The sequence below is a fragment of the Novipirellula artificiosorum genome, assembly GCF_007860135.1.
Taxonomy (GTDB): Bacteria; Planctomycetota; Planctomycetia; order Pirellulales; family Pirellulaceae; genus Novipirellula_A; species Novipirellula_A artificiosorum.
In genome coordinates this window covers 57,672-173,014 of the sequence record NZ_SJPV01000014.1, presented here as the reverse complement: position 1 = coordinate 173,014, position 115,343 = coordinate 57,672, and the positions used below count along the sequence as shown (strand labels likewise).

Annotated in this window: 69 protein-coding genes and 4 pseudogenes (2 of these 73 cut by a window edge); 44 read left to right on the top strand and 29 right to left on the bottom strand. The window is 55.2% G+C overall.

All coding sequences use genetic code 11. The features are described 5' to 3' along the window. On the top strand, positions 1–563 hold the 3' portion of the coding sequence (locus Poly41_RS27990) for an alpha/beta hydrolase (RefSeq protein ID WP_231616003.1). It extends 37 nt beyond the left edge of the window; 563 of the gene's 600 nt are visible here — the last part of the coding sequence; the start codon falls outside the window, past its left edge; the stop codon is at positions 561–563. 202 nt (positions 564–765) lie between these two features. Here the strand turns inward: Poly41_RS27990 and Poly41_RS27985 are convergent, their stop codons facing one another. Then, complete coding sequence (locus Poly41_RS27985) at positions 766–1,122, bottom strand: hypothetical protein (protein WP_146530674.1); 357 nt, start codon at positions 1,120–1,122, stop codon at positions 766–768. A 158-nt stretch (positions 1,123–1,280) separates the two neighbouring features. Here Poly41_RS27985 and Poly41_RS27980 point away from each other — a divergent pair, with 158 nt between their 5' ends. Together Poly41_RS27980 and Poly41_RS27975 are read left to right on the top strand one after the other, a co-directional pair. Further along, positions 1,281–2,471 (top strand): aldo/keto reductase, encoded by a 1,191-nt coding sequence (locus tag Poly41_RS27980; protein WP_146530673.1) that lies wholly within the window; start codon positions 1,281–1,283, stop codon positions 2,469–2,471. Positions 2,472–2,682: 211 nt separating this feature from the next. Further along, complete coding sequence (locus tag Poly41_RS27975; RefSeq protein ID WP_146530672.1) at positions 2,683–5,340, top strand: glycoside hydrolase family 2 protein; 2,658 nt, start codon at positions 2,683–2,685, stop codon at positions 5,338–5,340. A 37-nt stretch (positions 5,341–5,377) separates the two neighbouring features. On the opposite strand, the gene Poly41_RS27970 is transcribed toward Poly41_RS27975, so the two are convergent. Next, a complete protein-coding gene (locus Poly41_RS27970) occupies positions 5,378–6,199 on the bottom strand; it encodes a glycoside hydrolase family 88 protein (RefSeq protein ID WP_146530671.1) in 822 nt (273 codons plus the stop codon). Between the two features lie 348 nt (positions 6,200–6,547). On the opposite strand from Poly41_RS27970, the gene Poly41_RS27965 reads away from it, so the two are divergent. Further along, positions 6,548–9,115 carry a mechanosensitive ion channel domain-containing protein gene (locus Poly41_RS27965; RefSeq protein WP_197231715.1) on the top strand — a complete coding sequence of 856 codons (2,568 nt, stop codon included), beginning with the start codon at positions 6,548–6,550 and terminating at the stop codon, positions 9,113–9,115. Between the two features lie 241 nt (positions 9,116–9,356). Here the strand turns inward: Poly41_RS27965 and Poly41_RS27960 are convergent, their stop codons facing one another. Further along, positions 9,357–10,793: a DcaP family trimeric outer membrane transporter gene (locus Poly41_RS27960; RefSeq protein WP_146530669.1), complete on the bottom strand. Its 1,437-nt coding sequence runs from the start codon at positions 10,791–10,793 to the stop codon at positions 9,357–9,359. Positions 10,794–11,269: 476 nt separating this feature from the next. On the opposite strand from Poly41_RS27960, the gene Poly41_RS27955 reads away from it, so the two are divergent. The 5 genes and pseudogenes from Poly41_RS27955 to Poly41_RS27935 all read left to right on the top strand — a co-directional run bounded on the left by Poly41_RS27955 (position 11,270) and on the right by Poly41_RS27935 (position 16,130). Beyond that, positions 11,270–12,727 (top strand): chemotaxis protein CheA, encoded by a 1,458-nt coding sequence (locus tag Poly41_RS27955; RefSeq protein WP_146530668.1) that lies wholly within the window; start codon positions 11,270–11,272, stop codon positions 12,725–12,727. Then, positions 12,610–12,936 (top strand): response regulator, encoded by a 327-nt coding sequence (locus tag Poly41_RS35175; protein ID WP_231616006.1) that lies wholly within the window; start codon positions 12,610–12,612, stop codon positions 12,934–12,936. The genes Poly41_RS27955 and Poly41_RS35175 overlap by 118 nt, the downstream gene beginning before the upstream one ends. Positions 12,937–13,015: 79 nt before the next feature. Further along, positions 13,016–13,228: pseudogene (locus tag Poly41_RS35815) on the top strand (response regulator); the annotation flags it as partial. A 235-nt stretch (positions 13,229–13,463) separates the two neighbouring features. Beyond that, positions 13,464–14,097: pseudogene (locus Poly41_RS27940) on the top strand (CheB methylesterase domain-containing protein). A 524-nt stretch (positions 14,098–14,621) separates the two neighbouring features. Further along, on the top strand, positions 14,622–16,130 hold the full coding sequence (locus Poly41_RS27935; protein WP_146530665.1) for a sulfatase family protein: 1,509 nt from the start codon (positions 14,622–14,624) through the stop codon (positions 16,128–16,130). Positions 16,131–16,161: 31 nt separating this feature from the next. Here Poly41_RS27935 and Poly41_RS27930 read toward each other — a convergent pair whose 3' ends face one another. Then, positions 16,162–16,914 (bottom strand): AraC family transcriptional regulator, encoded by a 753-nt coding sequence (locus tag Poly41_RS27930; protein ID WP_146530664.1) that lies wholly within the window; start codon positions 16,912–16,914, stop codon positions 16,162–16,164. Between the two features lie 257 nt (positions 16,915–17,171). Here Poly41_RS27930 and Poly41_RS27925 point away from each other — a divergent pair, with 257 nt between their 5' ends. The 4 genes and pseudogenes from Poly41_RS27925 (at position 17,172) to Poly41_RS35165 (ending at position 22,883) form a co-directional block, all read left to right on the top strand. Continuing rightward, on the top strand, positions 17,172–20,351 hold the full coding sequence (locus tag Poly41_RS27925) for a DUF1553 domain-containing protein (protein WP_146530663.1): 3,180 nt from the start codon (positions 17,172–17,174) through the stop codon (positions 20,349–20,351). A 9-nt stretch (positions 20,352–20,360) separates the two neighbouring features. Continuing rightward, positions 20,361–21,782, top strand: coding sequence for a DUF1501 domain-containing protein (locus Poly41_RS27920; protein WP_146530662.1), 1,422 nt, complete (start codon positions 20,361–20,363; stop codon positions 21,780–21,782). 820 nt (positions 21,783–22,602) lie between these two features. Further along, positions 22,603–22,692, top strand: a pseudogene (locus Poly41_RS35810) (transposase); the annotation flags it as partial. A 41-nt stretch (positions 22,693–22,733) separates the two neighbouring features. Next, positions 22,734–22,883 carry a transposase gene (locus Poly41_RS35165; RefSeq protein WP_231616000.1) on the top strand — a complete coding sequence of 50 codons (150 nt, stop codon included), beginning with the start codon at positions 22,734–22,736 and terminating at the stop codon, positions 22,881–22,883. A 2-nt stretch (positions 22,884–22,885) separates the two neighbouring features. On the opposite strand, the gene Poly41_RS27910 is transcribed toward Poly41_RS35165, so the two are convergent. The 5 genes from Poly41_RS27910 to uvrA all read right to left on the bottom strand — a co-directional run bounded on the left by Poly41_RS27910 (position 22,886) and on the right by uvrA (position 29,373). Then, positions 22,886–24,079 carry a hypothetical protein gene (locus tag Poly41_RS27910; RefSeq protein WP_146530660.1) on the bottom strand — a complete coding sequence of 398 codons (1,194 nt, stop codon included), beginning with the start codon at positions 24,077–24,079 and terminating at the stop codon, positions 22,886–22,888. Positions 24,080–24,100: 21 nt separating this feature from the next. Beyond that, positions 24,101–24,388 carry a hypothetical protein gene (locus Poly41_RS27905; RefSeq protein ID WP_146530659.1) on the bottom strand — a complete coding sequence of 96 codons (288 nt, stop codon included), beginning with the start codon at positions 24,386–24,388 and terminating at the stop codon, positions 24,101–24,103. Further along, positions 24,351–24,866 (bottom strand): TlpA family protein disulfide reductase, encoded by a 516-nt coding sequence (locus tag Poly41_RS27900; protein WP_197231712.1) that lies wholly within the window; start codon positions 24,864–24,866, stop codon positions 24,351–24,353. Before Poly41_RS27900 ends, Poly41_RS27905 begins: the two co-directional genes overlap by 38 nt. 226 nt (positions 24,867–25,092) lie before the next feature. Next, positions 25,093–26,373, bottom strand: coding sequence for a hypothetical protein (locus Poly41_RS27895; protein ID WP_146530657.1), 1,281 nt, complete (start codon positions 26,371–26,373; stop codon positions 25,093–25,095). 117 nt (positions 26,374–26,490) lie between these two features. After that, positions 26,491–29,373: an excinuclease ABC subunit UvrA gene (gene uvrA / locus Poly41_RS27890; protein ID WP_146530656.1), complete on the bottom strand. Its 2,883-nt coding sequence runs from the start codon at positions 29,371–29,373 to the stop codon at positions 26,491–26,493. A gap of 399 nt (positions 29,374–29,772) precedes the next feature. Here uvrA and Poly41_RS27885 point away from each other — a divergent pair, with 399 nt between their 5' ends. Next, entirely contained in the window at positions 29,773–30,690 is a 918-nt protein-coding gene (locus Poly41_RS27885; RefSeq protein ID WP_231616005.1) for a family 43 glycosylhydrolase, read from the top strand. A gap of 144 nt (positions 30,691–30,834) precedes the next feature. Here Poly41_RS27885 and Poly41_RS27880 read toward each other — a convergent pair whose 3' ends face one another. Further along, entirely contained in the window at positions 30,835–32,406 is a 1,572-nt protein-coding gene (locus Poly41_RS27880; protein WP_146530654.1) for a sulfatase family protein, read from the bottom strand. A 933-nt stretch (positions 32,407–33,339) separates the two neighbouring features. On the opposite strand from Poly41_RS27880, the gene Poly41_RS27875 reads away from it, so the two are divergent. From Poly41_RS27875 to Poly41_RS27865, 3 genes are all read left to right on the top strand, one after another. After that, positions 33,340–35,160: a DUF3472 domain-containing protein gene (locus Poly41_RS27875; RefSeq protein WP_231615999.1), complete on the top strand. Its 1,821-nt coding sequence runs from the start codon at positions 33,340–33,342 to the stop codon at positions 35,158–35,160. 172 nt (positions 35,161–35,332) lie between these two features. After that, positions 35,333–36,682 (top strand): Gfo/Idh/MocA family protein, encoded by a 1,350-nt coding sequence (locus tag Poly41_RS27870; RefSeq protein WP_197231711.1) that lies wholly within the window; start codon positions 35,333–35,335, stop codon positions 36,680–36,682. A 20-nt stretch (positions 36,683–36,702) separates the two neighbouring features. Further along, on the top strand, positions 36,703–37,434 hold the full coding sequence (locus Poly41_RS27865) for an O-methyltransferase (RefSeq protein ID WP_197231710.1): 732 nt from the start codon (positions 36,703–36,705) through the stop codon (positions 37,432–37,434). Positions 37,435–37,946: 512 nt separating this feature from the next. On the opposite strand, the gene Poly41_RS27860 is transcribed toward Poly41_RS27865, so the two are convergent. Beyond that, a complete protein-coding gene (locus tag Poly41_RS27860) occupies positions 37,947–38,702 on the bottom strand; it encodes a DUF998 domain-containing protein (RefSeq protein WP_146530650.1) in 756 nt (251 codons plus the stop codon). A 229-nt stretch (positions 38,703–38,931) separates the two neighbouring features. Here Poly41_RS27860 and Poly41_RS27855 point away from each other — a divergent pair, with 229 nt between their 5' ends. From Poly41_RS27855 to Poly41_RS27805, 13 genes are all read left to right on the top strand, one after another. Beyond that, positions 38,932–39,402: a hypothetical protein gene (locus tag Poly41_RS27855; protein ID WP_146530649.1), complete on the top strand. Its 471-nt coding sequence runs from the start codon at positions 38,932–38,934 to the stop codon at positions 39,400–39,402. Continuing rightward, positions 39,371–39,637 carry a hypothetical protein gene (locus Poly41_RS27850; RefSeq protein ID WP_146530648.1) on the top strand — a complete coding sequence of 89 codons (267 nt, stop codon included), beginning with the start codon at positions 39,371–39,373 and terminating at the stop codon, positions 39,635–39,637. The genes Poly41_RS27855 and Poly41_RS27850 overlap by 32 nt, the downstream gene beginning before the upstream one ends. 15 nt (positions 39,638–39,652) lie before the next feature. Next, positions 39,653–42,106: an FAD-dependent oxidoreductase gene (locus tag Poly41_RS27845; protein ID WP_146530647.1), complete on the top strand. Its 2,454-nt coding sequence runs from the start codon at positions 39,653–39,655 to the stop codon at positions 42,104–42,106. Between the two features lie 744 nt (positions 42,107–42,850). Then, positions 42,851–44,101: a hypothetical protein gene (locus Poly41_RS27840; RefSeq protein WP_146530646.1), complete on the top strand. Its 1,251-nt coding sequence runs from the start codon at positions 42,851–42,853 to the stop codon at positions 44,099–44,101. A gap of 186 nt (positions 44,102–44,287) precedes the next feature. After that, positions 44,288–44,467 carry a hypothetical protein gene (locus tag Poly41_RS27835; RefSeq protein WP_146530645.1) on the top strand — a complete coding sequence of 60 codons (180 nt, stop codon included), beginning with the start codon at positions 44,288–44,290 and terminating at the stop codon, positions 44,465–44,467. Continuing rightward, positions 44,464–44,628 (top strand): hypothetical protein, encoded by a 165-nt coding sequence (locus Poly41_RS34455; protein ID WP_197231709.1) that lies wholly within the window; start codon positions 44,464–44,466, stop codon positions 44,626–44,628. The genes Poly41_RS27835 and Poly41_RS34455 overlap by 4 nt, the downstream gene beginning before the upstream one ends. Positions 44,629–44,847: 219 nt before the next feature. After that, positions 44,848–45,534 carry an FG-GAP repeat domain-containing protein gene (locus Poly41_RS27830; RefSeq protein WP_146530644.1) on the top strand — a complete coding sequence of 229 codons (687 nt, stop codon included), beginning with the start codon at positions 44,848–44,850 and terminating at the stop codon, positions 45,532–45,534. Further along, on the top strand, positions 45,531–47,525 hold the full coding sequence (locus Poly41_RS35160; protein WP_231615998.1) for a sulfatase-like hydrolase/transferase: 1,995 nt from the start codon (positions 45,531–45,533) through the stop codon (positions 47,523–47,525). Before Poly41_RS27830 ends, Poly41_RS35160 begins: the two co-directional genes overlap by 4 nt. Before the next feature lie 41 nt (positions 47,526–47,566). Continuing rightward, the gene (locus Poly41_RS35155; protein ID WP_231615997.1) at positions 47,567–47,827 is read left to right on the top strand and encodes a hypothetical protein; all 261 of its coding nucleotides are present in this window, start codon (positions 47,567–47,569) and stop codon (positions 47,825–47,827) included. A gap of 239 nt (positions 47,828–48,066) precedes the next feature. Further along, entirely contained in the window at positions 48,067–49,002 is a 936-nt protein-coding gene (locus Poly41_RS27820) for a ThuA domain-containing protein (protein WP_197231708.1), read from the top strand. 840 nt (positions 49,003–49,842) lie between these two features. After that, entirely contained in the window at positions 49,843–50,232 is a 390-nt protein-coding gene (locus Poly41_RS27815; RefSeq protein ID WP_146530642.1) for a GntR family transcriptional regulator, read from the top strand. Between the two features lie 38 nt (positions 50,233–50,270). After that, positions 50,271–51,194 carry an ABC transporter ATP-binding protein gene (locus Poly41_RS27810; protein ID WP_197231707.1) on the top strand — a complete coding sequence of 308 codons (924 nt, stop codon included), beginning with the start codon at positions 50,271–50,273 and terminating at the stop codon, positions 51,192–51,194. Then, positions 51,191–53,365, top strand: a complete 2,175-nt coding sequence (locus Poly41_RS27805) for a hypothetical protein (protein WP_146530640.1) — start codon at positions 51,191–51,193, stop codon at positions 53,363–53,365. The genes Poly41_RS27810 and Poly41_RS27805 overlap by 4 nt, the downstream gene beginning before the upstream one ends. Before the next feature lie 18 nt (positions 53,366–53,383). Here Poly41_RS27805 and cydB read toward each other — a convergent pair whose 3' ends face one another. The 4 genes from cydB to Poly41_RS27785 all read right to left on the bottom strand — a co-directional run bounded on the left by cydB (position 53,384) and on the right by Poly41_RS27785 (position 58,216). Continuing rightward, entirely contained in the window at positions 53,384–54,463 is a 1,080-nt protein-coding gene (gene cydB / locus Poly41_RS27800) for a cytochrome d ubiquinol oxidase subunit II (RefSeq protein ID WP_231615996.1), read from the bottom strand. Continuing rightward, a complete protein-coding gene (locus tag Poly41_RS27795) occupies positions 54,463–56,118 on the bottom strand; it encodes a cytochrome ubiquinol oxidase subunit I (protein WP_146530639.1) in 1,656 nt (551 codons plus the stop codon). The genes cydB and Poly41_RS27795 overlap by 1 nt, the downstream gene beginning before the upstream one ends. Positions 56,119–56,185: 67 nt before the next feature. Beyond that, positions 56,186–56,653: a DsrE family protein gene (locus tag Poly41_RS27790; protein WP_146530638.1), complete on the bottom strand. Its 468-nt coding sequence runs from the start codon at positions 56,651–56,653 to the stop codon at positions 56,186–56,188. A gap of 432 nt (positions 56,654–57,085) precedes the next feature. After that, a complete protein-coding gene (locus Poly41_RS27785; RefSeq protein ID WP_146530637.1) occupies positions 57,086–58,216 on the bottom strand; it encodes an alginate O-acetyltransferase AlgX-related protein in 1,131 nt (376 codons plus the stop codon). A 148-nt stretch (positions 58,217–58,364) separates the two neighbouring features. Here Poly41_RS27785 and Poly41_RS27780 point away from each other — a divergent pair, with 148 nt between their 5' ends. After that, entirely contained in the window at positions 58,365–67,307 is an 8,943-nt protein-coding gene (locus tag Poly41_RS27780; RefSeq protein ID WP_146530636.1) for a type I polyketide synthase, read from the top strand. Here the strand turns inward: Poly41_RS27780 and Poly41_RS27775 are convergent. Continuing rightward, the gene (locus Poly41_RS27775; protein ID WP_197231706.1) at positions 67,245–68,471 is read right to left on the bottom strand and encodes a condensation domain-containing protein; all 1,227 of its coding nucleotides are present in this window, start codon (positions 68,469–68,471) and stop codon (positions 67,245–67,247) included. The genes Poly41_RS27780 and Poly41_RS27775 overlap by 63 nt on opposite strands. A 250-nt stretch (positions 68,472–68,721) precedes the next feature. Here Poly41_RS27775 and Poly41_RS27770 point away from each other — a divergent pair, with 250 nt between their 5' ends. The 6 genes from Poly41_RS27770 (at position 68,722) to Poly41_RS27745 (ending at position 78,303) form a co-directional block, all read left to right on the top strand. Beyond that, the gene (locus Poly41_RS27770) at positions 68,722–70,068 is read left to right on the top strand and encodes a glycosyltransferase (protein ID WP_231615995.1); all 1,347 of its coding nucleotides are present in this window, start codon (positions 68,722–68,724) and stop codon (positions 70,066–70,068) included. A 307-nt stretch (positions 70,069–70,375) separates the two neighbouring features. Further along, on the top strand, positions 70,376–72,109 hold the full coding sequence (locus tag Poly41_RS27765) for a TolC family protein (RefSeq protein WP_231615994.1): 1,734 nt from the start codon (positions 70,376–70,378) through the stop codon (positions 72,107–72,109). Positions 72,110–72,199: 90 nt separating this feature from the next. Next, positions 72,200–73,336: a glycosyltransferase gene (locus Poly41_RS27760; RefSeq protein ID WP_197231705.1), complete on the top strand. Its 1,137-nt coding sequence runs from the start codon at positions 72,200–72,202 to the stop codon at positions 73,334–73,336. A 38-nt stretch (positions 73,337–73,374) separates the two neighbouring features. Next, entirely contained in the window at positions 73,375–74,268 is an 894-nt protein-coding gene (locus tag Poly41_RS27755) for a glycosyltransferase (protein WP_197231704.1), read from the top strand. Between the two features lie 15 nt (positions 74,269–74,283). Beyond that, positions 74,284–75,552, top strand: a complete 1,269-nt coding sequence (locus tag Poly41_RS27750) for a glycosyltransferase family 4 protein (RefSeq protein ID WP_146530631.1) — start codon at positions 74,284–74,286, stop codon at positions 75,550–75,552. Positions 75,553–76,023: 471 nt separating this feature from the next. Then, a complete protein-coding gene (locus Poly41_RS27745) occupies positions 76,024–78,303 on the top strand; it encodes a glycoside hydrolase family 32 protein (protein ID WP_197231703.1) in 2,280 nt (759 codons plus the stop codon). A 6-nt stretch (positions 78,304–78,309) separates the two neighbouring features. Here Poly41_RS27745 and Poly41_RS27740 read toward each other — a convergent pair whose 3' ends face one another. The 6 genes from Poly41_RS27740 to Poly41_RS27715 all read right to left on the bottom strand — a co-directional run bounded on the left by Poly41_RS27740 (position 78,310) and on the right by Poly41_RS27715 (position 87,553). Continuing rightward, positions 78,310–79,515, bottom strand: coding sequence for an FG-GAP repeat domain-containing protein (locus tag Poly41_RS27740; RefSeq protein ID WP_146530629.1), 1,206 nt, complete (start codon positions 79,513–79,515; stop codon positions 78,310–78,312). A 70-nt stretch (positions 79,516–79,585) separates the two neighbouring features. Beyond that, complete coding sequence (locus Poly41_RS27735; RefSeq protein ID WP_197231702.1) at positions 79,586–81,856, bottom strand: sulfatase-like hydrolase/transferase; 2,271 nt, start codon at positions 81,854–81,856, stop codon at positions 79,586–79,588. A 34-nt stretch (positions 81,857–81,890) separates the two neighbouring features. Next, positions 81,891–83,579, bottom strand: a complete 1,689-nt coding sequence (locus Poly41_RS27730) for a right-handed parallel beta-helix repeat-containing protein (RefSeq protein ID WP_146530627.1) — start codon at positions 83,577–83,579, stop codon at positions 81,891–81,893. Positions 83,580–83,749: 170 nt separating this feature from the next. Further along, positions 83,750–84,751 (bottom strand): alpha/beta hydrolase, encoded by a 1,002-nt coding sequence (locus Poly41_RS27725; RefSeq protein WP_146530626.1) that lies wholly within the window; start codon positions 84,749–84,751, stop codon positions 83,750–83,752. A gap of 38 nt (positions 84,752–84,789) precedes the next feature. Continuing rightward, on the bottom strand, positions 84,790–85,278 hold the full coding sequence (locus Poly41_RS27720; protein WP_146530625.1) for a DUF1579 domain-containing protein: 489 nt from the start codon (positions 85,276–85,278) through the stop codon (positions 84,790–84,792). Continuing rightward, positions 85,256–87,553, bottom strand: a complete 2,298-nt coding sequence (locus Poly41_RS27715) for an alpha/beta hydrolase family protein (RefSeq protein ID WP_146530624.1) — start codon at positions 87,551–87,553, stop codon at positions 85,256–85,258. The genes Poly41_RS27720 and Poly41_RS27715 overlap by 23 nt, the downstream gene beginning before the upstream one ends. 207 nt (positions 87,554–87,760) lie before the next feature. On the opposite strand from Poly41_RS27715, the gene Poly41_RS27710 reads away from it, so the two are divergent. The 4 genes from Poly41_RS27710 to Poly41_RS27695 all read left to right on the top strand — a co-directional run bounded on the left by Poly41_RS27710 (position 87,761) and on the right by Poly41_RS27695 (position 93,342). Continuing rightward, entirely contained in the window at positions 87,761–88,144 is a 384-nt protein-coding gene (locus Poly41_RS27710) for a universal stress protein (protein WP_146530623.1), read from the top strand. 193 nt (positions 88,145–88,337) lie between these two features. Next, the gene (locus tag Poly41_RS27705) at positions 88,338–89,960 is read left to right on the top strand and encodes a cyclic peptide export ABC transporter (RefSeq protein ID WP_146530622.1); all 1,623 of its coding nucleotides are present in this window, start codon (positions 88,338–88,340) and stop codon (positions 89,958–89,960) included. After that, positions 89,957–91,219, top strand: a complete 1,263-nt coding sequence (locus tag Poly41_RS27700; RefSeq protein WP_390621497.1) for an efflux RND transporter periplasmic adaptor subunit — start codon at positions 89,957–89,959, stop codon at positions 91,217–91,219. The genes Poly41_RS27705 and Poly41_RS27700 overlap by 4 nt, the downstream gene beginning before the upstream one ends. Continuing rightward, positions 91,216–93,342 (top strand): ABC transporter permease, encoded by a 2,127-nt coding sequence (locus Poly41_RS27695; RefSeq protein ID WP_231615993.1) that lies wholly within the window; start codon positions 91,216–91,218, stop codon positions 93,340–93,342. The genes Poly41_RS27700 and Poly41_RS27695 overlap by 4 nt, the downstream gene beginning before the upstream one ends. A 148-nt stretch (positions 93,343–93,490) precedes the next feature. Here Poly41_RS27695 and Poly41_RS27690 read toward each other — a convergent pair whose 3' ends face one another. Genes Poly41_RS27690 through Poly41_RS27670 form a run of 5 tightly spaced genes read right to left on the bottom strand, consistent with a single transcriptional unit; the run spans position 93,491 to position 98,836 of the window. Then, the gene (locus Poly41_RS27690) at positions 93,491–94,177 is read right to left on the bottom strand and encodes a sulfotransferase (RefSeq protein WP_146530621.1); all 687 of its coding nucleotides are present in this window, start codon (positions 94,175–94,177) and stop codon (positions 93,491–93,493) included. Then, positions 94,177–95,502, bottom strand: coding sequence for a glycosyltransferase (locus tag Poly41_RS27685; RefSeq protein ID WP_146530620.1), 1,326 nt, complete (start codon positions 95,500–95,502; stop codon positions 94,177–94,179). Before Poly41_RS27685 ends, Poly41_RS27690 begins: the two co-directional genes overlap by 1 nt. Then, positions 95,499–96,500, bottom strand: coding sequence for a hypothetical protein (locus Poly41_RS27680; RefSeq protein ID WP_146530619.1), 1,002 nt, complete (start codon positions 96,498–96,500; stop codon positions 95,499–95,501). Before Poly41_RS27680 ends, Poly41_RS27685 begins: the two co-directional genes overlap by 4 nt. Beyond that, positions 96,497–97,555, bottom strand: a complete 1,059-nt coding sequence (locus Poly41_RS27675; protein ID WP_146530618.1) for a glycosyltransferase family 8 protein — start codon at positions 97,553–97,555, stop codon at positions 96,497–96,499. The genes Poly41_RS27680 and Poly41_RS27675 overlap by 4 nt, the downstream gene beginning before the upstream one ends. Positions 97,556–97,561: 6 nt before the next feature. Continuing rightward, positions 97,562–98,836, bottom strand: coding sequence for a hypothetical protein (locus Poly41_RS27670; protein WP_146530617.1), 1,275 nt, complete (start codon positions 98,834–98,836; stop codon positions 97,562–97,564). Between the two features lie 332 nt (positions 98,837–99,168). Here Poly41_RS27670 and Poly41_RS27665 point away from each other — a divergent pair, with 332 nt between their 5' ends. Both Poly41_RS27665 and Poly41_RS27660 read left to right on the top strand, forming a co-directional pair. After that, the gene (locus tag Poly41_RS27665) at positions 99,169–100,608 is read left to right on the top strand and encodes an alkaline phosphatase D family protein (protein WP_231615992.1); all 1,440 of its coding nucleotides are present in this window, start codon (positions 99,169–99,171) and stop codon (positions 100,606–100,608) included. 119 nt (positions 100,609–100,727) lie between these two features. Beyond that, positions 100,728–101,987, top strand: coding sequence for an endo-1,4-beta-xylanase (locus Poly41_RS27660; RefSeq protein WP_197231701.1), 1,260 nt, complete (start codon positions 100,728–100,730; stop codon positions 101,985–101,987). A 145-nt stretch (positions 101,988–102,132) separates the two neighbouring features. On the opposite strand, the pseudogene Poly41_RS35150 reads toward Poly41_RS27660, so the two are convergent. Beyond that, positions 102,133–102,483 (bottom strand): annotated as a pseudogene (locus Poly41_RS35150) (ABC transporter permease); the annotation flags it as partial. 482 nt (positions 102,484–102,965) lie between these two features. Between Poly41_RS35150 and Poly41_RS27650 the strand changes: the two are divergent. Continuing rightward, a complete protein-coding gene (locus Poly41_RS27650) occupies positions 102,966–104,396 on the top strand; it encodes a sulfatase (protein ID WP_146530615.1) in 1,431 nt (476 codons plus the stop codon). A gap of 190 nt (positions 104,397–104,586) precedes the next feature. Here the strand turns inward: Poly41_RS27650 and Poly41_RS27645 are convergent, their stop codons facing one another. After that, a protein-coding gene (locus tag Poly41_RS27645) for an SdrD B-like domain-containing protein (protein ID WP_197231700.1) crosses the window boundary here: on the bottom strand, positions 104,587–115,343 show its 3' portion. Its footprint extends 70 nt past the window's final position; only the last 10,757 of its 10,827 coding nucleotides appear in the window; its start codon lies beyond the right edge, outside the window; its stop codon occupies positions 104,587–104,589.

The following is a 115,343-nucleotide window of genomic DNA, read 5'->3' as shown; positions in this document are numbered from 1 at the left end:
CGATAGAGGCCTTCTTCGTCGTCATGCCCAACGGTCGCGCCCAGAAAGACGACCGTGCCCAAGGCGATGTCTTTGCGTCGGGGCCAGCTTTCGCAGTATTCGAGAACGACTTGCTCGATGATGTCATCCCCGACATCGAGTCTCGCTATTCCGTGCAGGCGGATCGCGAGCAGCGAGGACTGGCGGGATTGTCGATGGTCGGCGGCCAGTCGCTCAATTTCGGACTGACGCATCTGGACACGTTTGCATGGGTGGGTAGCTTTTCGTCCGCCCCGAATACCAAGGCTCCAGAGGAACTGATCCCCGATTCGGAAAAAGCCAAAGAACAACTTGAATTGCTGTGGCTTTCGTGCGGCAACAAAGACGGATTGATCCGAATCAGCCAGCGGTTGCAGCGTTTCCTGAAAAAGAACGACATTCCGCATGTTTGGAACGTCGACTCACACGGACACGATCCCACTCACTGGCGAAACAACCTGTATCACTTCGCTCAGTTGCTTTTCAAAGACTCATCCGAAAATGGATCGGACGCAACCGACGCTGAGGATTCCGCTACTCTTTGATGCCAATAATAACCCGAAACCCGCATACGCTGCGATCGTCAATGACCCGCAACGGTCTCCTTGATGTTGATTCCAACGGAGAACAAAACACAGATCGATTGCTTCATCCGCAATCCTTCGCTGCCTTGTTGCGATAACCGAACGTTCAGGATGGGCCTTACTCACACGATTGTCTTGATCGTTAAGTTTTGGCGAACAGCTTTCATTCCTTAATCCAGTTGGGTTTGGGCTTCTCGCCCGCTGGCTTTCCGCTCAGTTGCGGCACGATCCAATCCAAGCCGTCCAAGTTGTCGCGCAGTCGCTGTTCGACGTCGTCTTGGGTGTGCCCGATGATTCCGATGGGACCCGCATAGGTGGAATGGTGAATCGTCTTTAGCATCGCCGCCCGCTCGGCGGGCCCGCGTTTCTTGCCGTCAAACGGAACGATGCACCATGCTACCAATTGGTGACGCGAGAAATTGTCCCGCACGTCCGTTTGTTGCGACTGCAACGGGGTCTGCAGATACAACAACAGTATCGAAGCGCCGACGGACAGACGAAAATTGACCGAGAGATTCATCGCTCGCTCCTATGGGTTAAAGAATACGGGTTCGATTTGATCGAACCAAACGATATCGCCCACCGCTCGCGGTCGACATCGTTTCTTGACTTATGTTACCATGAGATCCCACCGTGGAGACATGTACCATTTGTTCCCTCCAACCATAGTGCAGTCGTATGGATCGCCGAACGTTCCTTCAAAGTGCGGCGGCTGGCGCCGCGATGGCAGGCACCACAGCCGCTCAGAGTCCTGATCAGCCACAAGCGGGACCGGCACCGGGTGAGCGGCAAGCCACAAACGAGCCGGTCACGAAGGTGGAATGGCGAAACAAGCAGGCGGGCATGGCATATCGGCGATTGGGCCGCACCGGATTGATGGTTTCCGAGATCGTCAGCGGCGGTGATCCGATCCGGCCAGACAACTACGAACACTTGAATCTGGCGATTGAGAAGGGCCTGAACTACTTGGACATGGCTCCCGCCTACGGGCGTGGCAAGTGCGAAGAGGCCTATGGGAAACTGCTAACCGGATCGGCCAAACGAGAGAAGGTCTTCCTGACCACAAAGATCAGCGGGTTCAAGGAACTCCGTAACCGCCTGTATCAAGAGATCTTTGACGAATTGCCTGCCGAGAAACAAAAACGCATCATGCAGCGCGCGGAACAGACGCTGCAAGCGGGTGGAGCCGCCAAGCCGGGCTACTTCGTGAAGTACTGGCCGGGCCAGGATCGCGAGTTTGCTCCTTCTTATCTCAGCAATGCAATGATGCCTGACTATGCGCATCGCGTCGAAGGCAGTAAGGAGTTTGCAGAGCACATTACAAACTCCATTGAAGAAAGCTTGAAGCGTGTAGGAACCGACTATTTCGATATCGTCATGTGCCCGCATGGTGCCTGTACGCCGGAAGAGCTTCGACTCCCAGAGATCCAGGCGACAATCGATCGGCTCAAGCAACAAGGCAAGATCCGATTTCTCGGTGTCACGTCGCACAACGATCCGGCCGCCATTCTGCGAACTGCCACCGAAGTGGGCTATTACGATTTGGTGATGATGGCTTACAACGTGATCAATGGTGGATACCTTGATCACGCGATCCAGATGGCAGCCGCAGAGGACGTCGGCGTCATTGGCATGAAAGTGGCAATGGCCGTCGCCACACATCATAAGTCGTTGCAGCCGATCCCACAGTGGCGAATCGATAAAGTGGACCGAATCGTTCCCGGCGAGATGAAGGCGCCAATGAAGGCCTATCTGTGGGCGTTGCAGAATCCCAGCGTTTCAGCCGTGATCTCAAACCTTTGGGATAAGCAGTTCATCGAGGAGAACCTCTCACTGGCCGGAAAGAAGGTTGAGCTGCAACCGGCCTAACAGCAAAACGCTACGCTGGGGCGAAAACGTTGCCAATACATGCACAAAACGCAAGCGAGTGGGTTTTGACGCAAGTGATTCACTCGCGTGCGATTCGAACTTGCATGGAAATGAAAGTGGCGTCTTCCGGTTAGGCATCCGCCCTCGCTTTAGGAACCGACCCGCTATCGCACCCGGATTCCATCCGGCACCTTCCCCGACAGAGCCCACCATGAATCATGCCTATCGTATTCTTGCATCCCTTGTTGTCCTCTGCTGCTCGGCCGGCGTTCTGTTCGCCGACTCGACGCTGCCGGACGGCTTTCCAGACACGGAGCGAAGCAAGACGAGCCTGACCACAAGCTGGCGATTCCACCTGGGCGATCCCGATGCTCTTCACCATACCTCGGACCTGGACGACTCTTCTTGGGATGTTGTCTCCATTCCTCACACGCTCAAGCTGACCGATCTCAATCTCGACGGGTGCGACGACGACAAAACGCAGCCAACGTTTCACCGCACGGTCGGCTGGTATCGTCGAACGATCGATGTTTCGAAGCAAGCGGGCAAGGTCTTCCTCGAATTCGAAGGCGCCCATCAAGTGACCGACCTTTGGGTCAACGGAAAGCACGTCGGCCAACATGCGATCGGGGGATATACGCCGTTCCACTTTGACATTACGGACTTCGTTGAGCGGGGCGGAAACAAGGTGGCGCTTCGAGTTGACAACCGCCGGCGCGACGGCGTTCCGCCGGATCCCGGCCCCTTCGACTACGTGAAGTTCAGCGGACTTTATCGCGACGTTTATTTGGTTGAGACAGCCCCACTTCATGTCACGTTCCCCTGGGAAGATTTTTACGCGGGCGTCTTCATCACGACGCCGACCGTAGACCCGCTCAACAACAACGCGACGATCTCGATCCGTACAACCGTGCGTAACGAAAGCGATCAAGTGAAAGCATGCCGTCTACTGACGCGCGTGATCGACAAAGAAGGCGTCGTCGTACTGCGGCTGCTTACCGAGAAAGTGGTCCGTCCCGGCGCCGACTGGACGATGAATCAAACCGGAGGCATCGAAGAGAACCTGCACCTGTGGTCGTGCGACGATCCCTATCTGTATCGTGTGAACACGCTCGTCTTGGATGGCGACCACGTTGTCGATTGCATCGAGAATCCGCTCGGCATCCGATCGATTGACCTGAGCAAGGAGGAAGGTTTCTTGCTCAACGGCAAGCCGGTGCAGTTGGTTGGCAAGAACCGGCATCAGCACTACGCCTACATCGGCGACGCAGTCCCAAATGCGCTGCACTACAAGGACATGCTGCAATTCAAGCAGATGGGGCTGAACATCGTCCGCACGGCTCACTACCCGCAAGACAACGCGCTGCTGGATGCTTGCGACGAACTTGGCATTCTTGTTTACGAAGAGGCTCCCACCTGGATTAGCATTGGAAACGACGCGTGGTTCGATAACCTCGAAAGAGCCGCGCGTCGGATGGTGCGAAATCACCGCAACCATCCGTCGGTCCTCATTTGGGGCGGCGGAATCAACCATCGTGGGTACGTTCCCCGTTTGCACTACGCCGTGAAGGAGGAAGACCCGACTCGCTGGACCGGTTCGAACAACGCAGAGTGGACCGGTGTGCAGAATTCCGGCGTCTGCGACCTGTTCACGAACATGGACTACGGCGGAATCAAAGACTGGTCCGGTAAAGAGTATCTCCTAGCGATGGAGGGCGGATCCGGTGAATCGACCTTACAGAAGTACGCGAGTGATCCGTTACGTCTCGGTATCATTGCCTGGACCGGCCACGCATATTACACGTTCCACATTGGTCCCAACCAGTGGAATCGGATGCGAAGCGGTTCGCTCGATGGCTTCCGCACACAGTCACCGCCGCGCGACGCGACGTCCGGCGAGCCGGTTGCGATGAAGTTGGAACTTGACATGGAAGACCGTGTTCTGACCGCCGACGGCTCGGATATCGTCATCGCGCGAACTCGTTTCTTCGACAACAAGGGCAACATCGTTCCGAAGTCGGAGCTACAAGTCCGCTACTCCGTGACCGGCCCGGCCAGTATCGTCGGAGACGGGCTGCTTAAGGGCGTCAACCCGATCGGCCTTTCGCGGGGCGCCGCACCGGCCCTCATTCGGGCGATGACGGAACCGGGCATGATTACTGTTCGCGCCGAATGCGAGGGATTCGACGCCCAAGAAGTAACTGTCTCGAGCGTCCCATTCAACTCCGACTCCATCGAAGCCAGCGCGAAGCCGATCTACGACCAGGAGAAGGTCCTCGTCGACCTGGGCGAAGCGGGACAACTCGTCCAATTCGACTGGACGCCCTGGTTCGGCAACCGTAACGAGGAAGCGTTGATCACTCTTCCGAACATGGGCGGCTTCAAAGTCGCTCTGAAGTGCGGCTCAAAGGACGGCATGACTCGCTGGCTCGGTGAGGCGAACATCAAGGGATTCAGGAACTTTGCGATTGGCGATGGCATGTGTGCGGTCGATGAGAAGGGGCTCCTCTTGCAGTTCAGCGGGCTGCCGAAGGGGCGATATCAGCTGAAAACGTATCACCATTCTCCTCGCTCGAATACGAATTCGATGGACCCGAATCGTGAACGCCTCAAAACTCTGACCATTCACCAGATTCCGGTCGCTGCGAACGTCGCGATTCAAGTGGACGGCAAGCGAGTCGTGGCCGGCACGACATCGGGCGGCCAGATCCCGGATTCTGGGCCCGGCGCGGCGATCGTCACGTTCGAGGTTCAAGGCGATGCGCCCGTAACCGTCACGATGACCGACGCCGACGGCGATGGCGCGAAGGCGGTCTGGCTCAATGCGTTCGAACTGCAACAGGCATCCTGCGTTCATCAGAGCAACTAAGCAATGTGCGTGAAATAGGTGAGCGGAATGGCGTCAGCTACCGGTGAATGAGGACAGGGTTATCGAGCAACAAACCGGCGGCTAGTGCCGTGCCGCTGCTCTCGGGCATCGTATAGTGCCAGGGATCATCCAAGTTAGACCGCCAGAAGCCGTCATCCTGTTGACGTGCGGCAAGCGACTTGGCCATCCGCCGGTACAGGTCGACATACCGGTCGTAATTCGGGGCGTCCTTGGGAAGATGTTTCAGGAGTCTCGGGAGCCCGGCAAACACCCAGCCGTTGCCGCGAGACCAGAGAATCTTCTCGCCGTTGGGTGACTCTATTCCGATGTAGGATGGATCGCGATAGTACAGCGCTTCGTCCTTGTCCAGAATCACGTCCGTCACGTTCCAGAACGCGTCATTCAGGAAATCCAGATACTTCTGATCGCCAGTCGCCTTGTACAGCATCGCGAATAACGGAGCGGCATACAGCGAGTCGGCGTAAACATGACGAACGTCCGTGGGATTGGGCTCATGACTGTACCACACCTTCCCGACCTCTGGCGCGTAGGGCAAGTCGATGCGAAGTCCGTCGATCGTGGGGACAATCTTCATTGGGTTCGGGTCAAGCAAATGCAGCTCCGCCCACGTCATCGCGCAAAACAACCGATTGAACCCCGATCGCTCTTTTCCGATTTTCCACTGATGCTTCTCGGCCCATTGCAAAGCCTGATTGAGATAGGTTGGATCGGCCGTGGCATGATACGCCTCGATGACGCCGGAATACCAAGTGGATCGCACCCAATCGCGATCGGTGTCGCGATAAGGATTGTCGCGCGTGAGCGATTGGCTCGTTGCATCAACTCCAGAATCTCGGATTCACGAAGAGGATCTGCGGCCAAAGATCGATTCGTCGTGCACAGTATGACGGCGCCGAGAAGTAGGCTCCAGCTCGCGACGCGAGTGAGGCATGTCGCGTACCGCTTTTCCGTGACTGAAAACATGTGGATTCCTTCTGTGGGCAAGATTGCGGGACTCAGGGCAACGGCACGCATGCTCATGTCTTCCTTAACTTTACACCGGGGTGTTCGCAGGCGGAATTGGCTCTAAACTCTTGTGCTCTTTCGAGTCGTATTTGGGAGCATCCCTCATGTTCGTCGACCGCCGCAAGACACCGTCCTGCTTTTTCTGAATGGCATGATCATACTCATTGGCACAAGGCACTCCATGGACCCCCTGCTTCCATACGGTCGTATAGGACCACATGCGGTGTTGCTTTTGGCGGCATGCGTCCTTGGGCTTCCAGGCCCCGTCGCATGGTCGCAGGGCACTGCACCCACGACATCGGGCGACGCAGAGACCGCTGCGACGGAGATTCCTGACGATCAGTCGGGAACAACAACCGCCCCGCCCATCTTGCTGGAGGAAGTGCCAAATCGCGCGGAAGCGACAACCGCCGAGTTGGCTACGCTGCTACCCCGCGACAGCTCCCATCGGACCCTTGAGCGGGTCGGTGGAGAAACGGATCTCGTACTCAAAGAAGTCGAGACGCAATTGGCGAAGACCCGGAAAATGCTGACTGGCCGTCCCAACGTGCGCACTCTGCAAAGGTCCTCGGCCGAGCTCACCGAGATGCTCGATCACTTGCGGTCACTCGAGGAGGAACTGGATGGCCAACTGGATGGCTTCGGTGATTCATTCGAGCGAATTGACAAGATTGCAGCGGTTTGGACGATGACGGACGAACTGGCCAAGACCAAAGAGGACGCCGATGCGACGATGTTGACACGCATTGCCGCCGTGCTCGGTGAGATCGCTCAGATGCGTTCGTCAGTCGTCGAACGTCGCAATGAGCTATTGTCCGTGCGCGACAAACTGGTGAATCCGAGCGTCGCGCTCGCTGAATCCATCGAACAGTTGCAAGCGACCGTGGAGGCACGGCTGGCGGGAATTTTTCGGGCCGAGCACCCACCGTTGTGGAGCCCGCGAATCCGAGAATCGCTCCAGATGGAATGGCAAACCATCGGGCCGCAGCTCTTAAGGAAGCGGTTTGAAGAGAGGGGACAAGTCTCGAGGAAGCCCACGCATTCGATCGGCTTCCAGATCGTGCTGTTCCTAGCCATTGGCCTAACCTTGCGTTGGCTGCGCCAGCGGACCCGAGCGAGGGCGGAAGTTGATAATCGTCTAAGAGGTGCCCAGTTGGTCTTCGAGCACCCGTGGGCCATGGCCGTGTTGATCACAGCTTTTCTCACGATACCGCTGGACCCGCTAGCACCCCGTAGCGCTGGATTGGTCGCCGCCGCATTCATCGCCGTCGCAACGTTGCGAATTGTTCAGCGCTACCTACCTGATCCATTGATCCTGTTCACTTGGGGGCTGGCGATTCTGTACATTCTCGATCGGTCTCGCGACCTGCTCGATACGACACCCACTCTGAGTCGCCTCGTCTTCTTCGCAGAGATGTTCGGTGGACTCGGCTTGTTGATCTACCTGTTGCGCCCGAGCCGAATCGTCAAACTGCCCGAGGAGCGTCGAGGTCATCCCTTCTTCCGACCGCTCTACGTGGCGATGAGTCTCGCTGCTGGAGTTTTGACAATAGCAATCTTGTCGGATCTGTTTGGATGGAGTGACCTTGCCGTGTTGCTGGGCGACGGCGTTCTGAGAAGCGGCTATCTGGGGTTGGTGGTCTTTGTGCTGCTGAAGGTGGCTCAGGGGCTAGCCATGTTTGCGCTCGTCCTTCGACCTCTCGAACTCGTTCGGGCGATCTCCAATCATCGACAGAGAGTGCAGCATTGGCTTGAGCGAGGCTTGAGTGTCCTTGCGGCGGGCTTCTGGGCGGCACTTGTCTGTGGGCAACTTGGTCTACTCACGCCCGCGATCGAGGTTGCCAAACAGGTCCTTGGTGCCAGTGTCGAGATCGGTGCGCTCTCGGTTTCACTGAGCGACGTGGTCGTGTTTGCATTCACCGTTTGGTTCTCCTTTCTGCTTGCGCGGTGGGTGCAGGTGCTTCTTCAGGAAGATGTGTTCTCGCGGGTACGTACCAGCCGAGGTGTTCCGTACGCTGTCTCGAACCTCGCCCGATACAGCGTGATTTGCCTTGGCTTTCTGGTCGGTCTGTCCGCAGCGGGCGTCGAGATCACTAAACTTGCCGTCGTCGCAGGTGGGCTAGGCGTCGGGATCGGATTCGGTTTACAAAACGTTGTCAATAATTTTGTTTCTGGTCTGATCCTGCTCTTTGAGCGACCGATCGATGTCGGAGACACGATCGAGTTGTCCGACACCTCGGGGACCATGAAACGGATTGGTATCCGTGCCAGCGTGATCCGCACCTTCGACGGGGCCGAAGTCATTGTGCCCAACGGCATGCTCATCTCGGACAAGGTCACCAACTGGACGCTTTCGGACAGGCGTCGGCGGATCGATCTGAACGTGGGGGTCGAATACGGGACACCCGCCCAGCGAGTGATTGACCTGCTGATTGATGTGGCGAAGGCCAACCCCAAGGTGATTGGCGATCCCGAGCCGGTCGCCTTTTTTGAGAACTTTGGCGACAGCTCTCTCGATTTCAAGCTCCGGGCGTGGTTCGATGCGGATCACGCAACCAACACGCATACAATCCACAGCGAGATTGCTGTCGCCGTCCAGCAGGCGCTCGAAGACGCCCACATCGGCGTCCCCTTCCCGCAACGCGATCTCCGTCTGATCAGCATGCCCCCCAACGCGGAGTCAGACCCCAACGCGGCGACAGACCTCGGTGCGGTAAAGCCGCCGTCCGATCCCAGAGATGGGCCATGACGAGCATGGGGCACGCAATGGCCCGGCAAGGTTTTTATTCGTGCCACACCGGCGTTCCTGTCCCAGGTATCTCTCGGTAGGTTGCTCCGCAGCAGAGCCTGCCTCCCGTTTGACTGGGCAATACTGAATTCGGTCGGCGATTACTTCAACGGATGGTTGATGATGTCGGGTTGGATTCGGAATTTTGGTGTGTCGATCGGTTCGTCATTCGCGCAGCGCTTTGTGGCATGAGCCTAAGCATTTACGGCAAGTCGAAGATCAACGCCGATTGGATACGATGCGCATCGCCCTTCTTGCGATCGACGGTTTCCAGCAGACCATACAAATACTCGATGCCAACCTTCACTCGAGCTACCGGATTCCAAATCGCATTGACCGCTAGATAGGTTGTCTGCCGCTCGTCGCTTGCCGCCTGAAGCAACGAGTTATCGAGGGCGTTTTCGGCGTAGGTCAAGTTGGAACTCAGACGGTCATTCCAGTCCCAAGTGATTCCGACCATCCAGCCTGTAAATCCCAACACCTTGTCCGTGGTTGCGGTTTCGGGCGCCGCATCCGGCAGCCCCCGGTAGCTACCAATTCCATCTCCAAATACGATCTGGTGATAGAACTTGCTCTTATCCGTCAAGAGCGTTGCTCCGGTTAGGTTGATCCCCCAGGCTGATCCCGTGATGACACGTTCGTCCGTCGGCTGAAAGCCACCTAGCCGATACAGACAAGCTATTTGATATTGCCCCCATTCTTCGCTTAGACGCAGTCTCGCTACCAAATCCGGCGAAGGCGTACGCGAATCGCCCGTGATTCCCGGGGGCGGAACCACGTCGAATTGCGGATTCTCGGCGGCAATCGCCATGGTCCAATTCTCATTGAGTACCGGTTGTGTCCAGCGGATCAACGCCTGTCGTCGATTGACGCTCGAAACGGACCCTTCAAAGTCCAACGTTGCCGGAAACGAGGCCACGTCGGTAAACGTGGTCCATGTCTGACCGACCAAAAGGGAGCCGACCTCGCCATAGGCATGACGTAGGCGATAGCTATTGTTGTCACCGAAAAAATCCCCTTCGACGAACATGCGAACGGGATGTGCATCAGACGCCCAGCGTGTGTCGAAGCTGAGCCTTGTCTGACGTGCATGAAAACGTGTATTCGTTCGGGCAGGAGCGCCAACCGGTATGTCCGTCGTGACAAAGCTATCGGTGGAGTCGATCGGGTTAAAATCATAGATGAAGTCGGCCTTCACATATCCGCCGATCTTCATGGCCACATCCTCACCGAACACAATCAAACCACCCTTGAATTCGGGCGCATCGTAGAGATTGGTGCCGACGTCAAATTGTCGTGGGTTGCGTGAGAATTTCCCCTGGAACCTGCTTGCATTGGGCGCGGGCGTCAGTCCGGTCGACACGACTTGCGACTCGGATACCTGCGCGATGGACGTCGGCTGATTGACTTCGCCGCTAAAATCCGCCAGTGCAAGCCCCGCGGTTTGATCGTCAATTCCGCCGAATGTGAATGAACCAGGTAGCTGCAGTCCCGGTGACATGCTTACCGGTAGCTCAATCCCGCCATCGTTGCTCTCAATTGCATGCGGTAGCAATGCCGCTGGAAAAGAGCCCGTTTGCGCGTGGCTCCAACCGGCGGCCAAGACGAGCCAGATTGCCGAGGATAGTGCTCGATGCAAGACAATGTTCCAGAAAGACGCGGCAAATCGATGCGAGCGAACAAACCAGCCCCCAGTGGGCGAAAGAAAGTTTAGTCAAGCCATCAATAGAAAAGCGCGTTGATGCCTGTCAACCTCAGCCCCAAAGGGCGCATGGGACGGGGTGCCCGGAAAACACCTTTTTACCCGCTGTGCAATGAGGATCATTCCATACACGGCACCTGGACAATTAGCCACCTCGAAACGCGTCCATACGAGACCTGCGGAAACATCTTGGCCACACCTTTCCCGGTTCGTTCGTTGTATCGGACAAAACTGCCAATTAGAACGGTTGTTTAATCGTCCCACCCCCAGCTAAAGTCGATGAAGCCATTGGTCAGGAATCGCCAGAAATCAAGACTGATGATCATCCCGATCACCAAAGCGAATCAAGGAACGAGGCTGTTGCCGTCTTAGCCGATGCAGAGTCCGAATCACCTGATCGAGGACTTTCGACCGTGCCGGCTGGCGTGACCGATGCCGCTACACCGGATCAGGTTGAACCGACCGACGATCCAGAACCCGTCGTGTCACCGGCATCCCTGGTGCCAATCGACGCGACCGGCACCGGCGAAACGCATACGTCGGACAAAGCGGCCGGTAAGGTTGCCGAAACCATGCGAGTCGAGATCGACCAACTGGATGGCCTGATGAATCTGGCCGGCGAGTTGGTTGTCAATCGAGCGCGCTTTGTGCAGATATCCCGCCAGATCAGTCCGGCGCATCGGAAAGCCAGTACGTTGAATCGGATCCGCGATTTTTGTGACAGCTTGCGTCACACGATCGATGGCCTAGAGAATGATACGGCGGAACCGTGCGATCGTATTGCGTTGGTCGAGCAATTACGTCGCGGTTTGGAGTTGATGGACGAGCATTCAGAGATCTGGGAACATGATCGTGGCTACCTGGAAAAGTTCGGCGAAGCAATTGATCAACTTTCGTGGGTCTCGCAGAGTTTGCAAAAGGGAGTCCTCGACACTCGAATGGTCCCCGTCGGTCCCCTCTTTAATCGCTTCAAACGTGTTGTCCGCGATTTGTCCAACGAACGTGGCAAACGTGTGAATCTGCGGATCCGTGGTGAGAAGACGGAGCTCGACAAGCGGATGATCGACGCTCTGGGGGATCCCTTGGTGCACTTGGTACGAAACTCGATTGACCACGGACTTGAATCACCACAAGTTCGCCGGGACAACGACAAACCGGATGTAGGAACGATCTTTCTGGAGGCCACACACAGCGGCAACAACGTCTCGATCCACATTCGCGATGACGGCGGTGGAATCGACGTTGAGAAAATCAAAGCGAAACTGGTCAGCAACCGAGTTTTGTCGGAGTCGGCCGCTGGCGAATTGAGCGACGAGCAGGCTTTGGATTACATTTGGCACCCCGGATTCAGCACGGCCGGCGATGATGATGTGGTCACGGTGCAGGGAAAACGAACCATTGACGTGCGAGACGAATTCATTCCGCTGGTTACGATCGACGAAATTTTGGATTGGCATGATATCGATTCTGGTCACGACGGCCCCGGCGGCAGAGAATCGGATGGCGATGAATGCGATGCCGAAGTGCAGGCATCGGAAGTGGTGATCTTGCAGATCGCCGGCAAGACCATGGGATTGCGGGTCGACGAACTGCTGGGCAGTCACGACATGGTGATCAAGTCGCTTTCGGATAACTTTTTCGATATACGTGGGACAAGAACCGATCGAGTTAAAGCAAACAATCGGCGAGAAACAAAGAGATGGCAACCAAACGCTTATTATTCGTCGACGATGCCCTGTTTATGCGGAAACGCATTCGCGAGATTGCGGAATCCGCCGGTTGGGAAATCGCAGGTGAAGCGGAGGATGGCGAACAGGCCTTGTCGCTTTATCAACAAGAAAAACCGGACCTCGTCACCTTGGATATCGTGATGCCCAAGGTCGATGGCGTGTCGGCGCTAAAACAAATGATGCAGCACGATCCGCAGGCACGTGTCGTCATGGTCAGCGCAGTGAATCAAAAGCCGAAATTGGCCGAGTGCATCCAAGCCGGTGCGATTGATTTTATTGTCAAACCGTTTGATAAAACGTTGCTCCGCGAATTTTTCATAAAGTCATTTGCTGCCAAAAGCAAACCGTAGGAAGAGTATCGTGAATTCCTGACCGACTAAAATTCTGGTGGTCGACGACTCGGCGCTGTACCGCTAGTCGATTCAGAATGTGCTGCGCGGAGTCGAAGACGCCGAATCGGTCGGCAGTGCCAAGAACGGCGTCGATGCGTTGGAAAAGATCGAGCGTTTGGATCCCGATTTGCTAACGCTTGATGTAGAAATGCCTGACATGAATGGCATCGAGTTGTTGCGTGAGATCAAACGCCGACGACTTCGTCCCAAAGCGATCATGGTCAGCAGCTTTACGGCGGCCGGGGCACAAGTGACCACGGACGCCCTGATGGAAGGAGCTTTCGATATCATACTCAAACCACACGGTAACGATTCCCAATCGAATCGGCAACAACTTCAAGACGAGCTGCAGCAGAAACTCTCTGCCTTTCGTGAATCGTCTGACGACGCCGGGCCCCGCAGGCAGACTGCACGGCAACGAGTGGAGGTCGAGGAACGGATCGACACGGTACCCGCTCCCCGCTCCCCGCTCACCCTGCTTGGCAATGATCTTGGGAACGTCGACGGGCGGCCCTGTGGCGCTCAAGGCCGTGTTGCCAAAACTGCCCGCGGAATTGCCGATCCCCGTTCTCGTCATTCAACACATGCTGCCGACGTACACATTCCTTGGCGACTCGACTCGATTCCCTCTGTGAATTGGAGGTGGTCGAAGCGACCGACAAGATGGAGGCCATCGCCGGAAGGGTCATCATTACCGCTGGCGGCAAGCAAATGAAACTGATCTCGCGCGGTGACCGGTTGCTTGTTCGATTGACCGACGATCCGCTCGAAAATGGCGTTCGCCCTTCGGTGGATTATACGCTTCGTTCGGCTGTAGCTGCACTCGACGGCAATGCCCTTGCGGTCATTATGACGGGCATGGGACGTGACGGGCTGGAAGGTTGCAGAGTCTTGAAACAGGCTGGCGGCTATGTCTTCGCACGAAATCAAAGCGATTACGTGGTCTATGGCATGCCAAAAGTTGTCATTGAGCAACAGCTTGCCGATCGTACGTTGCCGCTTGGAAAGTTGGCCCCGGGAGCCTCGGCACTCGAGCATCGAATGACTTACCCACAGATTCTGCGGAACAGCCTTAATTTTAGGGTTCGAGGGACCGAAGGGCTCGCGCCCTGCCGCTAAAACTTGTAGCGGAACGGCGTGAGCCGTCCGGTCTCACTCTAATTTTTAATCTGGACAACGCACTAGCCCGGAAATCAGCATACGAACCGTAACGATTTAGCTGGACAGCGTCACTTTAAGAGCGGCAAATTGCGATAAATCGCCCACAATGTCGCGATGTCCAGTTCGTCTGCTGTTTGACGCTACAGTCGTCATGGACGAGTCGCTGTTTGTGCAGAAGATGGGCAACCTCGAGAAAGACGCCGGTGAGGACCGTTCATTCGATTGAGCAACGATCGCTTTGAAACGAAACGGCAATCGATGCCCACGAAGATGAGAGTCCCTATACAATGAGGTGTTCTGGAATTCGGTCCGTGAACTCACCACTTATTGATGCACCCGGGAAGCGAGGAATTTCCTTCGAACAATCATTTAAGACGGATGTGTGCCCGCTCCAAAAGCATTCACGCTGGGTGGTGTGTCCAAGCACAACCCCTACATTGATACATTGCCTGCACCTAGCAACAACACAAAGAGGTCCAACGATGAGGAAACAACTTGCACTAGTCCTGTCGGTACTTGCGATGATGGGATTGTCGCCGCAGCTTTCCGCTTCCGGTCCGCGGCCCAACGTGGTCGTTCTTTACGCGGATGATATGGGCGTCGCGGATGTTTCCTATGGTGACGCTGGATCGAAAATCCAAACTCCGAACCTCGATCGTCTGGCGTCCGACGGCATGGTGTTTACCGATGGCCACAGCTCGTCGGGCATTTGTACTCCGAGCCGTTTCGCGATGCTCACCGGTCAACATCATTGGCGGAGATTTCATGGTATTGTGAATGCATTCGGTGGGCCCGTTTTCGAGGCCGAAGACTTCACCATCGCCAAGATGTTCAAGAAACGCGGCTACCGGACGGCATGCTTCGGCAAGTGGCATCTCGGTTGGGATTTCGATGCGATTCGCAAGCCCGGCGTGGAAAAGAAGGACTGGGTCAAAGCCGATTCTTATGACTGGACCAAGCGGTTTCCCGGAGGTCCAATCGATCGAGGCTTCGATCACTATTTCGGCGATGGCACGATCAACTTCCCGCCCTATTGCTGGATCGAGAACGACCGGTTTCTGACCATCCCGACCCAGCCGGTTATCAAATCGCAACCGCTGGCCGGTGGCGGTTCGTTTCGTCCGGGTCCGATGGCCGAGAGTTGGAATCCCTACGATGTCCTGCCGACGATCACCGAAAAAGCCGTCGAGTGGATTTCGAAGCAAAAGGATGTTCAGCCATTCTTCGTTTACCTCGCATTCAACGCGCCTCATTACCCGATCGTTCCGAACGAGGAATTTCACGGGAAATCGAAGGCGGGCTACTATGGTGATTTTGTCGTTGAAACCGATGCCATGATCGGCAAGGTGCTTGCTGCGCTGGCGGAACGCGGTTTAGCCGAAAACACCATGGTCGTTTTCTCCGCCGACAATGGGCCTGAAACGCATGCTTTTCAAAGGCTGGAAGAGTTCGATCAATGGAGCTCCGGAGATTTTCGGGGAGTGAAACGCGACATCTACGAAGGCGGACACCGTGTTCCCTTCATCGTGCGCTGGCCCGGCCGGGTCAAGAGAGGTGTCGTTTCTGATGAAGTGGTGAGCCAGGTTGACCTGGCTGCGACTTTCGCGGCCATGATTGATCACCCGCTGGATAAAGACGAGGCCATCGACAGCTATAACCTGCTGCCAGTTCTGAATGGTGAAGACTATGCTCGTCCCTTGCGAACGGCTACGGTGCAGAACACCTCTGCAGGGAAGTTTGCCTTACGCCAGGGAGATTGGGTGCTGATCGATGCGCCAACTGGCTCCGCGAAAAAAGAGTCGAACGACTATTTGAAGCATTTCGGACTTGAATCCTATGGAACGGGGCATCCTGGCCTGTTGTTCAACCTCAAGGAAGATCCACGCCAATCGAAGAACCTGTATGCGAAACACCCCGAAAAAGTAGAGAGCATGCGCAGCCTACTCAAACGCTACACAAACGGGGAACGTTGCGCGCCGATCAACAGATAGAGCCTTGAAGCAATCAACATACCATTGGGGGTCACGACGATGCATCATGATCGCGAGTCCGATACTGCGTTGGCGAGGTGTTCATGATGCAGCGGAAACGACGACTGAAATGTGCATGGTCGTAGAATCCGCATGTCAACGCAATCTCAGCAACCGTCTTCTCGGTTTCCAACAACATTTTTGCAGCGCGTTCAATGCGAATGCCCATCAAGTATTGGCGTGGCGAGGCTCCAAATGCGCGGCGAAAACGGCGTTCGAATTGGCTTTGGGAAAGCCCCGCCATCTCGGCCAGATCAGCCGTCACCAAGTTGTCAGCGAAGTGTTGGTGTAGGTGCTCAATGACTTTCGCAAAAGCCGCCACGGTTCCTCGCGGTTCTCGGATTTCCTCGATTTGGCGAGAGAATCCCGCGACACCGATGATTTGTCCACGCGAATCGCGTAAGGGAACTTTGCTGGTCATCACCAATCGCGGTGAACCGGCTGACTCGGGTGCACTCTCGACACGGTCGATGATCGGTTTGCCGGACTCCAGCACCCGCAAGTCGTCCGCACGGTAATCGTCGGCTCGCTGCTTGGGGAAAAAGTCGTGATCCGTCTTTCCGATTGCCTCCGCCTCGGTGGGTACGCCACAGTATTCACAGCCGCGCCGATTCAGGGCGATAAATCGTCCCTGCCGATCCTTCACGAAGAACGACAGTCCCGGCAGCAGATCGAGCATCGCGAACACTTGCTCGTACGACTCCAGACGTCGAAAAAAACGGTCTCTCAGGCTGGTAGATTTCATGCCTTGATTTTACACGGCGCTGGCGCGTTTGTGCAAGACAACGATTCGGCTGTGGAAGAAAATAGGTGCTTCATGTGAGGGCATCCTTTTTGGTCAAGCAACGATTGAATCATCAATAAGCTCGCGAGCAATTACCAAAGTTATCTATGCCAATGATTAACGCGTTTCCTGTTATCAAAACACGATTCCCGCGACTAACGGGAGCGGGCCAAAGCACCGTTGAACGAAAGCTCGCATCGCTTTGGCCGTGCCGCCCTATGAGACAATTCACCCGTGTCGTTTCTGTGTTCCTTTTGCTGTTTTGCGTCAGCATTTCGTCGCGTACCGCGGAAGCAGATGACATCAACTTCAATCGCGACATTCGTCCGATCCTTTCGGACAAGTGCTACTTCTGTCATGGGCCGGATGCAGAAAACCAGCAAGCGGGATTGCGACTCGATTCGCGCGAAGGGGCGATCGACGTGATCGAGTCAGGCGACCTGATGGAAAGGGTCAGCAGCGAGGAACCCGATGTGTTGATGCCACCACCGCAATCGAATTTGGGGTTGAGCGACGCCGATCGAACGATGCTGAAACGTTGGATTGATGCAGGTGCACCCTACCAGGGTCATTGGGCATTTGAGCCGTTGCCGGATTCGGTGCCACTGCCCAAGACGAAAGGTAATGGCAGCCGTGAGCAACCGATCGACCGTTTCGTGCGGGCAAAACTTGCGGAAGCCGGCTTGAAGGCTGCCCCGCCGGCCGAGCCGCTACGTTGGCTTCGCCGGGTAACGTTGGACTTGACCGGTTTGCCGCCAACGCCCGATCAAATAGAAGCATTTGAAACTTCGATGGCCGAGTCGGGTGCATCCGCATACGAGCAAACGGTCGATTCCTTCTTGAAGTCGCCCGCCTTTGGTGAACACATGGCAGTCGCATGGCTGGACGCTGCTCGATATGCCGATTCCTATGGCTATCAATCTGACAAGTTGAATACTCAGTGGCCCTACCGCGACTGGGTCGTCAAAGCCTTCAACGACAATCTGCCCTATGACGAATTCCTCACATGGCAATTGGCAGGCGATTTACTCGAAGACCCTACGCGAGACCAACGGCTCGCCACGGCATTCAATCGTATTCACCGATTGAACAACGAAGGCGGCGCTGTTTTTGAGGAATGGCGAATCGAGAACGTGGCAGATCGCGTGAACACTTTTGGAACGGCGGTGTTGGGGTTGACGATGGAGTGTTGTCGCTGTCATGACCACAAGTACGATCCGATCTCGATGCGAGATTACTATTCGCTTTCATCGTTTTTCAATTCGATTGACGAAAGTGGCGTGTATGATCGCACGGAGAAGGTTCCATGTCCATCGATCTTATTGCCAACACCCGAGCAGCAAACGGCGTTGGATGAAGCGAAACAAAATGTAACGTTAGCAGAACGAGAATTCCAGCAGGCGTTGCAAGAATCAAAGTTGCGATTTGATCATTGGAGACAATCAGCACCCATACCGCTTGCGATTCCCGATCTGCGGCTGGCAATGGGCTTTGACCGCGGTTTCGATGATTCGTTGAAAGAGGTCTACCATCCGTCCGAGTCCGATCGGACTTGGTGCAAGATGCCCGAATTAGTCGAGGTGGTCGACACGAACGTCGCCCGACTTGATCCAGCGATCGCAGCCGACAAAAGTGATTCTGATGAATCCATGCCGCGACAAGCCATTAAGCTAGATGGCGAGCGAGGAGTGACGACCAGAGGAATCGAACCGTTTGATCGCTGGATGCCCTTGAGTGTGGTCGTGACGTTTCGGGAAACCAAGCGAGTCGCCGAACGTAGTTTGATTGCCCATCACACCCGCGGAACGGATTGCGGCTACAACGGTTGGGATTTGACAATCGAAAATGGGCATTTGGAGTCGCGGATGTATCGCGTATGGCCGGGGAATGCGATCGGAATTCGCACGGTTGATCCGATCCCCGTTGACCAGTGGCACCAAGTCGCCGCGACGTATGACGGTTCATCGATGGCCACGGGCTTGTCGCTGTTCCTAAACGGCAATCGGCTTGACACCATGGTGCTGCGTGATGAACTCAAGAAAAGCTGCAATGTATTGGTCGATCACGGCGGCGAGTTTGTCGTCGGCCAGCGGTTCCGTGCTCGAGGGCTCGATGGGGGATTGATCGACGACGTGCGTATCTACTTGCGGTCGTTGACCCAACCGGAGCTTTCGCAGTTGGCGACGGGCCAACCATCGGAGGTCGACGCCAGTTACTTCGCGTCGGCGATTGATGAAAACGCTCGCGAAGCGATGCGAAAATTGACGGAGGCTCGAAAGGAGTTCGTCATGGCCGAAGAGGTCATGGACGAGATTCCGGTCATGCGAGAAATGGATCAGCCGCGCGAGACTCATGTGTTGGCACGTGGCCAGTATGACGCTGTGACCAGCGACTCCACAAAAGTGGATCGTCACGCGTTGCCCGCCGTGCCAATTCCCCTGCCTAAAGACGCGCCGGGAAATCGTTTGGGATTGGCGAAATGGGCGACGCACCCGAATCATCCGCTCACCGCGAGAGTCGCGGTCAATCGCTTCTGGGGCAATTTCTTTGCATCGGCACTGGTTCGTACGCCCGAGAATTTCGGATCGCAAGGTGATCTACCCACGCATCCCGAATTGCTGGATTGGTTAGCTCGAGATTTTGTTAGCAACGGTTGGAACGTTAAGCAACTCTGCAAAAAAATCGTCTTGTCCGCAACCTATCGGCAGGACTCTCGGACGGATGCAGAGACCGTCGCCGCCGATCCCAGCAATGAGTTGCTTGCTCGCGGACCCGCGTATCGCTTGGCCGCCGAGCAAATTCGCGATGTGGCCCTCGCGGCGTCGGGATTGCTCAATCTCGAATTCGGCGGCCCGCCAGTGTCGCCCTATCAACCGGGCGGGGATCTTTGGAAAGAGTCCAACGGAATGTCCCCTCCCTACCAACAATCGGTGGGGCGATCACTCTATCGCCGATCCTTGTATTCGGTTTGGAAACGCACCGCACCGCTCCCAAACATGATGGCGTTTGATTCAACGACACGCGAAGTCTGTACGGTGAAACGTTCCCGTACGAATACGCCGCTGCAGGCCTTGGTTCTATTGAACGACGTTCAGTTCATCGAAGCCTCCCGCGTGTTGGCGGAGCACTTGATCACCATCGAGGATTCCGACCAGCGAATTGAAGCCGCATTCCTTCGGCTGACTGGCCGCCGACCGGACGAGACGGAAAGCCAGGTGCTTCGTGGACTGTTGGAAGAGGAGCAAGCGTATTACGCGAATGACCTCAACGCAGCAAAAAGCGTGTTAGCCCTTGGCGAGAAGCCCTCTCTGTCCGATGTCGATCCCGCGAAACTTGCCGCATTCACCATTCTTTGCCAAGCCATCCTGAATTTAGACGCAACCATTTGGAAGCGATAGAAGTCGATCATGAATCAAGCAAACCCATTCGCGGTCAATCGTCGAGTTTTTCTCGAGAAGAGTGCATCCAGCGTTGGTGTTGCCGCGCTGGCAAACATGCTCGTCCAAGACGCCGGTGCGACAACCCAAACAGCCAAGACACACTTCGCCCCCAAAGCCAAACGAATTATCTATCTGTTTCAATCCGGTGGGCCGGCGCAGCAAGATTTATTCGACTACAAGCCATTGCTCAATGAAAGGAACGGTGAAGAATTGCCCAAAAGCGTCCGTGGGGAGCAACGGTTGACCGGGATGTCCGTCAACCAATCGTCGTTGCCGCTGGCCGGTTCCAAGTTCAAATTTTCGCAATACGGCCAATCCGGCGCTTGGTTAAGCGAGTTGCTGCCATATCATCGTGACATCGTCGACGACGTTTGTTTCATGAAGTCGATGCATACTGAAGCGATTAATCACGACCCAGCCATAACCCTGTTCCAAACGGGTTCACAGATCGCCGGTCGACCGTCACTGGGTGCTTGGTTGTCATATGGACTGGCCAGCGAGAATGAGGATTTGCCGGCGTTCATTGTCTTGGTGTCGGCCGGGCAAGGCGGTCAGCCGTTATATGCGAGATTGTGGGGCAACGGTTTCTTGGATTCAAAATACCAAGGCGTTCCGTTCCGTGCTGGCAGTGATCCGGTGTTGTACCTGTCGAATCCAGAGGGTATCCCCGAATCACGTCGGCGCAGGCAGTTCGATGCAATCAATTCGCTCAACCAACATCAATTCTCCAGGGAACTTGATCCGGCGATTGAGTCACGGATCGCACAATATGAGATGGCGTTCCGGATGCAATCGAGCGTTCCGGAGGTGACCGATTTTTCGGACGAACCTGAATCGACATTCGATCTTTATGGAGATGATGCGCGAAAGCCGGGGACCTTCGCCGCGAACTGTTTGCTCGCACGGCGGTTGGCTCAGCGTGATGTTCGTTTCATCCAGCTCTATCACCAAGGGTGGGACCAACACTCCAACTTGCCCAAGCAAATCGTAGGGCAAGCAAAAGAAACGGATCAAGCTTCTGCAGCATTGGTCAAGGACCTCAAACGATTGGGATTACTCGAGGACACGCTTGTAATTTGGGGCGGTGAGTTTGGGCGCACGTCCTACACGCAAGGCGTTCTAACCGCGGATAATTACGGGCGAGATCATCATCCACGCTGCTTCACAACCTGGATGGCAGGCGGGGGGATCGCGCCAGGAATGACTTACGGGGTAACCGACGAGTTTGGATACAATGTCGTCGAGAACGGCGTCCATGTGCATGACTTCAATGCAACGATTTTACACTTGATGGGCATCGACCACGAGCGTTTAACCTATAAGTATCAGGGCCGCCGTTTTCGCCTCACCGATGTTCACGGCAATGTCTTGAACGACATCTTGGCCTAATACCTGGTCCCATGGCGGCAAAGTCACATGCATCCGTTTGGCTAAGCCACATTCATCGCCCATGCTTAAAAGATTGGTTTTCGCTGTATCGAAGGCTCAATTTGTATATTTGGCTCCTCGGACGAATTAGTGGGTGAAAACCATCGAATATGGGGCACTCGGGATCGGTGATTTGGAGTGCCTTTGCCGGTGCTCAAACACTCGCTCGGCGCTCCGCGGAAGGGGCTCATCCATACCATTTGGCTCTCCCACGCAATGGGTGGGTAGCTTTTTGCCATCTTCATTCCGATCCCCCGGTTTTTTAAGGCATTTCAGGGCAGAAAGAAGGTGTTCAGCGTCATTCCATCTCGAAGCCCAAAAAGAAACCCCGGAAAGACACGCTCGTTCGACCCTTTCCCAGCGAGAAACTCTGGCTCATCCGGCGGAAGCGTGCGCAGGAGGTTTTCGAGGCATCTCTCCGGTGTCCCATCATTGCTGGCAGGAGCTATTTTCACTTGTTATCGTGCAGTTGCCGGGAGAAACGGAGTGGAGCTCTGCAGAGGTACAACTTGACAAGGGATATCCCGGTCGACGGTGCGCCAAGGGTGCTACCGGTTCCCTGCGGACGACCGTCCGTCGGGGACTCTTTTCTAAGAGATCATTGGACACCGGAGCCATACCTCCAAAAAACCTCGAGTCTGGGTTCCGCGCGCTTCCGTCGGATGAGCCGAAACTCTTCCCTTCCTGGCCCAGTTATCTCTCGGTAGGATGCTCCTCAGCAGAGCCTGCCTCCCGTTTGACTGGGGCATTCCTCAATAGGAAGGAGAACAGACATCCAATTGTTTGCAGTGACATGTGGCAGGCGTACTTGAAAGTGATTGCCAAGAAGGTCCCTCACGCGATTCGTATCCTGGACCGTTTTCACGTCATGCATCGGCAGGTAAGTTTCTTGATGCTTGGTGTACGCGCGCGATGAGAAGCAAAATCGATCCGATGAAGGATTTAGCCAAGACGCTCCGCAAGAAACGCGAATTGCTGCTGAACTGGTTTCGAGCCGGAGGGACGTTGTCATCCGGCGTTGGAGAAGGTTTTAACAACAAGCGAAAACGGATTACCAGATAATCCTACGGTTCTAGCTTCTTCTGCTGCGTTTGGCTCAAGTCTTGCGACTTTAGAAATCGATAGCTGCGACGCACCACGAGAGAATCTTGACTTTCAAGCAGTGACATTGCTTCGCTGAACGCTCGATCGGAAAACACATTCCCCCGCTCCATAAGACTCAATAGCAAATGGACTTCGTAGTGGCTTTCCGCTCTACTGAGCCAGCCCGTGAGTCGGTCAAGATAACCGTGGGGCAGGTCAAGAGTGGTCTCTCTCAATTTCTCAAGAAACCGGATCCTCTTGCCCGGGTCTGTCACCAAGCATTTCTCTTCACAGCAGCGAAAGAAATAATCGACACCGGTCTCGCTTGATGCCTCTGCCAAGAAGGTCAACGCGGGACCGGTCAAGTTCGCGTCGCCGTATCGCATGACATGGACGACAGCCGCAAGGGTGTCCGTGTCAAACCAACCCTGTATTCGCAGTTGATCTGCCGCAAAGACGACATACTGCTCATTTTCGCTTTGTAAGTATCGGATCAAGTCCTGCTTATCACTGGCGCGAAGGGTCATTTCGCGAATCACCTTTGCGACTTGACCATGACTCCAATGCCAAAGTGTGAGACAGGTGTAGGCCGCCCCAACAACGACGGTATTTCGCTTGGACAACAAGGTGGGGCCGGAAATTGCGTCGACATCGGAGCCCGCTTCCGTAGTGCTCTTGGGGAGGGTGATATCGCCCCACCCAATCGACTTCAGCTGTGAGTAGGGGTCGGAGAGAATTTGATGCAAACGCTTATGGTCGGCAATCGAAAAGGGTTTGTGCCCACCTTTGGTCAAGTTGCCGCCCGACGGGATTTCGTACCGCTCGTAATTTCCCAGAGGGTCGAAATGGATACGAACCGTGATGATTTCACATCTGGCATCCGCACACACGACGGAATCGACATCCATGAAATACTCACTTGGATCTCCTCTGGCATCGAGAACCTGGACCACATCGGTCTCCATCACTTTCGTGTGGTCGGGGCCTTCGAGTTGGATCTGGCGGGAAATCGCCGTGGTGGCTGGAGAGTCACCGGCGTGAATCGCCGGCGGCGTAGCGACAAACAATGCACCTATCAGGACGAGCAATTGTGTGGGAATTGCGAAACCGGTTGTGGCAACCCGATGGATGCCGACGTGGCGAACCATCCCGTCTATCGGTTCTCGATCTACCATTGATTCCTCTACCCAGGATTCTCAGCCTTTGCTTTCCTCGGATTCCGATTCCTTCTCATTCGAAGATTCGGTCTCTTCGTTGGCTTCCACTTTGGGCTTCGATTTCTCAGCTTCGTCCAAGTAGTTTTGCAGGGTGTCTTGGATCTGTTTATTCCCATCACCCTGCTCGACCGCCAATTGCTGCCACTTGATCGCTTCCTCGAGATGATCGAGCTCGTAATGGCAGCGGGCGAGGGTATCCAGAATCGACGCATCCTTGTCTGCGCGGATTTCAGACGCTCTTTGAGCAGCCTTCAGTGCAAGTTCCAAATCTTGCGATTTGCCACTGGTCGCTGTCCTCCAGGAATCCGGTCACGGTCGACTCATTTTCGCGCGTGACCCCGATGAATGCGACCTCGTCACTAAATTCAGATTGCAATGCACTAATGTGAGGCATTCCTGCGCGACACGGTCCACACCACGTCGCCCAAAACTCAACGACGTGCACCTTGCCTGAAAGCGTTGACTCGACCGGTTCCCCCTTGATCCATTTTGCAAGGTGCAAACTGGGGCTGGGGTCGCCGATTCCGAGCTTCGCCGGGGGCGTGTCCGATTGACGCGTGGGCAAGTTTGGGACCGTCGCCGTTGCTTCCGCTCCTTCTTCGGCGGAGGAGACCGTCGACCCGACCAGATCGGCTGCCGCCGGCGGAACGTTCTCCAATTCTCGGCTCGCGACGTCAGAATCGGTCTGCCGGTCGCATCCAACGGCTAGCAACGTCGTCAGCAGTGTTAGCGTGAAAAGAGACAACAATCTTGCAGACCGATGCGCGGCTTGGCATCGTTGAAAACCTGAAGATCCCATGACAACTTTTCTCCGGTGGTGGTGTGTGCTTGGGAGTTGCCTCCCCGTGTAAGTGTGATCGTACAGCCTCGACCAAGGAAACGCAACTTTCGTGTCCTTTCCAACAGGGTTGCCGAGTGTCCCGTGAAGCATTCATTGGCTCACGTTGCGACGCATCATGCAGAGGCTCTGGTCACCCACCAGAGCGTAGTTCCGACGTCATCCTTTGAAACTCTTTGCGGATCGCAGCATTGTTGAATTCGCGAAGAGCCGGGACCTGCAGCTTCATCAAGGCTTCGAAGTCACGTCGCCCCGTGTTCATCAACGCCGCGACGTCGCTCGACAGCTTGACGGTATTGTACGTGTTCATGGCCGTGGCCAGATTCTTCTGGGCCCGTTTGTTCTCAGCCGCGATCACCTCCGCATTTCGCTGCAGGTACTCGATGTACAGATTCGCAGTTTTGCGAGTCAATTGATTTGACACAATATTCGCTTCGAGCAATTTTGCGTCGCCGCCGTCAATCTTGATCAGCACGCGGGCTTGGTCGATGTTCTGTTCGGCCTGAGCTGCAAATTGATTGAGTTTGGGGATGTGTTTTTCGTGGATGTCGCGAACGAATGTCGTTTGAATGCGGTCCATCACATGGATCATCACCACGTACATCCCGTAGTATTTCTTCGACACGTCAAGTGCTTCGCCACTCTCTTCGGTCAATTGCTGCAACTGGGCAGTGACATGCTTGATGTTGTCGAAAACAACCGCCATCGTAACGATGTCGTCACCCGAGACGGAGGACAGCAAAGACTCCACACCCTCTTGATCGACTTCTACTCCAATCTTTGACAGCTCCTCGGCAAAGGACCGTTTCAAATCAACGAGACGTTTCTGTTGGGTTTTAATTTCAGTGGTCTCGTCGGCGATACTCTCGTCGAGAGCCTCCTTGGACAGGTCAAACGGATTCACTTTCTCCAGCTGACTCTGGTCCTTTGCCCACGATGCCGAAATCCTTTGTCGTCGATAGTCCGCAATGTTCGCATAAGAGGTTGAAATCGCCGCATTCGCATCCCGGATTCGCTGGCGATAATCGGTTACTTCCGAAACGCCCAGAATTTCGATTGCCTGATCCAACAGCTCGTTGATCTCCGCCGAGTTGGACTGCTTGTCGGCCTTGAACGGAAGTCGCGAATGGTCCGGTAGGCTGGCATGGAGATCTACCCGCTCGCGTGCCTGGTCCAGCACGGGGAGGACACCTTCAAATAGCTTGCCGAACCGCTGCTGAGAACGATCCGCCGCGGTAGCCACGGCGCCCGCCACCTCTTCCGGTGTGCCCTCGATCGGTCCTGTCTTCGTTGCGGCCACCGCTTCGGCACTCGACGCATCGGACGCGTCATCGGCGCGGAACAGATTCTCTTTACAGCCGCAGCAACCGAAGACCAGCACGGCAAGTGTCAACAACGGACGACAGCTTCGCATGAGATTCCTTGATTGATCAATGGTGGTGGATGCCTAGCGAAATCGGCGTGTTTCTCCCGATTGTATTCGTTTACGCCTATCTATCTTGGTACCCGTTGTTCCAATCGGCAAAAGAGTTCAACGTCGGCCCTTCAGGATATCCTGGAGGAATCGTCCAGTGTAACTCGACTTGATCTTGGTGACTTGCTCCGGTGTCCCTTGGGCCACGATGCGCCCGCCGGCATGGCCTCCTTCCGGTCCGAGGTCGATGATCCAGTCCGCGGTCTTGATCACGTCGAGATTATGCTCGATCACGATGGCCGAGTTTCCAGCCGCGACCAGTCGATCCAGCACCGCCAGCAGCATGCGTATGTCCTGGAAATGGAGACCGGTGGTGGGCTCGTCGAGGATGTAAAGTGTGCGGCCGGTGTCGCGCCGAGCCAACTCGCGAGCGAGTTTGATGCGCTGCGCTTCGCCACCGGAGAGGGTGATGGCGGATTGGCCAAGCTTGATGTAGCCGAGTCCCACATCGAGCAGCGTGTCGAGGGTCGCGGCGATCTTGGGCTGGTTCGTGAACAGGTCACGGGCCTGTCGCACCGAGAGTTCCAATACTTGGGCGATGGAGTGATCTTTGTAGCGCACCTCAAGGGTTGCATCATTGAATCGTTTCCCTTTGCAGGTTTCGCAGGGGACGTAGACGTCGGCCAGGAAGTGCATCTCGACCCGGACGAAACCATCCCCCTTGCACGCTTCGCACCGTCCGCCTTTCACATTGAAGGAGAAGCGGCCTTTCTTGAATCCGCCCATTTTGGACGCTGGTAAGAGGGCGAAGAGATCGCGGATGTGATCAAAGACTTTCGTGTAGGTTGCGGGATTGCTCCGCGGCGTGCGTCCGATAGGGGCCTGGTCGATGTTGATCACCTTGTCGATATGTTCCAGCCCTTCGATTCCGTCGTGATCCCCTACCTCTTGATCCGAGCGGTGCAGGTGACGGGCTAACGCCGGGTAGAGAACCTGGTTGATCAAGGTCGATTTTCCGGCGCCGGAGACCCCGGTCACGGCCACCAGGAGTCCCAGAGGAATGGGGACCGTGATATCGGCCAAGTTGTTCTGCCGTGCTCCGTGGACGGTAATCCACGATGGTTCCTCGGGACCGGGCTGCCGCCGCTGGGCTGGGCAGGGAATGTCCTCCTTGCCGGCCAGGTAGCGTCCGGTCACCGATCGCGGATTGCGTCGGATCGCGGCGGGCGTTCCCTCGGCGATGATTTGTCCACCCAGCAGACCGGCGCCGGGGCCGATGTCGACGATCCAGTCCGCGGACTCCATCGTTTCCCGATCGTGCTCGATGACAATTAGCGTGTTACCGATGTCGCGGAGGTGACGGAGTGTTTCGAGCAGCCGGATATTGTCGCGCTGGTGGAGGCCAATGGAAGGCTCATCCAGGATGTAGAGAACGCCGGTTAACTCCGAGCCCACTTGCGACGCCAAACGGATGCGTTGAGACTCGCCGCCCGATAGTGTCGGGCCTTTCCGCGAGAGGCTCAGGTAATCCAATCCGACGTTCATCAGAAAACGAAGACGGTTTCCGATTTCCTTGAGTAACTCTTCGCCGATCAGACGCTGATTTCCGGCCAGGGCAAGACCCGAAAGGAAATCATGGGCCTCTCCGATGGTCATCTCCGAAACCTCGACGATGGACTTGCTGCCGACGTGTACGCCGACCACCTCCGGCTTAAGCCGAGCTCCGTTGCAGGTCGCGCATGTCTGCTCCGCCAAAAAGCCAGCGTAGTACTTCTTCTGATGCTCGGACTGGGTCTGCTGGTATCGCCGCATCATCATCGGCACGACACCCTCCCACGTCAGACTCACGTTGGCTTGGATCTTCTCAGAGTCCCATTTGACCTTCAATTCACGATTGCCGCCGCCGTGAAGAATGATGTCCCGTTGCCGCTTGGGCATTTTGGACCAGGGCCGATCGAAGTCGAAGCCCCACTGCTGCTGCATGGCCGCCAACTGCCGACCTCCCCACGATCTGGCGCCACCCCGTTTGACGTAGCCCGACCATGGCACAACTGCACCTGCTCGGATCGAGAGAGATTTGTCGGGAACGATTCGATTGGGATCCATGGTCACGCGGTTTCCGATCCCGTTGCAATCCGGACACATGCCCTGCGGCGAGTTGAAGGAAAACAGGGTGGGCGCCAGGGCAGGGTAGGCCCGGCCGCAGCAGGTGCGTGCCTCGCTCAGTGCGATATCCTCGCGCTGCGGCACATGAACGAGCAACCGTCCTTGGCCAAACTTGAGACATTGCTCCACCGAATCGGTCAAGCGGCGTTTGAAATCCTTGCCGGGTTTGAGAATCAGCCGATCCATCACGATCTCGATGGTGTGCTTCTTCTGCTTTGGTAATTTTTGCACGTCCCCGAGCGACTGGATCACCCCGTCGATGCGCACACGCGTGAATCCATCGCTCCGCAGTTCTTTGAGTCGATCGCGATGTTCTCCCTTACGATTCTCGACGACCGGTGCGAGCAGCATGATCTTCGTCTGCTGCGGAAGACCTAGAATCTGATTGACCATATCCTGAGCGTTTCCCCGGCCAACTGGATTGCCACAGTCCAAACAGAACTGCTCGCCGATGCGCGCGTAGAGCACGCGGAGGTAGTCGGCGATCTCGGTGATCGTCCCCACCGTGGAACGTGGATTGCGGCTGGCGGTCTTTTGGTCGATGGAGATGGTCGGGGACAGCCCTCGGATCATATCGAAGCGTGGCTTCTCCATCTGGCCGATGAACTGGCGTGCGTACGCAGAGAGCGACTCCACGTAACGTCGCTGCCCTTCGGCGAAGATCGTGTCGAACGCAAGTGAGGACTTGCCTGATCCCGATACGCCCGTGAAGACGATCAACCGCTTTTTGGGCAGCTCGATGTCGACGTTTTTCAGGTTGTGCTCCCTCGCACCCTTGACGACGATTGTGTCCAGCTCGACCGTGCGTTTTTGTTTTGTTTTTCGTTGCGTCATTCTAAATGCCAAAACCCACCGAGACCCTCAATGGAGAGTGGAAGTGCTGATGATACCGTACGGAGTGAAATGGTTTGCTACAATCGGTATTGCGCCGTCAAAATGAGACTGGCTCTGCTGCGAAGCAACTAGCCAGAGACGCGATCTAACGGCAAAAAGGAATACGGCAGCGGGATTGGCATATGCAAGAGGCCTTGTCTCGCGAACATGGCCGGATGGGCACAGTGTTTTCGAGGGGATCGAGCAGGGAGAAACGCATTGGTATTGAGGGTCAAAATGAATCAAATCACAAGTAAACTATCCGAGAAGCCAAATTATCCGAGAAGTAAGGCGACTAGCAAAATGACAAGAGTCTTGACGTTCGTTTTTGGAATCGCAGCCGCGATCGCCATCACTCCCATGGCATACGCCAAGGAAAATCCCACCGGCACGCTGACGGCTGTCTTTTCCGACGCCGAAGGGATCGGCGCTGAACAGGGCGTGATGCGGCGGGACCCGAGCGACATCATCAAGGTCGGTGAGCTGTACTATGTCTGGTATTCGAAAGGGACGATCCCTTCCGGATATGATGCGACCGTTTGGTATGCCACTTCAACCGATGGTCAACACTGGACGGAAAAAGGAATGGCACTTGCGAAGGGCGAGCCTGGAAGCTGGGAAGGGGCCAGCGTGTTTACCCCGAATATTCTCGTAGCCGAAGGACGCTATTGGCTGTTTTACACAGGCACCTCCAAGCCGTTCGGCAAAGCATTCAATCCTGATTCGAAAATAGGCATCGCGGTATCGGATTCACCCGAGGGTCCTTGGGAGCGTCTGGCCTCGAACCCAGCGCTTACGAATAGTGAAAACCTCGAAGCGTTTGACAGCCACTTGGTTGACGACGCTTGCCTGATCGTTCGCGACGGGAAGTATTGGTTTTACTACAAAGGCCGTCAATTAGGGAAAGGTCCCGGTCAAACCAAAATGGGCGTGGCGATGGCCGATCAGCCGCAGGGGCCCTATCGGAAACATGAAGGCAACCCGATCATTCAGGGCAATCACGAAGTGTTGATTTGGCCGCAGGGTATGGGCGTGGCCGCGATGATCGGCACCACTGGGCCGAAAGACATTACCCGATCAATCGTCTATGCCGAGGATGGGCTTCACTTCTCGAAGACGCACAGCGTTTTGAATGTTCCGCACGCAGCAGGCGCCTACCGTCCGGAAGCGTTCACGGATCGTGGAACGGGCGAACGGATCGAGTGGGGGGTTCACATTGGGAACATGCCGAAATTCCTGCCGTTTATTCAGCGGTTTGACTTAACGGAAGAGAAATAAGATGGTGGATCTCAGCGAAAACGAAAACAGCAGACAGAGAGACTCGCACGGATACGTCCGCCATCTCAGTAAGTGAGTTGACCATGGCATAAACCGTGTCCGCCGCACAGCGACACTTGGCTCTTCTGTCCAAAGCAACGGAAATCAATCCTCGACGCCGTCTTCCACCATGGCATGACCAAATTTTTCGCTAAAGGTTTTGACCGGGTCGAAGTCAGGACGGTTGTAGAGTTTTTGTTGTCGGTCAACTCGACAATTCGGGTAGTAGTCGAAGATTTCACCATTGCCCAAGACGCGAGGGTCGCCCTGAGCCGTTAGTTCCTTGGTCATCTGGTTCAGAAGTTGGGTTTTCACTTCCGCGTACTCAGGCGAACTCGACAGATTGTTGACACAGTCTGGGTCGTTCTTGATGTCGTACAACTCTTCCGGCGGTCGCTTGCCAAAGCTGAGTTGATGGAACCGGTGCAACGGATCGTTTTCAGACAACTGCGTCAGAAACGTTTTTGTGGGTGAGTTGTCACAATTCAAGTACCCGTACGCTGGATCACCGACGGGCCAGCGATCAGGATTAAAATTTTTGACGTACAGGAAGTGATCGTTCTGGATCGCTCGAACAGGATACGAAACACTTAGCAGGCTGCCGTCCGTACGGCCGATGTCGTGACGCTCTTTGCCCAGCAGCGTGTGATCGCGACTGGTGTCAATGCGGCCCGATTGTTCCGCCAGCAATTGCGGGAGAAAGCTCTTTCCCGTCATCTGGTCGATGACCGGCAGCCCGGCGAGGTCCATCAATGTGGGAGCCAGGTCAGGAAACGTGATAAAGTCAGTGACCGTTCTTCCGGGTTTGATCTTGTTCCCCCAACGAGCGACAAACGGTATGTGGAAACCGTGTTCGTAGATTTGCCCCTTCACACGAGGAAACGGCATGCCATGGTCTGACGTGGCAAGGATCAGAGTGTTCTCAAGCTGCCCGATGTCTTCCAGGTGCCCAAGGGCTCGGCCGAGGTGTGTGTCGTACCACTCGACTTCGATTGCGTAGTCTGCCAAATCCCCCCGAATGATCTCGTTGTCTGGATAGTACGTAGGAACCGTCACCTCCCTAAGGTCTCGGCCATCAAGCTTCCAGTTATCCTTTCCATAGCTACGGTGAGGCTCTTTGGTGCCAAACCAAAAACAAAACGGTTTGTCCTGCGGTTGAGCATCGAGGAAATCCTTAAAGTTGGCGGCGTAGTCAATGTTCGCGATACCCTTGTACGGAGGCTTCAGAGTTCGTTTTGCCCATGCATGTCCGGCCGGGTTGTCATTTTTGAAGCCGGACTTGCCTCCATCGATTCCGTTCCAGACGCCCGGTCCCCAGCCTTTGCCGGTGTAGCCCACGAAGTAGCCCGCTTGCTCCAGTAAATAGGGATAGAACTTCCATTTGCTGGACAAGAAGGGGTTGTGATTGCACGCTTCTTCGAGTTGCCACGAATACCTTCCTGTCAGTAGGCAGGCCCTGGCGGGCGCACATTTAGGATTGCAGTTGTAGGCATTCGTAAACTTAACACCTTCGCTTGCGATGCGATCGAAATTTGGTGTCTTGACGTACGTGCTGCCATAGATGCCGAAGCTATCGCGAGAAGCATCATCTGCGATGACAAACAGGACGTTGGGGCGTTCGGCAGCCGTTGCAAAGGTGGCACTGGCCAGGATGCAAAGCGAAAGAAAACGGGACATTGCGTTTCCGGCAAGGTAAGTGGATTGAGACGGACCGTGTTAGTCTATCGGATTGCGAGATGCACTTCCGCCCTGGCATGCCTCAGAAAACCACCAGCCTGTATTCGATGACCTATAGATTCTGCGGAAGAGCCCCGTTTTTTAAGCTGTTATTCAGAAGCGAGTTGCGCTAAGATCCCCTGCCCGCGTGGGACGTGCGATTTATAACTTGCGGAACTCGATTTACCGCGAGGGACGTTCTATCAAGAAATTTCGGATTTCACTCTCCCGCTTGGAGGTTGTACAGTTTAGCGTCCCCCATCCAGAGAAATTATTGTGATCGACACAAGTTGCGCTGATGGATTCTGGCTCCCCTCGCCCCGCGTGCTTGCGGGGAGAGGGGCCGGGGGTGAGGGGCTTTGCGTCGTGCAGGTTTATCGCTGTTTTAGCGGGCATACGCGTCTGCTGAACCCCCTCATCCCCAGCCCTTCTCCCCCGAAAAATCGGGGGAGAAGGGAGCCAGAGTCTTGGGTGAAACGGAATTTACAAATTCACTCCAACTTGCCGCGCAAGTAGGATTCCCATCACGCCACGCCACAGGGAGAGGGCCCCCTAGGGTGCGCCGCTGCGCGTCGATCCTAGGCTGTGGTATCTAACCGTTTCGCGGTAAATAGAGTTCCGCAAGTTATAAATCGAACGTCCCCAGCGGGAGGGGTGCTTGATACTCGTAAATGTTTAAAAGGAAATAGCTAAAAACTGCATGACCTCTTAGCGCCCGGTGATCTTTCTCTGGTATTTCCTTGCCGCTGCGAACGTTTGAGCGTAGGCTTTTCGGACCATGGTCGCTGCATCCCATCCGGCAGAGCCGTTCACGATTTATCACGATGTGCTCTCGGGAAAGTCAAAACCTTTGACAATCGTTCCAGAAAAAAACACATGATCAAAGAACCAAACGTGATACTTCTGCCAGCCCTGCTATTGCTTAGCGATTTGCTGAGTGGAACAACCGTCGTCGGACAAGACTTCGTCTCTGGCGAAAGGGCTCCTGGTGGAACGGGCCAACTTCAAACGGCCCCTGCACTTTTCAAAGCAGGAGTCGATGATCAAGGTCGACACTATTTCCTCAATGGACAGCCAGCGAAGAACAGCCGACTGATCCTGACCGCGAGCAACGGCTTCTTCGATAACGGAACGTGCCGCGCAGGCGGTGAATCATTGCTGCCCAAGATCGGCGATGACTCGCTTATCCAACCGAATTTCGCCTATCTCGATCAATGGAAGAAGACGAGTGGAACGATCCGCTGGCACCTATGGTTGCCCAAGCCGGGAACCCTCCGAATGAGCGTGAACATGCGAGTGTCGGGGCGCCAGGCTGGTTCGCAGTTGACGGTTTCCCTGGCTGGAAAATCGCAAACCGTTACGACCCTACAATCGTTGCCTGATACGCCGCAGCCGTGGGACCTCGCTTTCGATGTCACCGAACCAGGCGAGCATACGGTTTCGCTCACTGCAGAAAAAATCAGCGATATCGACTCGGGCGTTGGTGAGTTGCATTCCATCAATGTCTTTGGAGCTGCCCTCAAAGACTCGCAATTGCTGCGGGCTCGTTGGCGACCGGCAGCCGTCCACGGCAGTTATTCCTGTTCTAAGGTCAAGCAAAGCCGGATGTGGGTCATGACGACGCGCAGCATGTGCGAATTCAGTAGCTATTCGCCAATCACGACACCTTTCGGATACTACGGCACGTCCTTCGAGGCAGACCGACGGACGAGTGGCGGTTTCAACTTTTCGATGTGGGCGGCGGGCTCGCGCGGCAAGGTCCCACCACTTGATCAGATGCCGCATTTGTTAGCCGCCGGTTCACCGCAGGCGGAATTCAGTGGATTCGGGCACGAAGGCTCTGGGGTGAAGCTGCGAGAATGGATCCCAATGCCCGATCGACCGAAGCTCTGTGTTCAAGCGCTGCGAGTTGAATCCGACGGCAATTACGACACTTACCATGGCTATTTCTGGGATCATCCGACCCGGCGATGGAAACTGTATGCGGTCGGTCGCAAATGGAATGGCGGCAAAGCGAAAGAACATCTCTCGCCCGGTTCGTTTTGTGAAATACCCGGTCCGCCCCAGGTTCAGCGATCAGGTGATCGGGTGCGTGAGGTTCGGCGCCGTGGGTGGTGTTACGGTGACGACGACCGGTGGCATGCGATGGATACCTTTCAATGCAAATCGAAAGAGCCGTCCAACAAATTTTGGTACACGACGGCCGAAGGCGAATTTGCGATGGGCACCGGTGGCATGCGCTACTATGACTTCAAGCAACCGCCCGCACCGGAAACGCAGCAAGCCCTGCCAGAATTTCTAACCCCCGAAGCCACTCGGCAACTGTATCGACTTCCTGCCGAGATCAACGAAGTGAAAGCAATCAACGTCGCCAGCACCTCCGCGGCAATCAGCCTTTCCATGACTCGAGCAGGTACAAACTCACGTGTCGAAGTTTACTATGGTGAATCCGATTGCATGACGTTCGCAAAGCGAAAGCTTCACGGAACCGAACGCAACTCGGCGGTCAGCAAATCGACGCAAGCCGACAAACGATCCTGGTCGCACAGCAATCACGCCGTGCCATTGAAAGACGGAAAGAACCAGGTGATTCTGAAGGACCTGAAGCCGGAAACGACGTATTATTACCGGGCGTTGATCATGAACGACGAAGGCAAACTGTGGACTTTCAAAACCAAGTCGTTCCGCACAAAGTCAGCGTGTTGTCACCAATAGCCCACTCGTGGAGGCATGGATCAATTGTCAGTGCAACGTGGTATGATAGTCTCGCAAAGCCACCTTCGCTTACGACGAACTTGCGACTGCGGACAGATGGACGGCGCGATGAAAATGTCACCCGCCGAATCCGCCCAACTCACCCCTCCCGCTCGTCAAAGGAGCAATTGACGTGAATAACTCAACGCTTTTGAATCGCCGACGCTTTCTAGAAAACGTTGCAACGACCGCAACCGTCGCCTCCACTTCGACCGTGTTGGCCCAAAGCGAGCCATCCCGAATTGGCCCCAATGACACGATCAACATCGCGTTGATCGGTTGTGGTGCCCGCGGTCGCAACCAGGTAATGCCCAGCTTCATGGAGTTGCCTGGTGTCCAGTTGACTGCTGTATGCGATGTCAATTCAGACAACCTGGAAAAAGGGCAAACGAAGGCTGGCGGTTCATCGGTCAAGGTTTATAAAGATTTTCGCGAACTCCTCGCGGACAAGAGCATTGACGCGGTGATCGTGGCTACTCAGGCGCACTGGCATGTCCCGATCGCAGTTGCCGCCTGCCAAGCCGGTAAAGACGTGTACGTCGAGAAGCCGCTTGGCAACTTCATCGGCGAAGGACGCTACTTGATCGAAGCGGCAAAAAAGTATGATCGCATCGTTCAGATTGGTACACAGCAGCACAGCATGGAGCACTATCGAAAAGCGGTCGATATCATTCGATCGGGTAAACTGGGCGCGATCAGCGAAGTCAAAATTTGGGACCATACCTATTGGGCACCCGGTCGCGGCAATCCCGCCGACTGTGATCCACCGCCCGAACTGGATTGGGATTTTTACGTCGGTCCTTCTCCGATGCAGAACTACAACCCGAATATCTATAGCAACTACGGTTACGATTGGTTCCGACTCTCAGGCGGTGGGCACCAGGTTGCTTGGGGTGTGCATCACTTCGATATTGTTAATTGGGCGATGGATGTGAAGTATCCCAAGCGTGTTTCTGCGATGGGTGGGCAATTCGCTTATCAAGATAACTTTGAGTACCCCAACACCTTTGACGCGATCATGGAATTCGGTCCTGGCCCTGTCGCTAAGGACGGTTTCCTGCTGCAATACTCAATGCGAATGGGGTCACGCCGCGTGCGACGGTCTCATGCCAAGTGTTTCTACGGCACGGAAGCAACGATGGTGCTGGACCGCAGTCGGATTTCGATCGCCGCGGAACCGAAATCAAGCAAATCGCAGAACGAAGCCGGTTATTTGCTTAGCCCGGAAGAAGAAATTGTTGCATCGGACGATGCGTTTCGCCATTCGCAAGTCTTTCTCGACAACATCCGAAATCGGACGCAGCCGGAAACCGACGCTCAAACCGGTCACTACGCGACGAATCTGGGCCATTTGATGAACGTCTCCTGGGAAGTCGGACGCAGCATCGAGTGGGACGGTCAAAAAGAACAGGTCGTCGGTGATGCGGAAGCGAACAAGTTCGTCAACAAGGAATACCGCGACCCGTGGAAATTGACAGTCTAACCTAAGAGGACATGAATCGGATGAAACAACTTACACGCATTATCCCGTTGATCGTCGCCTTGGTCGCGACGAACTCACATGTAGTGACGCCGCTGCACGGTGATGAGCCATCACCGCAGCAAGCGAAACGTTTTCCAACAGCCGAGGAGCTCTCTCGCCAAATCTTGCCGATGCACCCGAAGCCGCGAGACGCGACGGAGACGCGGATGATCGCTGTGATGGACGACATGCAGGCCAATCAGGCTCAAGGCATGGGGAATATACTACCGGAAGATGGTCGTTTGATGCGCATGCTTGTCGAGTCGCTTGGCGCCAAGCACGTCGTCGAACTCGGAACGTCCAACGGTTACTCAGCCATCTGGTTTTGCCTGGCGCTACGATCAACCGGTGGCAAGCTGACGACTCACGAACTGGATCCCGAGCGGATCAAGTTGGCAAAGGCGAACTTTTCAAAAGCCGGAGTCAATGATCTGCTAACGCTGGTCGAGGGCGATGCTCATGAAACAATCAAGCGACTCGACGGCCCCATCGATTTCGTGTTGCTCGATGCGGAAAAGGAGGGTTTTGTTGATTACCTCAATCAGCTTCTTCCCAAGGTTCGCGTTGGTGGGCTGATCATCGCGCATGACTCCTCGGGCCAAGCAGACCAGTTAACGGATTACTTCAAGGCAATCGTCGCTAGCGAGAGTCTGGAAACTGTTTTGGTTGACGCATCGAAGTGGGGTATGTGCATCACTCGCAAGATGCGGTAGTTCCAAAGAACGTATAGCGAAGGAATGAACAAGCATCGCAAGCCAATGCAACCGTCGATCGGCGTGCTTGGCCTCACTCGCTTCGGTAGTCGCAGAAAGAACTCATTGCACGCCCGCGCCTTGCAAACAGCGGAACGTGGGATTGAACCGGATCACGGCAGAGTCTGACGAGGGCTGGCCAACGTGTCGATCGCTTCAGCCGAATCAAGATGCTGCGAATGGGGTCGATGGAAGCCAGAATCCATCAGCGCGACTTGTCGCGATACCATCGCCCGAGATTCTGGCTCCCTTCTCCCCCAATTTCCTGGGGGAGAAGGGCTGGGGATGAGGGGGTGGCAGCAGCGTGATCGGGCCAAAGAGTCCGTCGGCAATCGGCGTGCGGAGAACCCCTCTCATCCCGCCCCCTAGTATCTAGGGAATCGACTTTCTGGGCGTCATTTTGGATGCTTTTGACAGTGGATACCACCCTCTTTGCCTGCAGCTTTGTCGGTTGCACGGCGACCCAAACCGAGTCATTTTTTCCGATGCTGACGCTGCAGCTTGACCATGTAGTCGCCCGCCTGTTCGTTGGCAATCTGCATCCGAGTTCTCGTTTGTTGTACGACATAAAGGGCTGCTGCGGCGACGCGCGCCGACAACAACGTGAACCACACGATCGACTGCAAGACGACAATCTTCTGCATCGCCATCACCCCTGTCGTGGCGGTCGAGAGCGCGTACACAAAAACTCCGCAGAACAGGATGGCTGTGGCGATCCCGATGACCCAGCCAAACCAGCCCTCGCCGCTAAAACATTGGTAGCTGAATAGCACGCCTACGCAAAGCATGGGAACGATCCACAACATCAGCGACGTCATGTGCCATCCATAGCAGACATCGACGGGCGTGAGCCCGATCCCTATTAATCCCAGGGAAGTGAGTGAACCGGAGAGCGTCGTCGATAGGCTTCCGATCGTCTGTTCCTCAAAAGCGCGAATCGAGACGAGAAAGAAGGCGAGCAGCGACAGCCCCAACGCGATAATGGAAGCGTTGAAGAACCGCGAGCTGGTTGCGTTGTCGGCGCCGTTAATCGCTTTGATCCGACCGAGATCGCTTAACCAATTGTCTGACCACGAATACCCGATTGTTTGGGTGTCGGCGCTCGTGCCTCCGGGATAGTGATTCATCGCCGAAGTGACGAAGATCAAAAACTGAGTGAGTCCCAATGCTGCCAAAAAGACGCCGGCAATGAGCAGCTTGTCAATTTGCAGCGAACTGGGTCGCACCATCTGTCAGAGTCCTCAAGGAAATAATTGCTGAGGATGCCGTCCTTCTCGACTTCGTAATTGCCGAATACGGATCGCTCGTCGATTCTATCGACACAGATAGTCTAACGACAAGCCGAAGGCGATCGTTCACAAGGGAGGAGCGAGCCTGTGGTATAACTTGGGTTGACAAGTTGCGGAACGGAACTCGGTGAGTTAGTAAGCACAAGGCATTTGCAGAGAAAGAAAACTCATGAACACGATTCGGATCTCAGTCGCCGGCGTTTTGTCGTTAACGTTTTTTTGCTCAGCTTTGTCGGCTTCCGAACGGGCGGTAATGCAGGAATGCCAATCCGCAATGGTCAAGGTCGATGACGCGAAGTACTTGATGTTGCAGTCCCAGCTGCGAAAGTCCACCCAACAGACCGACGCTTTGCCACTTCCGGATGGGGTCAAACCGGTATGGGACTTGGACAAGGTCGTTAAGCTGAGTACGCCGACTCGAGAGCAGATCTGTATCAACGGACTCTGGCGTTGGCAGCCGGGCGAGGACGACTCGTTGCAGGTTTCCGACGGGGACTGGGGGTATTTCAAGGTACCCGGTAGTTGGCCTGGTATCGAGAATTGGATTCACATGGATTGCCAGACGGTCCATTCGCATCCGAACTGGAAGTCTCAGGCGTTAAAGGACGTTGCATCTGCTTGGTATCAGCGCGCCTCGTGATTTACCGCTGGTGACCGATGGAGCGGTCACGGTCGGCGATGGCGTGCTCGCGGCATCGCAGGGCGGTCGTGTCGTCTTCTGCCAAATGGCTCCCTGGCAGTTTGACTACCAGATAAACTACGGTGTGAAACGAACCTATCGACGAACGGCGTTTATGGCAAATCGGCTTCTGGGCAACCCAAACACTCAGGCCAGCAGTACCTTTCCGCAAGCAAGCGGAAAACGTGTCTGCTGACAGATTAATTGGAAGATGATGCAGATTGATAAGCTACAGGAGTCGCTACCCTCAGCACTCGCGGAAAGAACGCGAGTGCTGGGTCGTCAGCATGTGAATTCCGAGGGAGACTATGTTCTTTATTGGATGCGGACTGCACTTCGCACAGACGAGAATCCAGCGCTCAATGTTGCGATTGAATTTGCAAACCAATTGGGATTATCACTATTGGTTTACCACGGTTTGTCGGAACGCTACCCGTTTGCTTCGGACCGACACCACACGTTTATCCTCCAAGGTGCAAGGGACGTGCAGAGGGCGTTTGCCGACTCATCGATTTGCTATGTGTTGCACGTTGAACGGCCCGGGCATCGCGGACCGCACCTGAGGACGCTTGCAGAGCAGGCAGCGGTCGTCGTGACCGAAGATATTCCGACGGAGCCGCTGCGGAGTTGGACCGTCGGGCTGAGCCGAGTTCTCCGATGTGATGTTGTTGTGGTCGATACCGCATGTGTCGTTCCCATGCGATTGGTCGGTAGGAGTTACGAGCGAGCATTCGAATTTAGAAACGCGACGAAGGGACTTTACGCAGAACGCGTTTCTTTAGACGCGAAGGATTCGGAGCTGCGAAATGGCTCGAAGTCGTCAATCGACCTCCCCTTCGACGCTGTCGACTTGCAGGATCGCGACATCGCAAGCATCGTAAGCCAATGTGAAATCGATCACTCGATTGGTCCGGTGCCAGATGCGGTTGGCGGCTCAGTCGCAGCCAACGAGCGTTGGCAAAACTTTAAAGACAATGGGTTAGCAACCTACGACCGCCGACGTAATGACGTGCTTATCGATGGGGCGAGTCGAATGTCGCCCTACCTTCACTACGGCATGGTGGCCGCCACGAGACTCGCGAGGGAAGCGGCGGCAAACGAGTCCAAGGGTGCGGAGAAGTTCCTCGACGAGTTGCTGATTTGGCGAGAACTCGCTTATGTATTTTGCCACTATCGGCGAGATCATCGTCGCATTTCGGCGATTCCCCGTTGGGCTCGCGACACGCTCGCCAAGCATGAAACGGATCCTCGACAGTTGATGTCGTGGGAAACAATGAGTCGAGGACGGACGGGCGATTCCATTTGGGATTCTGCGCAGCGATCGCTGTTGATTCACGGCGAGCTGCACAACAATGTTCGGATGACTTGGGGCAAGGCGATCTTGAATTGGACGCCTGGCGCCAGCGAAGCACTTCATCGCTTGATCGACTTGAACCATCGATACGCGTTGGATGGCCGTGACCCGGCATCCTACGGTGGGATTCTGTGGTGTCTCGGTCAGTTTGATCGTCCTTTTACACCGGAACAGCCAATTTTCGGAACGGTTAGAACCCGATCGACTGAGCAGCACGCAAAACGGCTCGACCCAATCGCGTATCGACGAAAGGTCACACGACCCTTGCGGGACCCAATGCCAAAAGTTGCCGTGATTGGAGCGGGAATGTCCGGGCTGATGTGTGCGAGGACTCTCGCCGACCACGGTTGTGATGTCCGGGTTCTTGAGAAGAGCCGCGGTGTCGCTGGCCGCATGTCGACACGTCGCGCGGAAAATAATCTGAGCTTCGATCATGGTGCTCAGTATTTCACCGCTCGCGACGAACGTTTCAAGCGGTACATTCAGTCCTGGCTGGATGACGGGCTCATTGCCCCCTGGAACGGTCGCATCGTTGCGGTCGAGAAGGGTGTCATCAAAGCCGAAAAGTCCAGCGACAATCGCTACGTAGCGGTTCCCGGCATGAATTCCATCGGGAAGCACCTTGCAGCTAATTTGAATCTTCAACTGGCGACAAAAGTCGCGGTTCCCATTCGTTCGGACGATCAATGGGTTCTCGCCAGCGTGGATGGAGGCGAGTTAGGTCAATTCGACTTCGTGGTTGTTGCCACGCCGTCTGGTCAGGCAGCGTCTTTATTGGCTGAGGTGCCAGAGCTCAAGGAACACGCCAGAGGGACTAAGATGGGCGGTTGCTGGGCCCTGATGGTAGCGTTTGAGCGATCTTTGAATCTCGGTTTCGATGGTGCGTTCGTGCATCACTCGCCGCTTTCATGGATTGCCCGCAACAATAGTAAGCCTCAGCGTGAGGGCGATCGCGAGACCTGGGTCGTGCATGCCGCAGCCGAGTGGACTGAGAAGCACATCGATGAGTCAGCCGACCAGGTCAAACCGTATTTGTTCGACGAGTTTTGGGGTGCAGTTGGGCGGCCGAGGGTGGAGCCAATCCATCTGGACGTGCATCGCTGGCGATTTGCAATCCCTAAAGAGCCACATACCGATCGGTGTCTATTCGATGACATTCGCGGGATCGGGGCTTGTGGCGATTGGTGTGGCGGTCCGCGAGTGGAGGGAGCTTTTCTAAGTGGAATGGCGATGGCAGGCCGTATTCTTGGCCAGATTAACTCGAGTTCGTTTCCCTGTTTAGGCCAGACGCAGCAGCTTGAACTCTTTTAGACTTCTTTCCAAAATTGTTCGCTAACGGGCCAACGGTTCAATCGCAGACGCCTTGTATAGCGGTTTAGCCTGTCGGGGCGGACCGACCGCCCGTCGTTCTGCCTGTGCGATCAGCCAGCTTCCTATCGCATGATTTGCGATTTAAGACCTTGTCAGCGAGGGATAATGCTTCACACAAACAATCTGTGGCTGGGGCGTTGTGGCGGTTTCGGATTACGAGGTTCCGGTCGAGTCGGGCTTTCGGTTTCTTCGACTACATTCGAGAGAGAAGATGGGATGAAACCACTTATCGGAAATCGATCTGCTGAGAAAGACATTCGAGACTGGCTTGCGGAAAATGGGTATTGCGGAAGATCTGCGAAGTTCGATGAGATCGAGCTGCATGCGGTTAAACGACCGGGCTGGCTTCAGGTTTTTCGATTTTCTTTCCGAGGATTCACAGTAGAACAACAACCCGTGCAACTCCTTGGGGCAATGCGATCGGATGAACGATATGGGCCGCCAAAGATTGTGGTTCACGAAGATTTGGCGTCTCGAGATATGCAACTTGCGGAATGGTCTGAAGGGTTGATAACTCAACGCCGCCACAGGAATTAGCGGGTTTGCGGCTGGTCTCGGATCAGACCGTTCTCCCTTTAATCAGCGATGGCGATGAGTCGACTTCTGCTCGATTGATTTACGATTTTTGGACCCTTGTCAGCATCAGAGAATTCTTTCTGCTCCCAAGTTTAGAAGCAGGAGTCAGTGGCGACACAAATTTTGAACAACGTGTTGACACTTCGCAAAGTCATGGACAACTGCAAGGCTCGACCTTCAAGAAGTACTGCACTCACTGGAGTTCGTATCATTTCTTACGCTCGTGCTCGTTTGTGGATCGGAGTCAGCGGTGTTGGGCTGATCGTCACTGCCTGTGTACTCGCAATCCTTGAGGGCCTGCCAGGGCGGTTCTTGCCGACTTCTCGGTTTGGAAGCGTTTCTGACCTCGGTTGGATCCTAGTGCTGATTGGTTCAACCGTAGCTTTCATGGCTCCCCTTGACTTCCTGGGTGGCTACTTCATTCCGTCCCGCTTCTATCATCAAAAGATTTCGCTTGACTGTTTCCTTCGAAGTTGGACGAGGGGTGTCGCTGTCCAGGCGATTCTCTTTTTCTTGTCCACGCTTGTGATCCTCACCGTTGGCCGGAATGCAGGGTTGATCGGCGCTCTCATCTCGATTGCCATCATGTCCGTCGCGTACGTTGGCTTTCAAAGCCGACTTGTGCTTGCGATGACCGGTTGTTGTTGGACAGTTGACGATGACAAGGTGATTCGAGCCATGAATCTTGCCAGTGGTTGGGGTTTGGAAAAATTGCCAGTGACCGTAGTTCAAAGCAGCGATCCCGGTTTCACCGGAGGCGTTGTTGGCTTACCGCGGTTCGAGTCGATCATGGTTCCAAAAGACTTTGTTGACCTTCTGACGTTAGAGCAACTTGCCCTCGTACTTGCGAGACGTTTGGTTGCAGTCGATTCGGGGAGCCGGACACGGGGTATCTCGCTCGCGCTGATCTGGATTGTCTGTGGCTTCAGCCTTGCGACGTTGCTTCCAGGGGCCAGCGTCGCAAGCGTTTCCGGGTTGGCGACAACTTGTCTTGGCTTCACCATTTGGACCTTTCTGGGGCTTCTGACGCTGCCCACAGTCAGCCGACAGGCGTCTTACGCGATCGACGGTGAAATCTTGCGTCGCAGTGCGGAAACGAAGGCGTTCACCGAAACAATCCGATCCTTGGACGCTTTTCAGGATGACGAGCCATCGCGCAGAACCCTGATCGAGACCATCTTTCATCCAGTGCCGAGTGTAGACAACCGCCAGCGTGGCTCAAAACACCGATTTCCTTTCGCCTGGCACACGGCCCGAACGACGTTGTTCCTGTCTTGGTCTTGTATGGGACTGCTCGCCCGTGCCGTGCACTGCAACGTGGGGAGACCAGAACGATGGGTAATGCTCCCAACCGATTGACAGGGAGAGAACAGAACGTTGGCGTTGCCACGGATCGATAAGCTGCACTGCGAAAACGGATCATGATCGACGGACGCGAAACGGGAAAGGAGGTCTGAACGAGGTAGCAATCGCATCAAGTATCGAACCCATTTGCATGGTTCGCACCAATTAAACCACATTAACACTCTTAACTCGGAAAGACACATGAAAAAGCAATCTCTTGGTAAGCTACTTGTCATCTTGGGAGCCGGACTTTCGTTCCTCCTTTCAGTGGGGCTATGGTTTTCTGGCCAGCGGGAAGAAGGACTTTTTGTAGGCATTTGGGTGCCATCGATTCTCTCCTTCGGCAGCCTGCTTTTTGCTGGAAAGGAGTCGCAACAATGACCTCGTTTGCGATATTGGTTCTAGGCGTGATCGTCTCCGCGATTACCGGTACGGGCGCAATCATGATTGGGCTACAAGAGGCTGCTGATCCGGACCATAGTCGCGTCGAGGATTTATCAGCCGTTGAAAAGCAGATCGTCGGTCGCGACGGGCCCGGTTAACTCCTCGCGACGACAATGCCTCAATACATCAACTTCTTGCTCTATCAAATCGGCTGGATTGCGGTCGAAGCCACCTACCGTGGCCTTTCCCGGCATTTGAAGGTGTAGAGCACGGGTGTCGTGGTTCGAGTTGCTAGGGGAGGACCTCATGGACAGCAGCTCTGCTATATTACAGACCAATCAACGTCAATCGTTCATGCACTTAGATGTTAGAAGGTGATGAAAAGAACGTTTCCCGCCCTGCTGTGGCTGCTCACGGCGATACCCCATGGGTTGTGCAGGGCAGAAGAAAGAGCCTTCGTCTCGAGTGATCGCCTGACTCTGGGGACCGAGATGAGCCGTTCGGCCTCACTGCGAGCGGCGGATGTTGACGGTGATGCCGACATTGATTTGATCGTTGCCAATGGTCGTCATTGGCCTCAACAAAACTTTGTGTTCGTCAATCAAGGTCGCAGTCGATTCAATGTCATGCGGCCTTTGGGTGTTGATCGATCGACCAGCTACGCTTGCGAACCAGCCGACTTTGACGGGGACGGCCACGTCGACTGGGTCGTCAGTAACGTTGACGCTGCGAATTTGGTCTTTTTGGGTGATGGCAACGGTGGCGTGCTTACCCAGAAATCATTCGGGCGGGCTGACGGGAAAACTTATTGCGTGGATGTGGCTGATTTCAATAGAGATGGTCTTCCTGACATCGTTGTCGGTAATGTGGGGCAACCGAACGCGGTCTATTTTAATGGCGACTTGGAGACCGCGTTCGATGAATCACTCTTCGGTGCTGCAGATTCGGCGACTTACGGATTATGCACCAGCGATTTCAACGGGGACGGATTCCCCGATATTGCAGTCGCGAACTCCGATGGTTTCAATCGGGTGTTCCTCAATCAAGCGAAAGACAATCCATGATCAAACTTATCACTTCGTCCACGGCTTTTCTCTTGGCTACGTCTCTGTTCGCGTCCGCCTTTGGGGGCGAGAACAGCGATTGGCCAGGTTTTCGAGGCCCGGGCGGGCGAGGTATCGCCACCGATCAAGTGACCGCGAAATCGTGGGATGCGACGAACCCGAACGACAAAGCGATCCTCTGGAAAACCGATGTTCCCGGACTGGGGCACGCCAGCCCCACGATTATCGGCGACAAGATTTTCCTTGCCACCGCGGTGGCAGCCAGCGGCAAGGCACCGCTGAACGTCGGTCGCAATGGCAACATCGACGCGGCCGACGACAACGGTGAGCAAACGTGGTGGGTTCTCTGTTACGATAAAGCGACGGGTGAGGAAAAATGGCGCAAGACTGCACGGAAAGGTGATCCCAAAGCGACTCGCCATGCCAAGGCGACTCATGCCAATACGACGATCGCGGCGGATGCCAATCACGTTGTCGCCTTCTTTGGTTCCGAAGGCCTGTATTGCTATGACCACGAAGGTAACCTGCTCTGGCAACGTGACCTTGGTGTCATCAACGACAATCCCACCCCAACTCCCTTCGTCCATCAAGATCGAATCTACATCACCAATGCTCATGGTGGGCCGTCACCCATCTATGCCATTGCCACCCATGCACGTGGCAACTTGAGTGAGTCCGATTCAGCCGCCGAGCAAGGCGTGGTTTGGAAAGTGGACCGGGGTGGCAGCTACATGTCGACCCCTGTGGCATGGGGCGACTACCTGTATCTCGGCAACACAAACGGCATTGTACGTTGCTTTCACGCCGAGACCGGCGAGAAGGTCTACGAGGAACGTCTCGGCAGCGGTGCTTCCATCACCGCATCGTTGGTTGCCTCTGACGACAAAATTTACTGTCCGTCCGAAGACGGCATGATGTATGTCTTGCAGGCAGGTCCCGACTTCAAGATCCTAGCCGAGAACGAAATGGGGTCCCCCTGTTTCGCCACGCCCGCGATTTCCGACGGAGTGCTCTACGCCCGAACGACCCAAACGCTGATGGCGATTCAGTCTGAACCCGAATCAGGAACCAAGACTGCGTCACCATCACGACCCAACCTATTGTTCATCGCTGTGGATGACTTGCGGCCATCGATGGGATGCTATGGTGACCCCCGCGCGATCACGCCGAACATGGATGGATTAGCGGCCAATGGGGTGCTGTTCAATCGTGCCTACTGTCAGGTTGCGGTCTGCAACCCGTCGAGGGCCAGTTTGATGACCGGTTTGCGTCCAGACAACTTGGGCGTCTGGACGTTGCCCATTCACTTTCGCGAGGCCATGCCCGACGCGGTAACGATGCCTCAATGGTTTCGTAAATTCGGTTACACGGCCGTCAGCCACGGCAAGGTCTATCACAATCCCACACCCGATCCGCAGTCTTGGAGCGAGCCGATTCGTGATCTGCGGTCACTTCCCGATCCGTATCCCGAAGGCACCCGCGAGGCAGTGCAAGCAGCGATGAAGGAATTGGCTCCCAGCGATTGGCGAAAGAACAACCTGCGAAACCCTAGCACAGCCGCACCCGATTTGGCGGACAACGAACTGCTCGACGGTGCTCGAACCGACATGGCGATCGAAGACTTGCGTCGATTGGGCAAGCAATCCGAACCGTTCTTCCTTGCGATGGGTTACATCCGACCGCACCTCGCTTGGGTCGCTCCCAAGAAGTATTGGGACATGCACGATCCATCCAAGTTGCCAGTGCTGGAGGATCAGCATGTGATCCCCAACACGCCTGCCTACGCACCGAGCAACAACAGTGAATTGTCACATTACGTTGACCTGATCAATATGCCCAAACCGTGGGACGATGAGGAGCTTACACTCGAAAAGCGACGTCAACTAGTTCATGGCTACTACGCCTGCGCCAGCTATGTGGACGCTCAAATCGGTCGGCTGCTCAATGCTCTGGACGAGGAAGGTCTTGCCAAGACCTCATCGATCGCTTGACCAAGCAACTGATCGAGTCCCATCCAAGAAAGCAACTCCGAATGACACCCGCGGTGCATTCGAATCCGAATCCGGGACGCTGGCGTGCGGAATTGAGCTTCACCAACCAGACCGAAACCGAGTTGAGGGTGTATCCCATCACGCCGGCAGGTAGACGGGGCCGAGTCATACGAATCGAACCATCGCAGAATGCGACCTTCAACGCACGCCTTGGTGGCGTCTACGTTGTCGAGAGCGAGGACGGAAAGATTCACGAAGTTCACTCACCGTCGTTTCCACCACGAAACGTTGTGATCGAGTAGGAGTACGAGTATCCCTTTGTGAAGCGCGATTTTGATATGCGGAAAACTCACGACGCGAACCAGCAAAGTAGCAAGAAACCGCTGCGACTTCTGCGAAAAATCTCGCTGCCCAGCTAAGCAACGGGCATCATCCCCCCCAACCGTATCCTCGAGTTGCATTTTGTCACTTCGCCGACTAGCAATTCGTTATCATGGTGCTTCTGCCCCCCCCTCCAAAATCTCCCACCGACGAGAATTCCATGTTCCATCGCAACTTGTGGCCCATCACCCTGCTGTCCTTGCTCACCATCGGCCTAACCTTCGCCTCCAACGCTTCAGCGGTCGACGGCAAAAAACAGATTGTCTTTGTGCATGGCAAAGCCAGCCACGGCTACGGTGGCCATGCGTACGGTCCCGCGTTCCGGATGCTAGCAGAAATCCTCAACCAGAACGTTCCTGCGGTGAACGCTCAAGTCATCCAGGACGACCAGGATCTCTCGGCACTGGACACTGCGGATGCGATTGTCTTAGGCAGTGATGGTGGCCAGCTCGTCAAGTCACTTGGTGATCGGCTACAACCGCTGATGCAACAAGGTGTTGGACTCGGGTGCATCCACTATACCGTCGATCCATCGGATCCCACCGCGGTCCAGCGACTCATCGATTGGATCGGTGGCTCGTATGAACGACATTGGTCCGTCAACCCCCATTGGGAAGCGGAGTTCAAGGCATTCCCCAATCATCCTGTTTCACAAGGTCTAAAGCCGTTCCGATGCAGTGACGAATGGTATTATCACATGCGATTTGCCAAAGACATGAGAGGCGTCACGCCCATTCTTTCCGCCATTCCGCCTGAGGCCACTCGGCAACGACCCGACGGTCCTCACAGCGGCAACGCGCACGTCCGTTCGCGAGTCGGGATGGAAGAGGTCGTTGGTTGGGTCTACGAGCGACCGAGCCACGGTCGAGGTTTTGGGTTCACCGGCATGCACTCGCACTGGAACTGGGCACAGGACAGTTATCGCAAATCGGTTCTCAATTCCATCGTCTGGATCGCCGGAGCGAAGGTTCCAGAGAATGGCGTCCCATCCGAGACGCCCAGCTTGGAACAGCTTGAAGCGTATTTGGGCCAGCCTCGACCCGCGAGCTTCGATGCGAACTCTGTTGGCTCGCTGATTGAAAAGATGAACCCGTAAGGTACACGGGATCTCGCGGAGAATCGCCACGTCGATGCGAAGGAGAGTCCGTTACCGCTTGGGACGTTCTCTAAACAAATTTCGGATTTCACTCTCCCGCTTGGAGGTTGTGCAGTTTAGCGTCCCCCATCCCGAGAGATTAGAGTGATCGACACAAGTCGCGCTGATAGATTCTGGCTCCCCTCGCCCCGCGCGCTCGCCGGGAGAGGGGCCGGAGGGTGAGGGGCTTTCCGTCGTGCAGGTTTATCGCTGTTTTGGCGGGCATATGCGTCTGCTGAACCCCCTCATCCCCAGCCCTTCTCCCCCGAAAAATCGGGGGAGAAGGGAGCCAGAGTCTTGGATGAAACGGAATTTACAAATTCACACCAAGTTGCCGCGCAGGCAGGATTCCCATCACGCCACGCCACAGAGCCCAGGGTGCGCCGCGGCGCGACCCTAGGCTCTGGAATACAACGCCAGCTGGCGTAAGAGCTTGCATGACGCCCAGGATCCATTCAGTCCAATAGCGGTCGTTTTCATTGTCATAACAGAACGCCCCCGAGAATCGTCCCTCGTCCGTACCGAACAGGGCGGGTATGCTCTCAATCGCCTGCCTGCTTTCTAGTGACTGCCGCGCCAACAATCTAGCGAGGTCCCAGATCGGGTCTTCGGCGCGACGTGAACCAGAGCGCGAGGCGGCGCGCAGACAATGATGCTCTGCGCACCTGCTTTGCCTGAGAAGCCCCGCCCGGTCTGAATGGCAAAAGCCCGACGCCCAACAAAAGCGTTTGACATCCGCACCGGCAACGCGTACTATGTGTCGTAGTACACCGGATTGGGTTTGACGCTGAGGTGAATTCGATGCAAATACGAGTGATTCCTGGCAGCAGTGCGGCAATTTATCGCCAGATCGCTGACCAGATTCGCCGCGCCGTCGTCGCCGGCGAACTTTCGGTCGGCGATGCCGTGCCGAGCGTGCGGCAGTTGGCAAAACAATTGGTCGTCAATCCGAATACGGTCGCCAAGGCGTATGCCGAACTGATTCGCGATGGCGTGCTGGAATCGCAAGCCGGCCGCGGCGCATTTGTTGCAAAACGACGGTCGGTATTCACCAAGACCGAACGACTCCGGCGTCTTGACGAGGCTCTGGACACCGCCATCAGTGAAGCAATCACGCTTGACTTTTGCAGCGACGAAATCGTCGAACGTCTGCGAAACAAACTGGAGCAATTCGATGCCCAGAAATCTTGAGCATGCTTTCTCAACCTTTTTCCAGGAGGGCTTTTGCCGTGACTGATCGTTTTGTGATTCAAACGGATCGTTTGACGCGATATTTTGGCCGTCGAGCCGTCGTGCGAGAGCTGAATTTTGCTGTCCCGCGAGGCTCGGTTGTTGGACTCCTCGGGCTCAATGGTGCCGGCAAGACAACGACGATTCGGATGCTGCTTGGCTTTCTTTCTCCAACTCGCGGGCATTGTACGGTTTTGGGGAAAGACAGCGCCGTGCTGTCTCCCGAGGACCGATCCCGAATCGGGCATACCGTCGAGGGCCATTTTCTCTATCCGTGGATGCGAGTACGTGAATGCGAACGATTCGGACGTGAGACGCATCCGCATTGGAACGGCGCGTTCTTTGAACAAGCGGTGCGGCGATTCGGAATCGACACCGGTGCAAAGGTCAGTTGGCTCAGCCGTGGCCAGCGAGCTGGGGTGTCGCTGGCGTCGACACTGGCCGGTGAGCCGGAATTGTTGATCTTGGATGATCCGGCGCTGGGACTCGATCCGGTCAGCCGCCGGGCGCTCAACGAAACGATCATCGAGTTCTGTGATTCCGGTGACCGATCGGTTCTGTTGAGCAGCCATCTGCTGGACGACATCGAACGGGTGGCCGATCGCGTCGCGATCATGGTCGATGGCCGCCTGCTGGTCGATTCAAAACTGGATGCGTTCCGCAACCGCATGTCGGGCTGTCTGGTCCGCACCGACCAAGACCCGACCCTTTCGCATCCGATCCCCGGCATGGTCCATAGCCGCCCGGTTGGCGACCGTTGGCACCTGACATTCGCCGATGCGGATCAAGAAACCGCTGCAGCAGTGGAACGCATCGGAGCGTTGCAGGTCGAGCCCGACGAAGTGACGTTTGAGGATGCCGTCTTAGCCTACTTGTCACGTTCACGCATGGGTCATTCCTTCTACAGTGGAGCCGCATCATGAAGATTCTGGTATGGAAAGAACTACGTGAAAACGTTCGGCTGCTACCGATTGGTCTGTTTGTCGTCGCCATCACCTGCTGGATGACGCTACCGGGTCGAAATAGCACGCAGGTGCTGATCGCCAGCGACTTGGTATTCAATCTAGCAATGATCGCGCCTTTGTTGGCGTTCGCTTTGGGCGTGATTCAAGCGTTTCGCGATTTACAACCCGCGTCGCGAGCCTATTTGAATCATCGCGGTGTCACCGACAGCCAAGTTTTCCTAGCTAAGACCTTCGCCGCGTTTGTGATCTATTTGATTGCGATCGGCGTTCCACTGCTGCTCTCTGCGGCTTGGATCGCAATGCGTGGGCTCGAGTATTATCCGATGCGTCCGGCTCAGGTCCTGCCGCCGCTGGTGTTCGCCATCGCAGCGTTCAGCTTGCATCCTGCATCCATGATGGTAATGAGTCGCGACGGGTCCTGGTGGGGAACACGGTTGTTTCCGCTGGTCGTTGCGGGCGGCATGACGATGCTATTCTTTTTGTTCCTGCGAGATGGAGGCATGTTCGGTGTCGGTATTGGGATGGCGATCGTACCGTTTGCGCTTGCCTGGCTCGTCGCGACCGCCCGCGAGGCGTGGATCGATTTGGCCAGCGATCCGGCGTCTTCGGCTTACAACACACCGCAGCGGAGCCGTTGGTTACTGCCCATCTATCTGGTGTTCTGTTGCCTCATCGTGGTTTGCACCGCGATTGGATTTGCGATCTCAGCAATTGAAACAGCACGACGATCTACCGTCTATGAATCGGTTCCGTATCATCAAGTCAGTATCGATATCGAAACGGGCAAGCCTTGGCTTGTTACCGAAAAGAGCGGATATGATCCGAAGACGAACGACTACGAGACATCTCAAATTGGTGGCGACGTGATCGAAGATGGCAAGGAAGTTGATCCACGTGAGGAAATTGACTCGAGCCAACAGTTTCGGTCACTGAACTATCTTTACGACCTCAGGACATTTCCCAATGGTGGTGACGGTTTTTTTAGCCGCCTTGCTACGACGTACGGTAGTTCGGGACTTCTCTTTTCGTATGATGTTCGCGGCTATCTGTTAGCTTACGACCATTGGCCGCGTCGACAATGGCGATACACCTTTTTTGCAGATAAAGTCCAGCGGTCAGGGGGATTTTCCGGTACACGCTTCACGGTTTCACCCGGAGGATTCCGGAGTTCGTTCGGGCTCTTCGCAAATGCAGGATACGATACGCCGTTGGTGGATCATCGGGGTGTTTACGTCCTCAAAATGGACTCGCTTGAGATCACTCCGATCGTGGATGAACCGGTTGAAGCAGTCACGATGGTTCAGCTTGACGAAGACCAAGCACCAAGGATGGTCTTGCGCAGCGGTAACAAGTTGATGGAGTACCGCTTGTTAGATCAAGCCGGGTCGGACGATTGGTTTCGCCCGCTTCCGGAAGGCGTTTACACACGCACGGTTCCGCTACCAGACAAAATCCGTTTTACTGCCGAACTGTCGCGTGAATTTGAATTGCCCGCTCCCCTACAAGCATTCGATACTCTATTGGTGGGTGCAACGGCACAGGGCTTTGTGCTGGTCGAGAATCGCAATGCAAAGCGAGTTTTCGAGATCGACAAGGATGGTTCGGCTGAGATGGTCCAATATTCGGTCAACCCAGCGGCAAAGGACGGCTTGCAGAAAGACGAACTAACCCCAGAGTTTATCCCGGCGGCGTTCATCCCCGGTGGCCTTGTCATCGGTGGACTGGCGACAGCGTTCGTTATCAACGTGGTCGATGGCAATCCAATCGCCGTGATCGATGCGATCCGTCAGAATCCCGTCTCGACGACCAGCTTCATCGTGTTGTTCTTGGTGGGATTGGTCTTTTGTTATGCCTTCGCCTTCTGGGCCGCGAAGCAACGAGGCCTACATGCGAAATCGCGTCGTCGCTGGCTTGTGTCGGTTCCAATTCTGGGTCTCGCAGCACCGTTATCGATTTTGGCGATTTATCGACGGATTTATCAAGAGCCGTGTCCGAATTGCGATGCGATGCGACGGGTGGACGAAGACGTTTGCCCAAACTGCGGCAAACCGTGGGACCCGCCAGCGAACGATGGCATCGAGATCTTTGATGAAGCGGTCACGATGGCATCACCGTGTGATGCCATTTGACAGTCCTGTTCATGCCTATCAGTAGCTCGTTTCATCCAGTTTGACCTTGCCTCGAAAGGTCCAGTAGATCACGCCGCTGTACGTTAATACGCAGGGCAAACCGAGCAGTGCGATCAACAACATGATCTTGAGCGTCTTCTGGCTACTGGCAGCATTTAAGATTGTCAGGCTATGGGATGGATCGTTGCTCGCGGGGACGAGAAACGGAAACAGCGCGGTGATGAAGAGAAAAACGAGCGCTGCGATCATGCAACTGCTGCTGAAGAATGCGTGACCCTCGATACCTTTATGGATGGCTCGCGGAATGTTCAGCACCGCCAACAGGTTGAGGATTGGCACGACCCACAAGATCGGCATCTCGTTCAACGTCGTGAGAGATCGGGGCGCTGCGATCGCCGTCCAAGTCGTGATCACAGCATAGAAAGCGGCAAAGAGGAAGAACATCCTCCACATCACGGGGCGCAATCTTTGCTGAAACTCGCCTTCCGTCTTCAAATACAAATAGATCGATCCATGCAGCGCGAAAGCCAGCACCGCCATGATGCCGACCGCAAGCGAATAGGGATTCAATAGTTCCGTGAATCGGCCCACGAATTCATGATTCCCGTCCAGAGGCACGCCGAGCATCATGTTGCCGACCGCAACGCCGAACAAAAATGTCGCCAATGTCGATCCGGCGAAGAACATCAGATCCCAGGCTTTTCGCCAGCGAGGAGAATGGACCTTGCCGCGAAACTCGAGGCTGACCGCGCGCAAGATCAACGCACACAGCAGCAACATCAAAGCCAAATAGAATCCGCTGAAGACCGTCGCGTAAGCTTCCGGAAAGGCAGCGAATAGGGCGCCTCCGAAAGTTACCAGCCAAACTTCGTTTCCATCCCAAAGCGGGCCAATACTGTTCATCACCAGGCGACGCTCGTGATCGTTCTGCGCCACGAACGGATGCAGGATTCCAACGCCAAGATCAAAGCCATCGAGAATCGCATAGCCGATCAACAGGACTGCGAGCAGAACAAACCAGACGAAGGCCAATGTTTCTCGGCTGAAATCTGGGATCATGCTCTGACCAAGTAGCAACAGGTTGGTGACACAGATCATCAGGGTGACACCTCGTTGTTCGCGATTACTTGCGGTTCCGTACCCGCTTCTGCCATTCGTTGTTCGGCCGTTCGGCGAGCGCCGAGTTGGAGCAGACTGGTAGCGCTGCTTGTACCGAATCCGCTATCGGGTGGGTCTGGGCCCGTTTGAATCTTCTTGTTCAGCACGAACAACCAAACCGCGCCGAGCAACAGATAGATAAAGAGAAACATGACGATGGATGCTGCAACTTGTTCGGCTTCGACCGCTTTGCTGACACCGTCATCGGTCCGCAAGCCGGCAAATCGTTGATCGTTCGAACCGTCCGGCAGCGTCGCTGTGACGCGTTCGTATTGAATGAAACCCTGCGCATCGAGGACCGGCTCGCCTGCGTCGTTTCGGACAATGGAAGGATGAACGATCCAAGGTTGCCGTCCAACTTCGGCGGCGACCCAGCCAACTTGGTTCGCCATCACGGCGAGCAGTACATTTCCCACATAGATCCACATCAACCAGCGGTGCTCGAACAGTGTTCCCCGCCAAAGTAAGGCACAGCTAAGCAGGGTCAATGCGATAAAGAACGTACCGGCCCCAACCATCAACCGCCAAGAAAGGAATGGAATCCAAAGCGGCGGGCGATCTTCGGGACGAATCTTGTCCAACCCGATCACCGGTTCGCTGAAACTCAGGTCGTCATGGACCATGAAACTGAGGGCTCCGGGAATGGCAATTCTCATCTGAACCGCTTCCTCTTCGGCATCAGGAATTCCAAAAAGCGTCAAGTCGGCAGCCCCCTCGCTGTCAAAATGTCCTTCAAAAGCAGCGAGTTTCGCTGGTTGATATTCGTAGACGTTCTGCGCCTGTCGATGACCACTCAACGCAATCGCAATGCTGCTGATGGCCGCGAGCACAAGTGCACCCGTAAAACTGCGTTTGGCGAAATCAACATGCTTGTTTTTCAAGATGTACCAGGCACTGATGCTGAGCACGAAGAACGCGCCCATGACCAAACAGCCCAGTAGCACATGTGTCAGGCGATGAACCGTCGACGGATTGAAAACCATTTCCCAAAAGTCCGTAATCTCAGCTCGCATCACTGGCACTCCGTCGATCACCCAGGGCTGCGTCAACACCTCGCCATTGGCGTCAAGTAGCGGTTGGCCATTGTCACCAAGAACCTGCCGAGTCATGGGGACGATCGCGCTCCCAGACGGAGTTTGTTGCCAGGAATTCGCAACGACGATCCAAACGCTGGAGAAAATGCTTCCCATCGCGACCATGCAGGTCGAGAAGAAATGCATCTTGGGACCGACTCGGTTCCAGCCAAAGATCAGGACAGCAAGAAATCCTGACTCTAAAAAGAATGCAAAAATTCCTTCCGCCGCCAGCGCAGACCCGAAAACATCACCGACGAAGCGTGAATAGGTCGCCCAGTTGGTTCCGAACTGGAATTCCATCACGATCCCCGAAGCGACACCGATCGCAAAGTTCAATCCGAAGACTCGTGTCCAGAATTTCTGAGCCTGCCTGTACGCTGCGTCTCCGGTTCGCAACGACATTGCGCCAAGGTAGACCAACACGACTCCCAAGCCGATGGTCAGCGGTGGAAAGAGGTAGTGGAACATGATCGTCAGCGCGAACTGCAAACGCGACAGAAATACGAGATCAAATTCCATACCCTGGGCCTTCCTTCACATGGGAGGAGCTAGAAATCGGATGCAGGGGATGCCTCGGTGGGATCAATCAGTAGGTGAAAACCACGGAGTCGGCGTGCAAGTGATCGAAGATCTGCTTTCGATCCTCAACCAATTGGATGCCTGGCGCAAGATCATCCGCTTCCACGCCGGTGACCTTCGCACACATTGGGCACACGATCATTTTGGCTCCCTGTTTCAGAAGGTCAGCGATCGTCGAACGAACGGATGGCATCTCCTCAAATCGAACATCGTCGCTTAGCGTCTTTCGAGCCAACGGTGGGGATTTGACGTTGAAGAAAATGACAACCTCCCGTCCATCCGCCAATCCATGTTCGGCAAAGTGAAGCCCCATCATCACCGAGTGCAGGCTCTCGGCCCCGCTGGTGAGATTGATCACGAGTGTGGGTTTTTGCGTGGGGGGCGTCGTGGGTTCATCGGCATTTGCGACGCAGGTGCCAACGATGGCAGCCGTAATCGCAAGCAACGCCGATTTCATTGTGGTAGGACATTTCATTCTTCAGTAATCCTTTTGTGGTCGCCTTGCAGCACAAGCGTCGACCGGAAACGCCGGTTTGCTTTCGGTCGTGGCATCTGCTCTTGCCTGTTGTTTCAGCCAACGTCATTATGCGCATATGCGCACTACGGTCAACGGAAGATTCTCAGATTTGGCCGAGTTTTTCAGAAGGGCACCGTTCTTGGCGCCTCCGCTGAAAGGGTCGCCCGTGCAATCCAGTCGCCGAAGTTGGATGACAACCGGAATTGGCTTGACGTTTGCGACCGAGGTGCCGACACGTTGGAGTTCCTTAAACGCAAGGGCAAACGTCGACGTCGTTTTGCTCGACGCGCCGCGCAGGAGCGACCCATAGTGATCGGCCATGGTGATCGGCCATGGTGATCGGCCATGGTGATCGGCCATGGTGATGCTAAGAAGCGTTCGTCATCCAGGTTACGGACTTATTCGCGGTTGTTCAAACTCGATCGCGACTTTGATACCCGGACTACCACATACGTTTTCGTGACGGCCGATTGCATCGATGACGAGTTGATGGTAGGCCGTCAGGCCTGATTGAGCCAGGCAATCCTCATCGATGAGGATTTGGTTTTCTAAGGCGGCTTTGCGATCCTGAGTGGATAGGTTACCGATCACCATCAAGATGTGGTCGTGCACGCAATAGTTGAGCTTCGGAACACGGACAACATAGCGAGCATTGGTTTGCGCAATCAGAAAATTGGGTTTGACCGCAGAAATGAAATCAGGATCCAAATTGGCGGCCGTGTGAACGAAAATCACGCGGCTAAAAAGTCGGCTTGTGAAATTCAGCATCGAGTAGCTTGAAGAAGCTCCAAAAAGCAGGCAGGTTTTATCCACCATCGCGTCGGGTTGCCGCGTGATCAGGATTCTGCCAAAGTTGCGAAGGCCGTTGTCATAAACAAGGAATTCACCATAGTTGTAAGAATCGAGCATCTCGGCAATCGAACTCCGTTGGGGAGTCACCTTGCAGCCTAAATCACCGACGATTTTTTGGGGGCGATAACGATCCTTGGCGAACAAGATGACGACGTCGCGACGAGATAAACCGAGCGTTTCTGCAAGCTCCACCGTGGCCAACATCGCACCGCGATCCGTCCAGTGCGTGTCCGTAACGAAGTAGGCGTTGTCACCCAGGGCGGAAAGGGGAGCGACAGGGTACACAAAGATCTTTTTGGGGATGAGTGCCGCGATCTGTTGCATCGGCCCCCACTGGCCAGTGGCTACGGGGTGGTATCGCCCGACGACACTCTCCTTGGTGGGGGACAGCAGCAGGGCGACCGGGGAATCGACAGTTCGACCCAATCGCTTGAGACCACGGGCGTACTTTCGCCAGGATCGAAGATCCCGGTTGCTCAACCGAAGGGTACCGCGGTGTTGATCGACACTGTTGTTTGTGTCATTATCCAAAAACAACCACCCCGCTTTGCCCTCGAGCACCTTAGCCGGTGCATTCTCGTCTTGGCGAGCGACAGGTGCGACAGCTGCGGGCCCGATGACACGCCGCAGGAATGCCTGCCCAGGTTGAAACAGATTCCATGGAGGCATCGATCGTTTCCTTGAAAGCCTGTATCGAAAACATTTGCTTCAGCGGCAATCGTGCCCAGAGTCGGTATCTGAATGACGCAACCTTGCTATATTCCTTTAGCAGGATCGCATCAAAATAGCACAAAACTAGGATCTTTGAAACTTGTCGATGACCGAACGGAATCCACCCAGTTCAGATGAACCCTTGGCATTGGTCGGTGTGGGTTGCCGATTCCCGGGCGGGGCATGCGACGCGAACTCGCTTTGGCAGTTGTTGGTCGATGGGCACAGTGCCATCCGCGACGTACCGGACGATCGTTGGCATGTGGATAGGTACCACCACCGCGATGCCGATACACTTGGACACATGGTCACACGCCGTGGCGGTTTCGTGGATCAGCTGAAGCAGTTTGACGCCGCATTTTGGGGGATCTCGCCACGGGAAGCGATGCGTATGGATCCGCAGCAGCGATGGCTACTCGAAACGGCTTGGGAGGCGTGCGAGGACGCCGGCATTCCGCCGAGCAAATTGCGTGGCACGTCCATGGGAGTGTTTGTCGGGGCATCGAGCCACGACTACGGTAGTCTGCAAATGAACGACATCGCGAACCTCGATGTTCACACGAATACGGGCGGCACACTGAGCATCGCCGCAAATCGCATCTCGTACTTGTTCGACTTGAAGGGGCCCAGCATTGCAGTCGATACGGCTTGCTCTTCGGCCTTGGTGGCCGTGGCGCTCGCCTGCCGCTCCATTTGGGCTGGCCAGTGCGGGGCCGCACTTGCCGGTGGCGTCAACGCGCTGATCACGCCCAATACCAGCATCGGTTTCAGTAAAGCTTCGATGCTGTCTCCGTCGGGCGAGTGTTTTGCCTTTGATGCAAGAGCGGACGGCTATGTCCGAGGCGAAGGGGCCGGCTTGGTACTGCTAAAACCGTTGAGTGAAGCGATCAAACAGAACGACAGGATTTACGCGGTCTTGCGATCCGCTGTCGTGAACCAGGATGGTCAAACCTCTTCGATGACCGTACCAAGTGTCGATGGCCAATGCGACATGTTGCGAACGGCCTATCGCGAAGCAGGCGTGGACCCCCGGGACGTCGCGTATGTTGAAGCTCATGGCACGGGAACTCCGGTTGGCGATCCCATTGAGGCAGAAGCGTTAGGGCGAGTGCTCTCAGAGGGCCGAGATGTCGATGACGTTTGTTGGATGGGATCGATCAAAACCAATATCGGTCACCTCGAATCCGCCTCCGGCATTGCAGGGTTGATCAAGGCGGCATTGGTATTGGAGCACAAGCAGATTCCAGCCAATCGAAATTTCGACACGCCCAACGCGGCTATCCCATTGCAGCGATACCAATTGAAGGTCCCCACTCAGTTGCGATCGCTTCCAACCACCGAAGGGCAACAACCGGTTGCTGCGGTGAATTCGTTCGGATTCGGAGGCACCAACGCGCACGTCGTGATGCAGGCGGCGCCCGATCGAGCGCCCCTACGGCGTGACGGCACGAATGCGGAACGCCCTTTCATCTTATCCATTTCCGCCCGAGACGAGGCTTCCTTGCGTGAGTATGCCAAACGCTATCGTCAGCGTCTCAAAACGATCGACCACGATTTAGCAGACTTCTGCTATTCGGCGGCGACTCGCAAGGAACGGCATGAACTGCGACTCGCCGTGATGGGAAACGATGCACGACAACTCAGGCAACGACTGACTCAGTGGCTCAACAGCGGCGAGGCGAGTGAAGGAATCGTCGCGAGTCGGTCGATGCATCGCAGCAATGAGAACGTTTTTGTTTTCACGGGGCAGGGATCCCAGTGGGCCGGGATGGGCCAACGTCTCCTTCAGAGCGAACCAATCGTACGTGATACGCTCGCAGAGATCGACGAACACTTTCAAGCACTCAGTGGTTGGTCTCTCGTTCGGGAAATGGCTCGGCCCGCAAGTGAGTCCAACATCCAGCAGACACGCGTTGCTCAACCAGCGATCTTCGCACTTCAGATCGCCCTTGTTCGGCTCTGGGCGTCTTGGGGCATTCGCCCAACATTAGTTGTCGGCCATAGCGTTGGCGAAGTGGCCGCGGCCCTCTGCGCAGGAATCTATTCCCTGCGCGATGCCGTTAGCCTTGTCTACCATCGCAGCCGACTGCAAAACAACACGGGCGGCGCGGGCCGCATGGTGGCTGCGGGCGTGTCGGCAGCGGAGGCCCGTGAGTTTATCGGAACGCACGCTGACCGTGTTCAGATCACCGCAGAGAACAGCCCTGCGTTGGTCACGATGGGGGGCGACACCGAACTAGTCGATTTGATCGGGGCAAGGATCGAGAGCAGCGGTCGTTTTGTACGATGGCTTGGGTTGGACTATGCATTTCATACGCATCAAATGGATCCGATCAAAGACGCATTGTTGGAAGCGTTGGCGAGCTTAAAGCCTCAGCCGGAACGTATTCCTTTCGTTTCGACCGTCACGGGCCAGTGCCATCCCGGCGATCAGATGGATGCGGGCTATTGGTGGCGTAACGTGCGTGAACCGGTTCAGTTTGAGACCGCGATGGCGACGATCGCGGCAAAGGGTGCGCAGCGGTACCTCGAACTAGGGCCGCATCCCGCACTGCGTAGCTCCATCGACGCCTGTCTGGCGGATCGAAAGGTTGAAGCCACGATCGTACATTCATTGACTCGTGAGACAGACGATCAATTGGAGCTGGCTACGAACGTTGCCAAACTGGATGGGAGCGGAGCCGACATCGACTGGCACTCGGTGAACCAGGGTTCCGGTGCGTACGTTCCACAGCCGCATTACCCCTGGAATTACCAAGCGTATTGGTTGGATCAAGGTGAAACCGGCAACCGGGTCGATCCACCCTTGCATCCACTGCTCGGTGAGCGATTGAACGTTGCTACGCCGACATGGCAATTCCATCTCGATCCGCACCTATTTCCCTATTTGAACGATCATCAAATTTGGGATGGAATTGTTTTTCCAGCTGCCGGGTATGCAGAGATCGGCATCGCGATCGCCGCCGCGTTATTTCCTGACGATTCTTACGCCGTTGAAGACATCGAGTGTGAAAACGCGTTGTTTGTGTCTGCCAATGCCGTACCTAAAATCCAAGTGGTCTTCGACAGTGAGAGCAAGTCCTATAGCGTGTACAGCGCGTCGAGCACCGCGAACGGCGGATCCGTCTCAGGCAGTAGGGCTTCATGGGAAATTCATGCGCGGGGCAGGTTGGTCATGATCCCGATGGCGTCGGAGTCGCAGGTGATCGATCTTTGTGAACTGCGTCAACGATTGCCTCGTCGCATCACCCACGACGACCTGTATCGCGATCTGTTCGGTATGGGATACGGCTTCGGAGCAGACTTTTCACTGATTCAAGAATCATGGAGCGATGTCGCGGGATCGGAATTGGGGTCGCTCTACCCGGAAGCCCTATCTCGAATTTCCGTTCCCAAGCAAGTTGCCGAAGACTCAATCCACTACGGCATTCATCCAGCCGTTCTCGATGCGTGTTTTCAAGCCACGCATGGAACTCGCGATGTTGCTGAGCTGGCTGATCATGCCAATTGTCTGTATCTGCCGCAGGCGATCGGCCGTGTTCAACTCCACACAAAGCAAATCCCCACGGAGCTTTGGGCCCATGCAAAGCAATCCCATCGGGAGGGATCGTCCGTTGAATATTCGATTTGCGTTGTAGATGAGAGCGGGAAACCGGTCGCGTCAATCTCGCGTTTTCGCGTCACGAAGGTCGACCAGCCTCGCCGCAGCGCCCGTGCCGAAGAGCAATTCTACCAATTCAAGTGGCAACCCAAACGGCTTCGTGGCGCTCGAGTTGGCGGTTCGGCGAACTTCGCATCGATCGATGAGGTTCTGGCTGCGGTAGAGGATTCCATTCCACAAGGTTATGCCACGCGAGGGCTTTCCGAATACTACAACGATTTTATTCCACGCATGGAACAAATCGTACATCAACTCATCGAGAATGCTTTTGTCGAGCTTGGATGGAGTTTCGGTGTTGGCGAATGCTTCACTTACGATCAAGTATTCGAATCGTTCGGAATCGCTGAGCAGCATCATCGCTTGTTTCGAGCCGAACTTGGGTGGCTCACCGTCAACGGAGCGGTCCAAGCCAACGACTCAGGCTGGCAGGTGAAGCGGGGACTGCAACGGATTGATATGGCCCCTGCATTGGCCGAGCTAGCCAAAGCGTATCCGCGGTTTGCCTCCGAGGTGTCGCTAGTCGAAGCAACGGGGCCACGACTCGCAGAAGCGTTGGCGGGCGAACTCGATCCCTTGGACCTTTTGTTCCCCGACGGTTCGAATGAACTGATGGAAGCCTTCTATACACATGCGAGCGATCTGCCCGCGTTCAATCAGTTGATTCAAACCGCGGTTGCGAAAAGTATCGAGCGGTTGCCCGAGCGGCGTGTGCTTCGTGTCTTGGAAATCGGCGCCGGAACAGGGTCACTGACACGAAGCTTGTTGGAAGTGCTGCCGCCTGATCGTTTGGAGTACACGTTCACCGATGTTGGAAGAGCATTCATCACCGAGGCAAAACGTAGTTTTGCTGACCACCCATCTATCCATTTTCAATCATTCGATATCGAGCGTGATCCGACATCGCAAGGCATTGTCCAAAACGGATACGACCTAATCGTTGCAACAAACGTGTTGCACGCGACTGCCGACCTTCGTTCCACTCTTGCTCATGTGCAGACTTGCCTTGCGTCAGAAGGAAGGTTGGTTTTTCTCGAGCTTGTCCGTCATCGACCGATTTGCGACAACGTGTTCGGATTGCTCGAAGGTTGGTGGAAGTTTACCGATACGGATGAACGCGACCATTCACCTTTGCTAAATCGTGTGCAGTGGGAGTCGTTGCTTTCGCGATCTGGCTTCGACCAAATTCAGTCGTTTACTTGTTCACCCAACGAGCAGGAAGCCGAGCAGACGGTCTTCGTAACGGTGGGACCCGCAATCAAGGCAATCGAGTCACCGACCGACGCAAATTCGAAACGACCATCCACGGTTTTGGTCTATGCGGACCGAGGCGGCATGGGGCAAGCGATTGCCTCGAAATTCGAGCAGCAAGGTAATCGTGTGATCGTGCTTCGGCGTGACGCGTCCTTTGAGCGGATCAACGAATCTGCGTTCACTTTGGCCGATGGAAATGCAACTGAACTTGAAAGAGTTTTTGCGGATTCGAAGCTTGACGACACCGATCTGAAAACCATTGTTCATTGCTGGGCTCTCGATCACACAGCGGCCCCCTCTTGCAATGAACAACTGCTCGCGGATCAGCGGACGGGGGTATTTAGTGCGCTACAGCTTTCGCAAGCATTGGAAAAGATCGATCCCGCGGCAAGTCCGCGCGTCTATTTCCTGACACGTTCTGCTCAAGCGGTTGCCGACAACGACCCTATCGATGGCTTAGCTGCCTCACCGCTGATTGGCTTTTGCCGCGTGGCGAGCAACGAGACGAGTCAGTTTCGATGGACGTTGGTCGACCTGGATCCGAACCCCGGGCCGTTCGAAGCCGATGATGTTTTCAACGAGATCACCGACGAAAACGAAGAGCAAGAGGTGGCACTCCGTGACGACCAACGCTTTGTTCATCGTCTGCAGCGCATCTCCTTTGATCAGATCCCGCTACGCAGTCAATGTGCGGTGCTTGACAGCGGCGCGATGGTTCCGTTTAAGTTGCAAATGAGAAAAGCGGGGGTGCTTGAGAACCTGACGTTGAATGAAACCAACCGGCGCCCGCCGGGCCCGGACGAGATCGCGGTTCGCGTGTTCGCTGGCGGAATCAATTTCCGAGACGTCATGAAGGCATTGGGAATGCACCCCGGCACATCGGAGGATTTGCTTTGGTTTGGGGACGACTTTTCCGGCGTCGTGGAAGCGGTCGGATCCAGGGTGAACAAGATCAAGTGTGGCGATTGCGTCTCGGGAATTGCTCCTTACGCTTTTCGAAGTCATGTCACGGTGGATCAGCGGCTGGTATTCAAACATCCAACGAGTTTGTCGTTTGAACAAGCGGCCACGTTGCCCACCGTCTTTCTGACGACGCACTTTGCGATCAAGAAGATTGCACGAATGCAACGTGGCGAGCGTATCTTGATTCATGCGGCTGCCGGTGGTGTTGGCCAAGCGGCAATCCAAGTTGCTCATCACCTTGGGCTCGAGGTCTTTGCGACGGCAGGGACCACCGAAAAGCGAGAACTCTTGAAATCGATGGGAGTTGCTCATGTCATGAATTCGCGAACGGTGGAGTTTGCAGATCAGATTTGGGACCAAACCTCGGGCGCAGGCGTCGATGCCGTTCTGAATTCTCTCGCTGGTGAGTTCATTCCCAAAAGTCTTTCGGTACTTGCTCCCTTCGGGAAGTTCTTAGAGATCGGTAAAGTCGACGTGTATGGGAATTCCAAGCTCGGTTTGGCGGCGTTTAAGAACAACATCTCGTACCACATGATCGATCTGGCTCAGCTACTGGTGCAAAGGCCTGACCAAATCGCAGCGCTCCTTGCTGAGTTGTCATTGCTGTTTGAATCGGGGACCTACGCACCGTTGCCTCACACCGTTTTCCCCGTCCACGAAGCCGCTGAGGCCTTTCGGTTTATGGCGCAAGGAAATCACATCGGAAAGAACGTGCTGGCGTTTCCTCGTGATCCAGCGGAAGCATCGACGCTTTGCCTAGGTCCCTGCACCGACGACGGGAGTCTGCTTCGCGGGGATGCCAGTTACCTGATCACGGGCGGTGCCAACGGTTTCGGATTCGAAATTGCCAAGTGGATGGTTCGCCAGGGGGCACGGCATCTCGTGCTGATGAGTCGCAGCGGCCCGCGAGAGGAAGCGGCGAAAGAAATCGCAGCCTTGCGTAGCGAGGCTGTCACCATTATGGATGCTCGCGGCGATGTAACGAATCCAGAGGATGTCGACCGCGTGATCGAGCAGATTCAACCGACCTGTCCAGCATTAAAGGGAGTCGTTCATGCCGCGATGGTGCTCGACGATGCATTCCTGGCTGATTTGGATGAGGAACGTTTCGCTTCGGTTCTGTATCCAAAAATGCTCGGAGCCTGGAACCTACATCAATCCACGCGAAACCTTTCACTCGATCATTTTATCTGCTTCTCGTCGTTTTCCACGATTGTGGGAGCACCCAAGCAAGCGAGCTACAACGCGGGAAATAGTTTCCTTGACGCGTTGGCGAAGTATCGTCACGCGAAGGGGCTTCCTGCGCTGACCTTGAACTGGGGGGCTGTGCTGGGCGCAGGATTTGTCGCTCGAAACGAGAAAACCGCAGAGTACCTCGATGGCATCGGGCTTATAGCACTTCAAATGCAAGAGGCGCTCAAGGTCTTTGCCGAAATGATTCTTCGCGACACACCGTTGCTGGGTGTGGGCCGAGTCGACTGGCAGCAGTTGAGTCAACTTTGCACGGCTGTGGCGAAGCGGCCCATGTATGAAGGGGTCGCTCACGACTCGTCACCGGACCGATCCAATGCAAGCTTACAGTCGGAACTGTGCAGCGCGTCGCGCAAGAAACGGCCTGAGATCTTGGAGAATTTCTTGGCGCAGCAAGTCGCTGCTGTCTTTGGTATCGATGCTGGAAAGGTCGACCGCGACGCATCGCTCAACCAAATTGGTGTTGATTCCTTGATGGCTGTTGAATTGATCAATCGAATGGAGTCCGCAACGGGAGCAAGAATTCCGATGAGCCGTATTCTGAGCGGATCGACGGTACGGGAACTCAGTCAAAGCATCCTCGAGTTGATTCCTGGCCTCGACCACGCGGAACCGATGGATTCCAATAACCTGCGCACGGAGGGCGATGCGTTTGCCAGCGATGCGATCAACTTTGAACTCGAAGCCGAACTCGACCCGACCATCGTCCCGAGCAAGACGTTGGTGCATCGAGACAGTCCGCCGCGTTTGTTACTGACCGGTGCAACGGGGTTCCTCGGCGCCCATCTTCTTCACGAATTACTGGAAACAACGCCTTCGCAGGTTGTCTGCCTGGTCCGATCCGACAATGAACAGGCAGGGAAACGACGGATCGTGAACAACCTGTCCAAGTATGGGCTGCAGCCTCGGGAGATCCAGGATCGAGTGAAGGTGATCAGCAGTGACTTTTCGCGGCCACAGCTTGGTCTCACTCCGGAGCAATTCGATCAGCTCGCCGATTCCGTCGATGTGATCTATCACAACGGCGCCAACGTCAATTTGGTGATGCCCTATCAATCGCTACGGCAAGACAACGTTGAGGGGACGCGTGAATTGTTGCGTCTCGCTTGCCACCGAGTGCAAAAGCCGTTGCACTATGTTTCGACCTTCACCGTTCACGCGACCGAAGCAAATCGCGGCTGCAGAATCCAGGAATCCGAACCGTTACCGGTATGTGAGGATTTGCTGTACGGTTATTCACAAACAAAATGGGTCGCCGAGCGGATGATTGAAGAGGCAAGAAGGCGTGGGATGTCGGTGACGATCTATCGGCCAGGACACGTGACGGGACACAGTACAACGGGAGTCGCGAACGTCGATGACTTGTTGCATCAAATTGTCCGAGCTTGTCTGTTGATCGGTGCAGCTCCCTTTCGCGATTTCGAACTCGATGTGACCCCCGTCGACTTTGTATCCAAGGCAATGGTCTACCTTGCTCAACAAAAGGAGGCACAAGGAAAGACGTTTCACTTAACGAACCCCAACCCGCTCAGCGCCAAAGCGTTATCCGATTGGATGCGCGACGGAGGAGCCAATATCGAATTGATGGATGTCGAACCATGGCGTGAACGGTTGATCGAATTGGCCGACCCTGCGAGTGCATCGACGGATGGGTTCAAGGTGCTCGGCGATCTATTGGTGCCACGCTTAGCAGCGGGGGGCAACCGGGCCATTCACGGCCGCTTCTGTTGTCGGCAGACGCTCGATGCGTTAATTCCAAGCGGTGTGAAATGTGCACCTGCGGACGCCCGTCTGATCTCCACTTGCCACACTTACATCCAACAAATGGATCGCCTGCTGCGAATTGACGATGCCTCGGATTCACAATTGCGTGCCCGCTGTGTCAGCGACCTGATTCAACCCAGCGACGAACAGGTCCATTAACACATCGGATTGTTTCTCGCTGACGAATTCGGCGTCATAGTGAAGGTTAAGTTTCAGGCGATTGGCATATTCCAAGGTGAACATGGTGACGCAATTGTAAGGTCGCAATGGCGCAAGGCCGTCGATATCTCGGAGGACTAAATCCGCGACGTGCAAGAAACCGTCTCTGCGAGGCAAAGGGCAGCGACGTGTTGTCTTTCCTGCGCTGGAAAAAATCACGGATGTCTTGCACGTATCTTGTTGTACCGAGCGTTTTAAAGCCCAAGGCATCCCGTTCAAGATATTCAAGACAAACAGGAAGGTGTACCGCAATTGAAACCGCTTGATGACTTCCATCTCAGCCCGAATTCCCTTCAACAGCTGATCACGATCGCCACCCTGGTCTCCACGTCGATCGAGAAAAATGGAGCTAACGTAGTTGAGCGCCGGTAAGGAGCGATAGGATGCGTCACGCAGATTAATAGGAATCATCATCCGCGTCCAATGCCGTTCGCTGTATTGTCCATATAATTTTTGCCAGTCCCACAGTGCGCAAAAGAACTCGCAAACCAGTAACTCATGAACCGTCACGTTTCGATGATTTGCTGCTTTTCGCAGAGCGAGGGTTTGCGATGGATCAAGAAGAAAACTCGTTAACGCAGGGTATGCCTTCGTTGATTTTGTACAGCGGTCACGCGCTTGATGTGCGAGCAATGGGATGGGCTGACGTCCCCAAAATTGGGCCGCCCCCATCAACCCAACAAGTTGACCGGGTAATCGCTTGAGCGTTCTGAAAAAGGAAAGACCGTAGGCACCCCGTACGGCTAGACGGTTCGGATCAACCGTCGGAACAAATTTGTACGATTTACCGAATTCACGCAGACCAGCATAGTGAACCATCAAATCATCGGTGAATCGGTCGATTCCAGCGCCATCACAGCAGGCGTGGTGGAACTGAAAGGTCACATCAACGGTCGATCGATCCTGCACGACATAGACTTTTAGACCAGCCTCTCGGCGGAGGTCGATCTCTTCGGCTTGTGGTAACAAACCTCCCGTTTCCCCCTCGCGCCATCGCAAGGCGGGCAGCATGTCTCCCGAAAACGACCAACGCTCACGCCATCCAGATCGAAGGGTTGCCCTTAACAGCGGATGGTGCTGCAGCGTTGCCTGCAACGCCATCATGAAAGATTCTCGATGCAAATTGCCTTGAAAATGCAGGCGAAGAAAGCAGCAGCAGGGATAGGCTGGGCAATCTTGGAACAACATACATCGTTCGAAAGGCGTTAAACGCAAAGCATTGGCGGTCGTTGAGATCAATCGGATGTGCCCTGCACGACAACGAAAAGCCGCAGTATACTCAGCGTCGTCGTCACCGACGATGGTCCTTGCTTGCTCGTTCTTTGTGAAGCTATCCGAAAAGGGATTTTCTTTTGTGACAATCGCGGATGCAATCTGTTGGACCGTTGTTCTGATCGTAGCGATCCAAACTTGCTTTGCACTGACCTTTGCCGCGATCCTGTTTCGCAACAAGCCCACGCTTGACACCGACTACACTCCCCTGGCCGCGATCGTCCTTTGCCTACGCGGTGCCGATCCGTTTTTGCGGCAGTGTATCACTCGGCTTTTAGATCAGGATTATCCCGATTACGAGTTACATGTTGTCGTCGACAGCCACCAAGATCCATCGCAGCAGATCCTGCGAGAGTTCGAGTCCAATCCGCGTTTGAGCGTGAGTGTTCTGGAGCATCCTGCTGAGACCTGCAGTCTCAAGTGCAGTAGCCTTGTTCAGGCGATTGGTGAGCTGGATCCATCGTTTGAGATCATTGCATTGTGCGATGCTGACTGCGTCCCGCATCGGACTTGGCTAGCAGAATTGGTCGTTCCGCTCGCATGCTCCGAAGTGGGAGCGACCACAGGCAATCGTTGGTACGATCCTCCGGATGCTGCCGGAGCCTCTTTGTTGCGTTATCTTTGGAACGTGCCTGCATCGGTCAACATGATTTTGTTGAAAATTGCGTGGGGTGGAAGCTTGGCCATCCGGCGTCGTGTCCTGCTCGAGACGGGGTTGCTGGAAAAGTGGTCTTACGCCCTGTGCGAGGACACGATGCTCTATCGCGTTTTGCGCAGGCACGGCTATCGCCAGGTTTTTGTACCGAGCGTCATGATGGTCAACCGAGAATCCTGTACCCTTGGCGATTTGATGAAGTGGATACCTCGACAACTGCTGACGGCAAAGCTCTATCACCCCAGTTGGCCCGCAACCGTAGGCTATGGAATCCTGTCTTTCATCGTACCGCTGCTCGCCGCTGGTTTGGCCTTCGTCGGTTGGATGCGATCCGACATGGCATCCATCCGTATGGCACTGCTCGTGTTCGCGGGATTCGAACTCTCGAATGTGCTGCTCGTTGCACTATGCCAATGGAGTGTCTGTCGACAACTCTCGAATGAGGAGGCAAAGCCCAGGTGGTTTGGTTTCAGGCGAGAGGCAAAAGAGTTCTTACCGTACGACGGACTTCCAAGTCCGTTGAAAGTCACGACGGACACGGATTTCCGTCAAACAAATGGTAAATTGGCTGCTGCTGTTCGCGTCACGTCGTTGCTGATGCTACCGATCTGGATCGTGTTCGCACAACTCCTCGCGCCACTTAGCTTCCTGAGGTGTTTCTTGATCACGAATATCACATGGCGAGGGATCGATTACCGAATTCGAGGTCGCAAAATCAAACGTGGCAAATACGTCGCATTTGGCGAACCGATGAAGCAGACGAATTCACTTTAACGCGGTAAGGTTTACAGGTTAGGCGGTTCTATCGGGTGGCGACGATGATCATGATACGTCCCCACTACCATTCCGATAATGGTTAAAGCTTGACAAACACAAAGCGATCTACTCAACGCCTATTTTGCCGCCAATGCACTCCTCTTTGCTAGCATGCCGCCGTCGTTTCGCAACGGCATTCATGCTGATCGCTTTGCCGGTTGCATGCTTTGCGGGCTGCCAGTCTTCGCGAACCCGCCATTTGTCCGAATCAAACCTTTCTGGGGGCACGTCCGCAAGTCGAGCGGAGATCGATGACGAGTCCCGGTTGCAACAAGTCTCGTTCTCTCAGCCGAGTTCGCTTTCCCAAACCGATGTCTTTGTGGAGTCAACGGAGCAGCCGTCACCGCCCATTGCGGACGACTTTGACAGCCTAACGCACTGGTATCTAACCCTTGATGATGTGGTCAAGCTAGCACTCGACAACAGTACCGTGATCCGAGACCGTGGCGGTCGTGTCTTGACGTTTCCCAGTGCGGTGCGGACCACATTCGATCCCGCTGTGTTACGAAGCGATCCCAACCTCGGCATCGACGCGAGCCTCTCGGCATTTGACACTCAATTCGAGTCCGGCCTCGTCTACAATGGTGGCGGGAATTCAGTCAACTCCGCCTTTTCGAGTGGACAGTTCGGTGTTTTTGCACAGCCAGAGACGCTTGCGAAACTCGGAGTGGGACGCATTTTGCGGTCGGGAACCAAGGTGTCGCTTGGTGGCGTCGGCGGCTATGACCAAACCCTGGCCGGAGGATTTTATGCTGCCTATGGAGCCGAGGCGCGACACCCGCTGATGCGAGGTGCAGGAACCCAATTTAATCAAATCGCTGGCCCTCTGGCTAAGCCAGGCATGTACCGAGGTGTGCTGATTTCGCAGCTTGATCACCATCAAGCACAAGTGGAGGTTGAACAATCCGTATCCGAGCTGGTTCGTGATGTCGCAATCGTTTACTGGGAGCTGTTCTTTGCTTATCAGAACTTGAATGCTAAACAAACGGCACTGGAAAACGCGCGGCAAGCATGGCAACGCGAACAGCAGCGGGTCGCCCAAGCGGTCAGCCCGCCCGATGTCGAAGCCTTAGCCCGACAGCAGTACTATTCCGCAGAAGCTGGGGTCCGCAATGCGATCTGTGGTACCATCCCGGGTCAAACGGGAGTCTACAATGTCGAGCTGAGACTCAGGACGTTGATGGCTCTTCCCACATGCAGCACTCAGTTGATCCATCCAGCGGGGCTGCCGCTTGAAGCACCGCTGCGCTTTGATTGGCAAGAAAGCGATGCACTGGCCCAGACGAAACGCATCGAACTTCGCAAGCAGCTTTCGGCAATCAACAAGCGAACCTTAGAACTGAAAGCGGCCCGGAATCTTCAGCGTCCCCAAGTGGATCTGATTGGAAAGTACCGTCGATTGGCTGACGACCCGTCCACGGCCACCGACACGGCTTTGTTCAGTGACGCTTTGCAAGGTTGGCAGGTTGGAATCGAATACAGCCGAGCGGTCGTCAACCGTCGCGAGAACGCAGCAGTGCGTCATGCACATCTTCAATTATGCCGCGAGCAAGCGATTGCAGCGGAACAACGTCGGCACATCTCGGCGGAGCTACGTACTGCATTCATTGAATTGGACCGCGCCTACGGAGCCATGCAATCGATGGCCCATAGCCGCGAAGCAGCTCAGATTCGCTTGCAAGCGCAATCCCAACGTCATGCAGCAGGCGACGTGCATGTGGAGGAGGTTTTGGAGGCTCAGATCCGCGCGACCAAGGCCGAAACCGAATACGAGCGAAGTTTAGTCGACTACAATTTGGCGTTCATTAAGGTGCATAGTGCAAGAGGTACGTTGTTGGAGGTCATGGGGGTCGGATTTGGTGAGCCGACAAACGACGAGTTCCGCTTCGCACTCAATGCTTCATCGGTGTTTGCGCAACCCAATCGGTTCGACCTTCAAAATTCAGGCGAACGAATCGCGACACCCCCTTTGCCTGCCGCAACGATCACGCCACGATAGAACGCGGCGTAGGAATTGCTTCGGCATGGAATGAGGGTTTTAGCATCGCTCATTTCAAACCACGGGCTTGGGTATTTTGGGTTTTGTAAGGTGAAAGTCGGCTTCTACTCTTCGATGACGGGAATGCCTTGGGGGGGAAGTGAGGTCCTTTGGTCCAAAGTGGCTCACCGGCTTCTCAACAACGATATTCAAGTGACCGTGAACTACCGTTGGTGGGAAAATGCAGCGCCTGAACTGGATCATTTGCGTTCGGCTGGTGCAACGATTTGGCCACGCCGTGATCCAACTTGGCGATCCTGGCCCTACCGAATGACGTCCCCGCGGAACCTTGAGAGCGAAACAAGCCACGTCCGCCGTTGGATCGCCCGCGAAAAGCCTGATTTTGTTCTGGTCATACTCGGCTACCACCTCGACGCGGTCACACCAGCGACCGAATTGATTCGGCGGGAAATCCCGTATGCGATCAATGTCCAGGCCGCCAGCACCGAGGCACTTGAGGAAACCGATCTCGAGGAGTTTCGCGCGGCATACCGCAATGCAAGAAAGGTTTTCTTCGTTTCACAAGAGAACCTCGACCGCGTCGAAACCAACCTTGCCATCGAGCTTCACAACGCGGCAATCGTCGACAATCCGTTCAATGTGCAGTGGAATGCAAATCCCTGCTGGCCATCCGACCAGGGTCGGTTGCAGCTCGCCTGTGTTGGCCGAATTCACTTCACTTCGAAAGGCCAAGACCTGCTGATCCCTTTGTTGAAACAAGAAAAGTGGCGTGATCGTAACCTCTGTATTCGCTTGTTTGGAGATTCACAAGGCAATCGCACGCAGATGGAAGGTTTGATTGAGCGTTACGGCCTACAATCCCACATTCAGCTAGCTGGTTTCGCTCAAAACGTCGAAGACATTTGGGGAAATCACCATGGTTTGATTCTGCCCTCGCGTTTTGAAGGTGCGGCATTGGCTGTGGTGGAAACGATGCTTTGCAATCGGATCTGCATTACCACCGATGTCGGACGCAACCGCGAACTGATCGATCATGGAGAAACGGGGTTCCTTGCTGCCGCAGCGACCGTTGAACTACTCGACGCCGCGCTGGAAGCCGCCTGGAAAAAACGAGGGGATTGGCGGTCCATGGGAGAACTCGCAGGCAGGCGGATTCGTCAACGATATGGCAGCAATCCGGTGAGCGATTTTTACCAGCAGATCGTCGATCTCGGACACATTCAATAGCAACCCGCGAACCCTATGACTTTCCAATGAAAATCAGCGTGGCAATTTGCACATGGAATCGGTCGCGATTGCTGCGTCGAACCCTTGAGCGACTCTGCGAAATCAACACGGACGGTCGTTTTTCGTGGGAGTTGATTCTCGTCAACAATCACTCGACCGACGACACCGCTCAGGTGATTGATGATTTCTCTGGATTACTGCCGATCGTGTCCCTGTTCGAGCCCGTTCAGGGGCTCACGCCGTGCCGCAATCGTGCGGTCGCCGAGGCGTCGGGCGATTATGTGGTATGGACTGACAATGATGTTCTCGTTTGCAAGAATTGGCTGGTTTCCTACGTTGATGCTTTCGAAGCGGAACCGGAGGTTGCATTCTTTGGCGGTGCGATCGAACCGTGGTTCGAACCGCCTGGTCGCCCCGAATGGATTGAGTCGACCTGGGAGAAATGCAAGCCTGTGTATGCCGCGCGAGACATCGGTGAGACACCGGTTGATTTGACGGAAGACCGTTTGCCGTATGGAGCAAATTTTGCGATAAGGACAGATTTTCAGCGCGTCTATCTCTACGACCCGATGCTAGGACGCGTTCGTTCGGCAATGATTGGGGGAGAAGAGACCCATGTCCTCGAACAGATCGCTCGCGCTGGCGGGAAAGGGCGGTGGGTTCCCAATGCCAAAGTTCAACACATCGTCCCGGCTGATCGAGCAACCGAACGCTATATACGTTCCTATTATGTCGGCCAAGGGCAAGCCAATGTCCTTTTCAATAAGCAAGGTTCTCGTCGGATGGTTGCTCTGCTTGACGCATCCTATCAATCGTTGCTCTACCGACTCAAGCGGCATCGTAAACAACCCGACGAATGGGTTTCCCATATGATTCGGGCATGCATTTCGTGGGGTGAGTTCACGAGTTACCGTTCACGGAGTTTGCCATAAACTTGGCATTCCAAAATGAAAACCATCCTCGTCGTAACGGATCAGCCGTTTTGGCGCCGCCAGAACGGCGCGCAGCAGCGTACATGGTCGCTGCTGCAGTCTCTTCGCAAGAACGGTTTCCAGTTGTCCATCTTTTATCTCGTCGAGCGGACGGATTTGGATCTTACCCTGGGGCACGAGGCGGGCCTCTCGTTCGTGGATTTTTCCCCTTGCGGAACCCGCCTCCGCGATCGAATGGCGTCCATTGTTAGCAAGAGACTGGGGCGAAACCAAAATACAGATTTTAAAGAGAACGACCAGGTGGATTCGCCTCTGCGCACTCCGGTCACCCTGGAAACCTATCGTTGGCCGCACGCCCCGCTGCAATTCAAATCGCTTATTAAATCACTCAGACCTGATTTTGTCTTAAGCGTCTACGTTGTCTGGGCGAACTTGCTTGACGCATTCCCTATCGAAAAGAGAGGTTTCCGAGCCATCGTCGACACGCATGATTTGCTTCATGTTCGGCAGCAGCAGTTTTCGGACTACGAGGAATCCCATTGGATTGAGATCTCAAAAGAGGAAGAGGCGACCGCACTGCAAAGGTTTGATTTGATTCTCGCCACTCAGCAGGACGAGGCGAAAACGCTCCGCTCCATGGCCCCGAAAAGCAAAGTCATCGTGGTTGGACATCAGCCGGAACTTCGTGTGGAGCAGCCAGGATTTGTGTCGGGAAAGGACTCGAATTCGGAGACGATTCGATTAGGGTTTATCGGGTCCAACAACGCCGCCAACGTGGATGGGCTTCGATGGTTCTTGCAGCATTGCTGGAGTCGGATCCATCAAATGACCGGAGCAGAGCTCATCGTTGCCGGACAGGTTGCTCAAGGCCTTTGTCAGAAAACGACGTGGAACGTACCGCGCGTTCAATTCCTAGGCCAGGTTCCACAGATTGATGACTTTTACACAAAGATTGATATAGCCATTAATCCAGTTCGCTTTGGCAGTGGGCTTAAAATCAAGTCGATTGAGTCGATGTGCTTTGGAAAACCGCTGGTGGCGCACCCACACAATACACGTGGCTTGCCCGCCGCTACTGTCGAGAGCATGTTTGTCGCGGACCAGCCGGATCGATTCAGCGACGCTTGCATTCGCCTCATCCGCGACGGCGATTTGAGGCGAGAGACGGCGCTTCGCGTCTTGCAAATTTGCGAAAACGAACTCTCGGGTGATAGGGTCTACGCGGGCTTTCTTGAGTGGCTATCGAAGTGCGAGTCTTTAGGTCCACCTTCCCTTGAGGCTTGAGCATTTGCACGGCAAGGGTGACCGGGCTGCATCTTGAAAAGCCCCCGTTGCGCCGCTGGCGGCGATTCGTTCCTGACACCGTATTCGGATGACCCCGCAAGGGTGAAGATGATCGAAATAGACATAGGCAGCGCCACTTTGTGTGCGATCTTCAGTCATTCTCCGAATCAATCTCCGGCAGAGCGGCAAGCCGTTTGCGGCAGGTCGTTCATGGGTAAAACCGGCGGCTAGCGCCTTGCCGCTCATAAATTGGCGCCGTCCAGCTCGGCCTCGATTAATCCGAAAAATTGACATCGTATCGCAACGTAAAAGGGGGCACATCCGGAAATCGGTTTCAAAATTCAGTACAATTTGTTTCCTGCCTATGCGATGCAACCTGCCGTCGCACCGAGTTGCCGCGGTCAAGTCAGGTCTTTTGCTCGTTCAACACCCAGCCACTTTATTAAAGATCCGGTTCTTATGGAAACCAGTATGAATAGGCGACTTTCTCCGTTTTCGGGCAGATCGTTTTTATACCGCAACAGGTTCGCTTCTGCGTGGAAGCTCGCAAACGGTTGCGATGCCGCAGTAGGGCTTGTCATCTGTTTTTCACTATTGCTGTTTGTCTTCGTGACGCCATCGGTTGGTGACGCCCAGGACGACATTTTGATCAATAGCTTCGAGACGGCAAACTACGGCGAGTGGAGAGTCGAAGGCGAGGCATTCGGCACGAGCCCGGCACAAGGAACACTTCCCGGTCAGATGCAGGTCACTGGATTCGAAGGAAAGGGACTTGTGAATTCGTATCTCGGCGGGGACAAATCGAAGGGCAAGCTGACTTCACCTGAGTTCACGATCGAGCGTGATTTCATCAAGTTTCTGATCGGTGGCGGTGGTCACGAGGGAAAGACTTGCATCAACCTGATCATCGCTGGCGAAATCGTTCAGTCCGCCACAGGTCCCAACCTGCAACCCGGAGGCAGCGAGTTTCTGAATTGGGAAAACTGGGACGTTCAAGATCGGAAGGGTCAAAAAGCCATCCTTCAAATCGTCGACGATTCAAGCGGCGGATGGGGTCACATCAACGTCGACCAAATCCTGCAAAGTCACACGAAAACAGTAAAGAGGCCGGCGCCCGCCACAAAGGAACCCGCGAACGCGAATCCTCATCCGGAGACGACGAAAGAGCTGAAGATCACCGGCAAGTACATCCTGTTCCCTGTCTCGAACAAGGGACAGCGTGGCCGGATGACCGTTTATGTGGGCGACCAACTTGTTCACAATCTTGACTGCGATTTCCCGGCGAGCCAAGACTCGATCGACTGGTGGACCTACCTCGATATGTCTGAATACGTTGGTAAGACCGCAAAGATCATCGCTCGGGCGGCACCCGAGATTTGTGAGATGTGGGAGTCCAACGACGAAATTCGCCACCTTCAACCACTCTATCAAGAGACGCTGCGTCCACAGTTTCACATCAGTCAGATGCGAGGCTGGAACAACGACCCAAATGGCATGTTCTACCACGACGGCCAATACCACTTTTTCTGGCAGTGTAACCCAGCTGGACGCGACTGGGCGAACATGTATTGGGGCTATGCCACCAGCAGAGACATGGTCCATTGGACGGAGCACGATCGGGCGCTGCGTCCTTTTGGTGGCGATGTCGAAAACCGCCATCCAAAGATGGCCGTCAAGAACTGCTTTTCCGGAAGTGGGAACATCGATTTCAATAACACGGCTGGCTGGCAAACGGGCGACGAGAAGACCATGGTCTTGGCGTTCACCGATACCGGCTGCGGCGAGTCGCTTGCCTATTCTACCGACCGTGGCACGACGTGGACGGTTTACGAAGGTAACCCGGTCATTGAACACAAGGGCCGCGACCCGAAACTGATGTGGTACGAACCTGGCAAGCATTGGGTGATCGCGGTCTATGACGAGCAACCGGAACAGGGCCGGAGCATCGCTATTTATACGAGCAAAGACCTCAAGGAATGGAAACTTGCGAGCAATCTACCAGGCTACTTCGAGTGTGCGGAGATTTTCGAGTTGCCGGTCGACGGGGATCCAACGAAGACGAAGTGGGTGATTTTCGCGGCGGATGCAAAGTATGCGCTCGGAGAATTTGACGGCAACACTTTTACTCCAGAGCACGAAGGAAAACACCAAGTTCACTGGGGCTCTTACTATGCATCGCAGTGTTTCAGTAACAGTCCAGATGGTCGTGTCGTTCAAGTGGGGTGGGCTCGGATCAATATGCCTGACATGCCATTCAATCAAACGTTCTCGGTCCCAACCAACTTGACATTGCGGACGACCGAAGATGGCGTCCGAATGTTCGCCAATCCAATCAAAGAACTCGAAGGGCTTCGCAAATTAAACCCGAATAGTGTTGAGAACAAAAAGCTCACTCGTGACACGCCGGTGGTCAAGTTCGACGTCACCGATCAACTCTTCGATATCGTTGTCACACTGAAGAATGGCAATGCGTCAAAGGCAAAACTCAAGTTTGGTGAGAACGTAGCGACCTACGATTTCGACGCTCAGAAGCTGGACGAAATGCCGTTGAAGACACAGGACGGCAGGGTCACCTTCCGTATTCTTGTGGACCGGCCAATGTTCGAAATGATTGGTGCGGACGGTGCCTGCTTCAAAACCAGCAGTCGTCGCGACATGGGACAACCCATCGGCGAGGTGTCGCTCTCTGCCGAAGGTGGTTCCTTGACCGTCGAATCCCTTGTCGTCTACGAAATGACGTCCGTCTGGTAGCTTGGCTCAACCTGGGTTTTCATACCAGAAGACGCCTAAGTTATCCCGTTCCTCACACGTAAGGATATCAAGATCGCCGTCTTGATCGAGATCGCGGACTTCAATTCGATCGAATTTGACTCCCGCGTCTCCGCCAATATCAATCGGCTGAAGAGACGGCTCGAACGAAAACAGTGAAACGGCTGGCTTGCCATGATCCGACCGATCGACGCCACGATTGGCGGTGAAGACAAACCAGGGTTGACCGTGATGCTCCATTCTTCTGACCGCTTTTCCGTTGACAATGCCAAACGGTGCCGCGGTTCGGCTACGTTGCCACGTACCTTCACCATCAGCTGAACCCTTGGGCGAACGAGCCCACCGCAGGATTCCGTCACCACGAGTCGCAGCGACGATCGCATCAGGACGGGCATCCAGGAACATGACTTCACTTTCGTGCCCTCCCACCTCATGGCGCACCCACCGCTCGGCGACCGAAAAGGCTTCAGCATCGTCCGGTTGTTCCAACCAATACACGCCGCGATCGGAGCCTTTGCGGTCACTGACCACCAAATCCTCGTCGCCGTCAAGGTCCATGTCCAAAGCAACCAAGGACATAATCCATCCTGCGGGTTGGAGTTGGATCCGACGCCACTGAGTCAAATCATCAACTCCATCGGCAGGAGGGAGCAAGAGCGACACTTGCCCCTGTGGGTCTTTGGAACCAACTGCTAGCACCTTTCCCTGCTCTTTGTCGGTCCCGCGTCGCAATCCAGTCGCAAACATCCACCGCGATACGCCCTGGCACGAGGCAATGCCAACCGATTGCCAGTTCTTCGCCTGCAACAGGTCTGAGCGTGAAGCGGGCGCTGTCGCGATCCGCAGTCGATGGATCAAGACCTGATGGGTCTTGCCTTCATGGCAGCTGATGATCTCTTTGATGCCGTCCTGATCCAGGTCGATCGCGAATGCGTCTTCCACACTCGGGCTTTTCCCAACCACCACCCGCGGCCAAGGCTCTCGGATCTTCTCAAGTGTAGGTTGCACGTAAAGGCAAATGTGTCCAGATTCTTCCCATCCGGTCACGATGTCATCCAGGCCATCGCCATCGACATCCTCGATGCGCACCCCATCGGCACCTCGCCCAAGGTCGTCAACCGTGTGACGCTGCCATTGGCAATGTGCCGATGACGAAACTAGAAGACAAACAAGGATTCCAAAATGCGTTTTCATTTGAAATGACCAAGGAGGTTCCTGAAACTGGATTTGCCGCGGCAAGGTAGAAAAGCGGACCACGCAACGACTATCGGGCTTTCACCTCTGGCACGTTTGAAGACTCATGCAACAGGCTGCCAACTTCACACGGACAGTCCGTTTCAATGATGTCGACTCCAAGTTGCAGCAGCTCACGATACCGACTCTGCAGTTCCGGCGTCTGCTGCTCGGAGCCAATCGTCAGTTCCTTGTCGAGGTACCGGGAGGTACCCGCCATACAGAGAGATCCTTTGGCATGGATCATGTTCAGCAACTCGGTGTCCTGTGGCGGCGTATGACCAACGAATGCGATGATGTTTTCCCAGGGCACGCCAGATTTCTCAAATGCGTCAAACTGTTTTCGGTTGGTGACCATCATCTCCATCATTATTCCGGGGTCCCTACGATGGACGAATGCGGCATCTCGGGCACTACTGATAATCAACATCACATGTTCTTGCGCACCATGGTCAATCATGGATTGCACGCGTGATTCCAACGGCACATCCTTTTGGTCAAGCACTAAAATCGTCTTGCCACGCGCCCACTCGATCGCTTCATCAAGAGTGGGGATTTGAAAAAGAGTGACGTTTCCCTTCGTGTCCTTCAGTCGCAGTTGCCGCAATTCATCAAGTGTGTGATCGGAAACAAGCCCGCTTCCTGTGGTGGTGCGATCGAGGGAAGCATCATGGTGAATCACAATTTTGCCGTCCTTGGACAATCGCGGATCGACCTCGAGCATGCTGTAGGTGCAGCCGAGAGTCTTTCCAAATGTCTCGATTGCGTTCTCGGGGAACCCCGGACTTGCGCCTCCTCGGTGGGCACTCACCATCGGAATCCATTCGCCATCGTAACGAAGCCAATTCGCAAGTGCCCCGGGGTCCGACAATGCAATCCGATGTTGCTTTTGGTCCACAGTCGACTTTTCAAGTACCGAGCTCTCATTCGCGGGCTGGGTTCCTTCCAAAGGAGCATCTGCTTGGGCAACGGTACTGGCTCGGGGTGGTAGCGCTTTGCTCCAGTCGAGCCATTTTTGGTGGAGGCGTTCGGTCCTTTCCGGCTGCTCGCCAGCCATGTCATGTTTCTCGCCAAGATCATCGGCAAGATTGAATAGCTGAAGCATTGGCTGCGATTTGTTGATGAGTAGCTTCCAATCGCCTTGGCGGACCGCACCAATCGAACTGTTTTTCCAAAACAGGATCTCATGAGGGGGACCGGTTTGTTCGCCCAGAAGGAACGGCAGCAAATTGACGCCATCGACCTGTGTGCCGGCCGGAACGGGTACGCCAGCGGCAGCGCAGAACGTCGGATAGAGGTCCATTGTGCTGACGGGTTGGTGATAGTGACTGCCAGGTTTGAACTTGTCAGGCCAACGCAACAGGAACGGTTCGCGAATGCCACCCTCCAGAAACTGCGCCTTATGTCCATTGAGAGGCCCGGGGCTGCCAGCCAGACCCCCGGTCGGCCATTGCTCAGGCCACTTGCGAACGGGCATCTTCGCGGGACCGTTGTCGCTTGTGAATACGACCAGCGTATCGTCGGGCAACACCGCCAACACACGCCCGATGTTCTCATCCATCGAAGCCACCATTGGGGCGTAGAAGTTTAGCGGAATGGGTAGTGCCCCGAAGCGACCAGCGTCTTCAAGTTTCGCATGCAGTGGCGTATGAACGGCGTTGAAGGCAAGGTAGAGGAAGAAAGGTTGAGAACCACTCTTATGATTCTCGATGAACTCGACCGCATGGCGTCCGATGCGGTCGGTTAAGTATTCCTGGCCAGCCAGCTTTGGCCCCCAGACACCTTGAACCTTGTTGGAATCGAATTCAACCTCGCTATCCACACCCCGGTAGTGACCGTTGGCATCGGGAAAGTAATCGGCCTCCCAATCGATCACATCATGGGCTTCGTCAAAACACGCACGGACGTCGATAGGGAGGTTCCACTTACCAATGTGGCCCGTCACGTAGCCCGCACGCTGCAATGCCTGGGGTAGGAGTTGATGATCAGCAAACGAGTACATTTTTCGGTCCTCGTTCCACTGCATGCCAAAACGTTGGTTGTACGATCCGGTCATGATGCCGCATCGACTCGGCGCACAAACCGGCGCGGTGACGTAGCCGTCGGTGCAAAGAATGCCGTCGCTGGCGAGTGAGTCGATTGCCGGAGTCGGGACCAAGGTCCCGCCATAACAACCCGAGTCACCGTAACCGTAATCATCCGCAAAGATCAGTACGATGTTAGGGCGGCCAGCGTCATCCGCCGCGCGAAGCAGGGCCACAGTGCAAAGAGTCAGGACGGTGAGAATGAAAATACGGATCATCTTGCATTGCATTGAGGGGTGTGGGGATTCGTTCCTAAAATCTACGCGGTTGAGCGGAAACGCCGTATCGCATCGGCGGCGCACCACGTTGGTGGGCGCCGATGTCCGGGGCATCGCCGGTGTAGCCGTCACTGAAATTGGGAATGATCACTCCAGCATTCACGCCAGGGCTATCCGATGACAACTGAAAAAATCCGCTCTTGGTCACCGGATCCAGCCCAGCACCCGCCACATAACGGGGCTCGCCGCGAACACCATGAGCTTCGTTTCCCTCCGGCACCTGGCCATTGAAGAGGTCGTAGTCGTAATCATTGTCGCTATTTTGCTTGTTTGTGCTGATGATCAGATTCTCTGGCGAGCGGACTTGCAGCACGTTGTTTCGCGAAACCGTGTGCTTCACGATACGGTCACCTCCGAGCGCGCCGGTCGGCAGCCACTCGTCGGATCGGAACACCGTATTGTGAAAGATGTACATGTGCCCGGTCATCCATTGCTCACCACCAGCGAAGCCCATCTTCAAAAAGTAGCCGCCTTTGGCATCCGGTTGCCATTGGCTACGCGCACACACGTTGCGCCAGATGTAGAGCGGCCCGATGGAATCTGCCGCGTTGCCAATCATCATCATGCACTGAGAAATGTAGTTGTCCCAGACTCGGACATTGCGACTACCACCCTCCACTTCGAGTCCATCATCCCAGCAATGGCTCACATAGTTTCCGTAGATGTCCGAATCGGGTCCAGGTGAACCGCGGTAGCTTCCATTGCTGCCACCACCGATGATGTCATTAAACATGTGCTCGGTATCGGACCAGCACTCATTGTAGCGGATCACATGGTTTCCCCCCGCATTGAAAAGGCTGATGCACTGCGGCCCCTGTGAGTGCGTGGGGTACGTCGGCTCATACCAATTGCTGCCATCAAAGCGAGGATCATGCAGTTTGCAGCGTTGGATGACGAGGCGTTGCAGGGTGTCGCTGCGAGAATAGATTGCCGATTCATAGTTGAATCCGAAACCGGTCTCCGGATTGAGCCGGCCCCAATCGGAAACATCGCAATCCTCAATGACGATGTCGTGGCCGCCTTCAACGAGGATTGCCCCGATCGGCTTGGAGCTGGTGCTTTTTTCGTCGCCGGCCCCGATGAGGTTTAGGTTTCGAACGATCACGTAGGAAGCATCAATCGTCATGCAATGGTCGTGCTTGTGACGCACGTCAATCGTCGCACCTTGACCGTCGTAGACTCGGTAAGCATCAGGCGTCCCCGACTCGGTGATCGCCAAAGGCGTTTTGCGATCGTCGATATTGATCACCTCGCCGACCGGGGAATTCTCGCTCCACGTGGTCGCGGCAAAGCTTGTGGAGGTGGCGGTGCCAGCCAGTGTCAATTGGATCTCGTAGGTCGTGGCCGGGCTGAGATGGACGATGCTGCCCCGGTAATCGGTCAGTTCGTCGTCGGTCTCAGGGATCGGGTTGTATCGCATTGGCAGAGCCTCACGCCATTCGGAAGCCCCTTGTTGCCGGTAACGCATTAGCACCTCTTTGTCCGCTGCACCGCCCGCAGGCGACCAGTAGATTCCCAAACAGTGGAAGGTGGGGATCGCGAACGCCACCGCGTTTGCGTCTGTGGACTCGGGCACGGCGGACTCGGGCACGGCAGGCCGCTCCGCGTACGACCACGACACCAACGAGAACGACAATCCGATTGCTAACGCTAGATACTTCACGATCTGATCTCCTCTGCTTGCCACTTGTTAATGGAGTGTTGTCTGGCACCACACATGGATTCCCTGCTGCAATGGCATCCCCGCTGCAAACACGAGAGGATACAAGAAAAACAGCAACAGGGTTTGGGCTGTGCAATACGAATGGATGTCGACGTGAACGGATTGGACCATCAATTGCGGTCCCTTGCAGCGGAATCCTTGAGGGTTGCAATGAGGTAAGCCGTGGGGGTCTCGTGCTTCTTACCGGCGGCACCGGGGTACACGAGTTCGCAGTCGGTACCGACCGCCGCACAACGCTCTTTCAACTTCACTCCGAAGTTAGAGGTATGGGTTGGGTCTCGCTGGTTCTGGCCGAGCGCGGGTGGACTGGAATAGATTAAGTAAACCGGCGGGTCGTCGTTGCTCACAAGCGCGAAGGGAGAATACTCGGCGATCCATGGCAGTATGCTTTTACGCTCGGCAAGGAACTGTCTAAAGTCGGCTTTTCCGAAGGCATGGCCTCCGTATTTACTGTTTGGCGTCCACTCGACCATCTGTTGTGGGTCCAGTGTGGTCTGAGCACCGGTGACGGCGGCGCACCATAGCCGCGACGATTCACGGGCAACGGGGTCGTCGCTTTTGGGATCTGCGAGATCATCGTGAAAGGCCAGCCACAGGCTCGAGCAGGCTCCCGCCGAACCTCCCGCCGCACCGATACGCGCCTTGTCGATGTTCCACTCGTCGGCTTTGCTACGGACAAACTGCAAGGCGCGGGCTGCGTCGTGTAGCGGTGCTTTCACGGGTGGCTTGACGCCTTCCTCTACACCTTGGCGAACGTACCGATAGTTGATCGCTGCGACCGAGACGCCAGCGTTGAGGAGGGCGGGAACATCCACAAACCGCTGCACTCGCTCCTTCGAACCGCCCACCCAACCACCGCCATGGATGACGAAAACGAGCGGTGCTGGCCCATCGGAAGACGTTTTCCAGAAATCGAGGATGTGCCGCTCGTGCTCGCCGTAACGGATGCCCGAAAGCGTGGGTGTCGGAACGGCGGCCTCGTAGCTGTCCGGCTTCTTGGCAGGCCTGGTCCTAGTCTCCTGGCCGGTGTCTTGAGCAAGCGTGGGTGAGGTGACGGCAGCGATGCAAAAAATGCAGCAAGTCGTGAAGCAGATATAGTTTTTTGTTCTCATGTTCTATTCCTTCTTGTTGGAGGCGAACGCATCCTCTCTTAGTTTGAAAGCGTGAGCCTAAGATTCTTGGTTCGTCGATATTCCGTTTCAATAGCCTTCGCTTCGGATCCATCAGGGCTGACATTGTACGCCGTCATTACCAAATGACTATCGTCAATCAATTGGAACACTGTGCGCCAGCCCCATTGGGGAAGATTCTCTCCAACATCGTACACGCCGCGAACGTCAAAGCCGCGATCCGAAGATTCGCCCTGCGAAAACAGAATGGCGTCACTCATGTGAAAGTCATCCACCCATGACAACTGGAAGGCCTGCGTCACGGAATTGAACGCGAATAGTTCTTCCCCATTGCGAGGTTTTCCTCGTAACGTACCTTGGTAGGTGTGGCGAAGAAACCGACCTTCAAGCAACGACGCCATTCTGCCAGCCACCTCTGACTCGTCGGCGAGTTGGTTCGGTTCAAACCAAGTGCGACAGATGCCTTCCCAACTTCCAATCAGCTTTTCAAATAGCATGGTCTTCGCCATCCTGAGTTCCTCGGATTGCATTTTTCGATTGTGATGGATTGGTTGCGTCAAACACCTCACCTTCAAGCAACCAGGTGTAGTCGCGTTCTGCGTCGATACCGATTACGAAGGTCGAGACGCCATGAGCTTGCTTCGGCACTTCGAACGCGATCTCGCTCTCTGACGCATTCCATTCAAATGGCAAAGATTCGCCATTCAAGCTCAGTCGAATTGGACGCTCGCTCCTGTTGACCCCGAGTCGCTGAGTCACCCGACGCCCCGAGTAAAGCGTGACATTTGAGTCAAATTCTGTCTTAACGGGTTGTGGTAAGCGGAGTGAATTGAGTCTGATCACGATGGCGGAGGTTGGAAAGATGCCGATACAGTACTGGGAGCTCATCAGCCAACCCAAGCAACTTGGGCGATCCTCACCGCCCGCGTCAGCGTGAAGGACCGCCTGCCTTTCTTCCGCTTGCAAAGGAAAGGTCGCGACAGGCTCTCCACCAAACAAAGGGGTGACGGAGATTTGATCTGGTTCGATCTTAAAAAAATGGCCGTCGCGTTCCAAGACGCGCGGAAGCGGGCGGCCTCTTAGTCGGCCAGCCATCGCAGCAATCGTTTCCGCATGAGCTTGACGCATTCTTGGAGTTTGACTGACATAGTCCGTCATGGGAATTTCAAAAGGAAACGCTCCAACGGTGCTCGAGCTCAACTTGCCGTCTTCAGCACCGAGACTCTTCCCTGAAGAGGACGCATCCCGGTTCGGTCCGACTTTCCAAAGTTGAACTGCCTCCGAGTCTGGATCGCGCGCCGCCAAGAAGACCGTTCCATCCTTTACAGCGGGGTGCGTTGCGAGGGAGCGCCAGGGCTGATCGACAGCCTCGGCCGGCAGCGCGATGGAATCCACCAAGCCAGCTTTATGGTAGTCCCAAAAATCGACCGTTTCGGATTGGGCTGAGACACAAGCGAACAATCGCTCGGGCGTCTGGATCGGGGAAGACGACTGATGGGTCGCAAAACACATCGACTGGGGTGTTCCCTTGGTCGGAAAAATCCACACCGGTTCGATTGACGGCTTCCATTGACCGAGAGGGTACAGCAGGAAGCCAAGTTCATCATTCGTGATGGCCAGAAATCCTGTGTCGTTGAGTTCAGCGGCACGCGTGGCGGCTGGGAAGGGAAGACGCAAGAACGACGGATGGTCAGTCGTCACGACAACCTCGATGGCCGCTTGGCGAAAAGGTGCATCATCGGTGATCCGCCCGTTGACGAAGGTCTTGCCTGTGCGTAGGCAATCATCCAAGTCGGCAAGCCAACTCGCCGCCGTATCGATGTGCCGAACTGCCGTGTAGTGGTCACTGCCACTGCTGATGACGAGTTTGGTTGGCAAATTCGCGTTGGATCGCTGCGCCGCGAAGTTCATTGAATTGCGAGCCGAAACCACAAGGTCCCCGTCTCGGTGGTACAAGTAAACCGGGCACTGCAAACTGTCTGCGTGGGTAGCCGGCGAGGCTTTTACGGCGAACTCGCGCCAATCGGAAAGGACGGAATCGTAGTTGGCCTGCTCTTGGGCGTCTGCGGTTTGAAGAATATCCGCAAACCCCGCCAATGAAATGCATCCGCGAATGCGTGGATCATGCGTGGCCAACAGTAACGCGTGTTTTGCTGCGGAGCTATGCCCAACGGCATACAAACGATTCGGGTCAATCGAGGGAACCTTCGCGAGTGCGAGCTCGATTGCGTTGCGTGAGTTCACCAGCCCAGACATCGAAGCCCGGAATCGCCGATGGGCGTCAATGAATTGGCGGTCCGTTGTGGTCTCGTCAATATGCCCGTCCGTGCCGTAGCCAACAACAACAAACCCTTGTCGAGTCAGAGCGGAATACTGTCCCATTTCTGCGGTCGACATTCCGATACCCGTCAAGACCGTCGCGCCAGCGGAAGCAACGAAAACGCATGGATAAGATCTTTCCTGATCGTTGTTCCGCTTGTTCCGTTTCGGCCGCATTACCCATATTTTGTCGTCTTCGCCAGGGCTGCCTGGCGGAACCCCCAGGTCGACTTCCGCAATCTCGACCGTGTTGTAGTCGCGAAATGAAAGCGAATCGGGAAGGGATGGCAGCTCGACGCTATCGACATCAAACTTGGCCCCCGGAGCGGGCACCGACATCACTTGCGGGCCACAGGAACTCAACCCCATCAACAACAACGCCAGCATCAAGCAGGTTGCAGGGAACCGGCGGCGAACTCGAACCTTGAAACCTCGTTCAAACCGATCATCCAGCACACGCACCATCAATCCGCCTCACGTCCATCATTTTGCCGCAAACTCATCGCCCCATCGACTAACCGTTTCGTCGATACATCGTGAGTCAATCCTAGCAGATATTGAACAGGCGTAGCTCCTCTTGTATGCCGCAAAATCCTTGCTCGAACTTCAAGTCCGATCCTCGGTACAATGGGGCTGTCGACTCGACACCCTGAACTCTAAGGAGAAACGCTGATGCGTATTTTGATTCCCACCGCAGGAGAGGAAGCCGCCTACGAGGTGGCGAAGTATACGATGCAGGTTGCGAAACGAACCGGAGCCGATGTCGTTGTGCTGCACATCTTGCGTGAAGGCGAAACCGATGAAGTCGGTATTCAATCGTGCCTTGTCTTCTCAAATGCCGCACGCGACGTGGGGGTAGCCGTTACGTCGCGAATCAGCGAGGGGGACGTGGTCGAGACCATTCTTCGTGTGGCGGAGAACGACAAAGCTGACATCATCTTGATGGGGGCAAGTCGCGGCAGTCTGGTCGAGAACTGGTTGAGTGCCGATGTCATGGGCCAAGGCGACGTTCCGGTCCTCGTGATCCCACATTGCTTTCGACGCTTGCGAACCTAACGGCGAGGCCTGAGGGGCAATCCCCCCAGTCCCCCCATTCTTTCTTTCTGCCAACTGGTATTGGTGACGAGGGTTGGCATTTGCTACAGGTCCACTGGAGTGGGTTGTTGCCACGACGCGATCGCCCTTTGACGACCTCTGTAAAACAGAGAAGAATGTACACAATTGCTCGTTACTAGGGATTCGACGTTCCATGAATCTCTTTTTCCTCATGTTGCGATCGTCATGGAAGGCGAGTCTGGCATCGGTGGTGCTGGGTGGCGGTAGCGGCTTGGCCACGCTGGCGTTGATCACCCTGATACACAGGGCATTTAGCGGCGAGGCATCGCAGTCCAGCTTGCTGCCATTCCTTTTCGCTGCCGCCTGCGCCGTTGTCCTGGTTCTGCAAGTCTTATCGAAATGCATTCTGACTCGATTGTCACAATCGACCGCCGCTCGATTGCAGTTTGAATTGTGCAATCGGATCATGGCAGCTCCACTGCCTGAGTTGGAAAGCGTAGGTCCACACCGTTTGCTCGGAACGCTGCAAGGAGATGTGGGTGCGATAACCGCTGCGTTGTCGAACTTTCCATCGGTCTGTGCAAGTGCGATGGTTCTTGTCAGTGGTGTCGGCTACCTCGCCAGCCTATCCGTTCCCTTGGCATGCTGCACCGTGATCATGGCGTCGCTGGGGATTGCAAGCTATTTAGCCGGAGTCCACTGGGCGAATCATCACTTGCGTCGCGCCCGCGAAGACCGCGACGAAGTCAGCAAGCAACTTCAGGCGATGGTCTTCGGAATCAAGGAACTGAAAGCCAATAACCGACGTTGTGTCGATTTTATGTACGACGTTCTGTTGCCAGCCGACACGGCCATGCGAGAGCGGTTGATTAAGGGGACCGATATCCTCGGAGGTGCGCACACCTGGGGACGACTTTCGCTGTTCATTGGCATTGGCTTGCTGATCTTTGTCTGGCCCAGGATATGGACCGTGACGCCTGAAACACTGATGGGCTACACGTTGACGATTCTTTACCTCACCAGTCCGCTTGATAGCATTCTCGGTTGGCTACCTGCGCTCAACAGCGCCGCGATTTCGCTGAACAAAATCAATGCCCTCGGCCTGATGATCGATCCCGCAAAATCACCCAGTGTCACCACAGAGGATACAGGGTTTCGATCCATCGCACTGCGAGATGTTTCCTATTCCTATCATTCGCCGAACGACGACGAAGAGGGATTTCATTTGGGGCCAATCGATCTGCAGGTTTTGCCTGGTGAAGTGCTGTTCATCGTGGGCGGAAATGGAAGTGGCAAGACCACGCTCGCGAAGCTATTAACCGGACTGTATGCTCCACAGTCTGGTGACATTCTGGTCGACCGACAGACCATCGACACAGCATCGATGGGCGATTACCGGCAACTGTTCTCGACGGTCTTCGTCGAGGGGCACTTGTTTGATCGCTTGCTTGGGATCGACGAGAACCCCCTCCTTTTGAAGCACTGGGCAAACTTGCTGGGCATCGACGACAAGGTTAATTTCGAAACGGGAAGGCTGACAACGCACAAACTTTCCCGGGGCCAACACAAACGACTTGCCATGCTTGTCGCCTGTTTGGACCAGCGGCCGGTGTTCGTATTCGACGAGTGGGCCGCAGAACAAGATCCTACCTTTAAAGAAATCTTCTACCGAGAGATCGTGCCCAAATTGACGAGGGACGGCCGGGCCGTCGTAGCCATCACGCATGATGATCGCTACTTCTTCGCGGCCGATCGGATTGTAGAACTCGTCGACGGACGAATCGATCACTTGCGAAAGCGAGGAGTGGCCGCGTGAGTCAAACGAGAAGAAAAAGACCGTTTTTGCTCCGCGCCGCGATCGGCTTTATGGCCATCGGCTTTGTGCTGACGGTCGCGATCGCCGTACGTTTGATTCGTGAAGCCGACAACTTGCCAGAACTGCGGACCGTGAACGTAGAACGCCGTGACCTTGTGATCACGGTCGGGACAACGGGGACGATCGAGCCAAATGAAGTGGTTCAGGTTGGACCGGATGTGGCCGGCAAGATCATTCACTTTGGAACCGATGGCAACGATTCGGAAAAGTCCATTGGAGTAGGATCTCGTGTCACCAAAGATACGATTCTATTTCAACTCGATCCCCAGCAATATGAACTCGGCTTGGAAAAGGCGAAGGCGGCCTACCGCTTGGCACAAGCCGACATCGTTCGTTTGCAGGCGCAGCTTCAACAAGCACGCCGAACGTTGGAACGCGCCGATCGGCTTCGATCGACAAACGCTCAAAGCGATTACGATGAGATCGTGACCGCAAAGGAAATGGCAGCTGCTCAGTTGGCTGTCGGGCAGGCCAGGCTTGATCAAGTCGCTGCCGAAGTGCATCACGCCGAGATCAGTTTGGCTCAGACCACCATTCGCTCACCGATCGACGGGGTCGTCATCGATCGTCGAGCAAACCTTGGCCAGTACGTGAGCGTTGGCCATCCAGGGCTTTTTCTGCTGGCCGAAGATTTGAACCAGATGAGGATTCGCGCATCGGTCAGTGAAAGCGACATCGGCAAAGTAAGGGTGGGGCAGCCCGCGACGTTCACGGTCGATGCCTATCGCGACCATACGATGACCGGACGTGTCGAAGAGATCTTACTGAACGCCCGAATGCACGGCAATTTTGTGACCTACGATGTGATTGTTGGGATGGACCAACCGGATGTCGAACTATTGCCGCACATGACAACGGACGTCGAGTTTGAAATCGTCAGGCGAAACCAAGCATGGTTGGTGCCGACCGGTGCGCTTCAGTGGTGGCCCGAATCGGAGCAGATGGTGCAGTCCATTCCAGAGAATTCACTCACGGCAGGCGATGACCCAAATCGCCCCGTCGAGGGTCAGACAGCCTATGTCTGGGTTCCAAGTGAGAACGGAAAAGTACGCCCCATGAGTGTTCGCGTTGGGATCGACGACGGCGTGCAAACGGAGGTGGTTGGAGACGGATTCGAGTCGGATTTGCCCGTTGTGGTGGGAGTCGTCACTCGAACAACCCTCGCGAGAATCATTCCCACAGCAAAAACGCTCCGATGACTTTGTCGCATTGCAAAGGCGTCGCGAATGATTCCAATGAAACGGCACTGCAACCAGGAGACCCCCGTTTGATCGAGCTCGGCGATATCTGCAAGACATACCAGGTGGGCGACATGCCTTTGCCTGTGCTGAAAGGGATCACGCTGAACATCAATGCGGGTGAGTTTGTCGCACTGATGGGGTCCTCCGGGTCCGGCAAGACGACGCTGATGAATCTGTTGGGCAGCCTAGATCGATCGACTGCGGGTCTTTACAAGTTTTCCGAAATCGATGTTTCGGGTCTCTCGAGCAGCGAGCTTGCGGTCTTCCGCAACCGTCACGTCGGATTTGTCTTTCAGAATTTCAACCTGTTGCCTCGCACCTCTGCATTGGACAACGTTCTTCTTCCCACCTTGTATGCGACAGACGATCGCACACAATCCGAAAGAGTCGCCTACGCGAAGCATCTGCTCAGCATCGTGGGTTTGGCGGGGCGAATGGACCATGCACCCAACCAGCTCTCAGGTGGCGAACGCCAGCGCGTAGCGATTGCTCGAGCATTGATCAACCGCCCCCAATTGCTACTGGCTGACGAACCGACCGGCAATCTTGACTCGAAAACCGAGCAAGAAATACTGGAGCTGTTTCGTAAACTAAACCTTGAGCATCGAATCACCCTGATCGTCGTGACTCACGATGCCGAAGTCGCTCGCAGCGCAGACCGCGTTGTCCATATGAAGGATGGCGTCATTGCCAACGATCATACGCATTCCGTGCAGACGCCAATCGTCAATACAAAACCGGCTTCAAAGGAACCCCTATCACTCGATTCCCGCGCAACCGGACAAGTTCTGGCTTCGATTTTGAACGCGGTTACCGTCTCGTTGGCTGCACTGCGAACCAACGCGTTGCGCACGGCGCTGACCATGCTCGGTGTGATCATTGGTGTCGCGTCCGTCGTGAATGTCATGGAACTCAGTAGCGGCTCTTCGAGAGCGATCCGAGATACGGTTGCCAGCATGGGTGCCAACATGCTCAATGTCTCCTCAACGTATACACCGAGTTCGGGTCGGCGGCGGCGCTATGTACCGCTGACACCCGATGATGTCTCACTGCTGCTGGAGCAGTGTCCCGCCGTTCGACTGACAGCACCGATCGTTCACGGCCAAGTCCAATTGGTGTACGGAAACCGTCGCTGCCGCCCAACGTTCGTGCTTGGCAGTTCTCCGGACTATCTTCGTGGCAGAACTTGGTCCGAGATGGACATGGGGCAACTGTTTAGCGAGGAGGCCGTGTACGACGCGTTAAAGGTCTGCATCATCGGCCAAACCGTTGCAAAGGAGTTGTTTAGCGACGAATACCCGATCGGAAAAGAGATCCGAGCAAACGGAGTTTCTCTTCGCGTTGTGGGAGTTTTGTCAGCAAAGGGAGGGGATGTGATTGGAAATGATCAAGACGATATCATGGTTGCGCCTTGGACGACCTTTAAATATCGCTTGAACAGCAGTACAAGTTCCGTCAATCGCGTCGCTGCCTTTGGTGATCAGATGCCAAAGATGCAACTGGCATCTCTCCGTCGATCCACTCGCAACGAGCATCTCAGTCAAATCTACGTTCAAGCTTTGTCACCTGAGGACGTACCGGAAGCACGCCAGCAAATTCGTCAAGCTCTTTCACGCCGCCACGACGTGGATCCTGATGTTTTCCAGATCCAGGATATCACGGAGGTATCGAGAGTGACCAAACAGGTTGTCGCGGGGCTGTCGGCACTTGGATTGATCATCGCCGGGGTTTCGTTGCTCGTCGGTGGCGTGGGCATCATGAACATCATGCTGGTTTCCGTGACCGAACGGACCCGAGAGATTGGGCTGCGCATGGCAGTGGGTGCAAATCGCAATGCAATCCTACGGCAGTTTCTCATCGAAGCGACCGTGCTCTGTTTGATCGGAGGCCTATTCGGCATCGTACTTGGACACGTCAGTTCGATGACGATTGGCTGGATGATGGGTTGGCCGAGCGAGATGTCGTTTTGGGCTCCCATCATTGCCGTCGGTGTCGCCGCCACTGTTGGAATTGTCTTTGGCTACTATCCCGCTCGGAAAGCGTCCATGCTCGATCCCATCGACGCACTGCGATACGAGTAGAATCGGTGTAGCGAAATTGCCTTGTTGTGTTCTCGTTCTTGAACCTCTTCATGAAACACCCGGGCAAGGCAGACGACGTGTCGAGCGGATCCGTCGTTTGCCGATCGAACTGTCGATTATCCTCGCCGATCACGGTACGTTGGCCTCATCACCGAAGTGGATGGGGCAAGGTGGACTCAAGACCCACCGCGGTTGAGAAAGCCGAGAAATCCTTGACCTCAAGATGTCTCAAGCCAAGGGAACGCAACACAGAATTCAGCTCGTCGCGATTCGTGATCAACCGATCAAAATCGACAGTGATCCTTTTGGCTCGGTCAATGCCAACCGGGTTTTGGTAGAGCAAGCGAATGCCCGAAGACGATTGCTTACGGAACCACTCGCCAGCGAGGCTATTGGGGCGCTCGGCGGCAACGTCCGCTCTCCATTTTCTTTCGAGGATCACGATTCTCAATCTCGGAAAAAGCGATTGCCAGACAATCGCGGTCGCCGAATTGCGAGGATCTTTCCAGCCCCATGGCTGGTCCTGCTCTTGATTCGCCCAGAATTGTCTCTGTATCCCTTCAATATCAATCGCCTGCTTGAACGCGTGAATGTTCGCTAACATTCGCTTGTTGTGAGCGTGAAATTGCTCTTCACCCTTCGGGGCATGGGGGAAGTTGATGGTCGAGGACAAAATCTGGTTGTTCGCATTGCGAAAACTCGCCGATTCATGAAATTTGCGATCGTTCAAGGGGCCGGCATCGGCACCCAAAAAAACGCCACAATGTCTTAACATCTTTGCCAACAAACTCGTGCCTGATCCAGGACAACCGCATATCAAGATGGGGTCTCTCATCAAATCGATCTCGTGGATTTCGATGAGGTACACGGAGTGGCTTTGTAAGGTTGGTAGGCAACCATTTTTACTCGCTGCTGTGAATCCAAACGGTACGTGATGTTCCGCCAGGATGCTTGGCGTGCGAAGACGGCTTTGATCGTCCAAAAAACATGAGCCAGTTGGCAGATCGGTAGCAATAAGAACACCCAAGTCGCCTTCAACCACGTCATGGGCTCTAACTGATTCTCATTGCGGCGAGGGGAGATCGCATGGCTGACAGCGTGCTCAGCGGATCGGAATCCAACGAACATCAGCAGATTCGAGACGAACATCGAAGCTCCGACAAGCAGGGCCGCGAATTCATCCCGGAGCAGCAAGGCCACTAGGAAAGTCATCAGCGAGATCACCAGCAAGGCGAACATCGCGACCGCATGAACCACTGTGTTCGCGAATGTTTTCTCATAGATCCGTGACCATGTCAGCATCCGCGTTACGTACCGTCCCACGAAAGCCGCCGTACATTGATCACGGTTGACCATGATCAATCTCGGTTCAAAAAACACTTGTAACCCGATCCGCGCAAACGCTACTTTGATGGGGCCATCGTCGACGACCGAGCTGTTCCATTTTTCGATGAGCCCAGACCGCTTCAGGTCAGCAACCCGCATTGCACAGGTTCCGGCCCACGGATTTGAGTTCAATGCCGAGGCCACCATCGCACCCGAATTCCAGATGCTGCGAAGTAGTGATCCGCGATCAGGGCGATGCGGCGAAAACCACTGATTTCCCGTCACGACGCCTATCTTGGGATCGGACAGCGGCCGCAGTGCGTCATGCAGCCAGTTCGTATGCGGAACCACGTCAGCGTCGATCAGGACAACCACGTCACTATCGGGGCTGATTTGCTGAGTCGCTTGAATCAAGGAACTGCATTTCAAACTGCATGTCGTCGACGGATTCTGCAACTCAAAGATCCGCAAGCGATCGGCAGTGTCTTCGGCGGATTTGACCTGCTGCGTCAAATCCCATGCCGGGTCGTCGCGACTGTCAACAACAACGATGATCTCAAAGTCGTCATAAGCCTGATGCAGCAGGCTCTTCAAGTTTCGGCTGAGGCACGGATCACAGCCACGAAGCGACATCAGAACCGAAGCCTTTAAATGACGATGGGTGACCGTGTCCTTTTCCGACCTCGCTAACCGATTTCGTACAACGATGACGCTAAAGAACCCAACAAGACCAACGTGAACCAACGACCAGATCAAAAGGATCGATCCAACGAGAATCGAAAGCTGGGTGAAGGAGTTCATTCGTTCAAAAAGGGTGAATGTGAGTTCGATCATGGCGATGCAGCACTGTCGGTAGGATCGCCCGGGTCTGAATGCTCATCTTTGGCGCCGGCCGAAACGCCAATCTTCGCAGACTCCTTTACTACACGACGCGGATTCGGAAACCCGATCATCGTGCGAAGTAGCGATGCGACACGCAGCAGATCTTTGGAAAACCGAAGCGTTGCAAAACGCATTGGGTGTATTCCCTCTTTATCCAGCCTCCAGTTCGGCGTGCTGCCGACCAGCCAGTTTCGGCCACCCGCAAGCCGTTGGTTCTCACGAGCTTCCGGGCCACTCACATACGCAGACATCCGACCGCCTGGGACGTGCGAGTATCCATGTTCTTGGTGAATCACCGGCGCGACTTGGCTGATGTCCACCACGGGTATGTGGGAAGCTTTGCTTTTCCAAACCATCCAGTTGTCCCAGTTGCCACGTCCGATGGCAAAGGCGGGAATATCTTGGAAGAGGTCGGCAGGGAACAGAAAAAAGTCCTTGCACAAACTGGATGCAGCCGTGCCACGTGATCCAATTTCTTGAAAACGGTCACTGATCCATTGGTCATCGCTATGGTCGATTCGGTTAGGCATCTCCAGCTCAATTCGTTGTCCAATTGCGAGCCAGGAGTGTAGTTTGGACTGCATCAGTTGTTCAGCAGCATTTACAAATCGATGATCCAAAATGATGTCAGCGTTGACGAAGGCTCTAACCGCACCTCGGCCTTTGGATGCTGCCAAACGGAAGACTTCATCCAGCAGTGGTGTGCCATATCGGTTTATCTTGGTGGCCTGATAGCAGTGGAACTGAGAGCGAACGTCCTCAGGGATGCGAGTATTCGAAACCAGCAAAATCTCGACATCTGGCTCAAGCGCTCGCCAGCTCGCGATCGCATTTCGCTGATGTGAATCCGCCTCGCCTTCAAATGGCTTCAAAACCGTAAAGAGGGTTAGCAGCGGCTTGGCGTCTTTCGTCTCTTCACGACTTGGTAGGGTAAGGATCGAATTCATCATGGTGACCCTACCGATGCAAGTTTACGAAAAGTGATGGTGGATCGCTTGATCATGTCGATCATTCGCCGGTTGAACCATTGCTTGAAGCTCGATGCCGTTTCCGGCAGACACCAATTTTTCCATGCCGTCGCGGCAAGCCCCTCAAAGAAAACCTCGCTACGAGGGTGATTCGAAGAGGTTTGCCAGGGTTTGAACTCCGTCGTGAAATGTACGATCGCCGGGTTGGTTCTCATGTCTGTCCACTGCTGAGGATCAATCGGTGCATGGGCTTCGGAAGGATATTCGAATACATGGGCCCCCTGGTTCCAACGTGGCTCAAATCGTCCCCAATTGCCGTGAAATAGCACATTCAGTGCATACTGGTCCCAGCACCAAACGTGCTCTCGATTGTCACGAAGTATTTTTAACAAACGTTCCGCAACGTTTTCTTTTCGCCATTGATGAAGGTTCAGCACCATCACGCCGCTGTTGAAGTACTCACTTGCACCGTCCAAGTCCAATTCTCGATAGTTTCGAATCGGTCTCAACGCCGCCATGTAAGGGTTTGCCAAGCGATAGTTCGCACAACCAACTCTCGCATCAACAAAGGGACATGCAATGTCAGCCGTCGCCAGGCAATCGTGTTGTTCGATGGGCAAATCCCAAAGACGAGCAAGATCCTCTTTGACAAACAAGTCAGCATCGAGGTAGATAGCCTTCTCGACTTTGCAAGGCACCAATTCTGCCGCTAAGAGTCGAAAGTAGGCGGTGTGTGAAATGTGGTGTGAAATACTCAGATCAGAAACCACATCAAGATCAGGTTTGATTGTGTGGATTTCAATGGGTTCGTCAACGAGGGTTTGCTGGAGCCTTGACCAGTTTTCGTCGCAAATCTCGCCGGCAAGCAAGAACAAGCGGATTCGTTTGCCACTTCCGAGATGGCGGCAAGCACTTTTTAGGGTCACGGCAAGCGGCATCACATAGGCATCGTCCGCTGCACAGACGACGTCGATTCTTTGCGAAGGTCGCGATTCAGGCGACGGAATCCCGGCGCCGGTTTGAGCGGACTCTTTCATAAGCTTCTAAGTTGGATCCGCTTTGTTTGCTTTCAATCTTGCAACCCATTGAAGAAACTTCTCACGAGCACGAACGACCGGTCCCGCTATCGGGTGCTTGTGAATCGTTTCAAAGATTTCGTGTGCCTGGCCGAGTTCGGTGTTGAGTTGGTCGATCTTAGCGTGCAACTGCTTGACCTGGCGTTGCGCATCCGCCAATTCAACCTGCACCATGGTGGGATCATTGAGGCGAAAGGCATCACTTTGAGGAAAGGCTGTTTGGGTGCACAGCCGTTGCGGTTGATTCCGTAACGCAGGCAACAACCCGCTTGGAAACGGAAGTGGTTGCGGTTGCCGAGCTCGCTTGTGGGATTCTTCGCTCATCTTCTCCAATAGCGTGATCATCCGGTCCGTTGCATTGACTTCCAATTGCAAGGCATCGTGCAACAGACACCGCTGAAAGTGCATCCGCTCAGCAGGTGGATCGCACAATTGTTGGATCGTGCTATCGAGCTGAACTTTCGACGTGATTCGCCAGGCGGAATCAACGTACACCGGGCTATTGGTATAATCGAGGATCGCGGTAGGCTTACCCATCAGCATGGATTCAAGCTGTGCCGTGGATGGCGTCGTAATGGTCGCATCCGCTCGTCGCAGCGCCTCGGCGACGTCGTCGCCCGTCGTATTGCGAAGTTCATTCTCAACGCCAATGATACGATCCAACCCAGCGGTCAAACGCCAAATCAACTGAATCGGTCGGTTGCCTAGCTTGGCTTGTTTTTGTGACCACGCTTTCAAGTCGAGAAGCGATTGCCTGATCTGCTGTCTCTGCGCATCGGTATATCCAGGCCATTTGGCTGTCATGATGAGAATGCGAAACGGATCGTCCGATCGTTCAACCGAGTTTTCTTGTTTTCGAAGCTCATCCAAGCGGGGAACACCAACGACTTCCACTTTGTGAGAGTTCCCCCAATCACACAGCGTTCTCGCTTGCGAGGACCCGATGCATGCAACCTTGTGACAAAGCACAGGCCGCATGGTCCAAGGACAAGCCGGCTCCTGCTCACGGTTCTCCCAAGCATTTCGCCATTCCAAGATTCCGTCAATCACGTAGAGCGTGGCAATGTTTCGATGTTGTAGACGACGGATCGCACCGCGGAACCTTTCAAAGTGCTCTGAAAAAAAGAGGGCCAAGTCACCAGCCTGAGCCTCGCGGATCACCACTTCTGGCTCAGCAATTCGGATCGGAACCCGTTGCATCAACGGCTGCGCATGATGCCGTACTTCCGATTCGGTTCCCACATAAAAAATTGTTCCCTTTACCACCGATGGGCCCGTCCGTGAGGTAATGCGTCGTGTCTTGATGAGAATTCACAATCGACCCAGCTGTCCACTTTCCAACTATCGCCTATCTCGCGAAACCGATCAAGTGGGACGCAGGGTGACCCTCTAACCTCCGGGCGAACGATCTCTGCCGCCGCCTGCTGTCCGGGTGAAGTCGTTTTGCCATCGTAGGCCGGGCCCTTTCACGGAACGTCGCTGGAAGAATTCCGAGCTGTTTGGAACGCGAATCGAAAGGCGATAGCTGATATACTGGGTCGATTCATCCAATGACTCTCAGCCGAGTGAAATCGATGCCGAAACCTATCTTCCCCGTTGTTGTCCTCGCCCTGACCCTTGCCGCAACCGTGACCGCGTTGGCGAAAGAGCCGCTCACCGAAGGCGAGCAGTCTGCCATCATGAAGGACCTTGACCCGTATCTGATCAACGCCTTGTATGGCACCGATGCCCAGGGTCAAACGGGCAGATTTGGAGCAGAGGGAGCAATGGCGGATCTGTTGACAGAACCGGCTTTTGTGGATTTGGTTCAGCGGCACGACCTGAAACTTTTTAGCGGCCCGATGTTGGGGGATGTGCAGCCGACTTCCGCGAAGTTCTGGGTACGTACGGCGGGGCAGGCATCGGTTCAAATTCTTGTCGGCGAGCAGGCATCGGAGCGGGTCACGACGGCACCCGCAGACGATTTCACGGCAGTCATGACGGTCGCCGGTTTGAAGCCGTTTACGGACTACGCGTATGTGGTCCAAGTTGATGGGAAACCGATCCGGCGAGACACGTTCCGGTTTCGAACTGCACCGGAAAAAGGTCAACCCGTCGAGTTCCACGTGACGTTCGGCTCAGGCTCTCGCTATGTTCCTGCGCACGAGTACGCTTGGCGGAACATGTCCAAGACGCGTCCGCTGGCCTACCTGGGGCTGGGCGATAACGTTTACATCGACGTCGTCAACCGGCGTGGTGCTCAACGCTTGTTCTACTACCGCCGCTGCCTCAGCCCGGCATACCGCGATTTGATCAGCAGCGTCGGGATGTATGCCGTCTGGGATGATCATGACATGGCGATGAACGATTCCGCGGGCGGGGCAGGGTTGGAAGCGCCCTGGAAAATACCCAACTGGACGGTGTTCCGGCAAAACTGGAACAATCCCCACTATGGCGGCGGCGCTTCAGTGCCAGGCACTTGGCATTCGTTCTCGCTCGGGGACGTCGATTTCTTGATGACCGATGGCCGCTTTTATCGTGAGAAAGAAGATCAAACCATGCTCGGCCCGGACCAGAAGAAATGGCTGTTCGAGGAACTCGCAGCAGCCAAAGGCAAATTCAAGGTCATTGCCTCGGGAACCATGTGGTCCGACGGCGCGGACAAGGGGGGCAAAGATTCTTGGGCCGGCCCTTGGGCGCGTGGCGAGCGCGATGAGATTTTCGATTGGATCAACGAGAAGAAGATCGACGGCGTGATACTCATCTCGGGAGATCGCCATCGCTCGGATATCTGGAAGATCGATCGTCCGCGTGGTTATCCGCTCTATGAGTTTGTTTCGGCGAAGGTGACCAACGAGCACACCCATGAGACGTTCCCCAATGCAGTATGGTCCTACAACGAAGGCAACTTTTGGGGACAGCTGAGCTTTGACCTACGGCTGGACGATCCTGTGATGACGTTCAAGTGCGTTGACATCAGCGGAAAAGTCGTGAAGGAGTTTCCTCTGAAATTAAGCCACTTGAGTCACAAATGATTTTGCAGTCCCTGCATTTTTTGCCTGCCCCTCCTTCCCATCAATATGACCGATGTTCCACCGAACCCTTCGGTGGAACTGGCCCTGCCTCACCCCGCAACCTAACAGGACCTACTCCGATGCAATCCTCTTGCATGCTCCGATTTGTGGTGAAGCCCCTGAGCGTCCTCGTGATCACTCTAGGCTGCTGCATCACCACGCTGGCTGATGAAACGGACAACTCAATCGCGCAACACCGAATGGGATCGATCCACATCAATGCGCCAGCCGGGACACCGGTTCATGTCGAGCAGCTCCGTCACGAATTCTGGTTCGGCGCCGCGCTCAGCAGCGGCGCATTCGGCGACCGAGAACCGGAAGCATCCGACGAGAAGTATCGGCAGGTTTTTCTTGAAAACTTCAACGCGGCCGTCACAGAAAATGCCCTCAAATGGCACTCCATGGAACGTCGACCTGATCAAGTCGACTACGCGACGGTTGACAACATGCTCCGCTGGACCGACCAACACAACCTACCACTCCGAGGACACAATCTCTACTGGGGCATACCGAATCGGGTCCAGAACTGGATCAAGGAACTGAACGACGAACAATTGCACAACACACTGAAAAAACGAGGGCTTACCATCGCACGCCGCTACCGCGGACGATTCGCGGAATACGACCTGAACAACGAGATGATCCACGGCAACTACTACGCCGACCGACTCGGCGCCGAGATCACTCGACAAATGGCCGATTGGGTTAAGCAAGAGGATCCTGATGCGGTGCTCTACCTCAACGATTATGACATTTTGACCGGCAATCGACTCGACGACTTCGTTGAGCATATCGAGACGCTGCTACGGGATGGCGTCAAGATCGATGGGATCGGGGTTCAGGGCCATTTGCATAGCGATCGGTTTGATCCTCAGGCGTTAAAAAACGCGTTGGACCGGCTGGCCCGGTTCGAGCTACCGATCCGCATCACCGAATTCAACATGCCGGGCCAGCGCTGGAAATACTACGGCGACCGCAAGGTCCAACTCACACCCGAGCAGGAGCAGCAGAAGGCCGACCAATTGGTTGAGTACTATCGGATCTGCTTTGCGCACCCGGCCGTCGAAGGCATCCTGATGTGGGGGTTCTGGGAAGGTGCCTGCTGGATTCCGCAATCGGCGTTGTACAAGAAAGATTGGACACCAACACCGGCGGCCGAAGCGTACCGCGATTTGGTTTACCGAAAATGGTGGACCGATTGGCAAGGCAAAGCCGACACCAACAGCCGATGTGTCGTGCCTGCCTATTTCGGTACCTATCGGGTGACGATTGGTGACAAGCCGATCCTCGTCGAGTTGTCCGCAAACGAGAAGACGTTAACGCTCCCCCTTGTCCATTAGTCTTCCTCTTCTTGGGGGGCCATTTCGCGAGCAGGGTGTTCACGCGGTTGGGGGGAAGGATCGGCAGGGTCCCGTTTCCCGATGCGTCTCGAGCCGGAGCCAATTGCATTGCATCTCCTTTGGCCGTGGCTAACTGAATCGACAAATTCATGCCGAGGAGCTGTGCGGTGCTTTGGGCCGTCGTCGCGACTTGAGAATCGCTTCCATCGATCAGAACCTGCAATCGGGCTTGTTCACGTCGTAGCAACTGATCGACATAGTTCGGTGGAATCCGAATACCAACCTTCGCTCTTCCCGATGACAACGCTCGTTGAAAGGATTCTTCGTCCCAGACATACCCATCGATCCGAAAGCGACGCGTGTTTTCAAACGCTGCGGTTAACTCGCGCGAGATTTGTCGGCCATCCATATTGAAGATGACCGTCGGAATGTTCTCAATTTGGGTTTCGATCGCATATCCAAAAATGATGGTTTGCATCGCTGGTATCACCAGCATGAAAAAAAGCGTGGTCGGCTGGCGACGGATATGGACCAGTTCTTTGATCAGCACTGCCCAAAGCCCGGTCCATGTCCCCCGCACGTTTTGCTCCGTGACGGGTGGGGCAAGCGGCTGCGACTCGGCGGTTGCCGAATCCGTCGCGAGAGCATCGGAGTCCCTGGAGAACAATCCGTGCTGAATCCCTGTATAGGCGTCAATCCTATGCTACGCGCTTTGCTGATGAGAATGCGCTGGAGTTCACGGCCAGCTGCACACATCGGCGCGATTGGTGAGCGGTTCCCACTTGGGATTCGGATACGATTAGAATGGCGTCAAATTCGCTGTCAGCCGCATTGGACAAGGAGTATTGCAGGTGGGTTCGCAGCGAACGCAACGGCCGCGCGTCAAGGAAAACCATGACCTCACAAGCTTGACGGCAAGATGAAGTGAACGATGTCCCGACTCGAAAGAGCCATGCCACTACTGTAAGGAATCCGTCGATGAAAAGCATACTGCTATTACTGATCAGTCTCGGTCTGTTGGCATTGCCGCCGTGCGGTCCTGCGATCGCGCAGACACAAAGAAGCAATGTTCTGTTCATCCCGATTGACGACCTCAATCACTGGGTCGGCCATTTGGGGCGGCATCCGCAGGCGCGAACGCCGCACATCGACCGGCTTGCCGCGATGGGCGTGTCGTTCAACAAAGCGTATTGTGCCGCTCCGGCGTGCAATCCGTCACGCATCGCACTGATGTCTGGAATGCGCCCAAGTACGACCGGTTGCTACGATAATTCACAGGACTGGCGACCCACCGTTAGTGAGGAAACGGTGCTCAACAAGACTTTTCTCGACGCCGGTTACAACAGCTTTGGCACCGGCAAGATCTATCACGGCTCTTACGGCAACACCGACAAATGGACGGAATTCCACAAGACCAGCAGCGGTAGCATGACGCGTCATCCGTCAGCCCCCAATGATGGCGTTGGTGGGATCAAGTTCTGCCCACTGGCGAATCGTGACAACGATATGCCGGACTACGACGCCGTCAGCTACGGCATCGAGGTATTGAACCGCAAGCACGACAAACCGTTTTTTCTGGCTGTCGGGCTGGTCAAGCCGCACATGCCTTTCAGTGTGCCGAAGAAATGGTTCGACCAATTCCCTCTCGAAACGATCCAATTGCCTACGCACCGCGACGGTGATCTGAGTGATGTTCCCGCGGCGGGCGTGCGGATGGCCAAGCCCGAGGGCGACCACGCCGCGATGCTCCGATCCGGACGGTGGAAGGAAGCGGTGCAAGCGTATCTCGCAACGATTGCGTTCTGCGATGCTCAAGTGGGGCGGCTGTTGGACGCATTCGAGCAGTCGGCCTACCGTGACAACACCATCATCTGCCTGTGGAGCGATCACGGCTGGAGCTTGGGCGAGAAGGAGCACTGGCGGAAATTCGCACTCTGGGAAGAACCGACCCGCGCCGTGTTCATCTGGAAAGTGCCAGGCCTGACGCCCGCCGGTGTTCAGTCGCCTCGGCCCGTGGATTTCATGAGTATCTATCCCACGCTCTGTGCGCTCACGGGAATCAAGAAACCGGACCACGTCGAGGGGCTTGACATCTCGTCGCTTCTGAAGGATCCCAACGCCACGTGGGACGTCCCTGCATTGACCACGTTCCACAAAGACAACCATAGCTTCCGCAGCGAACAGTGGCGGTACATCCGCTATGCCGACGGCTCCGAGGAACTGTACGACCACTCTACGGATCCCTATGAATGGACCAACGTTGCCGCTGACCCGCGACATAGCGGGATCAAAGCTGAATTTGCTCGCCACTTCCCATCGGTCAACACCCCGGAGCTGCCCAATGCAAAAAATAAGACGAATGCAAAAAAAGCATCACGGCAAGCAACCAAAGCGAAGCGTCAAGAGTGAACCTGTGATACGACCAGCCGACCCCAAGTCATTGCTTCCCATGAATCGGAAGGCAATCCGATGTAATCCTTATCATGGATTACGAGTGTTCTGGTTTGGGCCACAAATGAGAGTGAGTGCTTTTCAGTCGCTTGGCACACTTCCCAGCCCAGAATTGCATCAGGCGCTGGTCGCGCTCGTTAGGAACGGGCTAACGCCCTAACCCTAGAGGTCGCGTCGATCTTTGGTGTTCCCCGAGCAGCGACTGCTGCACGGTTGGGCGGTAGATCGCGGTGAACTCGTGGGATTGATCATAGAACGTCCAAGGCTCCAACGACGCGTAGTCATTGTTCAGGCTGTCCATGCCGAGGTAGCCGTAGATGTCACCTCGCGTGCTGAACGCATCCGAGGTTCCTGGCAATTCGACGAACTCGATACGAGCATGATCTTGGCTGCTGAGCTGGTGAAACTGCATCATCCAGTTTCCACCGACGTCCGCCAACGATAGCTCTTCGCCAACCAATCGTCCGGCCGAGTCAAATACGCGGCCAATGACCTGCGTGCCGGGTCGAGCGGAACCACTGAAAATGGGTTCGGGTGCCAGCCTCGTGATCTGCTGCGTGAGCATACCGCGACTGCCGTACTGATCGGGATTCACAGAAAGCCCATCGTCGAACGGATCGGATGCGTCGCGTTTCGTGCTTTGCTCAAGGCCCTTCTTGCCCTGGCTGAAATCGTTATAGGCGTCGAAGGTAAAGAACGTCAGCGGTTGTGGCGTGGGGTCGTCGGAGTGACCGGTGTTTCCCGGAGCACCCGGGTTATGGCCGGTCGCATCAGCACCGCTGTCGGATAAATCACTGATTCGACCGATCGGCGTGCCCGAGTTATCTTCCAGAGGGTTGCCGTTCTCGTCCAATGGATCGGCTGACGTGGTCGCTTGGTTCACGACGACAACCTCCGTTTGCCCCGCTTCGGAGATCACTTCAACAACCAGCCGAATCGTCACAGATTCGCCAGGTTTCATGAATCCATCGGTGCCGTCGAAAATCGCCTGCGTCGTGTCGGTCGCGTAACCGGCGTTGAGTGTCGGGGTCGAGGTCGCGGTGGAAGCGATGATGACAGGAGCACCCAGGATTCGTCCAAAGTTTGAACCATATTGGTCCGCGATATCGTCTCGTAATTCGATTTGGTTCAGATCGACGGTGCCAGTGTTTTGCAGTACCAATTCAATCGTCAATTCGAATGACAAACCCTTTTGTTTTGCGTCGATGACTTGTTTGGCCAATCCAAGATCGGGAATCGCGACGGGCGTCGGATCGTCGGCAGTCGCCGTGTCACCAGGCTCACCGAGGTTGTTGCTGGCTGGATCGAGCCCACTATCACTAAAGTCCTGCACCATCGCCAGTGCATTCAATGGATCGCTGCCTACGATGGTGGCTTGGTTGTCGAAGTAGCCCGAACCGCCGTTTGCGTCGGGATCGAGCGTCACGTCGAACATCACGGTGAAGGTGTCACCTGGATTGAGTAACCCCGACGCCAGCAGGTTTTGCGTCGTATCGTCAAGCCAATCCAAATTCAAAGTTGGCGCCGTTCCGGTAACCCCCGTCGTTACGATCGCCAAGTTGTCCACCGCCACAAACGCATCACCGTAGATCCCCGCGATGTCGTCACGAAGATTCAAATGGGTCAACTCTGTCGCCCCAAGGTTTTCAATCACCAAGCTCGTTGGAAACACGAAATGGCCAGTCGGGAAGCCGTCAACGTCAAGCAGTTCAACGTAGTTTCCGTGGTCCTTGGCAATGCCAATCGCCGGTACGAGCGTGGGGTCATCGAAGCCGCCACTGTCGCCTGGGTTACCAGGATTGTTTCCGGTTGGATCGGTTCCGGTATCGGACAAATCGCTGACCGTCCCGTTGATTCCTGGCACACCGGGTTGCACATCCCAGTCACCCAATACGACGACTTGGTTGTTGGAGGTTGCGTCCAGAGAGTCAATGTTGGCTTCGATGGTGAAGCGAATTTTGAACTCTTCGCCTGGTCGTAGCACCCCGCTTGTTCCGTCGAACATGTCGGTGGTTGCTTCCCCGTCCCAGGCCGCCAGGTTTGGATCAACGAGAGCGGTCGAATCGAACAGCACCGGTGCAGAGACGACGCCTACGAAAGCGCTGCCGAATTGAGCGTCGAGGTCTTCTAACAAACTCAGATCGACGAGGTCAACAGTGCCGAGGTTGCGGACAACAAGCTCATACGTCAAATCGCGGTTGCCGTTGGTTACCGACGCCACAGACGAAACCAATCGCTTGGCAACACCGATTTCAGGGAGTACGACTGGCGTGGGATCGTCATTGCCAGTGCTGTCGCCTGGTTCATTCAGGTTGTTGGTGTTGGCGTTGGCACCACTATCGGAAAGATCCGTGGTAATGATCGGGATGCCGCCATCAAGTAGGGGGGCGCCGCTTTCATCAAGTCCTCGTCCAGCCGCCGTGGCTTGGTTGGTGAGTTCTTGTGACAGCCCGTCGATACCATCAGGATCAACGATCACGTTGAATGAGATCTCGAACGATGCCCCAGCATCAAGACTTGCACCCGTGGCGTCAATCATCTGTGCGGTGGTGTCGGTCTCCCAAGCCGTGTTCACGACGGGGAAGACACCGGTACCCGTGGGATGACTCATCACCAACGAACTTGCTTCGATGCTCACGAAAGCATTTCCGAACTGAGCGGCCACGTCGTCCAACAGGCTAAGCTGATCGAGTGTCACGGTACCGATGTTCTCGACGAAAAGCGTGAAGCCAACCGTGTAGTTCCGCGTGACAGCATCTTGCAACGCGCCGGTTTGAATTTTGGCGATGGAGACGTCGGGAATGTAGATCGGCGTGGGGTCATCCTCGCTGCCCTGATCGCCGGGTCCACCTGGATTCGTCGTCGTCACGTCCACACCGGAGTCGCTGAGATCGATGACCGAAAACGGGTTCCCAACATCGGTTGTGATGTCGACGCCGCCGGCAATTGCGGAGTTGTCGATCTCGAAGGACGTGCCTGAGAAATCAGGGTCCAGGGTTACGGTGTAGCTGATGGTGTACGACTCACCGGGCAAGAAATACTCACTGGCGTTTGCGGGGTCGAGTATGTCCAGTGAAGGATCGGTGGCCCAGTTCGGATTGGTTGTCGGTGTTGTGCCAGCGGTAATCCCCGTCCCGTCGAGAATCGGTGCCGTCACGGAAACCAGCGCGGCTCCGAACTGTGAGGCAATGTCGTCCACAAGGGAAAGCTGATCCAATCGCACCGAGCCGGTGTTTTCCACGGTGATCACGAATGTCACGTCCCAGTTGTCGCCGTTGGCACTCACACCCGTGACGTTTTTGAGAGTTTGGATATTTGCAATTTGATCCACGTCGTTGTTGGTGTTATCAGCCAAGTCCGGGTCAATACCGTTGACAAGATCATCGGTGACATCGGCCGTTAACGTGATCGGCGAGTGCGAGCCATCCAGAATTTCCACGACATCGGCGGTAATCGTGAAGACGACTTGTTCGCCGACGTTCATCACCGCCAACTCAGGCGTCGTGGTTGAATTCCAGGTCACGGTGCCCGCGACGTCATCGACGATTCCACCAGTCGATGCGGCCACACTTTCGAGCAGATCGTTTGGGAATGCAACCGTCACGACGGCGTTGTTGCCTCGTAGCGTCCCGTCGTTGCGGACGGTAACGGTGTAGTTCAACGTCTGGCCGGTGTCGACGCTTGTTTGTCCGTCGTCGATGACGATGTTGTAATTGGGAACGGCGTGGTAGCCGAAGTCTTGATCGTTGTTGGTCGCCCCACCTGCCAACGCTATTTCGCTAACATCCGCAGTCCCTGATCCGTTTGCATCGTAGGTCGGATTGGCACCCATTTGGTCTGGCAAGTCAGCGGAATCGACCGTGATCGTGTAGTCACCTGCGACCAAATGGTCGAACCGATAGGAACCATCACCCGCCGTTGTGGTATTCAGCGTAAAGTCGGTGACGGAATCGCCATTCACATCGACTTCAAGCGTGACATCCACTCCGCCCATGCCTCGATCGCCTTCGCCAGCGTTGAAAACACCGCCATCGCCTCGATAGTCGAAAAAGACCAAGTCGCCGATGCTTCCGGTCCCGTTGTAGCCGAAGTCTTGATCGTCGCGAACTTGGCCGGCATTCAGCACGAGCGATGATTCATTGCCGCTGGCGAGTCCATCCGCATCGGCAGTTTGAACCGATCCGGTCGGCTGCGCGACGACCACGGTGTAGGCCCCCGGTGGTAGCTTGTCGAAAAGGTAACTACCGTCCGAAGCGGTGGTCTGCGTGAGCGTGATTTCGTTGCTGCCGTCTTGGTTCAAGTCAATTTCCAATTGAACTTGGATCCCCGCCAACCCGACTTCGCTGCCGTTCTGCGCGCCATTTGCGTCGTAATCCCAGAAGACGATGTCGCCGACACGACCGGTACCGGTCAGACCGAAGTCCTGATCGTTGTCGGTGGGCGTTCCCAGAGTCAAAGTGGCGGTGGACAGGTTGTTTGCAATTCCCGTGGCATCGAAGGTTGGCGTGGTGCCGACGGGTGGCGTTACCGCGATCGTGAACGTATCCAAAGGGAGGCCTTCAAAGTGGTAGGCACCACTGTTGTCGGTCGTCGTCGAGAACGATTCGTCAACGCTATCGCCGTCGATATCCGCCGTCCACGTGACGGTGACCCCCGGATACGCACTGTCAACGCTGACGTCGTAGACACCATTGTTGTTGCTGTCGAAGAAGACGAAGTCGCCGACATTCCCAGGACCACGCAGACCGAAATCGCTGTCGTCGTTGTCTTGGCCTTCGGTCAATGTGACGTTGTGAGTATCATTGCTCGTTGTGACGACCGTCCCCGCAGGCGCCGTCGAGTTGACCAAGTCCACGGTGAACGTACCCGCGGGAAGCCGCGTGAAGTTGTATTCACCGTCGTTATTGGTGGTTTGCGTGTAGGTGATATCGTCACCACCGCCGAGCGCTCCGTCGAATCCGTGCCACGTCAATAAAATATCGACATTGGCCAGCCCCATTTCGCCCGCATCTTGGTCACCATCGCCGTTGAGGTCCAAGTAGACAAGGTCGCCGAGTTGCGCCGATCCGGTATAGCCGAAGTCAGCATCGTCGCGAATGATTCCCGCAAGCGAGTCGGTCAGGGTCATGACGGATGTGTTCGCCGTGCCCGTACCATCGAGGTCAAAGGTTTCCTCATTGATGCCATTGGGAAGTGAGCTTGAATCCACGCTGACGCGGAAACTTCCCGCCGGTAGCGTTGTGAAGAGATAATCGCCACTGGCGTTGGTCGTTGTCGTGCGCGTCACATCGTCGCTGTTGCCTTCAATGCCATCAACACCGAACCAAATCAGATTCACGGTTACGCCGGGGATCCCTACGTCGCTGCCATTATCGCTGCCGTCGCCATTGATATCGTAGTACACATGATCGCTGATGCTGCCGAGGAAAGCACTCTCGCTGTCGGCGTAGTCATTCACGCCAATCTCCGATCCATTGCGTTCGCCGTCTGCTGCCCCACTGGATCCTGGCGTTGCGTTGGCAGTACCTTGGTCGCCGGGCAGACTGGTGTATGTCACATCGGCATCGTTTTGAATCGCCGACGAAGCGTAAGCTACCGTAACGGCGTACTCGACTGTGATTGTCGAACCTGCTTGCATCTCGCCGATGCGAATGTCCAATTCGGTCGCGTTGCTGTTGGTCGTGTTGACGGCGGAAACTGCGCCCGTATGGGTAACGGAGATTGTTCCCATTTGAAGCGTCAACTCGGCGGCCATCGAATCCCGCACGCTGACGTCAAACGCGGAACTGTTGCCGGTGTTCGCAAACGTGATCTGATAAGTCACCTCGGTACCGGTAGCGTTGGTCGATCGCACGCGTTTGTTGACGTTCGTGATCTCGGGCTCGACGATTTCGGCGTTGACGGTGCCCGACGTTGCTCGCGTCGATCCACCTTCGATGAACTCGAAGCGATTGGTCTTTGCGTCGCCGTCGTGATTGGCCGAATCGTTGGTCACGAGTGCCTGAAACGTGATCACGAGCTCTTCCGCACCCGCATCGTTGTCGTTGTTCACGATGTTGCCCAAGTCGAAATCAATTTGCTGGGTCGATGTGCCGGTGGTGGTGATTCGACCTGCTGGCAACGTGATGCTTCCTGAGTTTGCACCCGACAATCCCGCGTCGACGGTCATATTGCTATCCGCGATGATCTCGAAAGTCACCGTTGCTGGCAGCAGCGTTAGCCCCTCGGTCATCAGATCCCGGAACACAACGTTGTTCAGAGTGCCTTCACCGATCACGGTTCGCAGTTCGAACATGACGATTTCACCGATCGCAAGTTCGCGTGGATCTGCCGCCGTATCCGACGATGCATCCCCGGTGTGGGATTCGCTGGTCGAAAGGATCACTTTGCTGGGCGTGATGGGGAAGGCGATAAATGCGCTGTCGCTGTCCACATAATCGTTTTCGCTCGTGCCTGGATTGGCCGTGTCACCCGTTCGCTCGGTCGACACCGTGCTGTGGGTGCTGCGGGGGGCCGTTTGGTCACCCGGCAAACTTGTCCAAGAGATGTCAGCCGCATTGCTCACACCCGCGGTGGTCATCGAAGCGTTTCCGGTCGCCTGGAACGTGAACGTGCTCGAGCCTCCTTCGGCGAAGGAGGACCAATTCGCCGAGATCGTGCCACCCGATTCGCCAAACGCCGTGGGGATGATGCCCGAGTCGTGCGTTAGCGAGCTGGTCACATAGGTCAAACCGGCCGGGACGATGTCTTCCAAGTTGACGTCGTAGGCATCGGATCCCGTGGAAAGAGCGTGATTGGTCACCGTGATCGTGTACTCGATCACGTTGCCCACGTCCGCAGTCGAGACGTTGCTGGTAACGTCGACGCTCATCGCGGGTTCAAGCACCGTCACATTGGCCGAAGTGTTGCTGAGGTTGGGGCCACTGTCATAAGACAACGTCGCCCGGTTGTTCAAATCGTTGGTGGTGGTGTCGTTGGAAGCGACATTGCTGACGATCGCTCGCAAGGTGATCGTAATCTGTTCGCTGGTTGCATTGTCGGTGTTGCTATTGGTGATCGTGCCAAAGTCGAAAGTGACACTGGTACCTGCGGCATTGACGGTTGCGCCCGACGCGATCGATGCAAAGGAAGGTTCGGAAGTGGCCAATCCGATCGAAGGTGTGATCGTGGCACTGCCGTTGACGTAGACGAGGCCCGGATCGAGCACGTCGGCCACTCGGAAGTTGCCCATGGTGCCTTCGGGAACGCTCACAACGATTTGGTAATCCACGTACTCGCCGATGACGACTTGGTTTGCACCGTTATTGCTACTGTCGATCTCCGTACCGCTGAGCGTCTTGGAGATCGTGGGTCTGTCGACCGAGACCGTTGCCGTCTCGGTCAAATCTGTCGGTGTGTGATCTTCACCACCCTCGCGACCGGCAAAATGGGTGACCGCGGCCGTGTTGGTTTTCGTACTGGCCGCCGGAATCGTCGATGACACTTCGGCTTCGTAAAACAGAACGATGATGTTGTCGCCACTGGTGGAGTTGTACTGTTCGATCGCGCCTTGCGTCGCACTGGGGTCGTCGAGCGTGATACCGGTCGTGAATAGGTCGGCTTCGGTTCCTGTGAAGGCAACGGTGGCTCCCGTGCCATTGACGACTTGCAGACTGCCGGCCACCAGCGACAAGCCGCTGGGTAGCGAATCGGCGATCGTCACGTCGTAAGCACCACGCGAGCTGTTACCCGTGTTTTCTATCACGATGGCATAGCGAATTCGGTCACCCGCATCCAATCCGCTGGCGTTCGCATCGATCGCACCGCTGGCCAATCCGTCACTCGTGATCGCCCCCCCGCTAAACGGCACCCCGGTGGATCCGACCGCCGCGAAGCTGATTCCCGATGGTCCCTGTGATCCCGTCAGCGACGCGTTGGAGTTGTTGACTGCGATGATGCCTTTGCTGATCTCGAGCACCGGCTGCGTGACTTCAATTTGCACAATGTCGTCAATTGAAGTTGATTCCAACTGCGTCGTACCTTCGGATCCTTGCACAACGTTGGTCAAGAATAGTCCATCGGCGGTAGGAGCATCCTGAGCGGTGACGCTGAGGTAGAGCTCGATCGTATTGGGAGAGGTGTTGATGTCATCATAGTCGCCGAATTCGAGCGTCAAGCGGTTATCGTCCACACCAAGATTGATCGTCGGCGTGATATTGGATTCGGCAAAGAAGTCATCGTTAGCACCGAGTTCGATCGTCCCCGAGACGGCTTCCAATGTTTGATTGGAAAAATCGATCGTCCACACATCGCCACCGACCCCATCGGCATTGTGGTCGCCAACTTCAAAGATCGGCAACGGCAGAAAATCGGATAACGTCAGGTCTTCAAAGTCACTTGTGGGCAGCGAATACGTGATGCGATAAGTGACAACGTCACCGGCAACCAGTACGGGCAAACCGTTGTCTCCCATCGGCAGCGAGGTGTTGCCGTTGATCGCGTAAACCTCTTTGTTGAGCGTGCCGGTAGCAATTTGGATCGAGGCGCTACTGCCATCCGATTCCGCGGGGAGCAAAACGGTGTTGATGGTTCCGTCTTCGACGTTTTGACGTACGGATCCTGTGATGGTTAGCGAATCGTTGGTGATCACGTCTCCTTGGTCCACACTACGGTCGGCCGATGGGAACGTGTCAGCGTAGTCTTCTTGAATGACGGTTCGAAACGTGATCGTTCCCGCTGCGGCACCGAGATTGGTTGCACCGTTGGTCAAGCCGCCTTGAAGAATTCCGTCGATGTTTGACGCGCCGTCGGTGGTCAACTGATTGATGAAGGCCTGCGAGATATCGAAACGCAGCGTCGTGGATCCGTCGCTTGCCACATTCTCAGATCCGTTGTCGGTCAAGTCGATCTTGGTTTCATCGACGACCAATGTCTCACCCGTGTCTGCGTCGCCGATGCTGCGAACGGAAAAGCTTCCATTTGCACTGTTGCTGAAGTCGCCGATATTGAAAGTTGCACCATACCCAAAGTCAAACAACTGACCATCTTGGAACACGTCATCGATGACAAGATCGCCAAACGTGTAGTAGTCACTGATTTGGAACGACAACGTGTACTCCAATATCGCACCGGGGATCGCGTCGCCGCCGCCGACCACGGCAACTGACTTTTGTAGAGCGATCGCCTTGTCATCAAGAATATGTTCGGGGTTGACACTGTCGGGATCCGCAATAGCATTGCCGGTTCCTGACGCGTCACCAGCGTCGGTGGGCGTCCAGTCACCGACGGCCCGCGCATTGTTCAGCGAACGAGAATCCGGGTTGCTGACCGTATCGTCTTCGCCATTGAGCGGAATGATGCGGTTGCCATCGGCGTCGAACTCTGGGACGTAGAAGCTAACGGTGACCATGACGTCGCCCTCAGCCGTCGTACCGACCACTTGATCGGTGAGCGAAATGATCAGGTCCTGCGCATTGCCGGGCTGGGTGATCGATCCGAGGTTGTCGGAGTAGGTCGCAGCCGATCCACCGACGGTCACACTGTCGATGCTGGTGATCACAATGTTATTGGGCAGACGGTCAATGATCTCGAGGTTGCTGATGGCTTGTCCGCTCGCAACATCCACACCAATTCGATACTGACGAACGTAGTTGGGGCCGGTCGCGGTTTCGTTTTCAGGACCGATGTAGTCTTTTTTTAGCGTCATCAACGTGGGCGTGACGCGCATCGTCTCGGTCCAACCCGCAAACGGTTCGGTCAAATCGGTAGCATTGTCGATCACGATGGATGGATCGGTCGTGGGGTTATCGAGTGCGTCTTCGCCATACCGGAACCCGCTGCGAGTTTGGATGATCAAGGGAGTGCCCAGATCCGCATCGCTGCTGACGGTGCCGGTCAGTTCGACCGAGATCGGAGGTTGTCCAGGGGTCACGCTGCCAAAGGGCAACTCGACAACATACAGGATGTCACCGGCGTTGCCCTTGACTTGGAGTGGCGTGCCGCTGCTATCGACAAAATACGGATGAGCAATCGTTTCGGTTCCATCGCCGCTATCGATGAAGGTATGTTCGTAGACATTGAGGGTCTGGCCAAGGTAACTCGCGCCGGTAAGGGTAACCCCGTCGCTGCCATCTGCTCCGGATGCAGGCATCAGCAAATCAATGTAGGGTCCGAAGCCTGTGTCGGCCCCGGTGTTGTCGAACGTGACACTGAAGGTGAAGTTTTCGCCAAGCATCACGTTTTGATCGGCAGACAACGATGCCTCAGGACCGGCGGCCAGGACGGAAGTGTATTCGGCCTGCGTTTCTTCGCTCATCGCGATTTCGGTCTCGATGTTGCCGTTGGCATACTCCAGCGTCCAATCACCGCCATGCGCCGCCGCCCCCGTGTCGTTCTCACTGGCGGCAACTTGTTGCTGAGTCAAAGCAGCGAGTCCATCGACAAGGTCGCGTCCAGCTTGGCTTGCCGATACGTCGCAGCCGTAAAGAAGGATGTCGCCTGTGTCATTCAAGGCATCGCCCCATGCCGATATCGCGCCGGCGTTGGCTTGCAGTGACGTCCCGTTGACCCAGGTGTTGCCGAGCCGGAACGCCCCATCTTCTCCGTGCGAGATTAGATGCAATCCGTCGAGGTCCGATTGTGTCGCAAGGATCGCGGATAGGCGAGCGATGCCATCCTCCGCCTCGCCGATCACGACAACTTCGAATTCTCGCGTCGGATCTTCGCTGGCGAGCAGATCATCGACCATCAATTGATAGTTCTCGACACTGGCGTCGACAATGACAAGTTCGCGATTGACACCATCGGCTTGTTTGTCGCTGGTAGCGGCGACCGTCTCCTGTTGGATGCTGACGATCGCAACTTCCGGTTCAGAATTTTGCGCCGCGTCACCCTGTTCGGCACTGACTTCGACATTCGGTGCGGCAT

Bases quoted from the DNA above. Each gene is read 5' to 3' on its own strand.
- Poly41_RS27710 (WP_146530623.1), top strand. From the start codon at position 87,761: ATGCGTATTTTGATTCCCACCGCAGGAGAGGAAGCCGCCTACGAGGTG.
- Poly41_RS27660 (WP_197231701.1), top strand. From the start codon at position 100,728: ATGCAATCCTCTTGCATGCTCCGATTTGTGGTGAAGCCCCTGAGCGTC.
- Poly41_RS27895 (WP_146530657.1), bottom strand. From the start codon at position 26,373: ATGCGAAGCTGTCGTCCGTTGTTGACACTTGCCGTGCTGGTCTTCGGT.
- Poly41_RS27695 (WP_231615993.1), top strand. From the start codon at position 91,216: ATGACTTTGTCGCATTGCAAAGGCGTCGCGAATGATTCCAATGAAACG.
- Poly41_RS27880 (WP_146530654.1), bottom strand. From the start codon at position 32,406: ATGTCCCGTTTTCTTTCGCTTTGCATCCTGGCCAGTGCCACCTTTGCA.
- Poly41_RS27690 (WP_146530621.1), bottom strand. From the start codon at position 94,177: ATGAGAGACCCCATCTTGATATGCGGTTGTCCTGGATCAGGCACGAGT.
- Poly41_RS27680 (WP_146530619.1), bottom strand. From the start codon at position 96,500: ATGATGAATTCGATCCTTACCCTACCAAGTCGTGAAGAGACGAAAGAC.
- Poly41_RS27715 (WP_146530624.1), bottom strand. From the start codon at position 87,553: ATGGTGCGTGTGCTGGATGATCGGTTTGAACGAGGTTTCAAGGTTCGA.
- Poly41_RS27910 (WP_146530660.1), bottom strand. From the start codon at position 24,079: ATGGTAGATCGAGAACCGATAGACGGGATGGTTCGCCACGTCGGCATC.
- Poly41_RS27920 (WP_146530662.1), top strand. From the start codon at position 20,361: ATGAATCAAGCAAACCCATTCGCGGTCAATCGTCGAGTTTTTCTCGAG.
- Poly41_RS27985 (WP_146530674.1), bottom strand. From the start codon at position 1,122: ATGAATCTCTCGGTCAATTTTCGTCTGTCCGTCGGCGCTTCGATACTG.
- Poly41_RS27865 (WP_197231710.1), top strand. From the start codon at position 36,703: ATGAAACAACTTACACGCATTATCCCGTTGATCGTCGCCTTGGTCGCG.
- Poly41_RS27705 (WP_146530622.1), top strand. From the start codon at position 88,338: ATGAATCTCTTTTTCCTCATGTTGCGATCGTCATGGAAGGCGAGTCTG.
- Poly41_RS35160 (WP_231615998.1), top strand. From the start codon at position 45,531: ATGATCAAACTTATCACTTCGTCCACGGCTTTTCTCTTGGCTACGTCT.
- Poly41_RS35155 (WP_231615997.1), top strand. From the start codon at position 47,567: ATGACACCCGCGGTGCATTCGAATCCGAATCCGGGACGCTGGCGTGCG.
- Poly41_RS27790 (WP_146530638.1), bottom strand. From the start codon at position 56,653: ATGAAATGTCCTACCACAATGAAATCGGCGTTGCTTGCGATTACGGCT.
- Poly41_RS27930 (WP_146530664.1), bottom strand. From the start codon at position 16,914: ATGAAATCTACCAGCCTGAGAGACCGTTTTTTTCGACGTCTGGAGTCG.
- Poly41_RS27805 (WP_146530640.1), top strand. From the start codon at position 51,191: ATGAAGATTCTGGTATGGAAAGAACTACGTGAAAACGTTCGGCTGCTA.
- Poly41_RS27845 (WP_146530647.1), top strand. From the start codon at position 39,653: ATGATGCAGATTGATAAGCTACAGGAGTCGCTACCCTCAGCACTCGCG.
- uvrA (WP_146530656.1), bottom strand. From the start codon at position 29,373: ATGACGCAACGAAAAACAAAACAAAAACGCACGGTCGAGCTGGACACA.
- Poly41_RS27795 (WP_146530639.1), bottom strand. From the start codon at position 56,118: ATGGAATTTGATCTCGTATTTCTGTCGCGTTTGCAGTTCGCGCTGACG.
- Poly41_RS27725 (WP_146530626.1), bottom strand. From the start codon at position 84,751: ATGAGAACAAAAAACTATATCTGCTTCACGACTTGCTGCATTTTTTGC.
- Poly41_RS27855 (WP_146530649.1), top strand. From the start codon at position 38,932: ATGAACACGATTCGGATCTCAGTCGCCGGCGTTTTGTCGTTAACGTTT.
- Poly41_RS27925 (WP_146530663.1), top strand. From the start codon at position 17,172: ATGAGACAATTCACCCGTGTCGTTTCTGTGTTCCTTTTGCTGTTTTGC.
- cydB (WP_231615996.1), bottom strand. From the start codon at position 54,463: ATGATCTGTGTCACCAACCTGTTGCTACTTGGTCAGAGCATGATCCCA.
- Poly41_RS27665 (WP_231615992.1), top strand. From the start codon at position 99,169: ATGCCGAAACCTATCTTCCCCGTTGTTGTCCTCGCCCTGACCCTTGCC.
- Poly41_RS27820 (WP_197231708.1), top strand. From the start codon at position 48,067: ATGTTCCATCGCAACTTGTGGCCCATCACCCTGCTGTCCTTGCTCACC.
- Poly41_RS27965 (WP_197231715.1), top strand. From the start codon at position 6,548: ATGGACCCCCTGCTTCCATACGGTCGTATAGGACCACATGCGGTGTTG.
- Poly41_RS35165 (WP_231616000.1), top strand. From the start codon at position 22,734: ATGAGAAGCAAAATCGATCCGATGAAGGATTTAGCCAAGACGCTCCGC.
- Poly41_RS27835 (WP_146530645.1), top strand. From the start codon at position 44,288: ATGAAAAAGCAATCTCTTGGTAAGCTACTTGTCATCTTGGGAGCCGGA.
- Poly41_RS27775 (WP_197231706.1), bottom strand. From the start codon at position 68,471: ATGATGGCGTTGCAGGCAACGCTGCAGCACCATCCGCTGTTAAGGGCA.
- Poly41_RS27980 (WP_146530673.1), top strand. From the start codon at position 1,281: ATGGATCGCCGAACGTTCCTTCAAAGTGCGGCGGCTGGCGCCGCGATG.
- Poly41_RS27830 (WP_146530644.1), top strand. From the start codon at position 44,848: ATGAAAAGAACGTTTCCCGCCCTGCTGTGGCTGCTCACGGCGATACCC.
- Poly41_RS27685 (WP_146530620.1), bottom strand. From the start codon at position 95,502: ATGATCGAACTCACATTCACCCTTTTTGAACGAATGAACTCCTTCACC.
- Poly41_RS27745 (WP_197231703.1), top strand. From the start codon at position 76,024: ATGAATAGGCGACTTTCTCCGTTTTCGGGCAGATCGTTTTTATACCGC.
- Poly41_RS27785 (WP_146530637.1), bottom strand. From the start codon at position 58,216: ATGCCTCCATGGAATCTGTTTCAACCTGGGCAGGCATTCCTGCGGCGT.
- Poly41_RS27815 (WP_146530642.1), top strand. From the start codon at position 49,843: ATGCAAATACGAGTGATTCCTGGCAGCAGTGCGGCAATTTATCGCCAG.
- Poly41_RS27860 (WP_146530650.1), bottom strand. From the start codon at position 38,702: ATGGTGCGACCCAGTTCGCTGCAAATTGACAAGCTGCTCATTGCCGGC.
- Poly41_RS27740 (WP_146530629.1), bottom strand. From the start codon at position 79,515: ATGAAAACGCATTTTGGAATCCTTGTTTGTCTTCTAGTTTCGTCATCG.
- Poly41_RS27675 (WP_146530618.1), bottom strand. From the start codon at position 97,555: ATGAAAGAGTCCGCTCAAACCGGCGCCGGGATTCCGTCGCCTGAATCG.
- Poly41_RS27935 (WP_146530665.1), top strand. From the start codon at position 14,622: ATGAGGAAACAACTTGCACTAGTCCTGTCGGTACTTGCGATGATGGGA.
- Poly41_RS27720 (WP_146530625.1), bottom strand. From the start codon at position 85,278: ATGGCGAAGACCATGCTATTTGAAAAGCTGATTGGAAGTTGGGAAGGC.
- Poly41_RS27750 (WP_146530631.1), top strand. From the start codon at position 74,284: ATGAAAACCATCCTCGTCGTAACGGATCAGCCGTTTTGGCGCCGCCAG.
- Poly41_RS27780 (WP_146530636.1), top strand. From the start codon at position 58,365: ATGACCGAACGGAATCCACCCAGTTCAGATGAACCCTTGGCATTGGTC.
- Poly41_RS27975 (WP_146530672.1), top strand. From the start codon at position 2,683: ATGAATCATGCCTATCGTATTCTTGCATCCCTTGTTGTCCTCTGCTGC.
- Poly41_RS27650 (WP_146530615.1), top strand. From the start codon at position 102,966: ATGAAAAGCATACTGCTATTACTGATCAGTCTCGGTCTGTTGGCATTG.
- Poly41_RS34455 (WP_197231709.1), top strand. From the start codon at position 44,464: ATGACCTCGTTTGCGATATTGGTTCTAGGCGTGATCGTCTCCGCGATT.
- Poly41_RS27885 (WP_231616005.1), top strand. From the start codon at position 29,773: ATGGCATACGCCAAGGAAAATCCCACCGGCACGCTGACGGCTGTCTTT.
- Poly41_RS27735 (WP_197231702.1), bottom strand. From the start codon at position 81,856: ATGATCCGTATTTTCATTCTCACCGTCCTGACTCTTTGCACTGTGGCC.